Source organism: Thalassococcus sp. (assembly GCF_982780845.1).
Map to the genome: position 1 here is coordinate 1 of NZ_CEYADA010000016.1, position 107,249 is coordinate 107,249.

Here is a 107,249-nt window from a genome sequence, read left to right on the forward strand (position 1 = left end):
GATGTACATCGGCGCGGGCGAGGCACCCGGCATTGCCGTGGCGGCCACTTGGGCGATGGCAATGGCCAGTTCGCGCGGCGCAGGCGGCAGGGTCAGAGGCGCGGTTTCTTGGGCGTCTGCGATTGGCAGCAGTTGCGGTTCGGGGCCAAGGTGCATGACATACACATGATCGCGCGGGGCGGGGACGGCGGGCGTTGCCTTGGCGTCGATCTGTGTGATCGCCTCAAACGTCGACACACCAATCGCGGGAATGTCCAAGGCCAGAGCCAGACCACGTGCGGCGGATACAGAGATGCGGATACCGGTAAAGTTGCCGGGGCCGACGCCCACGCCAATGCGGTCCAGATCGGCCCATGTCACGTCTGCGCCAGACAGCATGTCTTCGATCAGCGGCATCAGGTTTTCGGCCTGTCCACGCCCCATATCTTCTGCGGTTGCGGCGAGGATTTCATCACCCCGTAACAAAGCGGCCGCGCAATGCGCGGCCGATGTATCAAAGCCGAGTGTGAGAGGCTTAGACGCCAACGGGGCGGACCTCGGTCACTTCGGGGATGTAGTGGCGCAGCAGGTTTTCGATGCCCATTTTCAGGGTCAGTGTCGAAGACGGGCAACCCGCGCAGGCACCTTGCATGTGCAGATACACCACGCCGCGTTCAAAGCCGTGGAAGGTGATGTCGCCACCGTCCTGTGCCACAGCAGGGCGCACGCGGGTGTCGAGCAGTTCCTTGATCTGGCCCACAACCTCGGCGTTTTCGCCGTCGTGGTCTGCGTGGCCGGATTGCGGCTGGGCATCGTCGGCCATCACAGGCTGACCGGACTGGAAGTGTTCCATGATCGCGCCAAGGACGGCGGGCTTCATGTGGTCCCAATCCACGTCATCTGCTTTTGTGATGGTCACGAAGTCATTGCCGAAGAAAACGCCACGGACGCCTGCAACTTCGAACAGGCGTGTGGCCAGCGGAGATGCGCCTGCGCCGTCGGCTGTCGGGAAATCAGCTGTGCCAACCTCTAGCACGGTCTGGCCCGGCAGGAACTTAAGCGTTGCGGGGTTCGGGGTCGATTCTGTCTGGATGAACATGATGCGCAGCCTTTCTGGGTTCGCCCTCTATATGCTTGTGCAGGGCGGGTCCGTCAAGGTTTGGAATCATTCTAAACTGTGATACGGGGTGCGGTCGTGCGACCGCACGCAGGTTTATCTCGGGTCCTGCCTGTGGCCGGACCCTCGGGTGGGTGCCCCGTGTCTGGCGGCGCGCGTCAGGTGATCGCTTCGAGTTGTTCTTTGGACAGATCGCCCGGAACGATGGTGATCGGGATGGGCAGGCTGCCGGAGTTGCGGGTCAGTTGGGTGACCAATGGGCCGGGGCCTTTTTTGTCGGTGCCTGCGCCAAGAACCAGCACGCCGATTTCGGCATCGTCCTTGATCTGGGCCAGAATTTCGCTGACCGGATCGCCTTCGCGGATGACCAGTTCGGGATCGACGCTTTGCTTATCGCGCATCCATTTGGCGAAGACCTCGAAGTGGGCCTCGATCCGTTCGCGGGCTTCTTCGCGCATGATGTCACCGACGCCGATCCAGTGGTTGAATTCATCCGGCGGGATGATCGACAGGATCGCAACACCACCGCCGGTGTGCGATGCGCGCATGGCGGCAAAGCGCATGGCGTTCAGGCATTCGCGGCTGTCGTCGAGCACGACAAGAAACTTGCGCATGTGGTTTAGCCCTCCTGTTCCTGTCGCATCATGGCGAAGGGGTTGGGGCCTGTCTACTACAATGAGATCAGGAACTTGCGGCCCAGTCCCAGTAGAGTTCGCGCACGCGTTTGGTCATGGGGCCGGTCTGGTAGGAGATGTCTTCGAAGCCTGTGACGGCGGTGACCTTGTTCATATTGCCGGACAGGAAGACCTCGTCGGCTTCTGCGAAGTCCTGAAAGCCGAGGACGCATTCCTGCACCTCGACCCCATCGGCGCGCAGGTTGGCGATGTGACGGGCACGGGTGATACCGGCGAGGAAAGTGCCGTTGGCGACCGGCGTCTGGACCACGCCGTCGCGCACCATAAAGACATTGGCTGTGGCGCTTTCGGCGACATTGCCAAGGGCGTCGGCCACTAGCGCATTGCCAAAGCCGCGGGCGCGGACGTCGGCCAGCATGCGGGCGTTGTTGGGATAGAGGCATCCGGCCTTGGCGTTGACCACCGCGTCTTCAAGCACAGGTCGGCGGAAGCGGGTGCGGCCCAGTGTGACCGAGGCCGTGTCGGGGGCCATGGGGATTTCTTCAAGACAGAGTGCGAAACCGGTGGCGTCGGGCGCTGGCATGATCGCCGAGGCATCGCCGTGGATCGCCCAATACATCGGACGGATATAGACCGCGGCACCCGGGGCGTAGGCGCGTAAGCCCTCTTTGACGATCTCGACCATGGTGTTGGTGTCCACGGTCGGGGTGATCATCAGCGCGCGGGCGGATTGGTTGACCCGTTCGCAGTGCAGATCGAGATCGGGCATCAACCCATTCACGAAGCGGGCGCCGTCAAACACCGAGCTGCCCAGCCATGACCCGTGATCGGCGGCGCGCATCACGGGCAGGTCGCCATCGTGCCAAGCGCCGTTGAAATAGGTGCGGATGTTTTTACCGGTTGCCATGGTGCGCCTCCCTTGTTCGGGGCGGAGGCTAGGGGCCTTGGATGGGAAGGTCCAGACGGGAAATGGGGTTGTTTTTGTGGAGTGCGGGCTTGCGCCCGCACGCAGGTTTATCTCGGGCCACGCCTGTTGGCGCGTCCCTCGGATCTGGCGCTTTTGGTGTGGGGTGTGGCGATTTGCGTCGGTTGTGCGTGTGGTGGGGCCGTGATTGTCTGATGGCGTTTAGAGGAATGATTTTTCGGGGATTATTATGGATATCTCTGCCGATCAGGGGCTTTTGGGGCCCAGAGATGCGCTTGATTATTATCACACAGCTTTTGTCGATTTGCCGGTGGCTGTGACGCCGCTGGAGGGGTGGAACATCATCACTGGTGCGCCCAATCCGTTTTTACAGTTGGCGTTTGATATCCGCGACGGGATTTCCGCGATGTTCGGCGTGCAAAGGATTGCGGGGTTTTCCGGTAAGCAGATGACGGACGTGCAGGTCGGCGACCACCTAGATTTCTTTCTGGTCGAGCATAGCGCGCCAGACATGTTGGTGCTGACCGCGCGAGACCAGCATCTGGATGTGATGACGACCCTGACGGTTGAGGGCACGCGCTATCGCATCACGTCGTCTGTGGTGACCCATAACTGGTTTGGTCGCGCTTACATGATCCCTGTGGGGATTGCGCATCGGGTGATTGTATGGGCGTCGCTGCGGCGGTTGCGGAAGGCGCTGACAGCGCAAGACCGGACGTGAGGATGGGGCGCAGGGGAAGTTTTGCGCCCAGCCGTGCGGCCAGCAGGTAAAGACCCGCCACTTTGCGGTGCAGGAACAGCGTGTCTGTGGGGGGCGCGACGGCAAAGTTGCGATCTTTTGCAAAATCCTGGGCAGCTTCGGTCATTTGACGGGCGAGCGGTGAGGTTGCGAAGTCGAAGGGCTGGTCGCTTCTCAGCGGTGCGGTGGCGGTTTCCATCAGGTCCAGAACGCGGGTGGTGTGGTGATCGGCGGTGTCGGGCGTCAGGTAATTCGCGTTCAGCGCGGCGGCATGTAGCTGAGCGCGGTCGCCGGACAGGGCGGTGGACAGCAGTTGGCGGTATTCGGCGATCCGTTGGTCAGGGAAGCGGCGAGTGGCGCCGAAATCCAGCAGGACAATGCGGTCGGTTTCCGGCTGGTAGCGAAAGTTCGCGAAATTGGGATCGGTCTGCATCGTGCCAAGGTCAAAGAGTTCGCGGCAGGTCAGTGTGATCAGGTCTTCGATGATACTGTCGCGGATGTTCTGCGGCGCGGTTGCCATCGCCTCAATCGGAACACTATCGATGAAATCCATGGCAAGGATGTCTTGGGTCGAAAGATCGGTTGCGGGACTTGGGACGACAAAGCGGGGATCATCTGACAGCGCATCGGCGTAGGCCCTCATGGCGCGGGCCTCTTGGCTGTAGTCGGCTTCTTCGTGCAGCTGTTGGCGGGCGTCTTCCAGAAGGGCATCAATATCGATCCCTTTGGGCAGCAATCCTGAAAGCTTCATCACTGAACCAAGGTTGCGAATATCGCTGTCGATGCTGTTGCGAATGCCGGGGTATTGCATCTTGATCGCCAGTTCGCGTCCGTCTTTGGTGGTGGCGCGGTGGACCTGCCCGATGGAGGCTGCGGCAATGGGGCGGACGTCAAATTTGCGGAATCTGCGCAGGAAATCGGGGCCCCAATTGCGGATCAGGACCGTTTTCAGCTGCGCCGGTGGCATGTGGTGGGCCTGTGCCCTGAGGCGGGCGAAGATGTCGGACAGTTCGGGCGGCAGCACGTCGCCGGTATCCATCGACAGCAACTGACCCAGCTTCATGGCCGCGCCGCGCATTTTGGACAGTTCATCTGTGATGCGTCGGGCATTTGCGGGCGTCAGGACCAGATCGGAAAGCCGCGGTTTGCGGCCTGCCAACAGGCTTTGCGCCCCGCCTGCGACGACCGATCCCAAAAGCGTGCCGCCCAATCCGCCCATGCGGGCTGCGCGCGCGAGGCGGGTTGACGGAACGGCGGATGTGTCAGGGTGCGTGTTGTCGGCCATAGGGCAGAGTTAGAGTGTCGTGAAAGGTCTTCCAGTCAGAGGAGTACATGATGCAAAAATGCGGTCAGTGTAATGCTGCCGGTTTACACCGGTAGACACATTCCATATTTGACGGACACACCTTTGACGGGTATCTTTCCCGTGTTTTTAGGAGCTTAGATACATGAAACTTAAAATTCTGGCCGCAATTGCTGCGGCAACTGCGATTGCACAGCCGGTAGCGGCTGATCCGGCGTTCAGCCTTGGCGTCACATTTAATTTTGGTGGACAGAATGCAAGCGGCATCGGCATCACGGCAGGTGTCTGGTCGGACAACACTGAGGAAGAGTTCACAGGCGGTCTGACGGGTACGTTCTATCCGACGAGCAATCAGTTCGGCGCAGGTGTGGCCGTTGGCTATAACTTTGAAAACGGCGTGGGCATGCTGGGCTATGACTTCTTGCAGCGCAACGCGCAGTTCGGTGTCGGCTTTGCCAATATCGAAGGCAAGGATGATGACGACCCCGCACCGCAGCCAGAGCCTGAAGGCGAACCTGAAATCGTGGTCCAGGATCCGACCTAAGCAGGTTCATCAAGATACAAAAAAGGCCCGGATCTTCCGGGCCTTTTTTCGTTTCAGGGAATGGTGATCAGCGCACCATGCCGACGATTTCATACGTCTTGGCCAGAATAGGCGACGCGATTTCGCGGGCGCGTTCCGAACCACGACGCAGGATTGCATCGATTTCGTCCTGATGTTCCATCAGACGCGCCATCTCGGATGAGATCGGCGTCATCTTGGTGACGGCCAGTTCCGACAGCATCGGTTTGAATTCCGAAAACTGCTTGCCACCGACATCGGCCAGAACTTGTTCGACGGTTTGGTCGGACAGGGCGGCGTAGATGTTCACAAGGTTGCGCGCCTCGGGGCGGCCTTCGAGACCGTCCACTTCCGAAGGCAGAGCCTCGGGGTCGGTTTTCGCCTTGCGGATTTTGGTGGCGATGGCGTCGGCGTCATCGGTCAGGTTGATGCGCGACATGTCCGATGGATCGGACTTCGACATCTTCTTGGATCCGTCCCGCAGCGACATCACACGCGTGGCCGCGCCTTCGATCACCGGTTCGGTCACAGGGAAGAATTCAACACCGAAGTCATTGTTGAACTTGATCGCGATGTCGCGTGTCAGTTCAAGGTGCTGTTTTTGATCTTCGCCCACGGGCACATGCGTCGCGTGATACAGCAGAATGTCTGCCGCCATCAGCGCCGGATAGGCAAACAGGCCCAAAGACGCGTTTTCCTGGTTCTTACCGGCCTTGTCCTTCCACTGGGTCATGCGCTTCATCCAGCCCATGCGTGCGACACAGTTGAAGATCCACGCAAGCTGCGCGTGTTCGGGCACTTGGCTTTGGTTGAACAGGATCGATTTTTCCGGATCGATGCCCGAGGCAATAAAGCCTGCGCACAATTCGCGTGTGGCATGGGCCAGCTTGGCCGGATCCTGCCAGACGGTGATCGCGTGCAGATCGACCATGCAATAGATCGATTCAATCCCCTTGTTCTGGGTGTCTGCAAAGCGCTTGAGCGCGCCAAGATAATTGCCGAGCGTCAGGCCACCCGAGGGTTGGATGCCTGAGAAAACACGCGGCGTGAAAGCGGGAGAGGTTTGGACCCCCTCGGTCATGGGCGTTCTCCATCTGGTGTTATTGTGTCCGAGGGCTTACCCATGGGGCGAAACCCCGTCAAGCGAGCGACCATGACACACGACCATAACGCAGCCCCCGTAAACCCGATCCCGCCGGTTGTAGTGGCGCTGTTTCTGATCATCGCGGGCGTCGAGATCGCCTTCTATCTGGGATCAAAAGGGCTGGTCGGTGGGCCGTCGGCGGTGGGCTGGCGCATTGCGGCGGTCGAGAAATACGGGTTTTTCGGTGACGTGGTGAAATGGATGTGGGGCACGGGCCGCTATCCTGCGGAACATGTCATGCGGTTTTTCACCTATCCCTTTATCCACGGGGCCTTCACATCAACGCTGTTTGCCTGCGTGATGCTTCTGGCGCTGGGCAAGATGGTGGCCGAGGTCATGGGGCCGGTGCGCATGGTTGCGATCTTTTTCGCCTGCGCGGTGGCGGGTGGTTTGGCATATGCTGCGCTGCCAGTGGGGCAACCGCCCCTGATCGGCGCGTTTCCGGCTGTCTACGGGTTGATCGGGGCGTTTACCTATTTGCTGTGGCTGCGGCTGGGGGCCTTGGGTGAATCGCAAATCCGTGCGTTTTCGCTGATCGGCGTGCTGCTGGCATTGCAGCTGATCTTCGGGCTGTTCGTGACCGTTGGATATTATTGGGTGGCCGAGGTCGTGGGCTTTGTCACCGGTTTCGCGCTGTCTGTTCTGCTGGTGCCCGGTGGCTTCCAGCACCTTCTGAACCGCATCCGCGAACGGTAATCCCTAGAACATATCGTTGGGCAGGATCGGCATAAGCCGCGAAAACTTGCGCGCGCGGGTTAGCGGGTAGGGCAGGACAAAGCCTGCGCGCTCTTCCGGCGAAAGCGCTGCGTTCTTTTGTGCGGCTTCGTTCCAGACGTTCGCGCGGGTTACGTCCGGCAAATCGCCGTCGATCCCCAGCCATTTACGTGCCAGACGTGACTGAATGGTCTGGATCAGATCGGGATCGGTGAAAGCAACCGAGGCTTCGGTATCCCAGCGCAGGGACCGTCCGTTCAGGTTGGCCGACCCGACAATGCCCAGACGGCCATCAATCAGCGTGACCTTGGAATGCACGTAAACAGGGCCTGCGGCCTCAAGCTCGCCATTCATGTCCTCAGGGGCGCGTTCCGGTTGGGCCGGTGAAATCAGCGCCAGACGGTCGCCGAAGGCATCGCGCAACCGGTGCAGCAGGCGCGATTGCAACGCGTGGGCATGGCGTGCGTCCCAGCCAGTGTGCCCGTCAAACAGAATGCGCTCGGGCTCGGGCGGCATGACGATGATCAGCTGCAACACGGACGATGCGCTACCTGCGGCCAGAATGGCGTCTGCCACGGGTTTGTGCCGCAGGAACTGGGTTTCGATGTAGATGTGATCCTTGGCCGTCTTCAGCTCCTTAATCAGCACATCTTCGTTTTCGGTGATGTGGTGGCGCGGCCCAAAGGCAAAGGCCCCGTCGCGCGGCAATGACACGGTGCGCAAAAGGCGCAGGTCCTCGGTCGTCTGGGGGCGATTGGTCAGCTTGATCGGATAGGCTTTGCTTCCGACGGATCGTGCCTGCCCGTGGTCCAGCGCGGCGTTCCACGTGTCGATCAGATGGCTGCGCAGGGCATCCGCAAAGCGCCCGTCGATCTGAAGCGACACATCATGCCACGTCTGTTCCGCATCGCCCTGATGGTTGTTGTCGTCATAGCGACGAGGGTTCACGTCGATCCCGCCGATGATGCAGTGTTCGCCACCCGCGACCGCGCATTTCTGGTGCAGTGTCGCAGGGCGCAGCATCGGACCGGATCGCAGAACCTCGCGCTGAACAGGGGTCAGGCGGTTGCTGTCAGCGTCCCGCAGAATACGCATACGGCGGCGGATCATCGGCCAGAGAAGGGTCGTCCACGCTTTGCCGACTTTCTGGTGATGGGGCGCGCATAGGATTTGCGCGTCGCCTTCGATCCCGTCGGCAAAGCCGGTTGCGTGTAGCCAAGCCGAGCGGTGCAGTTGCGGGGTAAAGACCGGATCAAAATCGCTCAGGATAATGCGGATTGCCACGCCTTTGCGGGCCACCCAGTGGATCAGATCGGCCCATGTGTTCAGTCCGCGTTCCAGCAGATCGGGCGACATGATGGGTGTCTTGTGATCGAAGATGCGGAACGACAGGATCAGTTCCTGTTCGGCATTGGCCACCAGTTGTTCAAGCGCGGGGTATGCTTCTGATGCTGTGATCAGCGGGGTGATCGCCATGCCTAGCCTTTCTTCCGTTTGAAGGCCGAGGCAAATTCAGACAACCGGAACGCCCCCACCGCTTGGCCGATCAGGCCGTAGCTGACGATACCAGCCATGATCAGAATGACCAGAGCGGGATAGCGCCAGCCAGCAGCATTGAGCAGCGGCGTCAGCGCCCAAAGTGCGGCCCAAAGCAGCCCGCCCATGGCGAGCGAGGCAATGCAGATGCGGATCACGCGCTTACGGAAACGTTCGTCGAAACGCGCGACCTCGCCCATGCGGCGCCCGCCGATCATCAGCAGGAACACCATGGCCCAGCCTGCGGTCGTTGTGGCAATGGCCGGTGCGATCCAGCCCAGATAGGGGGCAAGGCCGATCGCTAGGGCGGCGTTCACCACCATTGCCACCAGCGCATAGCGGAAGGGCGTCTTGGTGTCTTCGCGGGCAAAGAACAGCGGTTGCAGCACCTTTTGCAGCACGAAGGCTGGCAGGCCCAAGCCGTAGATCGCGACCGCCAGCGCGATGGCGGCCGAGTCATTGGCGCTGGTTGCGCCGCGTTCGAACAGGACCGACACGATGGGCAGCGGGATCACGATCAGCGCGACAGAGGCAGGGATCGTCAGGGCAAGCGCGATTTCACCGGCGCGGGAAAACGCCGCGCGCCCGCCTGCGGTGTCATCGGCTTTCAGGCGGCGGGACAGGTCAGGCAGCAGAACGATGCCCACCGCAATGCCCACCACGCCCAAGGGAAGTTGATACAGACGGTCGGCGGCATAAAGCCAGCCCACGGCCTTATCGAATTGCGAGGCAACCTGCTGGCCGACCAGCAGGTTGATCTGCATAACGCCACCAGCCAGCGCGGCGGGGATCGCCACGCGCACCAAGTTGCGCATGTCATCGGTCCAGCGCGGGCGACCAGGGCGAAGCTTTACGCCCGCACGCTCTGCCGCGACCCAGACCAGCACCAGTTGCGCAATGCCTGCCAGCGGCACGGTCCAGACCAGTAGCGTGATCGCCTCGGCCCCGAACAGTTGCGCGCCAACCAACGCCGTGATGACAAAGAAGTTCAGCAAGACAGGCGCTGCTGCGGCTGCCGCGAAATGGCCTGTGGCGTTCAGTGCGCCGGAAAACAGCGCAGCGAGCGAGATAAACAGAATGTAGGGGAACATGATCCGGCCATAGCCGACCGTCAGATCAAACCGCGCGTCGCCTTCGAACCCGCTGGCCGTGGCATAGACCAGCGCGGGCATGAAGATCATCGCCAAGGCCGACAGGATCAGCAGGACAAAGCCCAAACCGTTCATCGCATCGCGGGCGAATTTCAGGGGGTCTTCGCCGCCCTCGTATTTGCGCGAAAACATCGGGACAAAGGCCGCGTTGAACGCGCCCTCGGCAAACAGGCGGCGGAACATGTTGGGCAGGCGGAAGGCCGCGACAAAGGCATCCAGCACGGGGCCGGGGCCGATCAGCGCCAGCAGAAAGATTTCCCGCACCACGCCCAGCACACGGCTGGCCAATGTCCAAAAGCCTACGGTCATGACGCCGGAAATCAGGCGAATGGGTTTCATAAACTGCGGTCCTGCCCCAAGAATTCTGACCACAGATACCCCATTGCGCAGGCACTAAAAAGGCCCGTCGCATTGCTGCAACGGGCCGTTTGTCATTTGGGTCGCGGTTATGCGCCGATGATCAGAGACTGATCAGAAATCCCAATCTTCGTCTTCGGTGGCGACGGCCTTGCCGATCACATAGGACGACCCCGAGCCCGAGAAGAAGTCGTGGTTTTCGCTGTCCGGCGACAGGGCGGCCAGAATGGCGGGGTTCACTTCGCACAGTGCGGGCGGGAACAGGGCCTCGTACCCGAGGTTCTGCAACGCCTTGTTCGCGTTGTAGTGCAGGAAGGCTTTGACGTCTTCGGTCAGGCCGATGTCGTCATAAAGCTCGGCTGTGTATTTGCACTCGATCTCGTAGAGTTCGAACATCAGGCCAAAGGCAAAGTCCTTCAGTTCGTCCTTGCGTTCGTCCGACAGTTTTTCCAACGCGCGCTGGAATTTGTAGCCGATGTAATAGCCGTGCACCGCTTCGTCGCGGATGATCAGGCGGATCAGGTCGGCGGTGTTGGTCAGCTTGGCGCGGCTGGACCAGTACATCGGTAGATAGAAGCCCGAATAGAACAGGAAGCTTTCCAGGAAGACCGAAGCAATCTTGCGCTTCATCGGGTCTGCGACGGCATCGTATTTATCAAGGATCAGAGCCGCTTTGGCGCTGAGGTGTTCGTTTTCCTCGGACCAGCGGAAGGCCGCGTCCACTTCGCGTGTCGAACACAGGGTCGAGAAGATCGACGAATAGGACCGTGCGTGCACCGCTTCCATGAAGGCGATGTTGGTCAGAACGGCCTCTTCATGGGGCGTCTGCGCATCGGGCATCAGGGCAGGGGCGCCCACGGTGTTCTGGATCGTGTCGAGCAGCGTCAGACCGGTGAAGACACGGATCGTCAGTTGCTGTTCTTTTTCGGTCAGGGTGGCCCAGCTTTGGACATCGTTGGACAGCGGCACCTTTTCCGGCAGCCAGAAGTTCACGGTCAGACGGTTCCAGACCTCAAGGTCTTTGTCGTCTTCCAACCGGTTCCAGTTGATGGCGCGGGGGATGGTCGGGGATGCAAGATCTTTCATAGCCGGTCCTCAGAGCGAGCAGGAAACACAGCCCTGCACTTCGGTCCCTTCAAGGGCTTCCTGGCGCAGGCGGATGTAGTAGATGGTTTTGATGCCCTTCTTCCACGCATAGATTTGCGCGCGGTTGATGTCGCGGGTCGTGGCCTCGGCGGGGAAGAACAGCGTCAGGGACAGGCCCTGATCGACGTGTTCGGTCGCAGCGGCATAGGTGTCGATGATCGCCTCGGGGCCGATTTCATAAGCATCGCGGTAGTATTCGAGGTTCTCGTTGTTCATGTAGGCCGCCGGATAGTAGACGCGGCCGATTTTGCCCTCTTTGCGGATTTCGATCTTGGACACGATGGGGTGGATCGAAGAGGTCGAGTTGTTGATGTAGCTGATCGAGCCTGTGGGCGGCACCGCCTGAAGGTTGCGGTTATACAGCCCGTGTTCGGCCACGTCCTTGGCCAGCTTGGCCCAGTCATCGCGCGTGGGCAGCTCGATGCCTGCGAATAGCTCGGTCACTTTGTCCGAGGTCGGCAGCCAGTCGCGGGTTGTGTATTTCTCGAAATAGGTGCCGTCGGCGTATTTCGACTTCTCGAACCCTTTGAAACTTTCGCCCCGTTCACGCGCCAGAATGTTGGATGCACGGATCGCGTGGTAGGTGATCGCGGCAAAGTAAACAGACGTGAACTCAATGCCTTCCGCGCTGCCATAGTGAACGTTTTCACGCGCCAGATAACCGTGCAGGTTCATCTGGCCCAGACCGATCGCGTGGCTTTCATCGTTGCCGCGGCGGATAGACGGGACCGAGTCGATCGCCGACATTTCCGACACAGCGGACAGGGCGCGCACAGCGGTTTCCACGGTCGCGCCAAAGTCAGGCCCGTCCATGGTTTTCGCGATGTTCAGCGACCCGAGGTTACAGGAAATGTCTGTGCCCAGATGGCTGTAGCTGAGGTCATCGTTGAACTCGGATGCCTCGTTCACCTGCAGGATTTCCGAACACAGGTTCGACATGGTGATGCGGCCCTCAACGGGGTTGGCGCGGTTCACCGTGTCTTCGAACATGATGTAGGGATAGCCGGACTCGAACTGGATTTCCGCAATCGTCTGGAAGAATTCGCGGGCGTTGATCTTTTTCTTGCGGATGCGGCCATCATCGACCATCTCGGCGTATTTCTCGGTGACCGAGATTTCCGAGAACGGCACACCATAGACTTTTTCCACGTCATGCGGCGAAAAGAGGTACATGTCCTCGTTTTTCTTCGCCAGTTCGAACGTCACATCGGGAATGACCACGCCCAAGGACAGCGTCTTGATGCGGATCTTTTCGTCGGCGTTTTCGCGCTTTGTATCAAGGAAGCGCAGAATGTCGGGGTGGTGGGCGTTCAGGTAAACTGCACCGGCACCCTGACGCGCGCCCAACTGGTTGGCATAGGAAAAGCTGTCTTCCAGAAGCTTCATGATCGGGATCACGCCGGACGACTGGTTTTCGATGCCTTTGATCGGCGCACCCGCTTCGCGCAGGTTGGTCAGCATCAACGCCACACCGCCGCCGCGCTTGGACAGCTGAAGGGCCGAGTTGATGGAACGGCCAACGGATTCCATGTTGTCTTCCAGACGCAGCAGGAAGCACGAGATCAGCTCGCCACGGCTTTTCTTACCGGCGTTCAGGAATGTTGGTGTCGCAGGCTGGAAGCGGCCCGAGAGGATTTCTTCCATCAGGCGTGTGGCCAGTTTTTCGTCGCCGCGTGCCAGCGCCAGCGCGACCATGCAAACGCGGTCTTCGTAGCGTTCCAGATAGCGGCTGCCGTCACGCGTTTTCAGCGTGTAGGCGGTGTAATATTTGAATGCGCCCAAAAATGTCGGGAAGCGGAACTTTTTCGCGAAAGCCGCGTTCCATAATTGGTGGACGAAGGTGCGATCATATTGATCAAGAACCTCTGCCTCGTAATAGCCTTCGTCCACCAGGTACCCCAGCTTCTCTTCCAGCGAATGGAAAAAGACGGTGTTCTGATTGACGTGAGTCAGGAAATACTGACGCGCGGCCATACGGTCGGCATCAAAACGGATTTTGCCGTCCTCGTCGTAAAGGTTCAGCATCGCGTTCAGCGCGTGGTAATCCTGTGTGCCGTTCAGGCCGTGATCAAGCATTCCGTTCTCCAGAATTTGTCCAGCCCGGCTTTCACGCGGGCGATGTCGGTATCAGTGCCAGCCAGTTCGAACCGGTAGAGCACGGGAACATTGCATTTGCGGGAAATCACTTCCCCCGCCAGCGCGTAGGTCGCGCCGAAATTCCGGTTGCCGCCTGCGATAACGCCGCGCAATCCGGCGCGACGTTCAGGGGCGTTCAGGAACCGGATCACCTGTTTTGGGACCGCCCCGCGCCCTTCGCCATCTGCGAATGTGGGGGTGACCAAAACAAAAGGTGTGGTGGGCGCTGGCATCGCACCGTCGGGATCGCGCGGGATGCGGAAGGCGGGCAGTTCCAGCCGTTCCACAAAACGTGCGGTATTTCCCGAGCGGGATGAAAAATAAACCAGCGCCGACATCGGTCCTGACGGATCAGGCCAAAGAGCCGATCAGGTCGGGACGGAAGCCGGACCAATGCGCGTCGCCGGCAATCACAACGGGGGCCTGACGGTAGCCAAGATCGGTCACACGCTCCATCGCGTCGTCGTCTTCTGTCAGATCGACCACGTCGAATTCGATGCCTTTAGCTTCAAGTGCGCGGGTGGTTGCTGTGCACTGAACGCATGCCGGTTTGGAGTAAACTGTGATTGTCATTGTGGGCCCCTCTGCCTGTCGGTTTTTTGATCGCAGGACACGGGTGCCGGGCAGAAAAACCGCCTATAGCTCACAAGGAACCAGCGCCCCGAACCCTCCGTTCGTGGTCGTAATCTGTTGTGTTCCAGCCGGTCTCCTGACTTGTGGCTCGGTCGTTTTTTGCCCGCCTTCCCAGCGCCTTAGCGCCAGTGGATTATGGGCATAAAACTCACCACTCACAGTTGCGGGGGCAGTGCCGGATTTTCACCGGTCTTCCCTTTTCACGACGGCGTGTGCTGCCGCTGCTAGAACACCGCTGATAGTATCCCTAGGGGCGGTCGCGTCAATATCTTGTATCTTCCGACAGGTGAAATTTTTTCGATTTTTTCGACAATCAGGGTCTGGAACTCTCGTGCTCAAGTCGGATAAGGCGCGAATCTTTTGGGCTTTAATGCAAGAAACTTCGGTAACTTTTGCTGTTCGAATTCTGCGCAAAAAACCGGCATCTGAAAGGTGCGATAAATGAGCGTTGCAAATAAGCGTCGCAATTGAACCCGACCGTGTCGCGGATAAGCGCGTCGCTTGACACGGGTCTGGCAGTTTTGGGGAGGCCACCCTGTTTAGGGGCGCCAGTCCTCCGTCCAGCAAAGCATAGCGCCATGTCGAATGATTCCCTTTTGCAGCCTTATCAGCTCAAGCATCTGACGCTGAAGAATCGAATCATGACCACAAGCCACGAACCGGCCTATCCGGTCGATGGTCTGCCAAAGGAACGCTATCGCGCCTACCATCAGGAACGCGCTAAGGCCGGTGTCGCGCTGACGATGACAGCAGGATCCGCGATTGTGTCGCGCGACAGCCCGCCGTCGTTCAACAATATCCTTGCCTATAAGGACGAGGTCGTGCCGTGGATGGCCGAACTGGCCGATGCCTGCCACGAACACGGCTGCGCGGTGATGATCCAACTGACGCATCTGGGCCGCCGGACCGGATGGAACAAGGGCGATTGGTTGCCGTCAGTGTCCACAGGGCATGAATGGGAACCGGCGCATCGGGCGTTTCCCAAGAAGCTGGAAGATTGGGACATCGCGCGCATCATCACCGATTATGCCGATGCGGCGGAACGGATGCAGGCGGCAGGGCTCGACGGGGTCGAGATCGAATCCTACGGCCACTTGATGGATGCCTTCTGGTCGCCACGGTTGAACGAATTGGATGCGCCTTATGGCGGATCTTTGGACAACCGGATGCGCTTTACCTACGACGTTCTGAACGCGATCCGCGAACGGGTGGGGCCGGAGTTTATCGTGGGTCTGCGCTTTACGGCGGACGAGACCATCGAAGGCGGCATCACACCTGACGAGGGGCTTGAGATCGCGCGGCGTCTGAAGGACACCGGTCAGGTCGATTTCCTGAACGTCATTCGCGGCCGTATCGATACCGACGCGGCGCTGACCAATGTGATCCCTGTGCAGGGTATGAAGAACGCCCCGCATCTGGATTTTGCCGGACGCATCCGGTCCGAGATCGGATTGCCGACCTTCCATGCCTCTAAGATCCCTGATGTAGCGACAGCGCGCCATGCGGTGTCGGCTGGCCTGTTGGATATGGTCGGCATGACCCGCGCGCACATGGCCGATCCGCATATCGTGCGGAAGATTGTCGAGGGGCGTGAGGATGATATCCGTCCTTGCGTCGGCGCGACCTACTGTCTGGACCGCATCTATCAGGGCGGCGAGGCGCTGTGCATCCATAACGCGGCCACGGGTCGCGAACTGACGATGCCGCACGACATTCCCCGCGCAGAGACCGCGCGCAAAGTGGTGATCATTGGCGCCGGCCCCGGCGGGCTAGAGGCCGCGCGCGTTGCCGCAGAACGCGGGCATGATGTGACCGTGTTCGAGGCCGCGGGCGACGCGGGCGGACAAATCCGCCTGACCGCGCAAAGCCCCCGCCGACGCGAGATGATTTCGATCATCGACTGGCGCATGGCGCAATGTGCCGCGCGGGATGTGGAATTTCGGTTCAACACTTGGGCCGAGGCCGAAGATGTGACCGCCCTGAACCCCGATCTGGTGATCGTGGCCACGGGCGGCATGCCCAACACCGATGTTCTGAAAGGGGGCAACGATCTGGTTGTGTCCACATGGGACATCCTGTCGGGCGATGTGAAGCCGGAGTCCAAGGTGCTGGTCTACGACGACGCGGGCGACCACGCAGGTCTGCAAGCCGCCGAAGTGATCGCGCAATCGGGTGCCGAGGTCGAGATCATGACACCGGACCGCAGCTTTGCGCCCGAGGTCATGGGCATGAACCTGACGCCCTATATGCGCAGCCTGCAAAAGCTGAAGACAACCTTCACCGTCACCTATCGCCTGACATCCGTGCGCCGTGACGGCAACCGTTTGATGGCGGTGATCGACAGCGATTATGGCGATCTGGGGTTGGAGCGTGATTTCGACCAGATCGTTGTGAACCATGGCACGCTGCCCTTGGATGATCTCTATTTCGATCTGAAACCGCTGTCGTCGAACCTTGGCGCGGTGGATCATGAAGCGCTGATCAACGGCCGTCCGCAGGCCATCGCCACAAACCCCGATGGCCAGTTCCAATTGTTCCGGATCGGCGATGCCGTATCCGCCCGCAACACCCATGCTGCAATTAATGATGCCCTGCGACTGGTCAAAGACCTGTGACCGGATCGCGTGAAGTTAAGGACTCCTCCCATGCTTAAAGATTCTGACATGCTGTCCCACCTGATGCGGCGAAAGCCGAACCACTCGCTGCCGCGCGATGTCTATGTGGACCCTGCGATGCACGATGTGGATATGCATCACATCTGGTACAGCGACTGGATTTTCGCGACACCCGCCTGTGCGCTGCCCAAGGCGGGCAACCATATCGCGCTGCAAATCGGCGATTACGGTGTGATCATCGTACGCGGCAACGACGGCGTGATCCGCGCGTTCCACAATGCCTGCCGCCACCGTGGGTCGCGCCTGTGCAAACCCGGTATGGGCTCGTCGCCAAAACTGGTCTGCCCTTATCACCAGTGGACCTACGATCTGGACGGCAAGCTTCTTTGGGCGCGCGAGATGGGCGATGATTTCGATCCGTCGCAACACGGCCTGAAAACCGTTCATTGCCGCGATGCAGGGGGCATGATCTTTATCTGTCTGGCCGATGAAGCGCCTGCGTTCGATAAGGTCGAGGAAAACACCAAGCGTTACTTCGCGCCGCACGGGCTTGATAACTGCAAGGTGGCGCACACCAGCAGCATCGTCGAACAGGCGAACTGGAAGCTGGTGATGGAAAACAATCGCGAATGCTATCACTGCTCGGGCTCGCACCCTGCGCTGTGTGTGACGTTCGATGACAACCCGAACATCGCGGGTAACGGTGACGGCATCGCCGATCCGGTGATCGAAAAGCACCTGTCGCGCTGCGAAGACGCTGGCCTGCCGTCGCGCTTTGTTATTGCGCCCGATAGCCAGTGGCGTCTGGTGCGCGTGCCGCTGTTGGGCAAATCTGTCAGCTACACGATGGATGGTGGCCCGTCCTGCGAAAAGACGCTGGGCACTGTGCCGTTCCGCGATGCGGGCTCGCTTTTGTTCTTCCACTACCCGAACACATGGAACCACTTCCTGTCCGACGTGGTCATGATGTTCCGGATGCTGCCCATCAGCACAACCGAAACCGAGGTCACAACCTTCTGGATCGTCAGAAAAGACGCCGAAGAGGGCGTGGATTACGAAATGGAGCGCCTGACCGATGTCTGGACCCACACCAACGATGAAGACCGTGCCATCGTTGAGGAAAACCAGAAAGGCATCAATTCGCCCGCCTACGAACCCGGACCGTATTCCACTGTTCAGGAAAGCGGCGTGATCCAGTTTGTCGACTGGTACGCAGACACCATGACCCGTCGCCTGACGGGCCGGAAACTCTTTGCAGCGGAATGATTTGATGGCCGGAGCACAAAAGAAAAACGGACCTTGGACAGACGCCGAGGAACTGGAATGCGCCATGGTCATTCCGGAAACGCGGAACGTCGCAACATTCGCGTTCCGCGCGCCGTCGGGGGCGTGGTTCGATTATAAGCCTGGGCAGTTCATCACGCTTGAGCTACCAGTGCCGGGCGGGCCGCTGTCGCGGACCTATACGCTGTCGTCCAGCCCGTCGCGGCCATTGAACATCAGCGTCACGGTTAAGGCCCAGCCCGACAGCATCGGCACGCGCTGGATGCTGGACAACCTGCGTCCGGGCATGAAGATCAAGGCCTATGGCCCGTCGGGTGTCTTTACTCTGCCGGAAAACCCCAAGGGCAAATACCTTTTCATCGGGGCGGGGTCGGGCATTACACCGATGATGTCCATGGCGACTTACCTGTACGACTTGGGCGACGAACCCGATGCACGGGTCATCGCCTGTGCGCAAAAGCCGTCCGACCTGATTTTCCGTGAACGTCTGCAACATATGGCCAGCCGAGTGGATGGTCTGCGCTTGTCGTTTCTTGTCGAAGAAGAAGACCCGCGGTCTGTCTGGACGGGTTATCAGGGCCGTTTCAACCAGCTGATGATTGGTCTGATTGCGCCGGACTATCTGGAACGCGATGTCTATTGCTGCGGACCGGAGCCATTCATGCAGGTCGTGCGCGACAGTCTGAACGCGCTGGGCTTTGACATGAACCGCTACCATCAGGAAAGCTTTCAGGCCCCTGCCGCAGCATTGGCCCCCGAGGCGGACATCGACGACGTCGTCCCGCAGGAATCCGTCATGGCAGAGGTGTCCTTTGCCCGTTCGGGCGTCACCACGACCTTGCCGGAAAACGACACAATTCTGTCTGCTGCGCGGACGGAAGGGGTACGCATCCCTTATGGCTGTACATTCGGGGTCTGCGGCACGTGCAAGGTCAAGAAACTGTCCGGTGATGTGCACATGGTGCACAGCGGCGGGATTTCGGACGAGGATATCGAAAGCGGTTATATTCTCGCATGTTGTTCGAACCCGATCGGGAAAGTCGAAGTCGACGCCTGATATATTTCGCTTTCAGGAATGCGAGACCCGCGCAGGTAGTGCGGGTTTCGCCAAGTGCCAGCCAAAAGAGCGAATTGGTATCAAAAGACAAAAAATGGTCACACTTCTGATCGTTGTTCGCCCAGCTTCACCGCCATTCATAGAACTTGCTAAGGCACAGTCTGTCCTAAGCTCTGTTTGGGGAAACAATAATAAGACTGACACGTGCTTTGCTCGGTAACGGGTAACAGTTTGTAACCTGCGCCGATTGTTTTTGGTGGGTAATAGGCAGGTTTAGCAGTGGACTTCTCAAACGCACAAAAGCTGGACTTTGATGTACAGGATTTCGAATTTCCTGTGCCCAGAGATCGCAAGAAAAACGCGTATGCAGCAACTTTATCACCGTTTTCGGAGCAATCCGGAATGGTGTGTTTCGCGGCCGGAACACAGATTCTGACGCCCCGTGGTGAAATTCCGATCGAATATTTGCGCCCCGGCGATCTGGTGCAAACCCGTGACAACGGCATCAAGCCGATTGTGTGGGCTGGTTCCAAGACACTCGACGCCAATACGCTGTCACGTGCGCCCTACCTTAAGCCCATCTCGCTAAGCCGTGGTGTGATCAACTCCAGCCAGCGTATGCTTGTCTCGCCCTTGCACGGTGTCGTCATGCGCCGCCGTAACGGGGATGAGTATCTGGTACGTGCGATGGATCTGGCCTGCATGCCGGGTGGTAAGGCCCGCGTGGCCGAGGGCATCAAAACGGTGACCTACGTGCACATCATGTTCGACCAACACGAAATCATGTTTGCCAACGCCGCTCCGGCAGAAAGCTTTTATCCGACCGAAACAACGCTTCACGCGATGGATCAGAAGAAGTCGGCTGAAATCTATGATCTGTTTCCGGCGCTTCAGCGCAACTCGACCCTGTCGGGCTACGGTGAAATGGCGCGCCCGATGATTGCGTTCAACGATCTACCCGAACACGAGCGGGCATTGGGCGGCTGGTAAGCCGCCCGCCGATCCTTAGGTCAGCGCCCGTTCAGAGCCTGCTGCGATCGCTTCGCGCAGCTTGTTTTCCAGAGACCGCTGTTTGCCTTCCGCATACATTTTCAGCCCGAACATGTCTTTGACATAGAAACTGTCGACCACCTGTTCGCCATATGTCGCGATCACCGCCGAGGCGATGTAGATGTTCTGGTTCGCCAAGGTGCGCGTCAGATCATACAGCAGCGCGGGCCGGTCGCGGGTATCCACCTCGATGATTGTGTAGATTTCCGACCCTTCGTTGTCGAAGGTGATAGATGTCGGCACCTTGAAGGCGCGTTCGCGTTTCTTGATCTTGTCCTTCGACTTGATCGCTTCGCGCGCCACAACCTCGCCCATCAGTGTCTTGCGGATCATGTCGCGCAGACGGGGCAGGCGGGCGGCCTCGTAGGGGTGGCCATCGGCATCCTGAATCCAGAAGGCTGCGGTGACGTAGCCGTCTTTCGTGGTGAAGGTACGGGCGTCTACAACGTTCGCACCAACCAAAGCCAAGGCGCCAGCCAGACGCGAGAAGATGCCAGGGTGATCAGTCAGCGCAAAGCAGGCGCGTGTCGCGTCGCGGTCCTCGTCCGGGTGCAGGTCGATGCGGATTTCGTCGTCGGCCAGATCCTTAAGCAGGTTGGCAAAGACCACATGCGCGGTGACGTGCAGGCCCTGCCAATAGGGCGGATAATGGCGCTGCGTTTCGGCGCGTATGTCTTTGCCGTCCCAATCTGCCAATTCTTCCCGCAGCAGCTTTTTCGCCTCGGTCCCGCGGTTTTCCCGGTTCAGTTCCTCAAGGCCGGTTTCCAGCGCACGGCGGGTCTGACGGTAAAGCGCACGCAGCAGCGCGGCTTTCCAGTTGTTCCACGTATCAGGGCCGACGCCGCGGATGTCACAGACCGTCAGCACACAGAGCAGATCCAGACGGTCCTTGGTTTGTACCGCCTTGGCAAAGTCGCGCACGGTGCGCGGGTCGGCGATATCGCGTTTTTGCGCCATGTCAGACATCAGCAGGTGATGACGCACCAGCCATTCCACGGTGGCGCTGTCCTTGGCCGACAGGCCCAGTCGCGGTGCGACCTTGCGGGCGATCTGTGCCCCCAGAACGCTGTGGTCTTCATCGCGGCCTTTGCCGATATCGTGCAGCAACAGCGCGACGTACAGAACCTTGCGGTTCACGCCTTCTTTCAGAATTTCAGACGCAACGGGCAGTTCTTCGACCAGATGTTCGTGTTCGATTTCGGACAGGTTCCAGATGCACTGGATCGTATGTTCGTCGACGGTGTAGTGGTGATACATGTTGAACTGCATCATCGCGACGATGGGTTCGAATTCGGGGATAAACGCCGACAACACGCCCAGTTCGTTCATCCGGCGCAGGGCACGGTCGGGGTTGCCGTGTTTCAGCAGCAGATCAAGGAACAGTTTCCGCGCATCTTTGTTGTTGCGCATCTCTTCGTCGATCAGATGCAGGTTGGCCTTGATCAGGCGCATCGCATCGGGGTGAACCAGCAGACCGGTACGCAGGCCTTCTTCAAAGATGCGCAGGATGTTCATCTTGTCGGCCAAAAACGCCTTGTCGTCTTGCGGCGCGATACGTCCGTGCACCACCTGAAAGCCTTTGCGGACACGCGGCTGGCGTTTGAAAATCCGCATGATCAGCGGGGCTTCTTTGGTGTGATCGGCCTCTAGCGATGTCAGCAGGATGCGGGTTACATCACCAACCGCCGTCGCATGGCGGAAATAGCTTTGCATAAAGACCTCGACGCCACGACGCCCGCCGCGATCCTCGAACCCCATGGCAGCGGCGACCTCGACCTGCATGTCAAAGGTCAGCTGTTCCATCGCGCGACCGGCGATCAGATGCAGGTGGCAGCGCACAGTCCAGAGGAACTGGTCCGCCTGACGGAAGGTTTCATATTCTTCAGGGCGGAACACGCCCATGCCCACAAGCCGTTCGGTGTTGTCGATCTGGTAGACGTATTTCGTGATCCAGTACAAAGACTGCAGATCGCGCAGGCCGCCTTTGCCCTCTTTCACGTTGGGTTCAACCATATAGCGCTGGCCGCCCTGCTTTTCGTGGCGGGCGTCACGCTCTTCCAGCTTGGCTTCGACGAACTCGCTTTCGGTGCCTTTGAACAGATCGCGCCACAGCTTGGTTTCCAGATCGCGGGCAAGGGCGCGATGGCCGATCAGATAGCGGTTTTCCAGCATCGCTGTGCGGATTGTGAAATCTTCGGCTCCAAGGCGGATACAGTCTTTGACCGTGCGGGACGCGTGACCGATCTTCAGCTTCAGGTCCCAGAAAATATAGAGCATGGATTCAATCACGCTCTCGGCCCATGCGGTGACCTTGTAGGGCGTCAGGAACAGCAGATCGACATCCGAGAAGGGCGCCATTTCACCACGCCCGTAGCCGCCAACGGCCATAACCGCCAGACGTTCGCCCTCGGTCGGGTTGGGGTTGCGGTGCAGGCGTTCTGTCGCGACCTCGTAGGTCAGGGTGACAAGGCAATCGGTGATCCATGTATAGGCATGGGTCACGCGGTGCGCTTCTAACGGTGTGTTTTTGAAAGCTTGGGCGATGACGTCGCGGCCCTTGTCGCGGGCTGCGCCCAGTACGGCCACGGTGGCCTTGCGTACGGCGCGTTCGTCTTCTGCGTCTTCGATGGCCGCCCACAGGTCTTTGCGGATGGCGCTCCGGTCAAAGATATCTTCGACCGGAGCAATTAGGTCTAGGTTCGGATTGTTAAGTGTTGCGGGCTCAGAAGCCTGCGCCTCCGAAAGAGCGTGGGGCTGGGTCAAGGATCACTACCTGTTGGTTCCGCACGGTAGCCACGCCCATGGCGCGCTGGTTCGTGCCGTTGTTCAACAGGCGGAATACACCGCTCGCCCCTTGGAAGCCAGCGCCTTGCGTCAGGGCCGAACGCGTCAAAGCGTCGTTGCGACCTTTTTTCAGCAGTGCGCCCACGGCGGCGACGCCATCAAACGCCAGACCGGCCAGCGCGTGGGGTTGTGCGCCGTAGCGCGCGGCGTAACGCTGCTCAAAGGCGGCGGTCGATGCATTGTCCGGAACCGCGAACCACGCGCCCTCGATACCCGGCAGTTTGAAACCGTCCGAACGCACATCCCAACGGGTGATGCCAGCGTATTGCGTCGATGCGGGCGAAACGCCCTGTTCCGGTGCCAGTTGCAGAACCACAGACAGGCCGCCATCCCAGCTGTCTGTCAGATAAAGCGAGTCAGCAGTGCCACCGGATGTCGCCGATTTCACGCGACCGATTGCGGCGGTCAGGCTTTCTGTGTTCAGCTCATAGCCTTCTGCTGCAACAACCTGCCCACCATTGCGCGTTGCCGCACCCTGTATCGCGTTGCGGCCAAGCTGGCCTGCTATGTTGTTCTGATACAGAACGGCGATGTTCTTTTTGCCGTTGCGGGCACCATAGCTGACAAGACGTTCGGCGGCGCTGTCAAAGGTCGAGCCCAGAATGAACAGGTTGCCGCCCGCAATCGTGGTGTTGTTCGAGAAGCTCAGAACATTCACACCTTCGTCGGCCACAGCTACGGCTGCTGCGTTGGCGGCTTCACCAAAGAGCGGGCCAAGGATCAGTTTCGCGCCTTCATCAACTGCGCGCTGTGCCTGCGCTGCCGCAGTGCCTGCACGACCTGCTGTGTCGTATACTTTCAGTTCAATATTTGCGCCCGGGATCTCGGTAATCGCTAGACGCGCCGCGTTCTCGAGGCTTTGCGGAATATTGCCGGTGTTGGGGTCGGATTGCGGAATCAGCAGCGCGATCTGAACGGTTTCACCCGATTTCAGATTCGGACCGCTGCCGCTATCGGACCCGCCACTGGGCAGCATGGTGACGTCACAGGCCGCCAGCGACAGCACGGCGCCAGCCGTCAAAATGCCGCGGATCGCCTTGCGGGCTTTGGAAAAACAGTTGAGCATGGTGAAAATGGATCCCCCGATATATGACGCGGGGCCGAAGGTGTCCGCGTCGTAAGACACGTTGATCTTAAAACAGCCGAAGGACAGGTCCAACAATGAATCCGGTCAACACGCGCCTCGCGCCCGGTCTTTACCTTGTAGCGACGCCAATTGGCAACGCTCGGGACATCACATTAAGAAGTCTGGATATCTTGGCAAATGCAGATGTTCTGGCGGCCGAAGATACGCGGTCTTTGAAGCGGTTGATGGAAATCCACGGCATTGCTCTGAACGGACGCCCCGTATTGGCCTATCACGATCATAACGGGGGCAAGATGCGGCCGCGGATCATGGCCGATCTGGCCGAAGGCAAATCCGTGGCCTATGCCTCCGAGGCGGGCACGCCGATGATCTCCGATCCCGGCTTTGATCTGTTGCGCGGCGCGATAGAAGAGGGCCATCCAGCCACCGCCGCGCCGGGGGCGGCTGCGGTAATTATGGCGCTCACGGTTGCGGGCTTGCCCACCGACCGGTTCCTGTTCGCGGGGTTCCTGCCGAACGCGTCGGGCGCACGAAAGAAAACACTGACCGAACTTGCAGGCGTTCCGGCAACCTTGGCGTTTTACGAGTCGCCCAAACGGATTGCAGGTATGCTGGGGGACGCCGCCGAAGTGCTGGGCGGTGATCGCAAAGCAGTGGTGTGTCGCGAATTAACCAAGAAGTTCGAAGAAGCGCGACGCGGGACGCTATCCGAGCTAGCCTCGTACTACGGGGATAACACCGCCAAAGGCGAAATCGTCGTGCTGATTGATCGGGGGCATTCGGAAAATATTAGCGAATCCGATGTTACGACAGCTTTGGAAGAGGCGCTGAAAACCATGTCGGTGCGGGATGCATCCGATTTTGTCGCAAAAATGCTGGGGCAGCCACGGCGCCCGATTTACCAGCAAGCCATGAAGATGAGAAACGATGACCATTCATGATCCGCAGATATCCCGACAGGCCGCTGAAAAGGCGATGCGCGGGATGTTGGCGTATCAGGCAGGACAATCTGCCGAACAGGGCGTTGAACGTCATTACCTTGAACGCGGCGGGGTGACTTTGGCACGACGCTGGCTTGGCAAGGCCGGCGAAATTGATCTGATCATGGATGATGGTGATGGCCTTGTGTTCGTCGAGGTCAAGAAAAGTCGCTCGCATGCCCGTGCGGCGCAGGCCGTGTCGCGGCGGCAGATGGAACGGTTGTGCCTTGCGTCGCAGGAATTCATGGATGCCAATGGTTACAGCGCGCTTACCAATGTGCGCTTCGACGTTGCTTTGATGGACGGGCAAGGTCACATCGACGTGATTGAGAACGCTTTCGGCGCCTGATCCTATTTCCGACACTTGGGGGCATTGCCTGTCCCGCCCGTCTGCGCCATGTATCTGGGGCGTAAAAAGCGGGGACCCCCATGAAGATCGCCTTTCAGATGGACCCAATCGGTCCGATCAACATCGACGCAGACAGCACATTCCGCATCGCCGAAGAGGCGCAGGCGCGGGGGCATGAACTGTTTTACTACACGCCCGATCATCTGGCCTTTGAAGAAGGCAAGATCACCGCACGCGGCCATTCGCTAAAGGTGCAGCGGGTCAAAGGTGACCACGCGATCCTCGGGCCGTTGGAAAAGGTCGATCTGGCAGATTACGACGTGGTCTGGCTGCGTCAGGACCCGCCGTTCGACATGCATTACATCACGACGACGCATCTGTTGGACCGCTTAGCGGGCAAGACGTTGGTGGTGAATGACCCGTTCTGGGTGCGGAACTACCCCGAAAAACTTCTGGTTCTCAGCTTCCCTGATCTGACGCCGCCCACGGCCATCGCGCGTGATCTGGAAACGCTCCGCGAATTCCGCGCCAAACATGGCGACGTGATCCTGAAGCCGCTTTACGGCAACGGTGGCGCGGGCGTGTTCAAGCTGGATGAAAACGACCGCAACCTGTCGTCGCTGCACGAACTGTTCACCGGTTTCTCGCGTGAGCCGCTGATTGTGCAGAAGTACCTGCCTGCGGTCAGCAAGGGCGACAAGCGTGTCATCCTTGTGGATGGTGAACCCGTCGGCGCGATCAACCGTGTTCCGGCCGAAGGTGAGGTCCGATCGAACATGCACGTGGGTGGCCGCCCTGAAAAGATCGCACTGACCGACCGCGACCGCGAAATCTGTGCCGCGATTGGCCCGCTTCTGAAAGAGAAAGGTCAGGTCTTTGTCGGCATCGACGTGATCGGCGACTGGCTGACCGAGATTAACGTGACCTCGCCCACTGGCATTCAAGAGCTTGAGCGGTTTGACGGTGTGAACATCGCCCAAAAGATCTGGGTCGCGATCGAAGCACGTTGCGCGGCGATGTCCGCCTAACTTTCCTTTGCCGACATGAGGCGGAAACTGAGTGCCTCGGCCAGATGTGGCCGGTGCACGCCCTCGGACTGGTCGAGATCGGCAATCGTCCGCGCCACCCGCATCACCCGATGATAGCCACGCGCGGACAGGCCGAACCGGTCCGCTGCCTGCACCAGCAGAATGCGCGCCTCGGCGTCCATTTGTGTGATCTCCTCCAATTCCTGTCCCTCGGCGTCTGCATTGGTGTGAACGCGCGCGTTCGCCGTAAAGCGGTTGGTTTGCAGATCACGCGCGGCAGCGACGCGGGCAGCAACGGTGGCCGAGGTTTCGCCGGACGCGGGCAAATCCAGATCGGCGTGGGTGACGGGCGGCACTTCGACCCGCAAATCAAAGCGGTCCATCAGTGGGCCTGAGATACGGCCCAGGTAATCCTCACCACACAGCGGCGCGCGGGAACAGGCGCGGGTGGCGTCGCCCATAAACCCGCATTTGCAGGGGTTCGCGGCAGCCATCAGCATAAACCGGCAGGGATAGCGCACGTGGGCGTTGGCGCGGGCGACCATGACCTCGCCCGTCTCGATGGGTTGACGCAGGGTTTCCAGAACGGTGCGGGAAAATTCCGGGAATTCGTCGAGGAACAGAACGCCGTTATGGGCCAACGAAATCTCGCCCGGTTTGGCGTTGCGCCCACCGCCCACGATAGCCGCCATGGATGCCGTGTGATGCGGTTCGCGGAAGGGGCGCGTGCGGCTGATGCCGCCGTCGTCCAGCAATCCGGCCAGCGAATGGATCATCGATGTTTCCAACGCCTCGACCGGTGACAAGGGCGGCAGGATGCCGGGCAGGCGGGCAGCCAGCATGGATTTGCCCGATCCCGGTGCGCCGACAAACAGCACGTGGTGGCGACCGGCGGCCGCGATTTCCAACGCGCGTTTGGCCTTTTCCTGCCCTTTCACATCGCGCAGGTCGCGGCCTTGGAAGGGTTGGCTGACTTCGCCTGCAGTGGCGGGCGACAGGACCGCGGCACCGGTGAAATGCCGAATCGCGTCGTGCAGGGAATTCGCGCCGATCACGCGACAGGCCTCGACCCACGCGGCCTCTGGCCCGCAGGCCTCGGGGCAGACCAGATCGCGGCTGTGTTCGGCGGCGGCCATGGCGGCGGGCAGGGCGCCCAGCACCGGAACCAAGGTGCCGTCCAATGACAACTCGCCCAAAGATACCGTGCCCGCGACCACATCCTTGGGAATGATTTCCAGCGCAGCCAAAAGGCTGAGCGCGATGGGCAGGTCAAAGTGCGACCCTTCCTTGGGCAAGTCCGCAGGCGACAGGTTGATCGTGATGCGTTTTGACGGAAGAGCGATTGACAGGGAGGATAGCGCAGATCGCACACGGTCGCGCGCTTCGGACACCGCTTTGTCGGGCAGGCCCACGATGGAAAAGGCGGGCAGGCCGGGGCTGACGGCGCATTGCACCTCGACCGAGCGGGCCTCGACCCCTTCGAATGCCACCGAATAGGCATGTGCGACCATCATGTTTCCCTGCGCGACCCTTATCGGCAAAGATCGCGCAAGGAAGGTTTCTGATTGGTTAACGGCTTAGAGCAGCGCCATGAACTGTGGCCATGCCTCGGGGTCGGCCACGGTTTTGTCGCGGCAGAAGTCGTTGCAGAAGCCGAAGATGCGGCCATCCAGTTCCAGCAGATGCGTGATAGGCAGGCCGGAGTAGGGGCAGGCATCGTTTTCAGGCGTGCCGCTGTCGACGGCCTTGGCGGCCAAGGGTGTCGGGCCGGGCCACGGTTTCTGCGGATAGTCGCGGGCGTACCACGGCAGATCAGCGCCTTTGATCAGGCCCATCGCGCGCCAGCGGCGGAAGGCACCGTCGTTCAGGTGTGCGTTGACGTAGTCCTGCGTCACTTGGCTGACCGGCAGGGAATAACCCGCGATCCGCGCGGCGACGGGGGCATAGAAGGCATCGGCGATTGAATATTCGCCACAAAGCCACGGGCCGTTGCGGCCGAACTTTTCGCGCGCCATGCCGAAGATCAGATCAATCCGCGCTAGATCGGCCTTCAGGTCGTCAGACACAGGGCTTTCGGAATAGGCGACGCGCATGTTCATCGGGCAGTCATTGCGAAGCGTGCCGAAACCGGAATGCATTTCGGCGGTCAGGGCGCGGGCCACTGCGCGTGCGGCGGGGTCGGCGGGCCAAAGGTTTGCGGCGGGGTAGCGGGTTGCCAGTTCTTCGGCGATGGCAATGCTTTCGCCCAGAACGTCACCGTCTTCTGTCACCCAGATCGGCACGGTTTTGGCGGGCTCATAGGCCTTGACCTGTTCGGCCACGCTTTCGTCGGCAAAGAAATCCAACAACGTAACTTCGGCCGGAATGCCAAAGCGGCGGAACAGCAGCCAGCCGCGCAAAGACCAGCTTGAATAGGCGTAGTCACCGATAATCAGTTTATTCGTCATAAGAACCCCTTTCATGGTGGGGCGAGTCTAGTCGCCTGAATAATTAAAGAAAAATTCAACTTTGTGGGAAGCACCATCAAAATCTGTGAAGGGTCAATATCACGAAACCGTTAGTGCCACATGTTTTTGCGAAACCAAAACTGATCCGACTGCGTTCCTCTTGCGTAAAGGTAACGAAAACAAAAATCGCTTACACACCCAGGGGAGAACGCCAATGGCACTGGATGCGTTTAACGATCAGACGCTGTCACGCCGCGCAATGAAGGCTGAATTGCTGGATGCCGAGACAGAATTAAAGCTTGCTTACGCATGGCGCGATGAACGCGACGAAGCCGCGCTGCACCGCTTGATCACCGCCTATATGCGACTGGCTATTTCCATGGCTGCCAAGTTCAAACGCTACGGCGCGCCGATGAATGATCTGATCCAAGAGGCAGGTCTTGGCCTGATGAAAGCCGCTGACAAATTCGACCCTGATCGCGGTGTGCGTTTTTCGACTTATGCAGTCTGGTGGATCAAGGCATCCATTCAGGACTACGTGATGCGCAACTGGTCCATGGTGCGCACAGGCTCTACCTCTTCCCAGAAATCGCTTTTCTTCAACATGCGCCGTGTGCAGGCCCGTCTTGAGCGTGAGGCCGCAGCCGCAGGCGAGACGCTGGATAAACACCAGCTGCGCCAGATGATCGCGACCGAGGTCGGCGTGCCGCTCCATGACGTTGAGATGATGGAAGGCCGTCTGTCCGGTTCTGACTACTCCCTGAACGCCACCCAATCGACCGAGGATGAAGGCCGCGAATGGATCGACGCGCTGGAAGATGACTCGGCGCAGGCCGCTGAAACCGTGGAAGAACGCCACGACAACGACCAACTGCGCGAATGGCTTTTGTTCGCCATGCAGCAGTTGAACGACCGCGAACGGTTCATCGTCCGCGAACGCAAATTGCGTGATGATGGTCGCACCTTGGAAAGCCTTGGCAACGAACTGGGCCTGTCTAAAGAACGTGTCCGCCAGCTTGAGGCCGCCGCCTTTGCCAAGATGCGCAAAAGTCTTGAAGCACAGTCGCAAGAGGTGCATGCATTCCTGCTATGAGGCATTGGATCATAGCAGCATGTGTTCTGGCACATCCCGCGTTTGCGTTGGATGTGCCCCGCGCTGACATCGTGTTTCTGGGCGAACAACACGACAATCCCGAACACCACCGTTTGCAGGCGCAGGCGGTGGATTTTTTATCGGCCAAGGCGTTGGTCTTTGAAATGCTGACCGCCGAACAGGCGGCGCGGATCACGCCGGAACTGTTGGGCGATGAGGCCGCATTAGAACAGGCGCTGGGCTGGAACGACAGCGGCTGGCCCGATTTTTCGATGTATTACCCGATATTTGCGTCAGCCACGGGCGCGGCATTCTACGGCGCGGCGGTGCCACGGGAAGAAACGCGTGGCGTGTCCGATCAGGGATTAAGCGTCGTCTTTGGCGACGGGGCAGAGCGTTTTGGTCTGGACCAACCGCTGCCCGCCGATCAGCAGGACACGCGCGAGGCGATGCAGATGGCGGCCCATTGTGACAAACTGCCGGAACAGATCCTGCCCCTCATGGTCGATATCCAACGCCTGCGTGACGCGCGTCTGGCTGAACAGGCCTTGCAAGCGCTGCAAGATACCGGCGGGCCGGTCGCGGTGATCACTGGCAACGGCCACGCCCGCAAAGACTGGGGCGCGCCGTATTACGTCGCCTTTGCCGCGCCGGATGTCAGTGTCGCCAGCCTCGGGTTGGGCGAAGAGGGCGGTGCGCCGGATGGGGGCTTTGACACCGTGGAAAGCACCAAAGGCGTGGACCGTGGCGATCCTTGTGCGGCTTTCGACAAATCGTGACCGCCTTTCTGGCAATTGAGTTTCGCGTTCCAGCCCCGTAACAAGATGGGGAAACAACTGGCGGGCATCGCGATGCTGCAAGGCAAACGTATTCTTTTGATCATCGGCGGCGGGATCGCGGCCTTCAAATCGCTGGACTTGATCCGGCGTTTGCGCGAACGCGGCGCCTCGGTCACGCCTGTCCTGACCAAGGCCGCGACCGAATTCGTGACGCCCCTGTCGGTGTCGGCGCTGGCCGGTGAAAAGGTTTACACCGATCTGTTCGATCTGACGGATGAGGCCGAAATGGGCCATATCCAGCTTAGCCGCGTCGCCGATCTGGTGGTGGTGGCCCCAGTGACCGCCGATCTGATGGCCAAGATGGTGGGCGGTCATGCCAATGATCTGGCCTCGACCCTGCTGATGGCCACCGACACCCCTGTGCTGATCGCGCCGGCAATGAACGTGCGCATGTGGGATCACCCCGCGACCCAGCGCAATCTGGCCCAGCTTTTGGCCGACGGCATCATGGTCACAGGCCCGAACGAAGGCGACATGGCTTGCGGTGAATTCGGCCCCGGCCGCATGTCGGAACCGATGGAAATCGTCGAGGCGGTGCAAAACGCGCTGTCTGATGGGCCATTGAAGGGCAAGCGCATCGTCGTCACCTCTGGCCCGACGCATGAACCGATTGATCCGGTGCGCTACATCGCCAACCGGTCGTCCGGTGCGCAGGGCACCGCGATTGCCAGTGCGCTGCGGGCGCTTGGTGCGGATGTGGTGTTCGTCACTGGCCCCGCCGATGTGCCGCCGCCGCAGGGTGTTGAGGTGATCAAGGTCGAAACCGCGCGCGAAATGCGTCAGGCGGTGTTGGACGCGCTGCCTGCCGACGCGGGTATATTCGCCGCCGCCGTGGCCGATTGGCGCGTCGCGACCGAGGCAAAATCCAAGATCAAGAAAACCAAAGACGGCCTGCCGACACTGGAGTTTGCCGAAAACCCCGACATTCTGGCCGAAGTTTCCCAAATGACCAAAGGCCGCCCGCCGCTGGTTGTTGGCTTTGCCGCTGAAACCGATGACGTGATCGCCAATGCCACCGCCAAACGTGCGCGCAAGGGCTGCGACTGGATCGTGGCCAACGATGTGTCGCCCGCGACGGGGATCATGGGCGGATCGGAAAACGCCGTGACGCTGATATCAGCCGACGGGTCCGAGGCATGGCCGCGCATGGGCAAAGACGCCGTGGCGCGTCAACTGGCCGACCGTATCGCCGCCCATCTGGGCGCAGACTGAACCAACAGAAAGACAACTGCCGTGGTGACAATTCAATTCCTTTGGGATGAAGGGGCGGATCAGTCCCTTGGCCTGCCGTTCTATGCAAGTGACGGGGCGGCTGGGGCCGACCTGCGTGCGAACATGCCGGACCGCGGCGAGATCACGCTGGAACCCGGTGGCCGCACGCTGGTGCCCACTGGCCTGCGCATGGCGATCCCGGATGGGTACGAGGTCCAGATCAGACCGCGCTCGGGGCTTGCGTTAAAGCACGGCATCACGCTGCCCAATTCGCCGGGCACCATCGACAGCGACTATCGCGGGCCGTTGGGTGTGATCCTTCTGAACGCAGGAACCGAGCCCTTTACCATCGCCCACGGCGACCGGATCGCGCAGATGCTTGTCGCGCCGGTTTTGCGCGCCACTTTTGTAGAAGTGGCCGCGCTGGATGATACCACGCGCGGCAGCGGTGGCTTCGGGTCGACTGGAAAGGGTTGATATGGGTCTGGTCCTGTTCTTGGCGGTGCTTTTGTGGGGTTTGGGCGTTCTGATGGGCACCCGTCGTTCGGTGCGGCTGAACATGATCGGATTGCTGCTTTTGGGCGTTGTGATCCTGCAAGTGATCCTGCCTATGGGCCATCCGGTGCGCATGGCGACAGGTGGGTCGGCGGCACCTTGGCTGATCTTGTTCGGGCTTGTCGCCATCGGGTTTGCCTATGCGCTGGTGGTTAAACGCCTGCGCAAAAAGGCGGGGACGGATGACGATAAGATCGTTGATGAGCCTGCACCCAAAACGGGTAGTTTTTCGGCATCAGAACTGGATCGCTACGCCCGCCACATCGTGTTGCGGGAAATCGGCGGGCAGGGGCAGAAAAAGCTGAAAAACGCCAAGGTGCTGGTGATCGGCGCAGGCGGTCTGGGGGCACCTGCGCTGCAATATCTGGCGGCGGCGGGTGTGGGCACCATCGGTGTGATTGATGACGACATCGTGGAAAACGCCAACCTGCAACGGCAGGTCATTCACCGTGACGAAGATATCGGTATACCCAAAGTATTCTCGGCCCAGAACGCGATGCTGGCGCAGAACCCCCATGTGACGGTCAAACCCTATCACCGTCGTCTTGAGGCCGATATCGCGGAAGAGCTGTTTGGCGAATACGATCTGGTTCTGGACGGCACCGACAACTTCGACACGCGCTATCTGTCGAACCGCGCGGCTGTGGCGGCGGGTATACCGCTAGTATCCGGCGCGCTAAGCCAGTGGGAAGGGCAGCTTTCTGTCTTTGATCCAAAACACGGCACGCCCTGCTATCAATGCATCTTCCCCGAACCGCCCGCTGACGGTCTGGCCCCCAGCTGTGCTGCGGCTGGTGTGATCGGGCCATTGCCCGGCGTGATCGGTGCGATGATGGCGGTTGAGGCGGTCAAGCTGATCACAGGCGCGGGCCAGCCCTTGCGCGGTGAGATGATGATCTACGACGCGCTTTGGGGTGAAACCCGCAAGATCCGGCTGAAACAGCGTGATGATTGCCCTGTTTGCAAGGATGCGGACAATCACGCGTAAATTCCGCAGGCTTTGAGTTGCAGCGCCCACAAGTCGGGCCTAGCTATATTCCAAAGCTTACGGAGTTCTTCGCAATGACCAATATTCTTTTGCAACAGTGGGACACGCCCTTTGGCCTGCCGCCCTTCGATCAGATCAAGGACGAGGATTTCGCGCCCGCCTTTGATGCAGCGATGGAGCAGGATCTGGCCGAGATCGAGGCTGTTGCGAACAACCCCGATGCGCCGACGTTTGAAAACACGATCGAGGGTCTGATGTGCACTGGCAGGACCTTGGACAAGGTCGCAGGTGTTTTCTACAACATCGCAGGCTCGGACAGTAACGAGACGCGCGAAGCGATCATGCGGGACTATGCGCCAAAGTTCGCGGCGCATGGGTCGAAAATCTATTCGAATAAGGCGTTGTTCCGGCGCATTGCTGCCGTCTACGATGCCCGCGACAGCCTTGATCTGAACGACGAACAGCAGCGCGTTCTGATGCTGATGCATCGGAACTTTATCCGTGCCGGCGCCGCGCTGGAAGGTGACGAGGATGAGGGTCTGAAAGTCATCAAATCGCGTCTGGCAGAGCTTGGCACGCAGTTCACCCAGAACCTGCTGGCGGATGAACGCGGCTGGTCGATGGAGCTGGCCGAGGACGATCTGGAAGGCCTGCCGGATTTCGTGATCAGCGCCATGCGCTCCGCGGGTGAAGAGCGGGGCAAAGGCCCATGCGTGACCCTATCGCGGTCGGTGATCGTGCCGTTCCTGCAATTCTCGCCCCGTCGTGATCTGCGGGAAAAGGCCTATCGCGCGTGGGGTCTACGGGGTGCCAACGGGGGCGATACCGACAATCGTGGCATTGCTGCGGAAACGCTGAAGCTGCGTGAAGAACGCGCCAAGCTGTTGGGCTATGACGATTTCACCGCCTACAAACTGGCGACTGAAATGGCGGGCAATGCGGACAACGTGCGCGGTCTGTTGATGGACGTTTGGGGCCCTGCAAAGGCCGCCGCAGATGCGGATGCGAAAGTGCTGGAGGGCATGCTGCACGCCGACGGTATCCAAGGCCCGCTTGAGGCATGGGACTGGCACTATTACGCGCAAAAGCGCCGCATGGCCGAACACGATCTGGATGAGGCGCAGGTCAAGCCGTACTTCCAGTTGGAAAACATGATTCAGGCGGCGTTCGACTGTTCGACCAAGCTGTTCGGGCTGGAATTTGCGCCCTTGGACGTGCCGCTTTATCACGATGACGCCCGCGCGTGGGAAGTGACACGCGATGGCGAAACGGTGGCTGTGTTTATCGGCGACTACTTTGCCCGAGGCTCGAAACGCTCTGGCGCATGGTGTTCGGCGATCCGGGCGCAGCGCAAGTTCCCCGATGTGCAGGTGCCGCTGGTGGTGAACGTCTGCAACTTTGCCAAAGGTTCGCCCGCGCTGCTGTCTTATGACGATGCGCGCACGCTGTTCCATGAATTCGGCCATGCACTGCACCAGATGCTGTCGGATGTGACTTATGAAATGATCTCGGGCACGTCCGTGGCGCGGGACTTTGTGGAGCTGCCCAGCCAGCTTTATGAACACTGGCTCGAGGTGCCCGAGGTGCTGGCGGAATACGCGGTGCATGCAGAAACCGGCGAGCCGATGCCCAAGGACCTTTTGGACAAGGTGCTGGGTGCTGCGACCTACGATATGGGGTTCCAGACGGTGGAATACGTGGCCTCGGCGCTGGTTGATCTGGCCTTTCACGCAGGCCCCGCACCGGCGGACCCGATGCAGAAACAGGCCGAAGTGCTGGAAGAGATCGGCATGCCCCGCGCGATTTCCATGCGCCACGCGACACCGCATTTCGCGCATGTCTTCTCGGGCGACGGATATTCCAGCGGCTACTACAGCTACATGTGGTCCGAGGTGATGGACGCCGACGCCTTTGCCGCCTTTGAAGAAGCCGGCGATGCGTTTGACCCTGAAATGGCCAAGCGGTTGGAAGGCTTCATCCTGTCCAAAGGCGGGTCAGTTGATGCCGAAGACCTCTACACCCAGTTCCGTGGTCGGATGCCGGGTGTTGATGCGCTGTTGAAAGGCCGTGGCCTGATCGCGGCCTGATCAGAAGGGGCGGCGTTCCAGCAGGAACCCGCGTTCGGCAAGCAGGGCCAACAGGCCCTGTTCGCCAGACAGATGCGCGGCGCCTGCGATGACTGCGACAGGGGCGTCGGGGGTTGATCCCTTCGCCGCGTCGGCGATTGTCTGCACCCAGCGTTGATTGCGGCTGTCCAGAAGGAAGTCTTCCATATTCCGGAAGGCTGCTTCGATCCGCTCGGGGTCCTGAGCGGCCGAGCGTTTCGTCAGCAGGCGGGACAATTCCCATGCCTCGGCGTGCTTTTCTTCGAAATACTGTTTGAACATGGTGGCGTACATGTCTTCGGTCAGGATCGGATCAAAGATCGCAGCCAGCAACATGTCCATCTGTTGGTCGAATGGCGCGTTGTTAAAGAAATCCATGACGGTGTGGTAATCTTCGAGCGCGCGCACAGTGCGGCCCGCCGAATAGGCCACGTCCTGTAATCTGTTGTCTAATCCACCGGCCAGAGCACGTTCGAGGGACATGCAGGGCGGCATGGCCAGCATCATCGTCAGATACCACGGGCGGAATTTGGCGGTCATGAAGGGCGGGTAGCCACGTTTCTGAGCAGCATTTGCCAGCATCGTCCATGTCGGTTCGTCCATCACCTCGGGCAGGGTGGTGTCGGACATGATCAGCAGGTCGGGATTGTCACGGAACTCTTTCTCCATTTCGCGTCGATCGTTGAGGGTCATCTCAAAGAACGCGACTGACGCCGTTTCGATAACCGGAGCAAGTCTGTCGACGTGGTTCAAAAGCGACGGGTGGTCGATGTGGATGCTGCCGATCAGGTGGATCGTTTCCGCATCACGGGTCGCAACCCAATGGTTTCCCTCGGCGTAGGGCGTTTCATCGACGGCATTTTGCAGGTGCTGTCGTTCTTGATCTTCCAAAGTCGGGCGGAGGTCTTGGCCACTGCAATTCGCAGAAGCGGTTCCCCCGATCATCAACAATGATAAGATAAACAGAAAGACGCGCATAAGTATGCCAATAGATATCCAAAATGACAGTCAAAGGGTAGTTTACTATATACCTTTGATCAAGAGGGCGAGTAGGCATTTAGATGGAGAAGGAAACGGAGCTTTACCAACCGGTAAAGGCATTTCTGGAAGCCCAGGGCTATACCGTCAAAGGTGAGGTCGGGCGCGCTGATCTGGTTGCTCGGCGCGGAAATGAGCCGTTCCTAATAGTCGAATTGAAGCTACGGATTAATCTGACGTTGATTCATCAGGCGATTGATCGGCTGTCCCTGTCCGATCTTGTCTATATCTCGATCCCCCGTCCCAAAGGCCGGACAGCCCGCCGGACAATGTTGGAGAACACGCGGCTGTGCCGGCGGCTTGGGTTGGGCTTTATGACGGTGCGCGAAGATGGATTGGTCGAGGTCGCCTGCGACCCCGGCCCCTATGCGCCGCGAAAGAACAAAAAGGCGCAGGCGCGCCTGTTGCGGGAATTCGAACGCCTAAGGGGCGATCCCAACGCGGGCGGCGCCACGCGGCATGGGATTGTCACGGGATACAGGCAGGACGCGCTGGCCTGTGCGAGATATCTGGCGGAAAACGGCCCCTCTAAGGGCGCATTGGTTGCAAAAGCCGTCAAAGTCCGTCAGGCAACCACAATCATGCGGACCAATCACTATGGCTGGTTCGAAAAGGTCGAGACCGGTATCTATGCGCTTTCTGATGCAGGGCGTCAGGGGCTTATTGACTGGGCCGATAGCTGATTTTCGCGGAAACGGGATGTTTCCGAGGGAAAGCGCGGAAAATTTCACTGATTTGGTTGACTCACAGATTTGCTGTGCCTAACTGTGCGCCGTTAGCACTCGGATGTGCTGAGTGCTAACGGCTCTGCCAATTGATGGGGGGCCAAGTTAACCTTTGTACCTAGGGAGCTACAAAGATGGCATTCAAACCGCTTCATGACCGCGTGCTTGTGCGTCGCGTTGAAAGTGAAGAAAAGACCGCTGGCGGTCTGATCATTCCTGACAGCGCAAAAGAAAAGCCTGCCGAAGGCGTGGTTGTTGCGTGTGGCGACGGCGCGCGCAAAGATTCGGGTGAGTTGATCGAAATGGCCGTATCGGCCGGCGACAAAATCCTGTTCGGCAAATGGTCCGGCACTGAAATCACCGTAGACGGTGAAGAACTGCTGATCATGAAAGAAAGCGACATTCTCGGCGTTCTGTCCTGAGACTGACCTTTCTGAACGCATTCTAGACATAGGAGATACTCATGTCTGCCAAGGACGTAAAGTTTGATACAGATGCCCGTAACCGTCTGCTGAAGGGTGTGAACATCCTCGCTGACGCGGTGAAGGTCACTCTGGGCCCCAAAGGCCGTAACGTTGTGCTTGAAAAATCCTTCGGCGCACCGCGCATCACCAAAGACGGTGTATCGGTAGCCAAGGAAATCGAACTGGAAGACAAGTTCGAAAACATGGGCGCACAGATGGTGAAGGAAGTTGCTTCCCGCACCAACGACGAAGCCGGTGACGGCACAACAACAGCAACAGTACTTGCACAAGCCATCGTTAAAGAAGGCATGAAGTCCGTTGCTGCTGGCATGAACCCGATGGACCTGAAGCGCGGCATCGACATGGCAACTGCAAAAGTTGTCGAAGCGATCAAAGCTGCTGCTCGTCCGGTAAACGATTCCGACGAAGTTGCTCAGGTTGGTACAATCTCGGCAAACGGCGAAGCGGAAATCGGCCGCCAGATCGCAGACGCGATGCAGAAGGTTGGCAACGAAGGCGTTATCACTGTCGAGGAAAACAAAGGCCTCGAGACAGAGACAGACGTTGTTGAAGGTATGCAGTTCGACCGCGGCTACCTGTCGCCGTACTTCGTCACCAACTCGGACAAGATGATTGCCGATCTGGAAGACGCTCTGATCCTGCTGCACGAAAAGAAACTGTCCTCGCTGCAGCCGATGGTTCCGCTGCTCGAGCAAGTGATCCAGTCGCAGAAGCCGCTGCTGATCATTGCAGAAGACGTAGAAGGCGAAGCGCTGGCAACTCTGGTTGTCAACAAGCTGCGCGGTGGTCTGAAAATCGCTGCTGTTAAAGCACCGGGCTTCGGCGACCGTCGTAAGGCCATGCTGCAGGACATCGCGATCCTGACAGGCGGTCAGGTCATCTCGGAAGATCTCGGCATGAAGCTTGAGAATGTCACAATGGACATGCTGGGCTCTGCCAAGAAAATCTCGATCACCAAAGACGAAACAACCATCGTTGACGGTGCAGGCGACAAAGCCGAGATCGAAGCACGTGTTGGCCAGATCCACACACAGATCGCTGAAACAACTTCCGACTACGACCGTGAAAAGCTGCAAGAGCGCGTTGCCAAACTGGCAGGCGGTGTTGCCGTTATCCGCGTTGGCGGCATGACAGAAGTCGAAGTGAAAGAGCGTAAAGACCGTGTTGACGATGCTCTGAACGCGACACGCGCTGCTGTTCAGGAAGGCGTCATCGTTGGTGGTGGTGTTGCTCTGGTACAGGCCGGCAAATCGCTGGAAGGTCTGGAAGGTGCAAACGCTGACCAGAACGCAGGTATCGCAATCGTTCGCAAAGCTCTGGAAGCACCGCTGCGCCAGATCGCCGAGAACGCAGGCGTCGACGGTTCCGTCGTTGCTGGCAAGGTTCGTGAAAGCACAGACCTGAAGTTCGGCTATAACGCACAGACAGATGAATATGGCGACATGTTCGGCTTCGGCGTTATCGATCCGGCCAAGGTTACACGTACCGCTCTGGAAGATGCGGCATCGGTTGCTGGTCTGCTGATCACAACAGAAGCCATGGTTGCAGACAAGCCGTCCAAAGACGGTGGCGCACCTGCAATGCCCGACATGGGCGGCATGGGCGGCATGATGTAATCTGCCAACTGCAGAAAATACCGAAAGGGGTCGCGTTTCGCGGCCCCTTTTTCTTTGGCGCGTTTCATCTGTTTGTGACTGGTACCTTGGCGCGATCTTGGGCAGTGTCGGGGCAACACCGACGGTCCAGAAGGGGGATTTATGTTTCTATCCGGCACATTGCGCGAATTGCGCCGCGGCGAAGAACCCGCAGCCGAGGCGCTGCTGCACCGCGCGTTCCCCTCTGACGAAGAGGCGCGACTGGTCGCCAAGCTGCGTAAATCGGGCGCGATGGCGGGCGAACAGTTGCTGGCCGACGGTGACACTTTGCTTGGTTACTATGCACTGTCCCAAATGCAGGGGCCGAAGGGCTGGCTGTGCCTTGCCCCCGTAGCCGTTGATCCGGATCACCACGGAAAGGGCCTTGGCCGCCGCATGATGCGCTGGCTGGTGGGCTGGGCCGAACAGACGGGGCAAACTGTTGTCGTTCTGGGCGATCCGGCGTTCTACCAACGCTGCGGATTCCGCATGGCCGAGGGGCTGACGTCGCCCTATCCGGTGGATCACACGCTTGTCGCGGGGCCCGCCGGTGCGGGTACATTGGTCTATCCCAAGGCGTTTGAGGGCCTGTGATGCAATTGCTTGCGCTGACCGTCGTGGTGATGGTGGCCTTTGCCGCGAACTCGGTCTTTGGCCGCATGGCGCTGGTAAACGGCGACATGGACGCGATGGGCTACAGCACAATCCGCATGGCCGCTGGCGGGGCGATGCTTGCGTTGCTGTGCATTCTGTCGCGCGGATCGGTCGCTTTGGGCGGTGAAGGCCGCGTGACAGGCGTCTTGTCCTTGCTGCTCTATATGGCGGCGTTTTCCCTGTCCTACGTGGGCATCGACACAGGCATCGGCGCGCTGATCCTGTTCGGCTGCGTGCAGATCACAATGTTCGCAGGCGCGCTTATCGGCGGGGAACGCCCACCGTTTACCAGATGGGCAGGGGCCGCGATGGCCTTTGGTGGTCTGGCCTGGCTTTTGTGGCCCGGAAGCGCGGTTCAGGTCAGCGTTTTCCACGGTCTGCTGATGGCTGCATCGGGTATTGGCTGGGGAATTTATTCGTTGATCGGTCGCAAAGCCAAAGATGCGCTGCAAAACACCGGCGCGAACTTTATTCTCGCTACTCCGGCAATTTTGATTGTCTGGTTGTTAGTTGGGGTTGGCGAAATGACAAAACAGGGTGTCATATTGGCGGTTTTGTCGGGGGCGATCACGTCGGGGATGGGCTATGCATTGTGGTATGCTGTGCTGCCAAAGCTGTCAGCGACCACCGCGTCGGTTGCGCAATTGACCGTGCCGGTGATCGCCACGCTGGGCGGCTGGCTTTTCCTGTCTGAAGCGGTGTCTTGGTCCTTTGCCATGGCCTCGGCCATCGTTCTGGGTGGCGTCGCGCTGTCGGTTGTGCCGCGCCAAAGGGGGCTTTCGCGCGGCTGACTTCCGGCTTATCAGGGCGCGGAACGTAAGGTGGTTGTGCGATGTCCCTGACGCTGAGATTTGAAAACGCCGAAGTGCTGAAACCCGAGGGCTGGACCACGGATAGCGTGGGTGTGGCGGGCGGCGTGCTGAACGCCGATGCGGATGGACGCGCGGTTGACCTAAGCGGTTATCGCCTGCTTCCCGGTATGATCGATCTGCACGGTGACGGGTTCGAACGCCATGTCGCGCCCCGTCGTGGCGCGATGCTGGACCCGCGGGGGGGGATTGCCTCGGTCGAGGCTGAACTGGCCTCAAGCGGGATCACAACCGCCTATCTGGCGCAATTCTGGAGCTGGGAAGGCGGCATGCGCGGGCCTGAATTCGCACGTAAGGTTTTTGCCGCGATTTCCGATCTGAAGGCCGATTTCGCCACCGATCTGCGTATTCAGCTGCGTCTTGAAACACATCTTCTGGCCGAATTTGCTGCCGCCGAGGCCGAGTTGGACGCCCATGAAATCGATTATCTGGTGTTCAACGACCATCTTCAGCACGACCGTCTGGCCGATGGACGCAGGCCCAAGCAGTTGAACGGTCAGGCGCTGAAAAGTGGCCGCTCACCCGAGCGTCATCTGGAATATATGCAATCCCTTCATGCACTTGGCCCAGACGTGCCTGCCGCGCTGGATGCGCTGGCGGAACGGCTTCGCGCCCGTGGCGTTCGGTTGGGCAGCCATGACGACAGCACGCGCGCGGACCGTGATCAGGCCAAAGCGCGTGGAGTGACCATTGCGGAGTTCCCTGAAACGTTTGAGGCCGCCGAGGCAGCGAAAGCGATGTGCGACGGCGTGGTAATGGGCGCGCCGAACGTGATGCGCGGGGCCAGCCACAAAGGCAACGTATCGGCGATTGATCTGGTGGGGGCGGGGCTGTGTGATGCACTGGCGTCGGATTACCACTACCAATCGCTGGGCAACGCGGCGCTGAAGCTGATCAACGACGGCGTTTGCGACTGGGCCACGGGCTGGGCGTTGGTGTCGTCCGGGCCTGCGCGCATCATGGGGCTGGATGATCGTGGCGCGATCGCCAATGGCAAGCGTGCCGATCTGGTCGTGCTGGACCAGAACAACCGTATCGCGGCTGCTCTCGCCGGTGGTCAGGTCAGCTATATGCGCGGGGCAGTTGCCGAAAGGTTCTTTGGTTAGAACTACTTACGGACGATGCGGTTGATGTGACCCATCTTGCGGCCCGCTTTCACATCGGCCTTGCCGTACAGGTGAATTGCGGTGTCCGGCTGGGTCGCCAGTTCGGGAACGCGGTCCAGATCGTGGCCGATCAGGTTCTCCATCACCACATCAGAGTGACGCTGGCCATCGCCCAACGGCCAACCCGCGACAGCGCGGATATGCTGTTCGAACTGGTCCACGGCACAGCCGTTCTGCGTCCAGTGGCCCGAGTTATGAACGCGCGGCGCGATTTCGTTCACGATCAGCCCCTTGGGCGTCACAAACAGCTCGACCCCCATCACACCAACATAATCCAGCGCATTCAGGATCTTAGCGGCAAGCAGAACCGCATCCTGACGGTGGCCCGGCGTCAGGCGGGCGGGCACGGTTGTGGTGTCTAGGATGCCGTCTTTGTGGACGTTTTCACCGGGATCATAGCAGGACACCGACCCATCAGCGGCGCGGGCGGCGATGACCGACACTTCGTGGCTGAAATCAACGAAGCCTTCCAGAATCGCAGGCGCGCCAGCCATGTCTGCCAGCGCCTTATCCGCATCGTCCGGCGACATGATCCGCGCCTGACCTTTGCCGTCATACCCGAAACGGCGGGTTTTGAGGATCGCAGGCGTGCCGATGTCTGCCAAAGCGGCGTTCAGGCTGTCTGCGTCGGTGATGTCGGCGAAGGGTGCCGTTTGCAGGCCCAGATCGTTCAGGAATGTCTTTTCGGTCAGGCGATCCTGCGACACGCGGAGCGCTTCACGGCCCGGATGGATCGGGCGGATCGCGCTCAGGATATCCAGTGCTTCGGTCGGGATGTTTTCGAACTCATAAGTGATGACATCGACCGCTTCGGCAAAGCGTTTCAGCGCGTCTGCGTCGTCATAGGCGCCGGTCGTCACCTGATCTGCAACCTGACCCGCAGGCGGGTTCGCACCGGGTTCGAAGATATGGCTTTTCAGGCCCAAGCGGCTGGCCGCAACAGAAAGCATACGGCCCAACTGACCACCGCCGATGATGCCGATTGTGCTGCCTTGGGGAAGGGGATTTGCCATGGTGATTTGCCTTGACGGAAGGTTGGATATTTCAGGTATATCGTTCTTATTCAGTGGGTAAGCCGCGCTCGGGCTCGTCCGCGATCGACGCTGACAGGTCTGCGCGCCACTTGTCCAGACGGGCGGCAAGTGCCGCGTCATTCACCGCCAGAATACCCGCAGCCATCAAGCCTGCATTGGCGGCACCGGCTGCACCGATTGCCATGGTGGCCACAGGAAAACCGCGCGGCATTTGCAGGATGGAATAGAGGCTATCCACACCAGACAGGGCGCGCGTCTGAACCGGCACGCCGATGACAGGCACGCGGGTTTTCGACGCCATCATGCCGGGCAGGTGTGCGGCACCGCCGGCGCCTGCGATGATCACGTGAAGGCCGCGATCAACGGCGGTTTTGCCGTAGTCCCACAGGCGGTCGGGCGTCCGATGTGCTGACACGATTTTGATCTCGTGCGGGATTTCCAGCGCGTCCAGCATGTCGGCGGCTTCTTTCATTGTGGGCCAGTCCGATTGGCTGCCCATGATGATGCCGACTTTGACGGTGGCTGCGTCTGCCATAGCTTGCCCTTTCCGTGATGCAGGTCTTGGGGTGGCTTATAAACAGAATGCGGTCTTGCGCAACGTCAGGCGATGATATCGGGGGTCAGACGGTCTTCAATCAGGGCAATCTGGTCTTTCAGGGCCAGTTTTTTCTTCTTGAGGCGCTGCAAGGTCAGGGCATCGGCACGGCCGGTTTCCTGAAGGGCGCGGATCGCTTCGTCCAGATCCCTGTGTTCGCGGCGAAAAACGGCAAGTTCTACACGCAGAACTTCTTCGGTTTTCATGGAGAGATCGTTCGGGGCGTTCATAAGGCAGGTCCGTTTCACGTCTGAGATGTCAGAATAACGCTTCTTTAACGCGCGGCAAAGAGGCTTCCGCGCCGCATGGGCTTGCGAAAGTGCAAAGAGACACCCATATTTCTTCTGCAGGGTCGCCAACTTGGGGCCCGTAAACCAGACGGTCGCTTGCAACGAGGATGCGTCGATGACGAAAATGACATTTGGTTCATACCCGCACATGCTGGGTTTCGAACAACTTGAGCAGCTGCTGGAGCGCACTGCCAAGTCCAGTGAGGGCTATCCCCCTTTCAACATTGAACAAACCGGCGAGGATTCGTACCGCATCACTTTGGCGGTTGCGGGCTTTTCCGAAGATGATCTGTCGATCACGGTCGAGGACCGGCAGTTGGTGATCCGTGGACGCCAGCAAGAGGACGTGCGCGAGCGCATCTTCCTGCACCGTGGAATCGCCTCGCGCCAGTTTCAACGCAGCTTTGTGTTGGCCGACGGGGTCGAGGTTGGTGACGCGCAGATGGAAAACGGTCTGTTGCATGTCGATTTGAAAAGACAGCGTCCCGACACAGTTATTCAAACCATCAAGATCAGAAAGGACTAAGCCATGCAGACAAAGTTCGATTTCAAATCCCTTGATGACGGTCGCACGGTCTATGTCCGTCGTGTGGCAACCGCCGACCTGCCGCTGGACGTACAGGAACAGGCCGAAGGCGCAGAGCAGCTTTATGCGGTTCATAACGCTGATGGCGAACGGATCGCGCTGGTCGCGGATCGCAAGATGGCCTTCATCCTTGCGCGGCAGAACGATCTGGCCCCTGTTGCGGTGCATTAAGCGCCACACAGATATGACGATGCAAAGCCCGCCTTGTGCGGGCTTTTTCATGCCAGCCCCGGAAACAGCGCGGTGATTTCGCGATAGAAGTGATCCCAGCTAATCGTGGCTTTGTTGTTCGCGACGCCTTTGTAATAGGACCGCCCCGTCGCGGTGGGCAGACCGGCCCAGATTTTCGCTAGGTTCAGCATGAAATCCCCGCGGGTCATGGTGCCGTTGGTAAAGGCGTTCAGGCCTGCCTCGACCAGTAACTGGTGCGCCAGTTGATCCTGCACTTGCGGTGAAAAGCGCGTGTCGGGTGTCAGCCCCTGATCCTTGACCAAGCGGCGCAGGGTGGCGGGGATGAATTGATAGCGGCCGATTGCATGTTGCTGGCGCGGGGTGCTGCGCGTCCATGTTTCGATCTCGGCCAGCGTGAGTTGCGTGGGCGGTCTGCGTGGCTGGATTTTCGCGCCATATTGCACCGCGTCATAGCCCTTTGGTCCGGCTTCGGCGCGGGCGATCAGGTCAAGGATGCCCTGCACCTGATCGTGGACGCTGCCAAAGGGTTGCGGGGCAGGGCGGGGGGCAATGGGTGCAAACAGACCACCGGCGGATTTATCGAGAAACAAACTGGCCGATCTGCGCGTCGCGATGGACGCGTCAGAGTGAGAGACCGGCAGAAGGGAACCGCGTGTGGAAATGACGGGCAGGATACCCGCGCTTTGCACGGTTTCGGCATGGGTTGCCACCATCGAGAGACACAGGGCAACAACAGAGCACAGGGCACGGAACAGCATTGGCAACCTTCTGTCAGCAACGATGCCGCCAATTTTCCCCAAATTACTTTACAGAGGCTTTCCGCCACTGGGTCGCAACAAAAAAGGCCGCCGGAAAATCGGCGGCCTTTGTGTAAAATTTTAGGGGCTTCAGAAGTCCATCTGGTAGCTCAGGCGCATGCTGGCATCGCGGGTGTCTTCCAGAATTTGACCGCCCGACAGATCAAGCGACAGCGTGCCGGCGGCCCCTTCATAGCTGAAACCAGCGTTCACGCGCGGCGATGCGAATTCCTGCACATCGTTGATGCCATCGTCGAACTTCCGCATGTCCACGCCCACACCCAGATAGGGGCGCAGCGGTTTGCCTGAGTTGAAGATCGCCTTGGTGCCGATCGCGCCCAAAAGCGATGACACGGTGTGGCCGTCCACATTGGTGCCGTCGATTGTCACCTCAGGGTGTTTTTCCGAGAAACCGGTCAGGCTGGCGTAGGAATTCACCTCGGTCTGGCCCAGCGTGTAATCGGCATCGAACTTGATCCCGCCGCTCAGACGCTTGGCGTCATATTCGGTGCCGTCGATGTCGTACTCGGGCTTGGACATGACCACAAAGGCGGACAGTTCGTAGATGTCAGACAGTTTGTGCGACACGTAGGGGCCGAAGGACAAAGAGTCGATGTCGACGCTGCTGCCATTCACATCCAGATCAGAGCGGCCTTTCGACAGGATCAGACCGACGCGGGTCGACGGCGCGACAAGCGTGTCCATGCCCAGCGTGAACTCAAGGCTTTTGCCATCCACATCGCCCGAGAACTGACGGGCGTGCAGCGATCCCCATGCGCGGGCGGTGCTGCCTTTGCCTTGCGTCGACAGGAACACGCCATTGCGGGTCAGGCGCGCGCCGCCTGTTGTGCCGCCAAGGGCGTTGTCGATGGCTTCTTCAATCGCGCTGGTCGAGCTTCCTGCACCAGTTGCAGAGGCTTTGCCCTGCGTGAGGCCGGGGTTGGATACTGAAGCGGGCGTACACTGAACGGTACCGGGGGGAACCATTTGCGTAGATGAGACTGCATTTGCCTTAGCGTCGGGCGGCAAGAAGCCCGGAGGCATTTGATAAAGCAGGGATACGTAGTATTCACCGGCCGTTGGCGCCGTGAAACTGCTGGTCGAACATGAGCTGGGTGCCGCGATCGAAATGCCAGAGTTCACGAAAAAGCAGGCGTTTTCTTCCAGATTGCTGAAGTTAAGCGTGTCACCGGCTTCCATCGAAATGTTTGCGAAGTAAAGACTGGTTGGCGCGCTGAGGTCGTCGCAGGTGTACGTGGCAGATTGGGCGACTGCCGTGCTTGCCAATAAAGTCAGGCCGATGGCTGCATAGATAGATTTCTTCATGGGTCCCCTCGTGAAAATATTTTGCGCTGCCTAGCCAAAGCCTGCGTCGCAATTTCTTATGAGGTCGGGTGTATACATTTCCGTTCTGCAATGTGTGTCATTCGGCACATTGGGGTATCGGGATACGGGTTTGTTGCAAAAATCATACGGCTGAATTGCGTGTTTTTGGCAGGTGCGCCCAAAGCTTCGGCGAAAGCAAAAAAGCCGGCGCTGATGCACCGGCTTTTCCGAAAAGTATAAGGCTGCAGATTACAGGCGCGAGCTTGCGATCAGGCCCATGGATTCCAGCTTCAGCAGAACCTGATGCGCGCAGTTGTCGACATCTGTGCCTTCTGTTTCGACGCGCAGTTCGGGGTTTTCCGGGACATCGTAGGGATCGGAGATACCTGTGAATTCCTTGATCTTGCCTTCGCGTGCCAGCTTGTACAGGCCCTTGCGGTCGCGGCGTTCGCATTCCTCGATCGAGGTTGCGACGTGCACTTCGACGAAGGCACCATACTGTTCGATGCCGTCACGTACCTGACGACGGGTCGATGCATAGGGTGCGATCGGCGCACAGATCGCGATACCACCGTTCTTGGTGATCTCAGAGGCAACGTAGCCGATACGCTGGATGTTCAGGTCGCGGTGCTCTTTCGAGAAGCCGAGTTCCGAGCTGAGGTTCTTACGAACAATGTCACCATCCAGCAGCGTCACCGGGCGGCCACCCATTTCCATCAGTTTGACCATAAGGGCGTTCGCGATGGTGGATTTGCCGGAACCCGAGAAGCCGGTGAAGAACACGGTGAAACCTTGCTGCGAACGCGGCGGCTTGGTTTTGCGCAGTTCGGTCACAACTTCGGGGAACGAGAACCACTCGGGGATCTCAAGACCCTCTTGCAGGCGGCGACGCAGTTCTGTGCCGGAGATGTTCAGGATGGTCACGTCATCCTTATCCGCGATTTCGTCGGCGGGTTCGTACTGGGCGCGTTCCTGCACATAAACCATGTGTTTGAAGTCGACCATTTTCACGCCGATTTCATCTTCGTACTGACGGAACAGATCCTGCGCGTCGTAGGGGCCGTAGAAATCTTCGCCTGCGCTGTTCTTGCCGGGGCCAGCGTGGTCACGACCAACGATGAAGTGCGTGCAGCCGTGGTTGGCGCGGATCAGGCCGTGCCAGACCGCTTCGCGCGGGCCAGCCATACGCATGGCAAGGTTCAGCAGCGACATGGACGTTGTGGCCGCCGGATACTTGTCCAGAACCGCCTCGTAGCAGCGAACGCGGGTGAAGTGGTCAACGTCGCCCGGCTTGGTCATGCCCACAACGGGGTGGATCAGCAGGTTGGCCTGTGCTTCGCGTGCGGCTCGGAAGGTCAGCTCCTGGTGCGCACGGTGCAGCGGGTTACGTGTCTGGAACGCAACGACCTTGCGCCAGCCCAGCTTGCGGAACAGGGCGCGCAGTTCGTTCGGCGTGTCGCGACGACCACGGAAATCGTAGTGAACGGGCTGTTGGATGCCTGTCACGGGGCCGCCAAGGTAAACACCGCCCGCGATGTTGTGCAGGTAGTGAACAGCAGGGTGCGCCTGATCGTCTGCGCCGAACACCTTTTCAGCTTCGCGTGCTTTGTTCGGGACCCATTTGTCGGTGACCGTCATGGTCGCCAGAATGACGCCTTCCTGATCGCGCAGGGCAATGTCCTGACCGATTTCGATGGTGTCTGCATACTCGGGCATAACGTCCAGAGTGATCGGCATCGGCCACAGCGAACCATCTGCCAGACGCATGTTTTCAACAACGCCGTTGTAGTCTTCTTCTGTCAGGAAGCCCTTCAGCGGGTTGAAGCCGCCGTTCATCAGCAGTTCAAGGTCGCAAATCTGGCGCGGTGTCAGATCGTGCGACACCAGTTCGCCTGCTTCGACTTTCAGCTTTTGGGCGCTGTCGTAGGACACGTACAGCTCGGGGATCGGCGCGAGGTTGGATTGCATCAGGGTGCTCCTGTACTTCAGTGGGATGAGGTCCTTAACAGAACCTGTCAGCTCTGTATGAAGGGCCGCGTATTCGGCGAATTTCCGTGTCAGGAAGGACTTAACAAGACGTTCCTTCATATCGTGACCCGCAGGGGTCAGAGCGTAGGCGAACCGCTGGCGGCGATCGTTGCCCTTGCGTTGGGTGACAGTGATGAGCCCTGCTTCGGTCGCAGACCGCAATTGCGCGTTCAAACCACCCAGCGACACGCCAAGGGCTTCTGCCGTGGCGCGCTGGCTTGCCTCTGGCGCATGGTCAAGCTGACGCAACAGCTGAAACAGCTGGTCGTCTTCTGGCCGCGACGGCGTAGGGACTGAGGGTGCGTTCATCAGGTGGACTCAATGTGTGTTCACGCGTGAACACATGTCACCCTTTGCAGCCGCAGAAAACCCTTTTCTGAAAAATTGCGCGGTTTTTTGCAGATCGCGTGGGGGTGTGACCAAAAGGCAATGACCGCAATCTGGCCACGTTCGACAACCAATAGATGTCCAAATGCAACCCGAGGTCAGCCCTACTTTGGACAAAAAAGTAAAGTTTTATCGAATCCTGCATTGATACGTGGCTGCTGGGTCATGGGGCCGGGATTGGAAAATGGGTAGAATTCTTCGCGTTCTAGCGGTGTTTGTCGCCGCGAACTTTTTCTTTGGCCTGATCCTGATCGCGCTCAGCGTTCTGGGCCTCAGCTTTCCGATGCTTGATTTTGTACCGCCCTGTCTGGCGGCGATGACGGCCGGATACCACTATGGTTCGCACTATGGCGAAGCCCCAAGCAATCCTGTGATCCATTCCTTCAACATCATCACAAGCGCTGTGGTGGTTGTTTTGGCGACGGTCGGATATTTTCTGATCCGGCACGAGATCGCGACTGCTGAAATGGCACGGTTCCAAACGAACCTGATCATCGAAACCGCTGTCACGTGCTTTTTGCTGCGCGTTTGTTTTGTCTATGGCGGCGATAAAGCCGAACAATGGATGGCCGAGGCCGCATAACCGGCCCAAAGCAAAAAGCCCGGGCTAAGCCGGGCTTTTCATCGTCTCAACGATCAGATTTTCAGGCGCTTGCCGGTTCGTTGGCCGCTTCCGGTGCAGGCTCGCCTGCCTCTTCGTGATCTGCCAGCCAGCGCTCGGCCTCAAGCGCGGCCATGCAGCCCATGCCTGCCGATGTGACCGCCTGACGGTATTTGTGATCCGTCAGGTCACCCGCGGCAAAGATGCCGGGGATCGAAGTTTCGGTGCTGTCCGGTTTGGTCACGACATAGCCGCCCATGTGTGTTTCCAGCACGTCCTTGACCAGTTCGTTCGCAGGCGCGTGGCCGATCGCGACGAAAACACCCTTACAGGGGATTTCGGTGATCTCGCCGGTGTTCACGTTTTTGGCGCGGACGCCTTCAACTCCCTTGGGGTTCTCCGAACCGAAGACTTCGTGCAGCTCGTGGTGCCACAGGGTTTCGACCTTGGGGTGCTTGAACAGACGATCCTGCAGGATTTTTTCCGCGCGCAGCGTGTCGCGGCGGTGGATCAGCGTGACCTTGGAGGCAAAGTTCGTCAGGAACAGCGCCTCTTCTACAGCGGTGTTGCCGCCGCCGATGACCACGATTTCCTGACCGCGATAGAAGAAGCCGTCACATGTGGCACAGGCAGAGACGCCAAAGCCCTTGAACTCTTCTTCTGTTTCCAGACCCAGCCATTTCGCGCGGGCGCCGGTTGCCAGAATGACGGCATCTGCCGTGTAGGTCGTGCCGCTGTCGCCGTGGGCTACGAAGGGGCGCTTGTCTGTTTCCAGCTTGGTGATGATGTCGCCGATGATTTCGGTGCCCATGGCGCGCGCGTGCGCTTCCATGTTGATCATCAGTTCGGGACCCTGGATTTCGGTGTGGCCCGGCCAGTTTTCAACTTCGGTCGTGGTGGTCAGCTGACCGCCGGGTTCGATGCCCTGCACCAGAACGGGATTCAGCATGGCGCGGCTGGCGTACACACCTGCGGTATACCCTGCCGGGCCAGAGCCGATGATAAGAACCTTCGTGTGTTTCGTGTCTGCCATGCCGGCCTCCGATCGCGTCTTGTATATTCCGAGTCAGATTGGGATATACGCCCGCAACAACCGCCGCGCAAACGCTGCACACGGAAAAGAGACCTGTTGGCGCATTGAATATTTTTTGCGCAAGATAATTTCTCTTTAGTGAAATAATATTGCGCGTGATGGGTGGCGTGATATAACTTCGCAAAATTTCTGGGAGATACTGGCACATGCCCAGCCACAGGCTTGATCCGATTGACCGCAAGATCCTTTCCGAGCTGCAAGCAGATGGTCGCATGACCAACGTCGAGCTTGCAAAGCGCGTTGGTATTTCGGCTCCGCCCTGTTTGCGTCGCGTTCGCGCGCTGGAAGAACAGGGGTTCATTCGCGGCTACCACGCCGAGGTTAACCCCCGCGAACTGGGTTTCGAGGTTCAGGTTTTTGCGATGGTGGGTCTGCAAAGTCAGGCTGAATCCGACCTGTCCGCGTTTGAAGAACGCTGCAATGAATGGTCGCTGGTTCGCGAATGCCACATGCTGAACGGCGAGGTGGATTTCATCCTGAAATGCGTGGCACCGGATCTGTCGACCTTCCAGACATTCCTGACATCCGAGCTTTTGACTACGCCCAACGTGGCCAGCGTCAAAACCTCGTTGGTTATTCGCGGTGCCAAGGACGAACCCGGTGTGCCGTTTGATGTACTGGAAGAGCGTCTGGCCCAATTGGCCTGACGCATTTGGTCCGGTGTGCGACCTCGGGTCAGCCCGAGGTCAGTTGCCGGATCACCTCAAGACGGGTGCGGGGCAGGGCCATTTCGCCGAAGTCTTCGAAATCATGAACATTCGGGAACAGGCTTAGGAACTGGTCGTACTGATCAGGGCCCAAAGTGCGTTTGATGTTCGGGCCGGGGTGATATGTTTCGACGCTGACGCCGCCCACGTTGATCATCGCATGGTGACGCAGCGCGATGTGGAACATCTGGACCGAGCTGGCAGGCGTGATTTCGATCAGGCGGTCGCCATCGATCATATCCGCCATGGGCAGCAGAACGCTGTCATTGCCGATCAGCGGGCGCAGATGGGCGCGCTGGTAGCGTACACGGGCGGCAGGGCCGAACATCGTGTCGGTGATCGGGCCGTGATCGCCATAGGCACCGGCGTTGCTGCGGTACAGGCCTGTCAGACTGCTGTCTGTGCCTTCGATATTGGGAACGTAAGACGTTGATCCGATCCAGACGACGGGTTCGGGGCCGTGTTCTGTTTCGACGAAATCGCCGGGGATCAGGTCTTCTACAGCGACGGGGCCGCTGACTGTCGGGATAATGGTGCCGCGGGCAAAGGCCGATGCGGTGTCTTCGAAAACAGACGTGGCCGGAGCAACAACCTGTTTGGTTTCGATTGAGAGATCAGACATCAGGGCGGCGACCTCGTATTTGCGCTGGTGAGAGAGTTTGCGCTGAGGTCGGCCGCCATCCGATGGAGTAAACTGGCCCTGTTGGACCGGTACGGAAACATTGTCGCGGATACGCCCGCTGAACTGGAGACTCGACATGTGAACACCCGAAGGTTGGCCACATCCATGTTGGTCCCCACCAACTATCACAGACGGACGTTTACGACTTGTTGACCATGTTTTGGCCTTATTTCCGCAATTGTGTCAAAAAAAAACCGAACTGGTCCACGTTAACGGACCAATCCGGTTCTTAGGGGAGGAATTGTTTTCGTAGGTCTAGCTAATGCGCCACATTTCGCGGCGCGTCAGCCGAATCGCTGTCCAAATTACGCCCGTTTTTGTGCTGCCGGTTGCGCGTCGCGCTTGGCGATCATCGCCTGACGTGTGGCGCCGCGTTCCCAAGGAAGCTTGGTTTCGGTTGTTGCCGCTGTTTTCAGAACGGATTTGATAAAGCGTGTACGAGTTTTCATTTTGCTGCTCCTGAACCTGCCATTAGGCTTTTATCTTGTTGTTAAAGACAATTTGACCGGCCATCGGGGCAGGGTTTTGACAAGAACGAGACAATTTGACGGTTTTCGTCACATTGTCCGGTTTCGCGGGAAAATCGCGGTTTTTAGCCAAAAGCAGCAACAAACAGGCCCAAAGCGCCTGATTGTTTCCACGTGATTTGGGGAAATGTGTCGTGAATAAGGCCCGATTTCGGATGTTACAGCCGGATGACCGAGATCAGCCTGCCATAATCGGCCTCTTTTGCGTGGGTCGCGCGGCGATACGAAAAGAAGCGGTCAGCATCGGAATAGGTGCAATGGCGCGTCCATTCCGCGTTCACTCCGGCAGAGCGTAGTTTGTGCAGCCCGAAGGCGGGCAGGTCGAAATGCATCCGGTCACCTTGCCCCCCGGCAAAGAAGCGGGCGTTGGCTTGGTCTTCCATCAGGAAGGCGTCCAGAAACTCTGGCCCGACCTCATAGGCGCGTTGGCTGATCGACGGGCCGACGACCGCAGTGATGTTATCGCGGTTCGCGCCAAGGGCGATCATAGCATCAACGGTGTTTTCCAGAATGCCGTCCAGCGCACCGCGCCATCCGGCGTGGGCCGCCCCAACAACGCCTGCCTTGGGGTCGGCAAACAGCACCGGCTGGCAGTCAGCCGTCAAAATCGCCAGCGCCAGACCCGGCTGGTTTGTCACCATAGCGTCCGCGCGGGGGCGGGGGGCTTTGGGCTCCATCGGGTTTGTGATGGTCACCACCTCGGCCGAATGGATCTGATGGACAAACACCAGACTGTGGTCGGCCACGTCCATGGACTTCGCCACGCGGTCGCGGTTGATCTGCACGATATCGGACTGGTCCGAAGACCCCGCACCACAGTTCAATCCGTGGAACACGCCAGAAGACGCGCCGCCCTTGCGGGTAAAAAACCCGTGGTGGACGGGTGAAAGACTATCAGATGTGATGATCTCAAGCGTCATGGTTCCAGTCCGGGCGGAGTCGTCGATGCATCAGGTGTGATACCGATTACCTTGAACAGCAACCCCATTTCATCGGGGTGGGTCAACCGGCGGTGTGCTGCAATATGGGTTTCCAACGCATCGCCGCTTAGTTTCGCAGCAAGCGCCTGCGCACGAGGCGTAATGCCCAACCGTTCCAGAAACACCCCTTGGGGCGTCAGGCGGCTGTGCACGGCGGGGGCGCAGGATTTCGCCAAGGCCTCGAAATCCACATGGGCAGTCAGATCGGCGTTGCCGGGGTTGTCCAGCGGGCCGACCTTTTTCTGCGCCTGAAGCGCCTGGAACGTATCGCCCAAAGACCGCCAGTCACCATAGTCGATGATCAGGGCCGTACCGCCGTGTGCACCGATCATCGCGCCAATATGGGACATGATCGTTTGCGCAGGCGTGCAGGTTTCCACCAGATCGCCGTCTTTCGTATCGTCCAGCCGGTGATCCAGTTCCGACAGCGGCAGGGCATCTGTGCGGCCAAAGGCCAGTTCACCGTCGGCCAATCCAATCACACGTTCCGCCCAACCGTCGCCATCGCGGATGAACTGGCGGATGGGCAGGGCATCAAAGAATTCGTTCGCAACTAGGAACAATGGCGCATCGGGCAGGGCGGTGACGGTGTCGTGCCATTCAGGTGCGTGGCCCTCGAGCGTTTCGGCCTGCACCTGCCGCAGGGTCGGCGATGCCTCGACCAGATGAATGTTCGCGGCGTCGTGAAAGCCCGGCACCCGTGCGGTCGCCCGCAGGATATCGGCCATCAGCGTGCCGCGACCGGGGCCGAGTTCGGCGAGTGTAAAGGGCTTGGGCGCCCCCTGATCCAGCCAGCATTGCGCAAGGCAGAGGCCCAGAAGCTCGCCAAACATCTGGCTGATTTCCGGCGCGGTGATGAAATCGCCCTGCGCGCCGAACGGATCGCGGGTGCTGTAGTACCCGTGTTCGGGATGCATCAGGCAGGTAGCCATATAGTCGGCGATGCTCATCGGGCCGGTCTGCGCAATGCGCGAGGTCAGGATATCGCGCAGTCCGCTCATGCCGCGCGCCGCGCCCGCAGGATCAGGTAGAGCCCGAACAAGATCATCGGTAGCGACAGGGTTTGCCCCATAGTCAGGCCAAACTCGCCAATCCGGTAGGCCAGACCCAACGGGTTGTCGGGTGTCTGGAACTGCACATCAGGCTGGCGGAAAAATTCGACGATAAAGCGCGCCATGCCATAGCCCATGACAAAGACGCCCGTGGTCAGAAGCGGCGTTTTCAGCGCGCCTTTGCGGAACACCAGCCAGAGCAGGACAATGCCCAGAAGCAAGCCCTCAAGCCCCGCTTCATACAGCTGCGACGGGTGGCGGGCGCAAAGCTCGCCGAAGGGCTGGCCGCAGGCCTGCGCCAGTTCGCCCGGAAACACCACGCCCCACGGCAGATCGGTCTGACGGCCCCAAAGTTCGGCATTGATGAAATTCGCAATCCGCCCCAGCAACAGCCCAGGCGGTGTGGCCAGCGCCAGCATATCGGCGGTCTTGGCCATGTTGATCTTGTTCTTCAGGCAGAAACCGACGGCTGCGATAATCACGCCCAGAAAACCGCCGTGAAACGCCATGCCGCCCTGCCAGATCGCAAAGATCTGCAAGGGATTCGCAAGGTAATAGGCGGGCTGGTAAAACAGCACGAACCCGAGCCGCCCACCCAGAATGACGCCCAGAATGATCCAGGTCAGCAGTTCTTCGACCTTTTCAGGGGGCATGGGCGGTGTGTCATCGCGCCACAGGGCGGCGCGTTTGACCGCCATCACAGCCAGCCGCCATCCGATCAGGATGCCCGCGATATAGGCCAGTGCATACCAGCGCAAAGCAAAGGTCATTCCGAACAATGAGACGGAAAACACATCGGGTGAAATGGCGGGGAAGTTGAGTGCTGCGGGAACCATGGATGCCTCTGTGCAAAGGGATGCGGCTTAAGTCAACCTTGTGAGTCGGGCCATTGCACCCCATATAGGGATCAAGTGTTACAGCAGAGAGAGCCCCATGCAGACTCGTAACAAAGTGTTCGACGATATTTCGCAACTTATGACCAACGCGATGGGCGTGGCCCAAGGCGCACGGCAAGAAGCCGAGACCGCTATGAAGTCCATGCTGGACCGTTGGCTGGCGGATCGTGATTTTGTGACCCGCGAAGAATTCGACGCGGTCCGCGCGATGGCCCAGAAAGCCCGCGAGGAAAACGAAGCGCTAAAGGCCCGCCTTGACGCGCTGGAGAAGGATAAGGGCTGAAGGCTCTGACTTTCCGATGATAAAGCCCCGACGCACACGCGTGCGGGGCTTTTCTTTTAGGCGATTGCGTAAAGGGACACCTTCACCGACTGTTTCTGCCTGCCGCCTGTGCCCACAAAAAGCGTGCGGTTGACCCACTCATAGCGGGGATCGCCCGTTTCAAGCCGCGCGTGGGTGCGCATGTAATAGTCGCTGACGGGCACGTCTTCGCCACGGGCCACAGCGGCCAGCACCTCGGCCGGACCATGGCGGTAGCCGTAGTTGATGATCTCGATGATCGCGCCGTCGTCGGTTTCCATGGCATAGCGCGTGTCCAGTTCGGCCATTCCGCCGTCAAACACCGTTTGCCAATCCGCGCCAAGGTTCAGGATGCGTCCGTTCAGCTTTGGTCCCTCAACGCGACCACCTATGATCGGAATGATCCGGCGATGTCCCGCGCGGCCCTGACCCATTTCGGTGATCGGATCCAGTTCGACATAGAGGTCGCACACGTGGTCCAGAGTCGGGGCAGGGATGATCATATACTCGCCTTTCAAATCGTTTGAGGGGAATGGATCAGGAATGGCCTTCGGGTTCAAGCATGAACCGAGCTGGTTTCCAGACGGTGCGCATCAGGTTTATGATAGCGCAAACGTCACAGGGGAGCCGTTCGGCATGAAGCGATCAACCATCAACGATATCATGGCCGCCGCAGATGATCTGATCCGGGAGCACGGCTTTGCCCTGCCGCCTTTTGCCTATTGGACGCCGGACGAATTCCACGCGCGCCAGTCCGAGGCGCGCCATGTGATCGACGCGCGCTGCGGCTGGGACATCACCGATTACGGGGCAGGGCGGTTCGATGAGATGGGGCTGTTCCTGTTCACCCTGCGCAATGGCCGTCTGGCCGATCTGCAACGGGGCGGCGGCATGTGTTATGCCGAAAAGCTGCTGATTTCCCGTCAGGATCAGTTGTCGCCAATGCACACCCATGTGATCAAGGCCGAGGATATCATTAACCGCGGTGGCGCGGATTTGGTGATCGAACTGTTCGGTTCCGATGACCAAGGCAACTTTGCCGAAGATCAGGGCGGCACGGTGTGGTGCGACGGGATCCGCCGCGATTACGCCGCCGGTGAAAAGCTGGTCTTGCGTCCGGGGGAAAGCGTGACCCTGATGCCGGGGGATTGGCACGCGTTCTGGGGCGAAGGCGGTGACGTTCTGATCGGTGAAGTGTCGACGGTGAACGATGACGAAACCGACAACATCTTCCGCGAACCCATAGGCCGCTTCGCCGAAATAGACGAAGACGTTGACCCGACGCATCTTTTGGTCAGCGATTACGGGACGTGGTTCCGCTGAGGCGGGTTTGGGGCGCTATGTGAAGGTCATGCGCCCCAATTTTAAGAGCGCCCTCTAATTTTGTAAGTAATTTTAAGGAATTGAGTAAACGGTGTGGGTGGAATTTTCGACATCATCGCATCAACGGAATTTCGCAACACGATGTACGGCCTGTCCTTCGTCTGCCTGATTTTGGCGGTTGGCGTGGCTATGGTCGCAATGGTTTTCTATGGCAGAGCGCGAGAAATAGAGGGCGTCTCTAAAGAGCAGGAAAAATGGGTGCTCCTTTTCGCAACATGGCGGGACAGCCTGATCATTACGTTGCTCTATACGTCAGAAAGCATCGTCTACAGGTTCAGTGAGTTCAGCGGCCTGTCCGAGGTCATGTCCGAGCGCATCTATCTGTTCTCGCCCGTCGTGCAGCCGGTGTTCAGCCTGATCACATCCGTTCTGATTTTCATGATCGTCGTGACACGCGTGATCGCCATTTCCAGATGGCTGGGGTCACAGAAAGACACTCAGTAGACGCGTCATTGATCGTCCTAGTGTTACTCGCGCCACTGGTCTTCGCTAAAAATTTGAGCGCCTTGGTCGAAGCTTAGTGCTCAACCATGGCTCTCTATCACTGAGTTTGATGGAAAAGATCATGATGGTGTGCGTTAAGGCGCGAACCCGATTGGGTGAACGCAATGCAGAAGGGTAACTTCACCTGCAGCAAGGGAAAGGCCGAAGCTTACACTAGGAACCACGGCGAAGTGTCCTCGAGTTCGAATATTTATTGAAGCCCAGGCAAGCTTAGCTCGCGTTCATTTGCCACGAAGTCTGAAATAAGTGAGCAAACGTAATAAATAGCGGTATGGAAACTTCACGCGTAGTGCCGCGTCTATTTTCAAGGCAGTTGCGATATAATTTTCCTCGATGGCCTCCTTAGGAAGTCTAGCATTAAGACACGTTTTTGGAATTAATGCCGCACCTTCAAAATTTTCCAATCTCTCAGGTGAAAGGAGAGATTGGAGAATAGTCTTTCCAGCGAACCCTGTCTTATATTTTTTAAAAGAAATTGAGTTTACCTCTCCCGAAATTACTTCAGAAAAATTTTTCTGATGCCGCCAGTAATTTAAAGAGAATATATAATTAAAATGCTGAGTGGATACAAAAAGAGTCCCGCGCGTTTCCGCTGCTTTCATCATAGTCGCCCTGTCTAGCACTACTCCGTGCTTGCTCATTTCTGAGTGCAAAGATTCCACGTATTCATACATGGGGCGATGAACGAATATCCAAGTTACTTGTTGAATGCCTGCATGGCGTGCTTCATTTTCAATTTGTATTGCCGTTGCAGTGTCAAGAAGGCAGTTTTCGAAATCTTCACCACTTAAAAGAATAGTGTCAATATTTGCCTGATGTAATTTGATACATTCACGTAAAAATAGTCGAAAGGAGTCAATGCCATCCGCCTAAATTTTGTGCATTAATTTGCTATACTGTTTCGTTTCGTCATAGTGTGGATGCAAAATTGCATTTTCGGCCAATAGTGCTCGATTGTCACTACAGATTTTCTGGAAGGCCGTTGTTGCGGTCTTATGTAATCCGCAATGAATAATTAGTTTCATAATTTCACTCTAAACTCTTACCCCAATGGTGTAATTTTCGCTATGGGTGTAGGTTCTTATAGCCGGACATTATTTAATCATTGGCCTATCTTAGAGTGTCTTATCAAATAAAATGAATGATTTAAAAGGTAATGAGCACAATTTCTGGTGTTTGGCTGACAGGTGCTGCACTTAAGGCTGGGCGCCGCCGATCCCTGTTACAGTTGGATCGGCTTGGATACGGATACAGAACAACGCTACTTGTTTCGCTAGGCACCCAGATGAGCAACTCTACTAGATAACTACCGAATTATGAAACGCACCGCCCCGCCGGGCGGGCACCACCTTCGCTAAGCTGTTGTTTTTGCCTGGTGAAAGTGGTGAGCCGTGCAGGATTCGAACCTGCGACCCACTGATTAAAAGTCAGTTGCTCTACCAACTGAGCTAACGGCCCACTGTGGGGGGGCTTCTAGAAAGAGTGGCGGGTAGGGTCAACCCCGAAATTTGCGAAAAATTACTTTTACGCAAAACCCTATCGAAAAGACCCTGCGGCGGACCGAACGACAGGCACTGGAAAGCCCAAGCCAGCAGGCGTATATGCGGGCTATGGAACAGATGCGTGACAGTGGCCTCGGCTTTATGAAAATGCACGGGCTCGGCAATGATTTTGTCGTGCTGGATGGGCGTGTGCGCGAAATTGATGTGACACCTGCCTTGGCGCAGGCCATCGGGCACCGGAATTTTGGTGTGGGATTCGATCAACTTGCACTGATCGAGGCGCGCGGCACGGGCGATGCGCATCTGACGTTTTATAATTCTGATGGATCGACCTCGGCGGCATGTGGCAATGCGACTCGGTGCATTGCGGCCTATCTGATGGACGAATCCGGTCGTGACAGTCTGACGCTGACCACCGATCGCGGCGAACTGGCTGCGGTGCGGGGCGAGGGCGGTCTTGTGTCGGTGAACATGGGGCAGCCTCAGCTAGACTGGCAGGACATTCCGCTGGCCCATGAGATGGACACGCTGGAACTGCCAATTGACGGTGCGCCGACGGCGACTGGCATGGGCAACCCGCATTGCACCTTCTTTGTGGAAGATGCCGAGGCGGTCGATCTGCCCAGCTTTGGCGCGAAACACGAACATCATCCGCTTTATCCGCAGCGCACCAATGTGCAGGTCGCCCATGTTGTGGGGCCTGATCACCTGCGCATGCGGGTGTGGGAACGGGGCGTGGGCGTTACGCTGGCCTCTGGTTCGTCGTCCTGCGCGACGGCGGTTGCTGCCGCGCGTCGCGGGCTGACGGGGCGCAAGGTGCAGATTGATCTGGACGGCGGCACGCTGTGGATCGACTGGCGTGACGATGGTGTCTGGATGACAGGCGGCACCGCGCATGTGTTTGACGGCGTTCTGACACCGGAATGGCTTGAGGCGAACACATGACAGGCGTGCCCAAGTTTACCACGCTTGGTTGCCGGTTGAACGCCTATGAAACCGAAGCGATGAAGCGTATGGCCGAAGAGGCCGGCGTATCGGATGCTGTGGTGATCAACACCTGCGCTGTGACGGCCGAGGCTGTGCGCAAGGCGCGTCAGGAAATCCGCCGCCTGCGCCGTGAAAATCCCGATGCCAAGCTGATCGTAACGGGCTGCGCCGCCCAGACCGAGCCAGAAACCTTTGCCGCCATGGCCGAGGTCGACACGGTCATCGGCAATACCGAAAAAATGTCGCCCGAGACATGGGCCGGAATGGCCGCTGATTTCATTGGCGATACCGAACGTGTGCAGGTCAACGACATCATGTCGGTGACGGAAACAGCCAATCACCTGATTGACGGGTTCGGCACCCGCAGCCGCGCCTATGTGCAGGTTCAGAACGGCTGCGATCACCGCTGTACGTTCTGCATCATCCCCTATGGTCGCGGCAATTCGCGGTCTGTCCCCGCAGGCGTTGTGGTGGATCAGATCAAGCGGCTGGTGGATCAGGGCTATAACGAGGTCGTGCTGACCGGCGTTGATCTGACGTCCTGGGGCGCGGATCTGCCTGCGGAGCCCAAACTGGGCGATCTTGTCATGCGCATCCTGAAGCTGGTGCCCGATCTGCCGCGTCTGCGCATTTCGTCGATCGATTCCATCGAGGTGGATGAAAATCTGATGCAGGCGATTGCGACCGAGCCGCGTTTGATGCCGCATCTGCACCTGTCCTTGCAGCATGGCGATGACCTGATCCTGAAACGCATGAAGCGCCGTCACCTGCGCGATGATGCGATCCGGTTCTCGGAAGAGGCGCGCAAGCTGCGCCCCGAGATGACCTTTGGCGCCGATATCATCGCGGGCTTCCCGACCGAGACCGAGGCGCATTTCGAAAACTCGCTGAAACTGGTCGAGGACTGCGCGCTGACATGGCTGCACGTCTTCCCCTACAGCCCCCGCCAAGGCACCCCCGCCGCGCGGATGCCGCAGGTAAATGGCAAAGCGATCAAGGACCGCGCCCGCCGTCTGCGCGAGGCCGGTGATCTGGCCGTCGAACGCCACCTGTCGGCGCAAGTCGGGCGCACCCATCAGGTGCTGTTGGAAGCGGCGGATATGGGGCGGACAGAACAGTTCACCGAAGTCAGCTTTGCCACGCCGCAACCGGTGGGCCAGATCGTCGAGGTGGCGATTGCCGGCCATAAGGGCGGGCAATTGGTGGCATGTCCCTGATCATATTCCTTCACGGGGCGTCCAGCAGTGGCAAAACCACGCTGGCCCGTGCAATCCGTGATGCCTCTGACAGGCCATATGTTCAGCTGTCGTTTGATACGTTTCGCGATAACGGAGCATTTGATCTGGACCGAGATTGGTCATCCCAGAGAAGCCACGTTTTCCAAGGTCTGCACGCCAGTTTCGCGGCATTTGCGAATGCGGGAAATGACCTGATTGTCGAACACATTCTGGATGATCCCGAATGGCATAAGGAATTGCAGGCGCTGTTCGCCGGACATCAAGTTCTGTTCGTCGGTGTTCACACGGACAAAGACACGTTGAATGACCGAGAATGTCGTCGAGGGGATAGGCCCAAAGGCAGCGCTGCGAGGGACTTCGATACGGTTCATCACGGGCTGAACTATGATGTCGAGGTCAATGGTTCTAACGATCCCGAGGCGAATGCGGCCATTGTGCTTGCGGCGGTTGACCGGGCATCGCAACCCAGCACTTTCTTTTCGGGTGGCATCCTTTAAGCTCAACGGGCTTTTCTTAGGAATTTGTCAGATGCATCCTAATCCGTCTTTTCGTGGCACCGATACGCAAACGGCCTTGGATTTCGCGGTCGAGCGAAGTTTTGGCATGTTGGCGGTTAGCTCTGATGGAGCGCCGCTTTTGTCTCATGTCCCGTTTTTGCTGAATGAAGCCCGGACCGAGGCGCAGTTGCACCTAGTGCGGTCCAACCCGATTTGTCGTGCCGCGAAAGAGGGCTGTGCCGCGCGGATCGCGGTCAACGGGCCGGATGGATATATTTCTCCGGATTGGTACGGGGCCGAGGATCAGGTGCCCACGTGGAACTATATCACGGTGCATCTGACGGGGCGGTTGGAACCTTTGCCCGAGGATGCTTTAGAGCCCATGGTGGCCGCGCAATCGGCGTTTTTTGAAGGGCGTTTGGACAAAGCGCCTTGGACCATAGACAAGGTGAGTGATGATTTGCTGACCAAGTTCTGGCGCATGATCCTGCCATTCCGCTTTGTGATCGAAGAGGTGGATAGCACCTTCAAGCTGAACCAGAACAAGACTGAAGACGTGCGCCTGCGGGCGGCGGATCGGGTGGAAGAGGGCGTTGGTGCAGAGTTGTCGCAACTGGCGCACTGGATGCGGAAGCCCCCTGCGGCGAAGGATAGCTAAGGCCATTGGTATGCAGACAATCGTCCAATAGGCCGGATGAGTATTTGCGCTTGTATACGAATTCCGCCATGACAGTCCGATGACGATCCGAATGAAAGCTTTGCTGGTTCACCTGCTGACGGCCTCTGGTGCCGTTTTCGCTATGTTGGCGATGCTGGCGGCTGTGCAGGAAGAGTGGTCGATCATGTTCCTGTGGCTGGTGGTGGCCTTTGCCGTGGATGGCATCGATGGCCCCTTGGCGCGGAAGTACGATGTGAAAACCAACGCGCCGCGTTTTGACGGTGTGCTGCTGGATCTGATCATCGACTATCTGACCTATGTCTTCATTCCGGCCTTTGCGTTGTTCCACTCAGGACTATTGCCCGGTTGGACGGGGTGGTTTGCGATCATCGCGATCACCTTTGCCTCGGCCATGTATTTCGCGGACACGCGGATGAAGACGGACGACAATTCGTTTCATGGTTTTCCGGGCTGCTGGAACATGCTGGTGTTGGTGATGTTCGCGATCCGGCCCGAGTTCATGGTGATCGTGGCGATTGTCGCGGCGCTGTCGGTGGCGATGTTCCTGCCGCTGAAATTCATCCATCCGGTGCGAACAGAACGGTGGCGGGTGGTGTCGCTGCCTGTGGCGCTGATGTGGACGGTGTTTGCGGGATGGGCGGCTTGGGTCGATTTCCACCCCGAAAGCTGGGCGCATTGGGGGTTGGTAGTAACGTCGGTCTATCTGATTTTTGTGGGCATCGCCCAGCAGATCGTGCCTTTGCGCAAGTGACGGTTTCGCCTTGCTGCGCAAGGCGACCGGTTGGGGGCGCTGCCCCCAAACCCCCGGAGTATTTCCAGACAGCTGAAACCTAGTTCTTCAGGCGATATCCGCTGCGGAACATGAGCCATGCGACGGTCAGGATGGCCGCTGTGGCGGCAAAGGCCACGGCAAAGCCCAAGGCCGGGCTGCTGTCTGATGTGCCGATCATGCCGTAGCGTGCGCCGTCGATCAGGTAGAAGATCGGGTTCACATGGGTGATTTCGCGCAAGACAGGTGGCAGGGCGCTGACCGAGTAGAAGGTGCCTGACAAGAAGGCCAGAGGCGTGACGATGAAGTTGGTGATCGCGGCCATCTGGTCGAATTTGTCGGCGAAGACACCGGCCACCATGCCGAGGCCTGACAGGAACGCCGCGCCGAGGATGACAAAACCTGCCATGATCAGAGGGTGTTGCGGCCAGAGGCCCAGGGTCAGGCCGAAGCCAAGTGAGATGACAACGGCCACGATGGCACCGCGCATCACGCCGCCTGCGAGATAGCCCAGCACCATTTCCGCGCCGGACAGCGGGGGCATGAGGGTGTCGACGATGTTGCCCTGCACCTTGGAGATCACGATCGAAGACGAGCAGTTGGCAAAGGCGTTCTGGATCACCGTCATCATCAGAATGCCCGGTGCGATGAAGTGGGTGAAGGGGACGCCCATCACATCGCCGCGGCGGGGGCCGATGGCGATGGAAAAGATCACCATGAAGAGACCGGCCGTGACCAGCGGTGCCAGCAGCGTTTGCGTCCAGACATTGAGGAACCGCAGGGCTTCGCGTTGGGCCAATGTGTACAACCCGAGCCAGTTTACCTTGCCAAAGCGACGGGTTCCTTGGGAATAACGTGCTGTTTCGCTCATATCCTGCCTTTCTGACGTCTTCTTGCGGCTTGTAACTCGGGTTTGAGTGATTAGAATAGAGCCTTGACCGGAATTTTCAGGCGGCCCGCATACTCAGGGCCGCTTTTTCAATAAGGAAGCTTCATGTCCTGGACTGACGAGCGTGTAGAACTTCTGAAGAAGATGTGGGGCGAAGGCCAATCCGCAAGCCAGATCGCCAAAGAACTGGGCGGTGTGACGCGGAATGCCGTTATCGGCAAGGTGCATCGGCTTGGCCTGTCGAACCGTGCGGGTTCGACATCTGCGTCTTCTTCGGACAGCTCAGCCACGAAGGCAGAAGCCAAGCCCAAGGCAAAGGCCGCAGCGCCCAAGGCGGCGCCCGCGCCGAAGCCTGCTGCGGACAGCAAGCCTGATCTGAAGACCGAAAGCGCCGAGCCGCGCGCGTTGCCGATTTCGGCGCGCAACAAGATCATTCCCGCGGGCCAGCCGCTGCCGCCGCAGCCCTCTGCCAACGAGATAAGCCCCGAGGCGCTGGCCAAGGTGAACGAGGTCGAGAAGAAGGCCAAGAAGCTGAGCCTGATGGAACTGACCGAACGGACTTGCAAATGGCCGGTGGGTGACCCCGCGACAGAACACTTCTGGTTCTGCGGTCTGCCTGTTCAGCAGGGCAAGCCCTATTGCGAGGCCCACGTGGGCGTTGCGTTCCAGCCGATGTCGTCGCGCCGCGACCGTCGTCGCTGAGCGTTCCCGCCGTGTGATGTAAATGCACGGCAGTTTTGAATTCAGGGCCATGCGTGATACGCGTGGCCCGTTTTACTTCCCCGCCTCTGACCACTCTGCCACCTGATAGGCCGCCCACATGTCACAGAACCCGCCTGATCTTCGCCCCGACCTTGCCCGCGCCCGCATCAGCGAAACGCGGCGCGATGGGCAGCCGACCATCGGCATGGTGTCGTTGGGTTGCCCCAAGGCGCTTGTGGATAGCGAACGCATCCTGACGCGGCTGCGGGCCGAGGGTTACGGTATCTCGGCGGACTATAGCGGTGCAGATGCGGTGATCGTGAACACCTGCGGGTTCCTGGACAGCGCGAAGGCTGAAAGCCTTGAGGCGATTGGCGAGGCGCTGAATGAAAACGGCAAGGTCATCGTGACCGGCTGTCTGGGCGCGGAGCCCGAATATATCACCGGTGTGCATCCCAAGGTTCTGGCGGTCACCGGCCCGCATCAGTACGAGCAGGTGCTGGATGCTGTTCACGGCGCTGTGCCGCCCGATCCTGATCCCTTTGTGGATCTTCTGCCGGCCTCGGGTGTCAGCCTGACGCCGCGCCACTACAGCTATCTGAAAATCTCGGAAGGCTGTAATCACGCCTGCAAGTTCTGCATCATCCCCGACATGCGCGGCAAGCTTGCGTCGCGCCCACACCGCGCTGTGATGCGCGAAGCAGAGAAGCTGGTTGAGGCGGGTGTCAAAGAGCTGCTGGTGATTTCGCAGGATACTTCGGCCTATGGGACCGACTGGAAAGATCGCGACGTGAAGTTCCCGATCACCGATCTGGCGCGCGATCTGGGGTCGTTGGGCGCTTGGGTGCGGATGCACTACGTGTACCCGTACCCCCATGTGCGTGACATGATCCCGCTGATGGCCGAGGGCAAGGTGCTGCCCTATCTGGATATCCCGTTCCAGCACGCACATCCCGAGACGCTGAAGCGCATGGCGCGTCCGGCGGCGGCGTCGCGGACCTTGGATGAAATTCAGGCGTGGCGCGATATCTGTCCGGACATCACCCTGCGGTCGACCTTTATCGTGGGCTATCCGGGCGAGACCGAGGAAGAGTTCCAGACGCTGCTGGATTGGCTGGATGAGGCACAGTTGGATCGCGTTGGCTGCTTCCAATATGAAAACGTGGATGGCGCGCGGTCGAACGCCCTGCCGGATCACGTGCCCGAAGACGTGAAGCAGGATCGTTGGGATCGTTTCATGCAAAAGGCGCAGGCGATTTCCGAGGCGAAACTGGCCGCCAAAGTGGGTCAGACCATGGATGTGATCGTTGATCTGGTCGAAGATGACGCCGCCACCTGCCGGACCAAAGCGGATGCGCCGGAGATCGACGGAAACCTGTTTATCGACGAAGGCCACGAGGCGCTTCAACCAGGGCAAATCGTGACGGTCGAGGTGGACGAGGCCAGCGAGTACGATCTCTGGGGTCGAATCGTCTGACGCTAATCCGAGACATTTTCGGGCTTGAATGTATAAGAAATTACAGGTTTTCGTCTAAATTTGTGTCGAAAAAGCCCAGTTTCGGGTCTGATCGTACCTGCAACTAAAGACAAAATACTATCGAAAGTTTATCTTCCGCTATGTGAGCGCGATCCTATTTCGGGTCGAAGCATGGACCGGGGACTTCCAGTAGCGGTTTTTCTTTCCTTCGGGAAAGACTTTTGACTTTGGCCCGTTTGGGTGAGCGTGGTTTCGAGTGTTGGGGCGTCCCTTGGGGCGCCCCGTTTCAATTTCCGGGGGACGGTTCAGCGCTGTGCTTGGGGGCGTCGAATGCCCCAGCCGCTGGTGCGTTTTGCAGCGGTCTTAAGCTCGATCTGGCCGATCGGTGCCCCCGCCTCGCGCGGCTGTGTAGGGTCGCCCAGCAAACCAAGCGACATTGCCAGAGCCGCCAGTTCAGCGCGGGAATGCAAGCCCGTATTTCTGGACATTGATGTCATGCGCTGACGCACGGCGGACACCGTCACGCCAAGACAGTCCGCGATTTCACGATCCTTCAGCCCTTCGCCCAGCAGGCGCAGGATATCGGATTGTTTTTCGGTGATATTGGCATCTGCGCTGAATTCACGAAGTTGCGTTGTGATCAGCTTGGTGAAGCCGACCAGCGCCACAGTTTGCAGGGCCCATCCATGGGCCCGCAGAATGGCCAGTGTTTCGCGCCGCGATGCGTCACCACTAAATGACAGGGTGCCCTTGTAAGGCGGCGCATGCATGCTGACCGGCACCACAAAGCTTGAGGTCAGGCCGTTGCTGGCGGCGGCCTCGTAGGCGCTTTCCAGATGGGCGGTGGTCTGGGTGTCTTTGTCCAGAAACTGCTGACCTGCGAGGCGCGGTGTCAGCCCTTGGGTCAGGGGCGCGCGGAATTCGGTCCAGGGGCATTGGTGCGACGTGCCAAGAGCACGATCAAGCCAGTCGGAATTGTAGTTCTTCCAGACTGTGGCGGCCTGCTCTGATTGATGGGGCGCTTTGTAGACCAGATCTACGTAGGGAAGCCGCACAGTCGTTCCCAGTTGAAGGATGGTCCCCCAAACTTCTTTGCTGGTTTTTGCCAGATCCAGTTCGCCCAGCGTGGTCTGTAAAAGTTCGGGCACATGTCCATCCGTGACGCCGGGCTGGCGCCACGCAGGAAATGTGCTCTCAGGGCTCGGCATGATCCAGATGCAGCTTGATGTCGATCAGAACCTTTTGCAGCGCCACCGTTTCTTTCAGAATACGCTGCGCTTCATTCGCCGTAATCGTGCCGTCGGTGATCGAGGCGTGATACTCGGTCATCAACATCGCAAAGCGGCGCGACAGGCGGATGACGTCTTCGTTCACGTCGCCTTTGACCGTTGTCTTTTCGTTGCGCCGTGATGCCGTCACATCCAGTTCGAAACCGCCAAGTTCGGCAAGCGCCACAGACACATGCGGGAAGGATGCCGCAGCTTCCAGTGCCGCCACCGCATCAACAGGCATGAACCGTTCTGCATGTTCGTCATGGGGCGAATAATAGCGCCCCAGAGTTGCTTTGGATTTGCCGGTCAATTCACAAGCGGCTTCGATGCCCACGTCTTTCACGAGTGCTTCTGTATGTTTTTTCAAATACCTGCCGACCTGCGACATTGTCACTCCTTATTGGGGTGTGGTCCATTTCGTTTCGCTTATTAGCAGCGGACGTTTCGGACTTCTATGGTGTTTAGTGTCTGACGTTTCCGAACTCTTCTATTTATTTCAAAACAAGAGTGAAAGAAAAACTTTAATTTCACAGCCTTGCTCTCGTTTTGCGGGTCGTGCATCAGAACACCATGGCAAAGCTCTACTTCATGTACTCCACGATGAACGCAGGGAAATCGACCCTGTTGCTTCAGGCGGCACATAACTACGAAGAACGCGGGATGGCTGTGATGCTTCTGACCGCGTCTTTTGATTCACGTGCGGGAACGGGCCGGATCGGATCGCGGATCGGATTGGGGCGCGATGCGGAAACCTTTGACAGCACGACAGAATTGTTCAACCGGATCGGTGAACGTGTCGGGCAGGGGCCTTTGGCCTGTGTATTTGTGGACGAAGCGCAGTTTCTAACAGAAGAACAGGTCTGGCAACTGGCGCGGGTGGCAGACGATCTGGGCGTGCCTGTGATGTGCTACGGGCTGCGCGTTGATTTTCAGGGCAAGCTGTTTCCCGGATCAGCGGCGCTTCTGGCGCTGGCTGACGACATGCGCGAAGTGCGCACGATCTGCCACTGTGGTCGCAAGGCCACGATGGTGGTGCGCCATGACGAAAACGGCAAAGTAATGAAGGACGGCGATCAGGTGCAGATCGGCGGCAACGAAACCTACGTTAGCCTGTGCCGAAAACATTGGCGCGAAGAGGTGTCGTATTGATATCCGCGAATATCTGACGAAATTGTTTTCGGAATAGATCGAATATCAGAAGTATATTGGCTTTTAATTGAATGGCTTAATTTTTTATTCGGTTTTCCACATATTTAATACGCGTGATTTAATTTGCTCAATTAACCGATTGGTCAAAACCTGAGGGACCACTAATTGGGGTAACCAAGTACATCTGCTTTCGCAGAAAGAGCGGTGGAATACCTTACCTTTTTGCAGCCTTGGTAAATCCTCAGGCGCGTTCCACCAGAACCGAGCCGACGGAATAGCCCGCCCCGAACGAACAGATCACACCTTTGTCGCCCGGCTTCAGGTCATCGGAATGCTTGGCAAAGGCGATGATCGATCCGGCGGATGACGTGTTGGCGTAGTCTTGTAGGATGTTCGGCTGTTCTTCCGGCTCTGGCACGCGGCCCAGAACCTTTTTGCCGATAAAGTCGTTCATCGACTTGTTCGCTTGATGCAGCCACATGCGTTTGAGATCGCCTGCGGTCCAGCCTTCTTCTGCCATGTGGCCACCGATGTGGCCCGCGACCAGCGGCAGCACCTCTTTGAACACCTTGCGGCCGTTCTGCATGAACTGCATGTCGCGGCGGTCTTCCATCTGGTTGTGCGTGCGACGCAGGAAGCCGTTGTTGTTGCGGATATTGTTGGAAAACTGGGTGCCGCAGCGGGTGGAATGCACAAGGAAATGTGCGCCTTGTGCATCTTCAGCGCGTTCCAGAACCACAGCCGTCGCCACATCGCCAAAGATGAAGTGGCAGTCACGGTCACGCCATTCCAGATGGCCCGAGGTGATTTCAGGCGACACAACAATCGCGCGGCGGACGCTGCCGGAGCGGATCATGTCAGCGGCGGCCTGAATACCGAAGGTGGCCGACGAACAGGCAACGTTCATATCAAAGGCAAAGCCACCGGCCCCCAACGCCTGCTGGATTTCGATCGCAATCGCAGGATAGGCGCGTTCGTGGTTTGATGCGGCGCAGATGATCAGATCGACGCCTTCGGCATCGCGGCCCGCGTTTTCCAGCGCGATCTGGCAGGCTTTCACGCCGATCTCGGCCATGATGGACAGCTCTTCATCAGAGCGGGGCGCAAAGTTCGGATACATGCGGGCAGGGTCCAGCACTCCCTCTTTTTCCATCACATAGCGCTGTTCGATGCCCGACGCGGAAAAGATGAAATCCGAGCTGGAGTGCGGTTTCGCCTCAACCGTGCCAGCGGCAATCTCGTCTGCGTGGGTTTCATTAAACAGATCGGCATGGGCGTTGTAGGACGCCACAAGTTCGTCATTGGTGATGATGTTCTCGGGCGTGAAAACGCCGCTGCCGGTGATCGCTGGTTGATGCATGTCTGCCTCCAAAGGTCTATCGAGCAAACCGCAAACATGGACCTAAGGTCAAGACGCGCCGCAGCGTCAATGCATTCGTGATCCGTTCGGCACCGTTTGATCCGGCGACAGCAGCACGATTCCGCCGTCTTCGTCAGAACAGCCAAGGGTCAGAACCTCGGACATGAACGGCCCGATCTGGCGGGGCGGAAAGTTCACGACGGCCATGACCTGACGACCAACCAGCGTTTCGGGTGTATAATGCGCCGTGATCTGGGCCGATGTCTTTTTCTCACCGATCTCGGGGCCGAAATTGATCCAGAGTTTGATCGCGGGTTTGCGGGCCTCGGGGAAGGGTTCGGCGCGGACAACGGTGCCCGCGCGGATGTCGACCTTTAGAAAGTCGTCAAAGCTGATCTCAGCCATTGGCCAGTTCCTTGGACCGGTTCGCCGCTGCCGCCACGGTTTTGCGCATCAGATCGGGCAGGCCACTGTCCGTGTTCATCAACACCTCAAGCCCGGCCTGCGTTGTGCCGTTGGGCGAGGTCACGTTGATCCGCAGTTGTTCGGGGCTGTCATCGGACTGCATCGCCAGTGCGCCAGCACCCGCAACCGTCGCCATGGCGAGTTTCATCGACAGATCTGCCGACAATCCCTGTTCCTCGCCTGCGGCTGCCATGCATTCGATCATGTGAAACACATAGGCCGGGCCGGAACCGGACAGGCCCGTGACCGCATCCATCTGCGCCTCATCCTCAAGCCGCACGACCTGACCGACGGCGGACAACAGCAGCTCGGCCTGATCCAACTGTGCGTCCGTGCTGCGCGCATTGCCGATGATGGCGGTGATGCCTTGGGCAATGGCGGCGGGGGTGTTGGGCATTGCGCGGATGATGGGCGTGTCATCGCCAAGCAGGTCTTCGAAGCCCGCAATCGGGATGCCCGCGGCGACCGACAGGAACACGGTATCGCCGTGCGCCATGTGCGCCATGCTGGGCAGGGCCGCTTTCATGATTTGCGGTTTGACGGCGACTAGAACAATCGCGGGCGCGGCAGGCAAATCGGTGTTCAGGTGAACGCCCTGTGCTATCAGCCAATCTGACGGGTTCGGGTCCGAGACCCAGACGCTGCTGGCGGGCAATCCCCGTTCCAGCCAACCGGCCAACATGGCCGAGCCCATCTTGCCGCATCCCAAAAGGACAAGTCCCCGATGGGCGATATCGCTGTCTTGCATCTGTGCCTCCTGCCGTTTGTCGCTTGGGTCAAGCGTTACGCGGCATGAAAGCGGGCTGCAAGGGTCGCGGCCTGACCCGCCCCGAACCAAGGGGGCGCGGTGGTCATCTTGTGTCGCCTGTGATCAGGCGGTGCCGTACGCTTCGGCAATCGCGATTTGCATCGCCTCTTTCGGGGGGCGATTGCCCCAGCAGATCAGCTGGAACGCGGGGTAGTAGCGTTCAGCCGACAGAACTGCTGCGTTGATCATCGTGTCGATCTGATCGGGGCTGGCCACCTGGCCACCCGCCAGAACCAGACCATAGCGGTAGACCATCAGTTTCTGGTCGGTCCAGTAGGAAAACGAACCGGCCCAGCACTGGTCGTTGACGCGGTTCAACCCGTCGTACAGCGCTGGAAGTGTGTCTTCCGGAGGCTCCATTTCAAAGGTACAGATCAGACGAAGCGTTTCGTCATATGCACACCACGCCAACGTGATCGAATAGGTCCGCCACTGGCCTTCTACAGCCATTGCGATCTGATCGTCGCCGATACGGTCGAAATCCCAATCGTGATGATTGGCAATGTGTTCGACGATGTCGATGGGGTGAATGTCTTCTTCGAGATACTGCTCGGACAGTGCCATGCGCCACCTCTTTTCTTTTAGCCGAGGGACTGGCAGCGTCCCCAAAGGCTAGGTGCCTGCTCTAGGATCAGCGGGGATTTCCGCTGTCCTTACTAGATATGGTGCATGTGGTAGGGGCATTCTGTAAAGCGATATTTTTGTGAAACACGCAATAAGTTGTGGAGAAAGCCCCAAGTTGTTCAATATGCAGGCTGTGGGTAACTTTTGCCCTGTGGGTAAGTTTGTGGATAAATCGCAGGTGGTTGTGTCTGTTTGGTTGATCGAATTCCTGTCATTTCGACCAATGCACTTTTTTCTTCTGGGTCGCATATGACAGGCTTTCGCGAATAAGGCCTTTAGTAAATGCAGAGGCAGATTTTGGGCGCTTTAGAAGTACTTTATTACATTATTTTTGGTGTGATTGTCGCTTACGCTGCTTGGGATGCGCGCCGTAAGCATAAACGTCGTGACAGTCTGCGTCGGAGGGACGATGGCACCTATGTCTGGACCGACTTTGATGGCACTGAACGGACATCCCGCACGCACCCAGAGAAAAAAGGCGGCGAATGGTTTGTCGATGGTTCCAGCGGTGATGGTGGGGGCGATGGCGGCGACTAGGCCTCATTTGATCCACTTACCGATTTTCCAGTGCTCCGCGTAGGGCTGTCTGCCGTGCCTACTCATCAAACGTCAGCGTAACGCGGTCGCCGGGAAACCATGTTTTGCCGAACTCGACCGGCACGCCTTGATCATCCACGTTGACCGAGGTCGAAAAGACCAGTGGTGCGCCTTGGGCGATTTGTAGCGCGGCGGCTTGGGTTGCCGTTGCGGCGGTAGCCGAGATGCGCGTCGACGCGCGGGTGTAGTCGGTCACACCGCAGGCTTCCAAGGCTTTTGTCACGCTGGAATGCGCAGCCAATGCGTCGGAAAATCCGGGCAGGCGATCTGCGGGGTAGACGCTTTGAAACATCGCGACGGGCAGGGCATCGGCCAAGGATATGCCGGTGCTGACGACCACAGGCGCACCTGTCTCAAGTTGCAGCAGCCGCGCCTCGGAGGCGTCGCAGGCGCGGGTTTCGATGGACAAATGCGACTTGGTCGGGCGCTGGCCTGATGCGGTTATGTTCTGATGAAAGCGCACCCGTTTGCCGATGGGATATTCCGTAGGCTTGGCCAGAACAAAGGTCCCCGCGCCGCGCCGCGAATGGGCGATCTTGGCATCAATCAAATGGGACAGCGCCTGACGCACCGTATGGCGATTGACGCCAAAGCGCGCGGCCAGTTCGGCCTCGGTCGGAAGCTTGTCGCCCGGCTTGTAATGCCCCGCCGCGATCGCGTCGCGCAGGTCGTTTGCGATGGATTCCCAAAGGGGTGTTTTGCGGTCCGAGGGCATAGCGAAACCTTGTGGCAAATCTTTTGCTGGACCTAAAGTAAATTTTCGGATTTGTATAGTTGTATAGTAATTGGCCGAGTCGAGATGGCTATGGAATGCATCGATTTCAAAGAAACTGAGTGGCAGCAGGGCGGTCTTGGGCCGAGGGGGCAGGATTACCGCCGTTCGCACGAAGTCCGAATGGTGGGCCTAGTCGCCGCCATCCCCGCCGCCGTCGCCCCCACAGCCGTCGCCCCAACCCGAAAACCAGCTGCCGCCATCGCTATAGCTGCCACCGTCATCGCCGCGCCGCGATCCGCCAAGTATCCGGTTCAGCACCGCAAAGGCGAACACGAAGACCAGCGCGAACAACATCACGTAATATTCCATGATCCACATCCTATGAACAAAAGGCCTTGTTTTCTGAATGAAGACAGCTTTGCACATCCACGCTGGCAAACAAAGCACGGGTGCGAAATCGGCTGTTCAGCGCGTCAGGGTCGGGGCCGATGACAGGCCGGATGATCATATTTGTCGGCCCGTCCGGCGTCGGGAAGGACAGCGTAATCTCAGCGCTTTTAAGGGCACGGCCTGAAATCGCATGGGTGAATCGGGCCATCACGCGGCCACATGACGATGGCAGCGAACCCCAAACCCTAATGACCGAGGATGAATTTCGGGATGCGAAGGCCAGCGGGGCCTTTTGCATGACGTGGCAGTCGCACGGGTTGCACTATGGCGTGCCGAGAACGGTTCTGGATCAGTTGGCTATGGGGCAGGATATGGTGGCCAACCTGTCACGCACCATGCTGCCCGAGGCGCGTCGCGTGTTTTCTGACATGGTCGTCTTTAACGTCACAGCCAGTGCCGACACCCTGCGCGTGCGTCTGGAACAGCGCGGGCGGGAAGCGCCCGAGGGCATCGCCGCGCGTCTTGGTCGTGCAGATGCGGAAATTCCGCAAGGTGTCGGGGTGATCAACGTGTCGAACGACGGGGCGCTAGAAGATACGCTGGCCGTCGTTCTGGGTCATCTTTATCCGGAAAAGGTGTAGCGATGGATTGTCTGGAACATCCCGTCCGCCCGTTCGCCCACCAGCGCGATGCCCTGCAGTGCGTAGGGCTGTGGCAAGTCCGGCACGACGCTGTCCAGCGCGGCCAGCACGTCGGGGCGGTCTGTGTCTTTGACCGATCCGGTCAGGGTCATGTGAAAGCGGAATTCGTTCAGCACATAGGGATAGCCCCACTTTTCCAACAGCGCGTCTTGCGCGTCGGTCAGGCGGTGTTTGCGGCGGCGGGCCAGTTCATCGTCGGTCAAAGGCGCGCGCAGATGGTCAAACTCGGTCACGCAGGCCGCGGCCATGGCGTTCAGCGCGGTCACATCGCCGGTCGGGCAAAGCGCGTGGAACCGTCCGATCTGGGACAGGGCCAAGGATTGCAGGTGGACGGGCGCAAAGCTGCTGGCGAATTCGGCCATCGCGTCTTCGACATCCCTTTGCGACACGCCATCGGCCAACCGGAACGGCGGTTTGATCGTCGCATGAAACCCGTATTTGCGCGGGCTGTTCGTGATCTTTTCGATCCTGTCACCCAGCGGATCCACGCGGGGCTGCGCCACGGGCGCGCCCTGATCCACATCCCAACCCAACCAGGTTGCGCCGAATTCGGCCAGATCGCCTTCGGGCAAAAAGTAAACCGCAAAGCGCGAGTATTCTGACATGGACATGCATTCCTCTATTATGGCCTCAATGGCGCTTCAGGATGATCCTCAAATGACATGCGACGGCGTTTTGGCCAATGCGCATATTGTATTGCCTGATCGTGTGATGCGCGGGCGTATCGAAATCGACAATGGCACGATTGCCGCGATTGTCGAAGGCGACAAGGTGCCTGCGGGGGCGGTGGATTTCCGCGGCGACTATCTGCTGCCGGGGTTGGTGGAGTTGCACACCGACAATCTGGAACGTCACATGCAGCCGAGACCCAAGGTTCATTGGCCACACGAGGCCGCCATTCTGGCCCATGACGGCGAACTGGCGTCTTGCGGGGTAACCACTGTGTTCGATGCGATGCGGGTCGGGTCGATCACCAGTCAAGAGGGCCGCTATACCGAATACGCCCGTGATCTGGCATCGGAAATGCTGGCGCTTCGGGATGCAGGGGCGCTGCGTATCCGTCATCTACTGCATCTGCGGGCCGAGGTTTGCTCGGAAACCCTGCTGGCGGAAATGGCCAAGTTCGGACCGGATGACCGGATCGGACTGGTCAGCTTGATGGATCACACGCCGGGCCAGCGCCAGTTCCGCGATATGGCCAAGCTGGAACAATATGTGCGTGGCAAGCACAACATGAACGGCGAACAGTTCATCGAACATGTCGCCAGCCTCAAAAGCCTGCGGGACCGTTTTGGCGATGCGCACGAGGCAGGCGCCATTGCCAATGCCGACCGTTTTGGCGCCGTGCTGGCCAGCCATGACGACACGACCGCCGAACAGGTCGCGCGATCGGCGGCGCACGGGATCAAGCTGGCTGAATTTCCAACCACGGTCGAGGCCGCGCAAGCCTGCCACGATCACGGGATCGCCGTGATGATGGGCGCGCCCAATGTCATTCGTGGCGGGTCGCATTCGGGCAACGTATCAGCGCTGGAACTGGCCGAGATGGGGCTGCTGGATATTCTGTCGTCCGATTATGTGCCCTACGGCCTGATCGTCGCGGCCTTCAGGCTGGCCGAGATGTGGGGCGATCTGCCCCGTGCTGTGCGCACCGTGACGGCTGCGCCCGCGACAGCGGTCGGGTTGATGGATCGTGGCCGGATCGCCGAGGGCCGCAAGGCCGATGTGATCCGTGTCGGGACACGCGGCAACACGCCGATTGTGCGCGGCACATGGGTGGCGGGACTTCAGGTTTGATAATCCGAAAGGGTTAGTCAAACGCACTACAATTCACGGGTGTCTGACCGTTCTCATGCATAGGTTGCGCTGCCTGACCCCTCGCGCCCCCGCTGCCGGCTTTGGCCGAAAGCACAGAGGTCAGGTTGCGCCATCGCAGGAGGCGTTTGATGATTGGAAACCGTGGACCAGTGGCCTGTGTTGGCCTTAACAGCGTAACCGCCTTTTTACCGCTCAACCCTGAAACGATCCGCCGGAATCTGGATTTTTCCGCTTTCGGGACCAATTCTATCCGAAAGACTGGGGGAAAAGCTCCTTCTAGTCTTGAGGATTTGCAGAATTTTTCGCACTAACGCCTGAATCCCCAGCCACGCCGCAGGAGGTCCCGTGTCGCTACTTCTAATTGTTGCCCTTCCATTTCTGGGCGCGCTTCTTCCAGGTATTCTGAACTCTGCCGGACGTCAGGCCTGTGCTGGCGGAACGCTTGCGGTCACGCTGACTGCCTTGATCGGGTTGATATCGAACATCCCCGATCTGATGGCCGGAGAGGTGATCACCCAGCGTTTCGAATGGCTTCCTGCCTTGGGGTTGAACGTGACCCTGATGCTGGATCCGCTTGGTGCGTTCTTTGCGGCGCTGATCCTCGGCATCGGGACGCTGATCATCATTTACGGGCGCTATTACCTGTCGCGGAATGACAATATGGGTGAGTTCTTCACCTATCTTTTGCTGTTCCAGGGCGCGATGGTGGGCATCGTTCTGTCCGACAACATCCTGCTGTTGCTGGTGTTTTGGGAACTGACATCTTTGTCATCCTTCCTGCTGATCGGCTATTGGAAACATCTGCCCGAGGGTCGTCAGGGCGCGCGTATGGCGCTGACTGTGACGGGCATGGGCGGTCTGGCGATGATCGGGGGCATGATGATCCTTGGTCAGATCGCAGGGTCGTATGATCTGAGCGTCATTCTGCAGAACCGCGAGGCGATCCAGTCGTCAGACCTGTATGTGCCTGCGCTGATCCTGATCCTGTTGGGCTGTTTCACCAAATCCGCGCAGTTCCCGTTCCACTTCTGGCTGCCGCACGCGATGGCGGCGCCGACACCGGTTTCTGCCTATCTGCACTCAGCCACGATGGTTAAGGCCGGCATCTTCCTTATGGCGCGCATGTGGCCGGTTCTGTCCGGCACGCCCGAATGGTTCTACATCGTGACGACCGCGGGCCTGATCACCATGGTTCTGGGCGCGGTGATTGCGCTGTTCAAACATGACCTGAAGGCGCTTCTGGCGTTTTCGACCGTGTCGCATCTGGGCCTGATCACGATGCTTTTGGGCACAGGTACGGCCTTTGGTGTGCTGACGGCGGTCTTCCACATCCTGAACCACGCGACGTTCAAGGCCGCGCTCTTCATGTCGGCAGGTATTGTCGATCACGAGGCGCACACGCGTGACATCCGCCGCCTTGGCGGTCTGCGTCACCTGATGCCGATCACGGCGGCGATCGCGACTGTCGCGGCGCTGTCGATGGCGGGTATCCCGCTGTTCAACGGCTTCATCTCGAAGGAAATGATGCTGGGGGAAACGCTGGAGACGCAGCTGTTCGGGCCGCATTGGCTGGTGCCTGCGATTGCCACGTTCGGCGCGCTGTTCTCGGCGGCCTATTCCTTCCGCTTTATCGTGCACACCTTCTTTGGACCCAAGCGCGACGATTATCCGGGCCATCCGCATGATCCGAACAAAGGCATGTGGTTCTCGCCCGCGCTGCTGGTGACACTGGTCGTCATCATCGGTGTTGCGCCGTTCCTGGTCGAGCCGCTGGTCAAGTCAGTCGCTGGCGCCGTTCTGGGCGGTGTCTATGCGGTGCCGGACTATCACCTTGCGATCTGGCACGGCTTTAAAACACCGCTGTTCATGTCGATCATTGCGGTTGTTGGCGGTCTGATCCTGTTGGCAATCCACAAAGGTGCGCAGGCGGCATGGGATGCCACCCCGCGCCCCGAGGCCAAGACCATCTTCGAAGGCATCGTCGCGTTCTTCGCGGGCCTTGCGGAAAAGATCACGGCCACCCTGCATGACGGCGCATTCACCCGCTACGCGGCGATCCTGTCGCTGACCATCACCGCGCTGGCGGGGCACGCATGGATGACCGGCAACTCCGGTGGCCGCGTGTTCGAACCGCAGCCCATGACCGAGGTCGCCTTGCTGGGCTGGGTCGCACTGGTCGCGGCGACGTTGTTCCTTGTGTTCAAACACCGTGACCGTCTGGTTGCCCTGATCCTGATGGGGATCATCGGCACGGTGGTATCCGTCGGTTTCGCCTACTTCAGCGCGCCTGACCTTGCGATGACGCAGATCTCGGTCGAGGTGGTGACGATCATCCTGATGCTGCTGGCGCTGAACTTCCTGCCGGATGTGACGCCTGCCGAAAGCAGCGCAGGTCACAAGCTGGGCAATGCGGTTGTTGCCGTGTTGGGCGGTCTGGGTGCCGCGGCGCTAACCTATCATCTGTTGCTGGGCGATTTCGTTCAGAATTCGATCTCGGAATACCATCTGGCGAATTCCTACAAAGGCGGCGGCGGCACCAACGTCGTGAACGTGATCCTCGTTGATTTCCGTGGCTTTGATACCTTCGGTGAAATCATCGTTCTGGGGATTGCGGCGCTGGTTATCTATGCCCTGACCGAAACGCTGCTGAATGGTCCTGTGCGCGCGCGGTTGCTGAACCGTGTGCCGGACAAACCATTGGCGGGCGACCGTCACCCGACGATGATGGTTGTTCTGACACGCATCATGATGCCGGTTGTCCTGCTGGTGGGTGTTTACATCTTCCTGCGCGGTCACAACGAACCGGGTGGCGGCTTTATCGCCGGTCTGGTCGTCGCGATTGCGGTGGTGATGCAGTATATGGCGTCGGGTTTCGCATGGGCGTCTGATCGTCAGCGGTATCCGTACCACGGGATCATTGGCGCAGGTGTTCTGGCAGCGGGCCTGACGGGTATCGGCGCATGGTTCACCGGTCACGAATTCCTGACATCGTCGTTTGGCTACTTCCGCATCCCGCCGATGGAAAAGTTCGAACTGGCCTCGGCCATGGGCTTTGACCTTGGCGTGTTCCTTGCGGTCGTCGGTGCGGTGATGCTGTCGCTTGAAAGCTTCTCGCGTCTGGCGCGCCGTGCGCATGTGCCGGACAGCGATTACCCGATGGATATCGATCCGTCCCGCGAAGAAGAAACTCCCAACCAAGAAGGAGCTGCGTGATATGGAACTGCTTGTCGCAAGTGCAATTGGCATCCTGACAGCCGCAGGGCTGTATCTGGCGATGCGCCTTCGGACCTTTCCGGTCATCATCGGCATGTCGCTTCTGACCTACGCGGTGAACATCTTTCTGTTCGCGTCGGGTGGTCTGACCGTGGGCGCGCCGCCGATCCTGTCGGATGCAGCAACCTACACCGACCCGCTGCCGCAGGCGCTGGTTCTGACTGCGATCGTGATTTCCTTTGGTATGACGGCGGTTGTCGTGGTTATCGCCTTGGGCGCCTATCTGGGGGCCAATGATGATCACGTGAATGATCTGGACGAAAAGGAGGGTCAGGCATGAGCCACTGGATTGCTTTGCCCATCGTCCTTCCGGCGATGTTGGCGGCCTTTATCGTTCTGGTCGCGCGTTTCCATCTGACCATTCAGCGGGTGTTCAACCTTGCCGGCACCACGGCGCTGGTGGCTTTGGCTGCCGGTCTGGCGCGGAATGCCTCTGACGGCACGATCACGCTGTATCAAATGGGCGACTGGGCCGCGCCGTTCGGGATCGTTCTGGTGGGCGACCGCCTGTCGACGATGATGGTTCTGCTGACCGCCGTTCTGGCCTTGTGTGTTCTGCTTTATGCCATCGGCTCTGGCTGGGACAAACGCGGGCAACATTTCCATGCGCTGTTCCAGTTCCAGCTGATGGGCATCATGGGCGCGTTCCTGACAGGCGACTTGTTCAACCTGTTCGTCTTCTTCGAAGTCCTGCTGATCGCCTCTTACGGTTTGATGATCCACGGTGGCGGCACCAAGCGGCTGAAGGCGGGTACGCAGTATGTGCTGTATAACCTGCTGGGCTCGACCCTGTTCCTGTTCGCGCTGGGCGCGCTTTATGCGGAAACCGGTACGTTGAACATGGCCGATCTGGCGAACCGCGTCGCGGCGATCCAGCCCGAGGGCAGCGCAGGCATCCGCGTGGCGGCTGTTCTGCTGATCCTTGTCTTTGCGATCAAGGCGGCGATTGCGCCGATCCACTTCTGGCTGCCGTCTTCCTATGCCGAGGCACCCGGTCCGGTGGCCGCGCTTTTCGCGATCATGACCAAGGTCGGTGCCTATGCGATCATCCGTACCTACACGATGGTCTTCCCGCCCGAGTTGGAGATCACCCAAGGGCTCTTTGACACATGGCTGATGCCGCTGGGTCTGATCGGCCTTGTGGTCGGCATGGTCGGCGTTCTGGGCGCAAAGCAGCTGGATCGTCTGGTGGCCTTCGCGGTCATCGGATCGATGGGCATGCTGACCACGGCTGTGTCGCTGTTCACCGAAACAGGCATCACCGCCGCGCTTTATTATGTCGTTCACTCCACGCTGGCGACCGCTGCGCTGTTCCTGATAGTGGATCAGGTGCGTGAACAGCGGGGCGAGGCGGGGCTGGCGCTGACCGCGAGTAAGCCGATCCAAAGCAACGCGTTGCTGTCGGGCATGTTCTTTGCCGCAGCGATTGCGATGGCCGGTTTGCCGCCGCTGTCCGGCTTTGTCGGCAAGCTTCTGATCTTGGATGCGACCTACACGTCTGACCTGATGGTCTGGGCATGGGCCGTGATCCTTGGCACGTCTTTGATTGCCGTTGTCGGATTTGGTCGTGCAGGCAGCACCGTGTTCTGGAAGGCGCGCCAGGTGGCAGCGTCCGAAGAACCCTCGGACGAGCCGGTCGAACAACCCAAACCGCCGGTTCTGCCGTTCGTGGCCATCGGCCTGCTGATTGCGCTTATCGTGGCGCATACAGTTCTGGCCGGTCCGATCAACCGCTATCTGGCGGCGACCTCGGCCCAGTTGTTTGCGCCGCAGCCCTATATTTCCGAAGTTCTGGAAACACCGGGCAAGGACCTGTCCAAGGCGCATGACAAGGACTACGGCGATAAGAAAGACGACGCCCGCGGCGTAGCAGACGAGAAGGAGGGACACTGATATGGCGCGTTCAGCCCTGCGACGGCTTTTGCCGCACCCTGCATTGACCCTGATCCTTATTCTGGTCTGGGCGATCCTGAACTCTAGCCTCAGCCTTGGGACCATCGTGTTCGGCGCGATCCTTGGCATCCTGATCCCTCAGGCTACCGTGGCCTACTGGCCGGACGTGCCGCGCGGTATCCGCTTTGGCAAACTTGTCAGCTACACGCTGTTGGTGATCTGGGATATTCTGGTGGCCAACGTTCAGGTCGCGTGGATCGTGATGACCAAGTCGAACGCCAAGATGAAATCCACATGGGTCAACATCCCGCTGGATATCAAAACGCCCGAGGCTATCACCATGCTGGCGGGTACCATTACCCTGACACCCGGCACCGTGTCTGCCGATCTGTCGGACGAAGGCCACTGCCTGTTGGTTCACGCGCTGGACGCGGATGATCCGGACGCCGTGCGTGACGATATCAAACAGCGCTACGAGGCCCGCCTGAAGGAGATTTTCGAATGATGTCACCCGAAGTCTTTGCCGACTATGCGTTGATCATCGCCTTTGTGGCGGTGTCGGTCAGCCAGCTTTTGGCGATGGTGCGTCTGGTTATCGGGCCTGGTCCCGGGGACCGTATCCTTGCGCTTGATACCATGGTGATCAACGGCATCGGTCTGATCGTTCTTGTGGGGCTCTATCAGGGCACACAGGTTTATTTCGAAGCGGCGCTGATCTTTGCCATGCTGGGCTTTGTGTCCACCGTGGCCTATGCGCGCTTCTTGCTGCGGGGGGACATCATCGAATGACCGGTTTTGCTGATATTCTGATCGGGCTTAGCCTATTGATCGGGGCGCTGTTCACCATTGTGGGCTCTTTTGGCTTGCTGAAGCTGGATATGCCGATGAAGCGCCTGCATGGTCCGACCAAGGCGGGCACGCTGGGGATTGGTGCGTTGCTGATGGCGGCGATGATCGATTCCTTTCTGAGCGGGCACGGCACCATCCAGCACATCCTGATCATGGCCTTCCTGTTTGTGACCGCGCCCATTTCGGCGCTGTTCATCGCCAAGGTGCATATCCATACCGGCACCTGTCAAAAGCCGCCGCAGCCCAGTGAGGATTCCCAATGGGCGACCAAGGCTGTGGTCGACACGCAGGAAACCTAAGCATCGAAACAAACGCAGGCCCCACATCGGGGCCTGTTGCGTTTGAACGTCGGCTGGTAGATTTTTCCGGCAAAGTTTCCCGTCGGAATGGCGCGGGGTTTGCAGGCGTCGTAGGGTAACAAGTGGACACCCAACGATGAAAAAAGCAGTCACAATGTTCCGACTATTTGCAGGCCAACCTTTCGGCAAAACAGTTCTTTCCCTGATCGCCCTGTTGGTGATCGGTTTGATTGGCATGACGCACAGCGCCTCCGCCCAAGCGCGGGAAAAGCTGGGCTACGGGCTTTTGCTGACCAATGACACGTTGGGTGATTTCGAGGATCGCTGGCAGACAGGGTCCATTACCGCAAGCCGTATCTGGGGGCCTGCGTGGATGGGCGAACTGCCGACCGAGGCTGGCGCCATTCTGGAACTGCGCAGCCATGGTCGGGTGATCGGTCCATCCAACCTTGTGTATTTCAACCCCGACGACCGCCGCTATGCGGGCATCCTGTCCTTCGGTCTGCACACCCATTTTCAGCGGTTCGGGGCGGACATTGCGCTTGGCACCGATCTGGTGATCACCGGACCGCAGACCGGCGTGTCACAGGTGCAGACGGCCATGCACGATATCATGGGGATTAACCCGCCCAGCCAGTCGGTTCTGTCGAACCAGATCGAAAATGGTTTTCATCCGACCTTTGTGGGCGAGGTCGGACGCGGTTACAGCCTTGGGTCTATTGCCGAGGTGCGCCCCTTTGCAGAACTGCGCGTGGGTGACGAAACGTTGGGGCGCGTCGGGTTTGACCTGACGTTCGGCCAATACGGGCAAGGTGGCCTGCTGGTCCGCGACCCTGTGACAGGTCATCGCTACGAGGTGATCCGTGGCGGACAGGACGGCTTTTCGTTCTTGCTGGGAGGTGACCTGACCCAGATGGAAAACAGCATCTATCTTCCCGAGGGTACAGGCCCGGAAATGGAAGAAACCCGCGCCCGTCTGCGGGCAGGGGGCAATTTCCAGCGTGGCAACCTGAGCCTGTTCTACGGCACGTCGTGGTTGCAAGAGGAATTTGAAGGCCAACCCGAGGGTCAGTTTGTGGGCGCAACCCAACTCAAATTCTCATTCTGACTGTATTTCGCGGCTAAGTTGCATGTTTTGTTGTATTTACGCATCACAATTCCTGACCAATTCGTTAATTTTGAGTTAATTGCTTTGCGTTGTCCTTTGATAAATCACTAACTTTTGATATACGTTTAAAAAACAAAAAACGACAAAACAACGAGCAGGCATACAGGCACATGGGGACTGACTATAGGGGCACCTTCGTGGTCTCTTGGTCGCAAACTAGTGTGGATGGGTTGGATGCAGCGCCACTGGCGTCTCTGATTGTTGGGGCTTCCTGGTCCTGGCAAGGGGAACCGGTATGCGTGGATGGCCCGAGTTCCATACTGCGGCTAGAGCAAACCGAAGACATGGTGAAAAACCGGCGCCGTGCGGCACGCATGGTGCATCGACTTGTCGGTGCAGCGCTGGAAAACAAACCGTTCGTCGCGGAACCCGAGACGGACTTCACCCAGATGGACCAACACTTTGTGGTCTCGAACGGGGTGCAAAGTTACACGATCACGCTGATTGATACCGGCAATGGCACGCAGCCTTTGCTGATGTTCGCGGGCGAACAGCCGCCGCGGAATACCGATTTGTGGATCGTGCATCATACGATTGATCAACGCCATTTCCCGTCCGTTGAGGGGCGCACGGGTGGTGTGATCTGTTTCACGCCCGGCACACGGATCATGACCGAATACGGTGAGCGTCCGGTGGAAGACCTGCGTGAAGGCGATCTGGTTCAGACCAAAGACAGCGGCTTGCAGGAAATCCTGTGGACCGGTGCGCGTCGCATGACAGGTGCTCGTCTGTTTGCGATGCCGAAACTGCGTCCCGTGCGTATCCGCGCCGGTGCCTTCGGGATCGGACGGCCCGAGGACGAATTCCTTGTATCGCCGGAGCATCGTCTGATCGTGCGCGGTGCAGTGGCGCAGTCGCTGTTTAACGAACGCGAAGTGCTGGTCGCCGCTAAAGACCTGATCAACGGCGAAACCATCATTCAGGATTCCGCAATGCGCGAGGTGACCTATGTGCACCTGATGCTGCCGAAGCATGAAGTGATCTTTGCCAATGGCGTGGAAACCGAAAGCTTCCATCCGGCCATGGCGTCGCTGTCTTCGCTGGATTCGCACGACCGTACGCGCCTGTTGGATCTGATGCCCAAGCTGTCGGACAACCCTTACAGCTATGGTCAGTCGGCGCGTCGCAACCTGATCACGTCCGAGGCCGCAATCCTGATGCACGAAGCGGGTTAACCACGTCGTCTTTGTTTAACGAGTGACCCGCTTCGGTGTGATTATTCGCGGATTTCATCCGGTTTGACGCCCCAGAACGCGTCTTTCGGGGCCCAGCCGTCATAGCCGCCGGCCTCGACCCTGCACCACGTTGCGGTGCATTCATCCAGCTTTGCGATCACACCCAACGCCAGGCGCGCCGTGACCTGCGACCGTTCATCAGGTTTGGCGTATAGATCCAGCATATCGCGTTCCACGATCACAGTGCGCACACCGCTGAGAAGCGAATAGTGCACCCAGCCGCCCGCGCCATCACGGTCGCGCACGCGGCGCCAGTGTCCGAATTCGGCGGTGATTTCCAGCGGCATGTCGCGGCGCACATAGACCCAATCGATCCGGTGGCTCAGCGATGGGCCGCGACGCACGTTACCCTCGGATGCTTTCATCGACACAAAGCGGGGCAAAGGCAGGTTCGTCACCGACCCGCGCGCATCCTGCGCCGCTGCGGCTACAGGCGCCAGCATCAGGGCGGCGATCAGCCCCAAAGCTTTCACTTTCGTCATCATTTGCTGTCCTGCTCTAGTTTTTCCGGCGGGGTTCTTGTGCCCCGTCCCGACTTAAGACACTCTGCCTTTAAAGCCGTTTCAGGGAAAGCCCGAGGATCTTTAGATGCCATCAAAACGTCTGAGTGTTGTTGTCACGCGACGCCTACCCACACAGGTCGAAACCAGACTAAGCGAATTGTTCAACGTCACATTGCGCGAAGACGATACGCCCATGTCAAAACACGATCTGGTCGAAGCGATGAAAACCGCAGATGTGCTGGTGCCGACGCTGACAGATCACATTGATGCGGGCATGATCGGGCAGGCTGGACCCCAGTTGAAACTGATCGCCAACTACGGCGCTGGTGTGGACCACATCGATGTCGGCACCGCCCGCAACCGCGGCATCATGGTGTCGAACACGCCGGGCGTTGTGACGGATGATACTGCCGATATGGTCATGGCGCTGATTATGGGCGTCACGCGCCGCATTCCCGAAGGGATGGCCGTGATGCAATCGGGTGAATGGGCCGGTTGGGCACCGACCGCGTTTCTGGGCGGGCGCCTGAGTGGGCGTCGTCTGGGTATTCTGGGCATGGGCCGGATCGGCAGCGCGGTGGCCAAGCGTGCGCAGGCCTTCGGCATGCAGATCCACTATCATAACCGCAAACGCTTGCGCCCCGAGGTCGAAGAGTCGCTGGACGCGACCTATTGGGACAGTCTGGACCAGATGGTGGCGCGCATGGACATCGTGTCGATCAACTGCCCGCACACACCATCGACCTTCCATCTGATGAACGCCCGCCGATTGAAGCTGATGAAACCTGACGCCGTGATCGTGAACGCCTCGCGGGGCGAAGTGATCGATGAAAACGCGCTTGGCCGGATGCTTGAGGCCGGTGAACTGGCCGGTGCCGGTCTGGACGTTTACGAACACGGAACCGACGTGAACCCGGCGCTGCGGAATCTGCCCAACGTCGTGTTGCTACCCCACATGGGATCGGCCACACGCGAAGGCCGTCTGGAAATGGGTGAAAAAGTGATCATCAACATCAAAACCTTTGCAGATGGTCACCGTCCGCCGGATCAAGTGCTGGTTTCCATGCTGTGATATTCGGTCACTGTGATGTGAATGCCGCATCATGACGCGTAAATGCCCAGAACGTGCCGTTGTATAGCGCGAATTAGGGTTACACTCTCGCGTTAACAATAAGACGGCAGCAGCAGTAGATGTCTTTCACTTCGTTACCTTTTGCGATTTTCACCCCGCTTTTTCTTTTGGGGTACTTTGCGATCTCGGCGCAGAAGCGACCGGTGCTTTTGGCGTTGGCGTCGATCATTTTCTATACGTGGTACGACCCCAAATATCTACCGCTTCTGGTGGGCTCGGCTGTCATCGACTATGTGGCGGGCCGCAAGATTTACGCCGCAGACCAGCAGCGCGACCGCAAGACGTGGCTGATCCTGTCGATCCTGTTCAATCTGGGTCTGTTGTTCTTCTTCAAATACTGGAACTTCTTTGCCTCCAACGTGCAGGCGGTGACCGGCACGGATATGGTGCTGCACAACCTTGTGCTGCCTTTGGGGATTTCGTTCTACACGCTCCAAACCATGAGCTATACGTTCGACATCTACCGCAAAAAGCTGAAGCCAGAGGAAAGCTTTTTCACGTATTTTCTGTACGTTAGCTTTTTCCCGCAGCTGGTTGCAGGCCCCATTGAACGGGCGGGGCGGCTTATGCCGCAGATCAAGGCACTGCCGATGCCCAGTCGCGATATGTGCGAAAGCGGCATGGTTCTGGTGGCGTGGGGCGTGTTCTGCAAACTGGCTGTGGCCGACAACATCGCGGGCTTTGTGCAATCGGCGCTTTGGACCAGCGAAGGCGGGCTGTTGATGTGGGGCGTGGGGTTCTGCGCCACGGTGCAGGTCTATGCGGATTTTCTGGCTTACACGCTGATCGCGCGCGGGCTGGGACGGATGATGGGGATCACCCTGTCTGAAAACTTCCGCCAGCCGTTTTTTGCCCGCAACCTGACGGGCTTCTGGCAGCGCTGGCATATAACGCTGACCCGCTGGGTGACGGATTACATCCACATTCCCATTGCGCGGCGCTATCCGCAGGAACCGTGGCGGTCTTTGACGGCGATTATGGCGATGGTGATCATCGGATTGTGGCACGGGGCGTCGTGGAACTTTGTGCTGTTCGGTCTGACGCAGGGCATTTTGATGCGTGTGTGGGGGCCGATTTCGGGCGTATTGGCGCATTTGAACGGGCCGGAGTGGCTGGCCAAGATGACAGGACATACGGCGGTTTTGCTGACCTGCTCGATCTCGGCCCCGATGTTTTTCATCACCGACACGCAGCATCTGATCAGCCAGCTTGGCACGATGTTTTCAACCGATCTGGGGATCGGCATTATCGCCGACGGCCAGTATCGCGAAAACTTTGTGGTGGGATTGGGCATGATGGCGTTCTTGTTCCTGAACGACTGGAACGCATGGCGCGGCAACCGCTGGAACATCGAGGCGCTGGCCGAGGTGCCGATGGTGCGTCCGATCCTGATCGGGCTGATCTGTGCTGCGGTGATCCTGCTGGGTAACTTCAACACGCAGGAGTTTATCTACTTTGAGTTTTAAGCGCCTGTTCCTGTGGTTCGTCGCCCTGACGGCCTTTGTTTTTGCGGTTCCCTTTGTCGTGGGTACGGTGTTCGTGCCCAAAGCACAGCGCGTTGAGCCGGTGGACGCCTTTTATGAGGTGGAAGACAGGCTGGACGCGATCACCTTGGGCGCGTCCCATGGTCGGGCAGTCTATTATCCCGCGATGGGGTTGGTTGGGCATTCCCTGAATGAAGATCTGGGGGATATCTGGACCGCTGATCTGAAACTGCGGGCCGCGCTGTCGCGCGTGGAGGGGCTGGACTATGTGTTTATGCCCGTGTCGCCTGCGCTGTTGGATCATGATCACCGGATCACAACGCCGGAAAACTGGTTGATCGAGTCGTCATGGCTGCAAAACACGCCGATGCCCGCCGATGACGCCAACATGAGCTTTGCCGAGCGGGCAAGGATTTTCTTTCACACGCATTTTTCGGTCATGCCGTTTGTGCGCGTGAACCAGATGACCAAAGACGCGATTTCCCAGCTTGTGCGCCGCGCGATGGGGGATGTGGATGACGCAATCGCCGCGCAGGGCTGTGGCGTGCTGCGCAATCCGCTGAGCCACCCACATGAGTTCGGCCAGCGCAACGGGTTTCCGCGCTATCCGATGGCGGCCCATTGTCTGGACAATTCAGGCCAGTTGAACGCATGGGATCACGGGGAACGCGCAAAATCGGCATTGGAACAAGTGCCGGGCATCCGTGATTTCAATCTTTCGCTGCTGCGCACGATGATCGCGGAAACCGAAGCCGCAGGCGCCGAATTCGTGATGTTCGTGGCACCGATGACGGAAACCTATTTCAACGATCCGGTGTTGAACGCGCTTTGGGAAGAGGAACGCCCGCGTATCGAGGTATTGGCCGAGGAAACCGGCGTTGCCTTTTATGATTTCCACGACCTGTTCTGGGGCGCGTACCGCGAGGAAAATCAGGTTTACACGGACGGCAACCACCTGACCCTGGAAGGCGCGCGGCAGTTTTCCGAAGCCTTTGCCGAGGCGTTGGGTCTGGAGCGCTAGGCTTTACCAAAAGGAACGCGGCCCCGATGGGACCGCGTGCTGGTTTATCTCGTCGTTGGCCTTTGGCCGCCTCCTCGGGCGGGTGCCTTTGGCGGGCGTCAGTTAACGTCTTTGTAGCTGACTTCCTTGGCATCCGATCCTTCGGATTTGGAACGGCGCATGATCAGGCGGTTGAGTGCGTTCACATAGGCCTTGGCCGACGCGTAGACCGTGTCTGTGTCGGCGGACTGGCCCGTGGCGATCATGCCGTCTTCTTCCAGACGGACGGTGACGGTGGCCTGTGCATCGGTGCCCTCGGTCACAGCGTGAACCTGATAGAGTTGCAAGCGTGCCTTGTTCGGGTGCAGCATACGGACCGCTTTGAAGGTCGCATCCACCGGACCGTCGCCTTCGGAAACGGCGGTTTCTTCCTTGCCATCGATTTCCATTTCCAGCGTCGCCTCTGCCGGGCCACCTGTGCCGCAGATGACCTTGAGGTTCACGATCTGCAGGCTGTCCGATATGGCATCGGTGTTTGTGGCTGTGACCAGTGCGAGGATGTCTTCGTCGTAGACCTCTTTCTTGCGGTCGGCGAGATCCTTGAACCGCACGAAGATGTCCTTGAGCTGGTTGTCACCCACATCGACGCCCAGCTGGCGCAGTTTGTCACGCAGGGCGGCACGGCCCGAATGTTTGCCCAAGGGCAGGGACGTGCCGGAAAGGCCCACGTCTTCGGGGCGCATGATTTCGAAGGTTTCGGCGTTTTTCAGCATGCCGTCTTGGTGGATGCCGGATTCATGCGCGAAGGCGTTCTTGCCGACGATGGCCTTGTTGAACTGCACGGGGAAGCCCGACACAGCTGCCACGCGACGCGAGATGTGCATGATTTTCTTGGTGTCGATGCCGGTTTCAAAGGGCATGATATCGCCGCGCACCTTGAGGGCCATGACGACCTCTTCCAGTGCGGTGTTACCTGCGCGTTCGCCGAGACCGTTGATCGTACACTCGATCTGGCGTGCGCCGCCTTCGACGGCGGCCAGCGCGTTTGCTGTCGCCATGCCAAGGTCGTTGTGGCAGTGCGTGGCAAAGACCACCTCATCCGCGCCCGGCACCGTTTCGATCAGGCGTTTGATCAGATCGGCGCTTTCGCGCGGGGCGGTGTAGCCAACGGTGTCGGGGATGTTGATCGTGGTGGCACCGGCCTTGATCGCGATTTCGACAACGCGGCAGAGGTAATCCCATTCGGTGCGGGTGGCATCCATCGGCGACCACTGGACGTTGTCACAAAGGTTGCGGGCATGTGTGACCGTTTCTTCGATCTTCACCGCCATTTCGTCCATGGTCAGGTTCGGGATCGCGCGGTGCAGCGGCGATGTGCCGATGAACGTATGGATACGCGGCTGGGCGGCTTTTTTCACGGCCTCATAGCAGCGGTCGATGTCGTTGAAATTGGCGCGCGCCAGACCGCAGATCACGGAGTTCTTAGAACGTTCGGAAATTTCCGACACAGCGCGGAAGTCACCTTCCGAGGCGATCGGAAAGCCTGCCTCGATAATGTCGACGCCCATGTCGTCCAGCAGCTCGGCAATCTCGAGCTTTTCGTCATGTGTCATTGTGGCGCCGGGCGATTGTTCGCCGTCGCGCAGAGTGGTGTCGAAAATAACCACGCGGTCTTTGGTCGTGTCTGTCATGTCAGGTCTCTCTTCTATCTTCTCCTGGGTCCTTGTCCGACGCGTATCCCGGTACTCCTCTGAGCGGCCGCGCCGTTAGGGACGCGCTCAGAGGCGGGTTAGGAGAAGAAGCAGGCCAAGCGTCGCCGCCGCCGAAGGGCGGTGCGAAAGTGCTGTGATATGGCCTTTGATCATCATGGGCGCGACTATACGCAGCATGTTCTGAATGAAAAGACCGAAAACGCGCGCCCACGTCAGGAATCTCTTGCCAGAGGGGGGATCTGCTGCCATAGCGCCGCTTATGAACACCGATCTGATCTTGCGACGAGACATCTAAGTCTCATTTTCCTGCCGAAATGCGGCGGGACGATCCTGTTCACCCCTTTCAAACACTGCAAAACCTTGACTTGCCCCCGTGCCCTTGGCACCAATCGGGCTCTTTTATGAGGATACCACTATGATCCCGTCTATTCTGCCGACCTATAATCGTGCTCCGCTGACGTTCGTCAAAGGCGAAGGAAGCTGGTTGATCGAGGCAGACGGCCGACGTTTTCTGGACCTTGGCGCAGGGATTGCGGTGAACGCGCTGGGTCATGCGCATCCTGAACTGGTTCAGGTGCTGACCGAACAGGCGAACAAGCTGTGGCATGTGTCGAACCTGTACCAGATCCCCGAACAGCAGGCGCTGGCGGACAAGCTGGTGGAGCACACATTTGCCGACACGGTGTTCTTTACCAACTCGGGTACCGAAAGCTGCGAACTGGCCGTGAAAATGGCGCGCAAGTACTGGTACGACAAAGGCGATGAGGGCCGGACCGAGATCGTCACGTTCGGCGGATCGTTCCATGGTCGGTCGTCGGCGGGGATCGCCGCGGCGGGATCCGAGAAGATGGTGAAGGGCTTTGCGCCCCTGCTGCCGGGCTTCACCCATATCGCTTGGGGGGATCACGACGCGACACGCGCGGCGATCACGGATCGCACGGCGGCTGTTCTGATCGAACCCGTTCAGGGGGAAGGCGGCATTCGCCCCGTTCCGGATCAGTGCCTGAAAGGCCTGCGCGATCTGTGCGACGAAACCGGCACGCTTCTGATCTTTGACGAGGTCCAGTGCGGCATGGGCCGGACAGGTAAGCTGTTTGCGCATGAATGGGCCGGTGTGACGCCGGATATCATGATGGTCGCCAAAGGCATCGGCGGTGGCTTCCCGCTGGGTGCCGTGCTGGCAACTGAAAACGCGGCCTCTGGCATGACGGCTGGCACGCATGGATCGACCTATGGCGGCAACCCGCTGGCTTGTGCCGTGGGCGGCAAGGTTATGGATATTATCGCGGACGAAGAATTTCTGGCCGAGGTGAACCGCAAGGCCGGTCATCTGCGCCAGGGGCTTGAAGGGCTGGTCGCGCTGCATCCGCAGGTGTTCGAGGAAGTGCGCGGCAGCGGCCTGATGCTGGGTCTGAAATGCCGTGTGACCAATATGGATGTCGTCAACAAGGCCTATGACAACGAACTGATCACCGTGCCTGCGGCCGACAACGTGGTGCGTCTGTTGCCACCCCTTACGCTGAGCATGGCCGAGATCGACGAAGCGCTGACACGTCTGACCACGGTGGCAACCGCGCTCGCGGCGCAGGGTGCCTCTGCCTGATCTTAATCACATGAATATATTGCGGGGGCGGGCGGTCTGATCGCTGCCTTCGCCAAAGGAAAAGAAACGCTGTTATGAACCATTTTCTGGATATCCATAAAACCGATCCCGCCGATTTGCGGCAGATGATCGAACAGGCCAAAGACATGAAGCAGGCCCGCAACGGTGCGCCCAAGGCGACGCCGGATGCGGAGCAGCCGCTGAAAAACCACATGGTTGCTTTGATCTTTGAAAAACCTTCGACGCGGACGCGCGTGTCGTTCGACGTGGGCGTGCGCCAGATGGGCGGCGAAACCATGGTGCTGTCGGGCAACGACATGCAGCTGGGCCACGGCGAAACCATCGCTGACACGGCCCGTGTTCTGTCGCGCTACGTGGACATGATCATGATCCGGACCTTCGACGAAGCCGTGCTTGAGGAAATGGCTGAATACGCTAGCGTGCCGGTGATCAACGGTCTGACCGACCGCACGCACCCCTGCCAGATCATGGCCGACGTCATGACGTTCGAAGAACACCGTGGCCCCATCGCGGGCAAAAAGGTGGTCTGGGCCGGTGACGGCAACAACGTCTGTGCCTCTTGGTTGCATGCAGCGGGGCAGTTCGGCTGTGACCTGACCTTTACAGGCCCTGTGCAACTGGACCCCGAGATGGAATTCGTGGGCTTTGCCCGCAACAAAGGCGCGCAGATCACCATTGAACGTGATCCGATGAAGGCCGTGGAAAATGCCGATCTGATCATCGCTGACACTTGGGTGTCGATGCATGACGCGCAATCGGCCAAGGAACGTCGCCACAACATGCTGCGCCCCTATCAGGTGAACCGCCAGTTGATGGAGGCCGCCAAGCCCGACGCGCTGTTCATGCACTGTCTGCCCGCCCACCGCGAGGAAGAGGTCACATCCGAAGTCATGGACGGCCCGAACTCGGTCATCTGGGACGAGGCCGAAAACCGCCTGCACGCGCAAAAGGCGGTGATGCGCTGGTGTTTGGGTAAGTGATCGCGACATGCGCCTTCCCATAGAAGACGCATTACCGGACTTGCTGACGGCCCTGCAATCGCGGGGCCGCGCTGTTCTTGAGGCCCCGCCGGGTGCGGGTAAAACCACCCGTGTGCCCTTGGCGATGCTTGAAGCCGGATTGACCGACGGCACAATCCTGATGCTGGAACCCCGCCGTCTGGCCGCCCGTGCCAGCGCCGAACGTATGGCTGATGTGCTGGGCGAAAAGGTGGGGCAGACCGTGGGCTACCGCGTGCGCGGTGAGGCCAAGGTAAGCGCCAACACGCGGATCGAGGTTGTCACCGAAGGCATCCTGACCCGGCGTCTGCAATCCGATCCGGGGTTGGAGGGTGTCGGGGCGGTGATCTTTGACGAATTCCATGAACGGTCTTTGAATGCCGATCTGGGGCTCGCGCTGTGTCTTGAGGTGGCAGGCGCGCTTCGGGACGATCTGTTCCTGTTGGCGATGTCGGCCACGCTGGATGCAGGCCCCTTGGCCGAGCTGATGGACGCCCCGCGCGTCACGTCCGAAGGGCGCAGTTTTCCCGTAGAAACCCGCTGGCTAGATCGCCCCGTGCCCAAGGGCAAATGGTTCGAAGATGCGGTCGCCGATTTGGTCGTCTCCGCCGCCGCAGAAACCGACGGGGGCATTCTGGTGTTCCTGCCGGGTGAAGGCGAAATTCGCAGGGTTGAAGGCAAACTGACCGGCCGTCTGCCAACCGATCACAACATCAGGCCGCTATATGGCGCGATGGATTTCGCCGCCCAACGCGCCGCGATCCGGCCCGAAACCAAGGGCCGTAAGGTGGTGCTGGCCACGTCTATTGCCGAAACCTCGCTGACCATCGAAGACATCCGCGTTGTCATCGACGGTGGCCGCGCGCGTCGTGCGCGTTTCGATCCATCCTCGGGCATGTCGCGTTTGGTGACAGAACGCGTCACACGGGCCGAGGCGACACAGCGGGCTGGCCGCGCGGGCCGCGTGGCGGAAGGCACCTGTTACCGCCTGTGGACCAAGGGCGAAGAAGGGGGCATGCAACCCTTCCCACCCGCCGAAATCGAGGCCGCCGACCTGACCGGTCTTGCGCTAGAGTTGTCGCTTTGGGGGGCGGAGGCCGGTGATCTGCCGTTTCTGACCCAACCGAACGCGGGCGTTCTGGGCGAGGCGCAGGCGTTGCTTCACATGTTGGGGGCGTTGGATGGGCAGGGGCGCATCACTGATCACGGTCGCCAGATCGCCGCGCTGCCGCTGCACCCGCGTCTGGCGCATATGATGGTGCTGGGCGGGGCGGATGCCGCGCCTTTGGCCGCCTTGCTGGCGGATCGTGATCCGTTGCGTGGTGCGCCGTCAGACCTGACGCTGCGCCTGAAGGCACTGGAGGATCTGCGCGCTTTCCGCGACCGGAACCCCTATGACGTAAACCGCCCCGCGCTGGACCGTATCCGCACCGAGGCCAAGCGCCTGCGCGGCAAGACCCCGTCCAAGGGGCTTAGCCCTGCGGAGTTGGCCGCGCTGGCCTATCCCGACCGCGTCGGTCTGCGCCGCAAGGGCGATGCGCCACGGTTCCAGCTGTCAGGCGGCAAGGGCGCGATCTTTGCGCCGGATGATCCTATGGGGGCCAGCCGCCTGATCGTCGCAACCGATCTGGACGGTGACCCGCGTGAAGCCAAGATCAGACAGGCGATTGCCATCAGCGACAGCGAAGTGCGCGGGCTATTTGCCGATCAAATCGCGTGGGAAGACAGCTGCGCGTGGTCCAAACGCGACCGCCGTGTTGTGGCGCGTCAGCAGGAACGGCTGGGGGCCATCGCGCTGGATGATCGCATCTGGAAAGACGCGCCCTCTGATGCCGTGGCCGCCGCCATGCTGGACGGCGTACGTGATCTGGGCCTGTCGCTGTCTGATGCAGCCAAACGCTTCCGCGCCCGCGTGATGCTGGTGCGGGACGCAGGTGGCGATCTGCCGGATATGTCGGACGCGGCCCTGATGGACAGTCTGGACGACTGGCTGCTGCCCCATCTGAACGGTGTGAAAACCGCCGATGACTGGAAGAAGTTCGATCTGCTGCCCGCGCTGCGCGCCATGCTGGATTGGAACCAGATGCAGGCGCTGGACGCCGCCGCCCCTGCGGCGTTCAAAACGCCTTTGGGGCGTGACATCCCGATTGATTATTCCGGCGACGATCCCGAGATTTCGCTGCGCCTACAGGAAATGTTCGGCCAGACGGTGCATCCTGTCGTGGCAAAGCGGCCTTTGCGCGTGACGCTACTGTCACCGGCGGGGCGGCCTGTGCAGACCACGATGGATATCCCGAACTTCTGGGACACCTCCTATGCCGATGTGCGCAAGGACATGCGCGGGCGATATCCGAGACATCCATGGCCGGAAAACCCGCGCGAGGCTGATCCGACGCTTCGTGCGAAACGCCGGACCTAGGCGTTCAATCCCACCAAGGGCCGTGATGCGCGCCCTCGGCGTCCAGCCGTTCAAAGCCGTGACGGCCAAAGAAATCACGCTGCGCCTGAACCACATTCGCCGTCCCGCGCGACTGGCGCATCGTGTCGTACCACGCCAGCGCCGAGGCCAGCGCAGGCACGGGCAGGCCCGCGGCGACGGCCGCACCCACGACCTGACGCAGCGCAGGGATGCCGTCTTGGATCGTGTCGCGGAAAGCAGGGGCCAGCAGCAACTGGCCCTCGGGCGCACCATCGCGGAATGCGGCTGAAATATCGTCCAGCATCTTGGCGCGGATGATACAGCCTGCGCGCCAGATCTCGGCGATGCGGGCGGGATCAAGGTTCCAGTCGTATTCATCCGACGCGGCCTTCAGAATACGGAAGCCTTGGGCGTATTCCAGCACACGGGCCACGCGTAGGGCGGCCTCGATCGTGGTCACGTCCAGATCAAGCGCGCCGCGATCTTCGCCAAAGGCCTTGGCAGCCAGTTCGCGCAACGGCTTTTCCGCCGACCACGCGCGGCCCGCAACGGCGGCTTCGATCATCGTGGCAGATTGGCCCAGCTTCACGGCCTCGATCACCGTCCAGCGGCCTGTGCCTTTCTGACCGGCGCTGTCGCGGATCACATCGACGGCGGGTTTGCCGGTTTCGGGATCGTCATAGCGCAGCACCTTGGCGGTGATTTCCATCAGGTAGCTGCCAAGGGGGCCATCGTTCCACGCGTCGAACTGGTCGGCGACGGCAGGCAGATCCATCCCCAGACCATTGCGCAGAATGTCATAGGTTTCCGCGATCACCTGCATGTCGGCGTATTCGATGCCATTGTGGACGGTCTTCACGAAATGGCCTGCGCCATCGGGGCCAAGGTGATCCACACAAGGCGCGCCGTCGAACTTGGCGGCGATCTTTTCCAGTACTGGCTTTAGTTCAGACCAGCTGTGATCTGTGCCGCCCATCATCATCGACGGGCCGTGCCGCGCGCCTTCTTCACCACCGGAAACCCCCAGACCCACAAAGTGCAGATCGTGTTCGGCCAGACGCGCCGCCCGGGCGCGGGTCGAATGGAAATCGGCGTTGCCCGCATCGATTACGGTGTCGCCCGCCTCCAGCATCGGGATCACATCATCCAGAAACGCATCCATCGGGCCGGTCGAGGGGATCATGGCCAACAGGTTGCGCGGTTTTGGCAGAGCGTCGATCAGCGCCTTCAGGTCGTCCACAGCGGTGATATTATCCGCCAGATCGCCCGCGCGTTCCAGAAATTCGGGAATGACCGAGGCCGTCCGGTTCGACACCGCGATGGCAATTCCTTTGTCTGCCATGTTCAACGCAAGCGCCGCGCCCATGGTGCCCAATCCGTAAATACCGATTTTCGGGTCCGACATGATGAAAAGCTCCTGTTTGAATAACCGTTAGCGCTGACGTGGGTCACAAGGCCGCAGAAGTAAAGGTGTATCGGCGCACAGCTGCCATGCATAAGCCCTTTGGCGACTGGACAAGCCTGTCTCTGCCATGCAGAAAACCCCGAACGGATGGGAGGCCACACACCATGGATATCGACGCCCTAGCCAGCGGAATTCTGGCCAGCGACCGCCGCGCCTTGGCCCGTGGGATCACTCTGGTGGAAAGCGGCCGCGACGATCATCGGCAGATGGCGACCGAGCTTTTGGAAAAGGTGAACGCGCAAAGCGGCGGGAAATCGGCGCTGCGCATCGGTCTGTCGGGCACGCCGGGTGTGGGCAAATCCACCTTTATCGAATCCTTCGGCATGATGCTGATCGAACAGGGGCTGAAGGTTGCTGTTCTGGCGGTTGATCCGTCGTCGGCGCGGTCGGGTGGGTCGATTCTGGGCGACAAAACGCGGATGGACCGCCTGTCGCGCGAAAAGAACGCCTTTATCCGCCCGTCCCCCAGCCAATCCCACCTTGGTGGTGTCGCCCGCCGCACGCGCGAGGCGATTGGCCTGTGCGAGGCATGGGGCTTTGACGTGATCCTTGTGGAAACCGTGGGCGTCGGCCAGTCCGAGACCGTGGTGGCCGAAATGTCCGACCTGTTCCTGCTGCTGTTGGCACCTGCGGGTGGTGACGAATTACAGGGTGTGAAACGTGGCATCATGGAAATGGCCGATATCATTCTGGTCAACAAAGCCGACGGCGACCTGAAGGCCACGGCCACCCGCACCTGTGCCGATTACGCCGGTGCGCTGCGCCTGTTGCGCAAGCGTCCGCAAGATCCCCAAGGCTTCCCCAAGGCGCTGACCGTGTCCGCGCTGGAAGAAAACGGATTGGCGCAGGCGTGGGACGAAATGCAGGCGCTGGCGGACTGGCGGCGTGAAAACGGTCATTGGGACAGCCGCCGCGCGGCACAGGCGCGCTACTGGTTCGAATCAGAGGTGCGCGAAGGATTGCTGTCGCGACTCAGTAAAGAACCGCTAAAAGGCGCGATGCAGGCGCTTTCGCACGATGTAGAACAGGGTGAATTGACCGCTGCAGCCGCTGCAGACAGGTTTCTGAGGACCTACTTGCAAAGCTAGGCGCAGATAGGCTTGACGCGCACATGCTTAGTGCCTAGAGAAGCCCGACGAGATTCCGGGCGCTGCTAATCGGCGCCCTTTGATTTTGGCGGATGGCCGATCATTCGCCCTTAGAGACGAGGAAAAGACCATGTCGCGTGTTTGCGAACTGACCGGTAAGGGCCCGATGGTTGGCAACAATGTCAGCCACGCCAACAACAAGACCAAGCGTCGCTTTCTGCCGAACCTGAACGACGTAACTCTGCAGTCCGAAACACTGGGCCGCGGTATCAAACTGCGTATTTCGGCAGCTGCTCTGCGTACTGTCGATCACCGCGGTGGTCTGGACAAGTTCCTGGCAAGAGCAAAAGACACTGAGCTTTCGGCAACAGCGCTGAAAGTGAAGAAAGAAATCGCCAAGGCACAAGCCGAAGCGTAAGCTTTCTATCCTGTTGGATGCGAAAAGCCCCACCGGAAACGGTCGGGGCTTTTTCTGTTGTCCGGATCACGCCAAAAGGCTGTCGACCCACGCGGGCACGGTTGTGCTGGCAGGGCCGATGATGTGATCGTCGAAATCACGGGCCACATCGCTTGGGTCCAGATTTAGCTCGACCGTCCACGCGCCCGCGTCCTTGGCTTCGCGCACGAATCCCGCCGCCGGATAGACCCGCCCCGATGTGCCGATCGCGGCAAACAGGGTCGCGTCATAGAGGTGATCTATGATGTCATCCATGTGATAGGGCATCTCGCCGAACCAGACGATGTCAGGGCGGCCTGTGGGCGCGTTACAGGCGGGGCAGGGGTGCTGGGCCTGCATCTCCAGCGGAGCGGGCCAGCGGTGGCCGCAGGTGGCGCAGAGCGCCTGATCCAGCTGTCCGTGCATATGAATCACCTTTGCGCCAGCGGCCTCGTGCAGGCCATCGACGTTCTGGGTGATCAGCACGACCTCTCCGTCATAGTCTGCCTGCAACCGTGCCAGCGCGTGATGGGCGGGGTTGGGTTCGGCCTTGGCCCCTTGGGCGCGGCGCATGTTGTAGAAGTCCTGAACCAGCGCGGGGTCGCGGGCAAAGGCCTCGGGCGTGGCGACATCCTCGACGCGATGTTCGTGCCAGAGCCCGTCGGATGCGCGAAATGTCTGAAGCCCGCTTTCGGCAGAAACCCCTGCGCCAGTCAGAATGACGATTTTTCGTTGCACCATCGCTGTTTACCCCCGCCCGCCGCGTGTTAGGTTATGCCCTGTGAACCAGCAAAGGGCATGACATGTCGCACCGTATCCTATTCGTCTGTCTGGGCAACATCTGCCGCTCTCCCAGCGCCGAGGGCGTTTTGCGCGCCAAGGCTGATGGATTGGGCGTGCGGTTAGAGATCGACAGCGCAGGTACCGGCGACTGGCACGTGGGCGAGCCTCCCTATGGCCCGATGCAGGCCGCGGCCAAGGCGCGTGGGTATGACCTGTCGCCATTGCGGGCACGGCAGGTCACGGCGCAGGATTTCCACGACTTCGATCTGATCATCGCGATGGACGACAGCAACCTGTCCAACCTATCCCGCATCCAGCCAGCGGGCGCGCTGGCGACGGTGGCGCTGTTCACCGACTACGCGGCGCATACAGGCGCGGACCATGTGCCAGATCCGTACTACACACGAGATTTCGACGGTTGCCTTGATCTGGTGGAACACTGCGCCGAGGGGCTGCTGGCCGAGTTGGGGTAAGCCGCGATCACAGATGGACCATGGTGATCACCGTGGCCTGTTCGATCCGGTCGGGCGACGCTGGCAGTTTTGCGATTTCACGTAGCACCTTGGCACGGTTTGAGGGCGGCACATGGGCCACGCGCCAGAATCGCGCCAGCGTCGCAGGGTCGTCCAGGTCGTCGATGTGATCGGATAGGAATGCCTTCACCCGATCCCGCTGCGCCTGATAGCCCGCGTTTTCGATGCCGTTTGCCACGGCCCGAACGGGCAGGGTCGGGGGATTGCCCAGATGGCCCGTGTCACAGGCCGCAAGCAGACTGATCAAAGCCAACGCACGCATGGTGCTAAAGGTAAGATCGGTTGCGCCGATCACAAGCTATGTATGCAACATAGCACCATAGATGACGCGCGCGGTGGCGCTTATGCGTTGGAACAGCAGTGCTTTATCTTTACCAAGTCCGTAGGACCTAAGGCGGGAAGTGACCGATCCGCCAAAGAGCCGCCGCGTTGGGCGCGTCGTCTCTGGTACGGCGGCCTTCGGCCTTTCCTCCGCACCCGATCACAAAACAAAAAACGCGCCCGAAGGCGCGTCTTTGTTTAATTGTGAACCGGTTCAGCTATCCATCTTAAGCGCCGAGATGAACGCCTCTTGCGGGATTTCCACCTTGCCGAACTGGCGCATCTTTTTCTTACCGGCTTTCTGCTTTTCCAGCAGTTTCTTCTTACGCGTCGCGTCACCGCCGTAACATTTCGCGGTCACGTCCTTGCGCAGCGCCGACAGGGTTTCGCGCGCGATCACCTTGCCGCCGATCGCCGCCTGGATCGGGATTTTGAACATGTGACGCGGGATCAGATCCTTAAGCTTTTCGCACATCGCGCGGCCCCGCATTTCAGCGCGGTCGCGGTGAACCATCATCGACAGGGCGTCGACCGGTTCGTCATTCACAAGGATCGACATCTTGACCAAATTGTCTTCGCGGTAGCCGATCATCTGGTAGTCAAAGGACGCATAGCCCTTGGTGACCGATTTCAGGCGGTCGTAGAAGTCAAAGACCACTTCGTTCAGCGGTAGATCGTACACCACCATCGCGCGCGAACCCGCATAGGTCAGATCCAGCTGGATGCCGCGACGGTCTTGGCACAGCTTCAGCACGTCACCCAGATATTCGTCCGGCACAAGGATCGTCGCCTTGATGCGCGGTTCCTCGATATGGTCGATCTTGGACGGGTCGGGCATATCTGCGGGGTTGTGCAGATCGATCTGTTCGCCGTCTTTCATGTAGATGTGGTAGATAACCGACGGCGCCGTTGTGATCAGGTCGATGTCATATTCGCGTTCCAGACGGTCGCGGATAACCTCGAGGTGCAAAAGGCCCAAGAAGCCGCAGCGGAAACCAAAGCCAAGCGCGGCGGATGTTTCCATCTCGGCGGTAAAGGACGCGTCGTTCAGAGCCAGCTTTTCGATGGCGTCGCGCATGTCTTCAAAGTCGTTGGCGTCCACGGGGAACAGGCCACAGAAAACCACAGGCACAGACGGCTTAAAGCCCGGCAGCGGTTTTTCGCATTGGCGGCGTTCGTGTGTGATCGTATCGCCGACCTTGGTGTCGCGCACCTGTTTGATCGACGCGGTCAGGAAGCCGATTTCACCCGGCCCCAGTTCATCGACATTCTGCATCGCCGGGCGGAAGACGCCCAGACGGTCGACGCCGTAGCGCGCACCGGTTTGCATCATGCGGATGTTGTCGCCCTTTTTCAGGGTGCCCTGCATGATCCGAACCAGAACCACAACGCCAAGGTACGAGTCGTAATAGCTATCCACCAGCATCGCCTGAAGCGGCGCATCGGGATCGCCGGACGGGGGCGCGGGCAGGCGGGTGACGATGGCTTCCAGCACATCGGGGATACCCAGACCGGTCTTGGCGGAAATCTCGACAGCGTTGTCAGCTTCGATGCCGATCACGTCTTCGATCTGTTCTTTGACGCGTTCGGGTTCGGCGGCGGGCAGATCGATCTTGTTCAGAACGGGCACGATCTCGTGGTCCGCTTCAATCGCGGTATAGACGTTGGCCAGTGTTTGCGCCTCGACGCCTTGGGTCGCGTCCACCACCAGCAGCGATCCTTCAACCGCGCGCATGGAACGGCTGACTTCGTAGGCAAAGTCGACGTGTCCGGGCGTGTCGATCAGGTTCAGCACATAGGTCTCGCCATCCTTGGCGGGGTATTCGATCCGCACGGTGTTGGCTTTGATCGTGATGCCGCGTTCCCGTTCGATATCCATCGAGTCGAGAAGCTGTGCTTTCATATCCCGTTCGGCCACGGTGCCGGTCAACTGAATGAGCCGGTCAGCGAGGGTCGATTTTCCGTGGTCGATATGGGCCACGATCGAGAAATTTCGGATGCGAGAAAGTGGTGTCATAAACGCGGATATGAAGCGGAAACAGGGGCCGGTCAAGGTGGCATGATGCGCTACACGTCAAGGGCGCATGGTTTCGCGTCGATTCTGGCAGTCGGGCCATAGAAAACAGGGCCATTTCAGAACGTGAATTGCCTTGTCAGCCGTTTTCGCGCATTATGTTTGCAATCAAACAGCCAGCGCAGACTGGCGCGATATATGAGCAGAAATATGAGAGTTTTGGCAGCACTGTGCATTTGTGCCATCGTAGCGGGCTGTGGCGGCAGCACCCGTAGCTATGGTTCCCCCCAAGTGACCCGTTTCGCGACCGGCCCGATCTATTCGGCTTGTATGTCGTCGGACCGTAAGGCGCGCAGCCGGTCGTTGTGCGGATGTGTGCAGGCCACAGCGGACCGGACGTTGTCGTCTTCGGATCAATCACTCGCGGTCAGCTTCTTCAAAGATCCGCAGCGCGCGCAGGATATCAAGATGTCCAAACGCCCGAACCATGACCGGTTCTGGGATCGTTACAAAGAATTCTACGGACGCGCCGAACAGGTCTGCCGCGGCGTTTAATCGCCGAAATCATAATTCAGAAACGTTCTGACCGAGGCTTCGAATTCACGCGGTTTTTCCGCGTGAAGCCAATGGCCCGTGCCCGGAATTTTGGCGAAACGTGCCCGCGGGAACAACTCGCGGATATGGGCGCGGTGTTCGGGCAGGACATAGTCGCTTTCGCTGCCGGTCAGGAACAGGGTCGGGCGCGGGAATTCGCCCGTGGTGCCCGGCCAGCCGATGATGTTCGGCATCTCGGCCCCCAGCACATCCAGATTCAGCAGCCAGCGTTTGTTGGCGACATCGAGACTTTGGGTGAAAAAGCTTTGTAGCGTCTTTTCCGGCACCAGTTTCGCCAGTTGTTCCACCGCATCGGACCGGCGCGCGACCTTGTCCAGATCGATAGACTTCATCGCGTTGATATATTGCGTCTGGTCGTGGCTGTAGGCCACGGGCGCGATGTCGGCCACCACCAGCCGCCCCACCTTTTCCGGATGGGTCAGTGCCAGAACCATCGCCGCCTTACCGCCCATGGAATGGCCCATGACATCCATCTGACCGCCGTGGGCGTCGATGACTTCGGCCAGATCGCCCGCCATGTCGTGATAGCTGTGCTGGTCGGCGCGGAAACTGTTGCCATGGTTGCGCTGGTCGACGGCAACCACCTGCCGTTCGTCCGATAGACGTTTTGCGATCACACCCCAGTTGCGCGCCGATCCATATAGACCATGCACGATCAAAAGCGGGGGCTTGTCGGTCGGGGTGCCATGCACAACGGTGTTCAACATGCCGAAGGGATAGCGCGGCACTTTACCAGTGGCCAGCGCCTTTTCTGCGGTGCGAAAATCGGTTAGCCGTATCTCATGATCAACACGACCACCCTGACCGCCGATATCGAACGGCTCGAAGCGCTTCTGGCCGACAGGCTAGGCGCGCGTCGTGGCAATCTGGCGCGTCGTGCGGCCAGGGCGGGGCGACGTCTGCCGAAATGGGTGCGCCGTGATCTTGAGTTTCTGTCGCAGTGCGGACACATCGCAGGCCACCCGCAACTGGCCAGCACCGTTGAACCCGCCATGATCGCCCGCGCGGTTGAACGCAGCGAACGGCACCTGAGTGCCATCGACGTCAAAGAACGCCGGATCAAGACGGCGCTGGGCATCGCGGCGGGGCTGATCGTGCAGTTTGTGATCCTGTTTGCCGTCGCTGTGGCTGTGATGCGCTGGCGGGGCCTGATCTAGGCCCGCGCCACGATAAACCGCGCGGGCGGTTTTTTCGGGAAAACACCCGTTTCCACAGTATCAAAGCCCGCATCCGCAAACATCGCGTCCAGTTCCTCGACCGTCATGAAGTTCACGTAGGGCGCTTTGCCGATCCATTGAAGCACCGGCAAGAACAGCCCGATGAACGGCATCGCGCCTTTGACGCAGGCGGATTTTGTGATGACCAGACCGCCGGGTTTCAGTCGCGATTTGATCGCTTGCAGCGCGCCGGGAACATCTTCGACCAGATGCAGCAGGTTATAGGCCATGATCACGTCGAACGGGCCCTCGGGCGCATCCAGAATGCCGTTGACCTCGAACGTGACGTTCGGTGTGCCTGCCCCTTTTTCACGAGCGATCTCGATCATGCCGGGGGCCAGATCGGTCGCGGTGATCTGCGCACCGGATGCGGCCAGTCGCAGCGCCGTGGTGCCGGTGCCGCAGCCCAGTTCCAGCACCGAATGGTCCGGCGACAGATAGGACAACGCCCGCTCCAGCGTGTGTTCATATGACGCCATATCCTTGATCGGATGTTTGGCGTAGCGGGGGGCAATCTTGGTCCAGAATTTTTTCGGGTCAATCATCGGGGCGGTCCTGCAATCTGAATATCTTTGCCAAAGGCAGTAAGGTGTCTGAAAGGATAGCTGTCATCTAATCTTTTGCGCGTCCCATGCATATTGCCGAGATTTGCCTATGTGCTATGCGTATCTGCATGAACTGGTCTGCTATTCGATTTGATTGGAACTGCGCCCGTGCCTTTCTGGTCACGGCGGAAACCGGTTCGTTTTCCGCAGCCGCGCGTGAACTGGATGTGGCCCAGCCCACTATCGGCCGTCAGGTCGCGGCGCTTGAGGAAGAACTGGATATCATCCTGTTCGAACGTCTGGGCCGTGGTCTTGCGCTGACGGCGGCGGGGAAGATGCTGTTGACCCACATCCGCGCGATGGGCGACGCGGCCTTTCGCACGTCGATTACAGCCGCTGGTCAGGTGCAGTCTGTGGGCGGCAAGGTCAGCGTGTCGGTCACCGATATGATGGCTGCCGTCGTGATGCCGGAACTCGTGACGCGCCTGCGCATGATCGCCCCCCAGATCGAGATCGAGGTGATTTCGGCAAACGACATCAGCGACCTACAACGCCGCGAGGCCGATATCGCCGTCCGCCATGTGCGCCCCGAGCAACCCGAACTGATCGCCCGCAAACTACGCGACTCCGAGGCCTGCCTTTATGCCTCGATCGGTTATCTTGAACGGGTGGGGCGGCCCGAGACGCCCGAGGACGTTCTGAACCTCGATTTCGTCGCCATGGGTACCGCCGAACAGCTTGCTCCGTTTCTGGAACGCATGGGCATCCCTGCGGGTGTGCCCAAGGTCAGCCTGCAGTCAGACAGCGGCTTGGTGTGCTGGGAACTGGCCAAACGGGGGCAGGGCGTTGTGCCGATGATTTCCGATCTGGCCGAGCAATCGCCCGAGATGGAAAACATCCTGCCCGAGCTGAAGCCGATTATCGTGCCCTACTGGCTGGTCACGCACAGCGAACTCCACAGCGCCAAACGTATCCGGATCGTGTTCGATTTTCTGGCCGAGGCCCTGTCGCAACCGCGGTTCGGAATCTAGGCGGTGTCGCGCGGGGCCAACGACCTGCGCGCAACCAAGCGCATTAGTTCTTACCGTATTTGAACCCTGTCACATGATCCGGCGCGGTCAGGCCCTCCAGATTGCGCGGGTCGTCGATGGGCGCGCCGATGGTGGTGGTCACAGGGATCACGCCCGCCCAGATCGGCAGTTCGTAGTCTTCCTCATCATCGGCGGGTGGCCCTGTGCGGATCTTTGCGCTGCCTTCCTCGATATCCAGTGCAAGGATCATCGTCGCTTTGCGTTCCTGCTCAGAATTCGGGCGCAGGATTTCAGACCGGCCCGGAAACAGGTGGTCGATGAAGTTGCAGAGCTTCTCTTCCTTTTCCTCGTTCGACACCTGACGGGCCGTGCCGAACAGCGTGACCGAGCGGGTGTTCAGCGAATGGTGCATGCCAGAGCGCGCCATGACAAACCCGTCAAGGATCGCAACACTCAGGCAGACCTCGGCATCGCGCGAATTTTTCAGCGCGCGCGACGCGGACGAGCCGTGCCAATACACGGTGTTCCCTTCACGCCATTGCAGCGTCGGCGTCACATAGGGTTTCCCGTCGATGACATAGCCCACGGTGCACATGGGCTGGGCATCCAGAATGGCGTTGACGGTGTCACGGTCGAAATGCCCGCGATTGTGCGACCGGCGCAGGCGGGAACGGTCGGTTTTCTGTAGGTCTGTGGTCATGACTTTGCTTTGGTCTTGTGGCTTTTTCTGAAGGGGGTTTCGTGCAATATTGGCTTTATGAAAATGACCAATTTGCTACAAAACAATAAGGCCAATTTGCAGGCGGCCCTTCTGGCCCTGACGCTGGACCGC

At 59.2% G+C, this 107,249-nt stretch carries 109 protein-coding genes, 1 tRNA gene, 1 pseudogene and 1 riboswitch; of the genes and pseudogenes, 60 read left to right on the plus strand and 51 right to left on the minus strand.

Features of this window, described 5'->3' with window-relative positions; translation table 11 throughout:
* The 4 genes from tsaB to AC4FIA_RS15595 all read right to left on the minus strand — a co-directional run.
* A partial coding sequence (gene tsaB / locus AC4FIA_RS15580; protein WP_490366614.1) for a tRNA (adenosine(37)-N6)-threonylcarbamoyltransferase complex dimerization subunit type 1 TsaB occupies positions 1-525 on the minus strand: 525 nt, incomplete at its 3' end.
* The gene (locus AC4FIA_RS15585) at positions 515-1,078 is read right to left on the minus strand and encodes a NifU family protein (protein ID WP_103911356.1); all 564 of its coding nucleotides are present in this window, start codon (positions 1,076-1,078) and stop codon (positions 515-517) included. The genes tsaB and AC4FIA_RS15585, both read right to left, overlap by 11 nt.
* Before the next feature lie 176 nt (positions 1,079-1,254).
* The gene (locus tag AC4FIA_RS15590) at positions 1,255-1,710 is read right to left on the minus strand and encodes a universal stress protein (RefSeq protein WP_103911355.1); all 456 of its coding nucleotides are present in this window, start codon (positions 1,708-1,710) and stop codon (positions 1,255-1,257) included.
* A 67-nt stretch (positions 1,711-1,777) separates the two neighbouring features.
* Positions 1,778-2,638 carry a branched-chain amino acid aminotransferase gene (locus AC4FIA_RS15595; RefSeq protein ID WP_490366615.1) on the minus strand — a complete coding sequence of 287 codons (861 nt, stop codon included), beginning with the start codon at positions 2,636-2,638 and terminating at the stop codon, positions 1,778-1,780.
* 247 nt (positions 2,639-2,885) lie between these two features.
* Here AC4FIA_RS15595 and AC4FIA_RS15600 point away from each other — a divergent pair.
* Positions 2,886-3,269 (plus strand): annotated as a pseudogene (locus tag AC4FIA_RS15600) (DUF2867 domain-containing protein); the annotation flags it as partial.
* On the opposite strand, the gene AC4FIA_RS15605 reads toward AC4FIA_RS15600, so the two are convergent.
* Positions 3,244-4,680: an ABC1 kinase family protein gene (locus tag AC4FIA_RS15605; protein WP_490366616.1), complete on the minus strand. Its 1,437-nt coding sequence runs from the start codon at positions 4,678-4,680 to the stop codon at positions 3,244-3,246. The pseudogene AC4FIA_RS15600 and the gene AC4FIA_RS15605 overlap by 26 nt on opposite strands.
* Before the next feature lie 163 nt (positions 4,681-4,843).
* On the opposite strand from AC4FIA_RS15605, the gene AC4FIA_RS15610 reads away from it, so the two are divergent.
* Positions 4,844-5,242, plus strand: a complete 399-nt coding sequence (locus AC4FIA_RS15610) for a hypothetical protein (protein ID WP_490366617.1) — start codon at positions 4,844-4,846, stop codon at positions 5,240-5,242.
* A 67-nt stretch (positions 5,243-5,309) separates the two neighbouring features.
* Here the strand turns inward: AC4FIA_RS15610 and trpS are convergent, their stop codons facing one another.
* The gene (gene trpS / locus AC4FIA_RS15615) at positions 5,310-6,341 is read right to left on the minus strand and encodes a tryptophan--tRNA ligase (RefSeq protein ID WP_490366618.1); all 1,032 of its coding nucleotides are present in this window, start codon (positions 6,339-6,341) and stop codon (positions 5,310-5,312) included.
* A 72-nt stretch (positions 6,342-6,413) separates the two neighbouring features.
* Between trpS and AC4FIA_RS15620 the strand changes: the two genes are divergently transcribed.
* Complete coding sequence (locus AC4FIA_RS15620) at positions 6,414-7,100, plus strand: rhomboid family intramembrane serine protease (RefSeq protein WP_490366619.1); 687 nt, start codon at positions 6,414-6,416, stop codon at positions 7,098-7,100.
* Positions 7,101-7,103: 3 nt separating this feature from the next.
* Here AC4FIA_RS15620 and AC4FIA_RS15625 read toward each other — a convergent pair whose 3' ends face one another.
* From AC4FIA_RS15625 to nrdH, 6 genes are all read right to left on the minus strand, one after another.
* Complete coding sequence (locus tag AC4FIA_RS15625) at positions 7,104-8,594, minus strand: phospholipase D family protein (RefSeq protein WP_490366620.1); 1,491 nt, start codon at positions 8,592-8,594, stop codon at positions 7,104-7,106.
* Positions 8,595-8,596: 2 nt separating this feature from the next.
* Entirely contained in the window at positions 8,597-10,144 is a 1,548-nt protein-coding gene (gene murJ / locus AC4FIA_RS15630; protein WP_490366621.1) for a murein biosynthesis integral membrane protein MurJ, read from the minus strand.
* Positions 10,145-10,276: 132 nt separating this feature from the next.
* On the minus strand, positions 10,277-11,248 hold the full coding sequence (nrdF, locus tag AC4FIA_RS15635; RefSeq protein WP_488048452.1) for a class 1b ribonucleoside-diphosphate reductase subunit beta: 972 nt from the start codon (positions 11,246-11,248) through the stop codon (positions 10,277-10,279).
* 9 nt (positions 11,249-11,257) lie between these two features.
* Positions 11,258-13,384 (minus strand): class 1b ribonucleoside-diphosphate reductase subunit alpha, encoded by a 2,127-nt coding sequence (nrdE, locus tag AC4FIA_RS15640; protein WP_490366622.1) that lies wholly within the window; start codon positions 13,382-13,384, stop codon positions 11,258-11,260.
* Positions 13,366-13,782 carry a class Ib ribonucleoside-diphosphate reductase assembly flavoprotein NrdI gene (gene nrdI, locus AC4FIA_RS15645; RefSeq protein ID WP_488048450.1) on the minus strand — a complete coding sequence of 139 codons (417 nt, stop codon included), beginning with the start codon at positions 13,780-13,782 and terminating at the stop codon, positions 13,366-13,368. Before nrdI ends, nrdE begins: the two co-directional genes overlap by 19 nt.
* Before the next feature lie 13 nt (positions 13,783-13,795).
* Positions 13,796-14,017 carry a glutaredoxin-like protein NrdH gene (gene nrdH / locus AC4FIA_RS15650; protein ID WP_103911344.1) on the minus strand — a complete coding sequence of 74 codons (222 nt, stop codon included), beginning with the start codon at positions 14,015-14,017 and terminating at the stop codon, positions 13,796-13,798.
* A 109-nt stretch (positions 14,018-14,126) separates the two neighbouring features.
* A riboswitch (cobalamin riboswitch) is annotated at positions 14,127-14,321 on the minus strand.
* 334 nt (positions 14,322-14,655) lie between these two features.
* On the opposite strand from nrdH, the gene AC4FIA_RS15655 reads away from it, so the two are divergent.
* The 4 genes from AC4FIA_RS15655 to AC4FIA_RS15670 all read left to right on the plus strand — a co-directional run bounded on the left by AC4FIA_RS15655 (position 14,656) and on the right by AC4FIA_RS15670 (position 20,023).
* Positions 14,656-16,692: an oxidoreductase gene (locus AC4FIA_RS15655; protein WP_490366623.1), complete on the plus strand. Its 2,037-nt coding sequence runs from the start codon at positions 14,656-14,658 to the stop codon at positions 16,690-16,692.
* Positions 16,693-16,722: 30 nt separating this feature from the next.
* On the plus strand, positions 16,723-17,958 hold the full coding sequence (locus AC4FIA_RS15660) for an aromatic ring-hydroxylating oxygenase subunit alpha (protein WP_490366624.1): 1,236 nt from the start codon (positions 16,723-16,725) through the stop codon (positions 17,956-17,958).
* A gap of 4 nt (positions 17,959-17,962) precedes the next feature.
* Positions 17,963-19,033, plus strand: coding sequence for an FAD-binding oxidoreductase (locus AC4FIA_RS15665; protein ID WP_103911341.1), 1,071 nt, complete (start codon positions 17,963-17,965; stop codon positions 19,031-19,033).
* 402 nt (positions 19,034-19,435) lie between these two features.
* The gene (locus AC4FIA_RS15670; RefSeq protein WP_490366625.1) at positions 19,436-20,023 is read left to right on the plus strand and encodes a Hint domain-containing protein; all 588 of its coding nucleotides are present in this window, start codon (positions 19,436-19,438) and stop codon (positions 20,021-20,023) included.
* A 15-nt stretch (positions 20,024-20,038) separates the two neighbouring features.
* Here the strand turns inward: AC4FIA_RS15670 and AC4FIA_RS15675 are convergent, their stop codons facing one another.
* Positions 20,039-22,846 (minus strand): [protein-PII] uridylyltransferase, encoded by a 2,808-nt coding sequence (locus tag AC4FIA_RS15675; RefSeq protein WP_490366626.1) that lies wholly within the window; start codon positions 22,844-22,846, stop codon positions 20,039-20,041.
* Positions 22,806-23,993 (minus strand): penicillin-binding protein activator, encoded by a 1,188-nt coding sequence (locus AC4FIA_RS15680; protein ID WP_490366627.1) that lies wholly within the window; start codon positions 23,991-23,993, stop codon positions 22,806-22,808. Before AC4FIA_RS15680 ends, AC4FIA_RS15675 begins: the two co-directional genes overlap by 41 nt.
* A gap of 95 nt (positions 23,994-24,088) precedes the next feature.
* On the opposite strand from AC4FIA_RS15680, the gene rsmI reads away from it, so the two are divergent.
* From rsmI to gshB, 3 genes are all read left to right on the plus strand, one after another.
* Positions 24,089-24,955 carry a 16S rRNA (cytidine(1402)-2'-O)-methyltransferase gene (gene rsmI, locus AC4FIA_RS15685; RefSeq protein WP_490366628.1) on the plus strand — a complete coding sequence of 289 codons (867 nt, stop codon included), beginning with the start codon at positions 24,089-24,091 and terminating at the stop codon, positions 24,953-24,955.
* A complete protein-coding gene (locus AC4FIA_RS15690; protein ID WP_490366629.1) occupies positions 24,942-25,343 on the plus strand; it encodes a YraN family protein in 402 nt (133 codons plus the stop codon). Before rsmI ends, AC4FIA_RS15690 begins: the two co-directional genes overlap by 14 nt.
* A gap of 80 nt (positions 25,344-25,423) precedes the next feature.
* Complete coding sequence (gene gshB / locus AC4FIA_RS15695; RefSeq protein WP_490366630.1) at positions 25,424-26,371, plus strand: glutathione synthase; 948 nt, start codon at positions 25,424-25,426, stop codon at positions 26,369-26,371.
* Here gshB and AC4FIA_RS15700 read toward each other — a convergent pair.
* Positions 26,368-27,882, minus strand: a complete 1,515-nt coding sequence (locus AC4FIA_RS15700) for a YifB family Mg chelatase-like AAA ATPase (protein WP_490366694.1) — start codon at positions 27,880-27,882, stop codon at positions 26,368-26,370. The two genes, gshB and AC4FIA_RS15700, sit on opposite strands and share 4 nt — an antisense overlap.
* 66 nt (positions 27,883-27,948) lie before the next feature.
* On the minus strand, positions 27,949-28,818 hold the full coding sequence (locus AC4FIA_RS15705; protein WP_490366631.1) for a glutathione S-transferase: 870 nt from the start codon (positions 28,816-28,818) through the stop codon (positions 27,949-27,951).
* A gap of 214 nt (positions 28,819-29,032) precedes the next feature.
* Between AC4FIA_RS15705 and AC4FIA_RS15710 the strand changes: the two genes are divergently transcribed.
* The 6 genes from AC4FIA_RS15710 to AC4FIA_RS15735 all read left to right on the plus strand — a co-directional run bounded on the left by AC4FIA_RS15710 (position 29,033) and on the right by AC4FIA_RS15735 (position 35,592).
* Complete coding sequence (locus AC4FIA_RS15710) at positions 29,033-29,911, plus strand: RNA polymerase factor sigma-32 (protein WP_490366632.1); 879 nt, start codon at positions 29,033-29,035, stop codon at positions 29,909-29,911.
* Positions 29,908-30,690, plus strand: a complete 783-nt coding sequence (locus tag AC4FIA_RS15715) for a ChaN family lipoprotein (RefSeq protein ID WP_490366633.1) — start codon at positions 29,908-29,910, stop codon at positions 30,688-30,690. The genes AC4FIA_RS15710 and AC4FIA_RS15715 overlap by 4 nt, the downstream gene beginning before the upstream one ends.
* 72 nt (positions 30,691-30,762) lie before the next feature.
* Complete coding sequence (coaBC, locus tag AC4FIA_RS15720; protein ID WP_490366695.1) at positions 30,763-31,962, plus strand: bifunctional phosphopantothenoylcysteine decarboxylase/phosphopantothenate--cysteine ligase CoaBC; 1,200 nt, start codon at positions 30,763-30,765, stop codon at positions 31,960-31,962.
* 21 nt (positions 31,963-31,983) lie between these two features.
* Positions 31,984-32,439, plus strand: coding sequence for a dUTP diphosphatase (gene dut / locus AC4FIA_RS15725; protein ID WP_490366634.1), 456 nt, complete (start codon positions 31,984-31,986; stop codon positions 32,437-32,439).
* 1 nt (position 32,440) lies between these two features.
* Positions 32,441-33,505, plus strand: coding sequence for a HesA/MoeB/ThiF family protein (locus tag AC4FIA_RS15730; RefSeq protein ID WP_490366635.1), 1,065 nt, complete (start codon positions 32,441-32,443; stop codon positions 33,503-33,505).
* Positions 33,506-33,579: 74 nt separating this feature from the next.
* Positions 33,580-35,592, plus strand: a complete 2,013-nt coding sequence (locus AC4FIA_RS15735) for a M3 family metallopeptidase (protein WP_490366636.1) — start codon at positions 33,580-33,582, stop codon at positions 35,590-35,592.
* On the opposite strand, the gene AC4FIA_RS15740 is transcribed toward AC4FIA_RS15735, so the two are convergent.
* Entirely contained in the window at positions 35,593-36,501 is a 909-nt protein-coding gene (locus AC4FIA_RS15740; protein WP_490366637.1) for a TraB/GumN family protein, read from the minus strand.
* Between the two features lie 170 nt (positions 36,502-36,671).
* Here AC4FIA_RS15740 and AC4FIA_RS15745 point away from each other — a divergent pair, with 170 nt between their 5' ends.
* The 6 genes from AC4FIA_RS15745 to AC4FIA_RS15770 all read left to right on the plus strand — a co-directional run bounded on the left by AC4FIA_RS15745 (position 36,672) and on the right by AC4FIA_RS15770 (position 42,121).
* A complete protein-coding gene (locus AC4FIA_RS15745; protein WP_490366638.1) occupies positions 36,672-37,331 on the plus strand; it encodes a DUF2161 domain-containing phosphodiesterase in 660 nt (219 codons plus the stop codon).
* A 176-nt stretch (positions 37,332-37,507) separates the two neighbouring features.
* Positions 37,508-37,795: a co-chaperone GroES gene (locus AC4FIA_RS15750; protein WP_103911325.1), complete on the plus strand. Its 288-nt coding sequence runs from the start codon at positions 37,508-37,510 to the stop codon at positions 37,793-37,795.
* A 41-nt stretch (positions 37,796-37,836) separates the two neighbouring features.
* Positions 37,837-39,474, plus strand: coding sequence for a chaperonin GroEL (gene groL / locus AC4FIA_RS15755; RefSeq protein WP_490366639.1), 1,638 nt, complete (start codon positions 37,837-37,839; stop codon positions 39,472-39,474).
* A 141-nt stretch (positions 39,475-39,615) separates the two neighbouring features.
* Complete coding sequence (locus tag AC4FIA_RS15760) at positions 39,616-40,086, plus strand: GNAT family N-acetyltransferase (protein WP_490366640.1); 471 nt, start codon at positions 39,616-39,618, stop codon at positions 40,084-40,086.
* Complete coding sequence (locus tag AC4FIA_RS15765) at positions 40,086-40,937, plus strand: DMT family transporter (protein WP_490366641.1); 852 nt, start codon at positions 40,086-40,088, stop codon at positions 40,935-40,937. Before AC4FIA_RS15760 ends, AC4FIA_RS15765 begins: the two co-directional genes overlap by 1 nt.
* Positions 40,938-40,978: 41 nt before the next feature.
* Positions 40,979-42,121 carry an alpha-D-ribose 1-methylphosphonate 5-triphosphate diphosphatase gene (locus AC4FIA_RS15770; protein ID WP_490366642.1) on the plus strand — a complete coding sequence of 381 codons (1,143 nt, stop codon included), beginning with the start codon at positions 40,979-40,981 and terminating at the stop codon, positions 42,119-42,121.
* A 2-nt stretch (positions 42,122-42,123) separates the two neighbouring features.
* Here AC4FIA_RS15770 and AC4FIA_RS15775 read toward each other — a convergent pair whose 3' ends face one another.
* The 3 genes from AC4FIA_RS15775 to AC4FIA_RS15785 all read right to left on the minus strand — a co-directional run bounded on the left by AC4FIA_RS15775 (position 42,124) and on the right by AC4FIA_RS15785 (position 44,040).
* Entirely contained in the window at positions 42,124-43,194 is a 1,071-nt protein-coding gene (locus AC4FIA_RS15775) for a 5-(carboxyamino)imidazole ribonucleotide synthase (RefSeq protein ID WP_490366643.1), read from the minus strand.
* Between the two features lie 46 nt (positions 43,195-43,240).
* A complete protein-coding gene (gene purE / locus AC4FIA_RS15780; RefSeq protein WP_490366644.1) occupies positions 43,241-43,750 on the minus strand; it encodes a 5-(carboxyamino)imidazole ribonucleotide mutase in 510 nt (169 codons plus the stop codon).
* 65 nt (positions 43,751-43,815) lie between these two features.
* The gene (locus AC4FIA_RS15785) at positions 43,816-44,040 is read right to left on the minus strand and encodes a YdcH family protein (protein WP_488048428.1); all 225 of its coding nucleotides are present in this window, start codon (positions 44,038-44,040) and stop codon (positions 43,816-43,818) included.
* Positions 44,041-44,215: 175 nt separating this feature from the next.
* Here AC4FIA_RS15785 and AC4FIA_RS15790 point away from each other — a divergent pair, with 175 nt between their 5' ends.
* Positions 44,216-44,626, plus strand: a complete 411-nt coding sequence (locus AC4FIA_RS15790) for an Hsp20 family protein (protein WP_103911492.1) — start codon at positions 44,216-44,218, stop codon at positions 44,624-44,626.
* Between the two features lie 3 nt (positions 44,627-44,629).
* Complete coding sequence (locus tag AC4FIA_RS15795) at positions 44,630-44,857, plus strand: DUF1150 family protein (protein ID WP_103911317.1); 228 nt, start codon at positions 44,630-44,632, stop codon at positions 44,855-44,857.
* Between the two features lie 47 nt (positions 44,858-44,904).
* Here AC4FIA_RS15795 and AC4FIA_RS15800 read toward each other — a convergent pair whose 3' ends face one another.
* The 3 genes from AC4FIA_RS15800 to AC4FIA_RS15810 form a co-directional block, all read right to left on the minus strand.
* On the minus strand, positions 44,905-45,636 hold the full coding sequence (locus AC4FIA_RS15800; RefSeq protein WP_490366645.1) for a lysozyme family protein: 732 nt from the start codon (positions 45,634-45,636) through the stop codon (positions 44,905-44,907).
* 129 nt (positions 45,637-45,765) lie between these two features.
* On the minus strand, positions 45,766-47,001 hold the full coding sequence (locus tag AC4FIA_RS15805) for an autotransporter outer membrane beta-barrel domain-containing protein (protein WP_490366646.1): 1,236 nt from the start codon (positions 46,999-47,001) through the stop codon (positions 45,766-45,768).
* 249 nt (positions 47,002-47,250) lie between these two features.
* A complete protein-coding gene (locus AC4FIA_RS15810; RefSeq protein ID WP_490366647.1) occupies positions 47,251-49,338 on the minus strand; it encodes a bifunctional sulfate adenylyltransferase/adenylylsulfate kinase in 2,088 nt (695 codons plus the stop codon).
* Between the two features lie 262 nt (positions 49,339-49,600).
* Between AC4FIA_RS15810 and AC4FIA_RS15815 the strand changes: the two genes are divergently transcribed.
* Positions 49,601-49,999 carry a hypothetical protein gene (locus AC4FIA_RS15815; protein WP_490366648.1) on the plus strand — a complete coding sequence of 133 codons (399 nt, stop codon included), beginning with the start codon at positions 49,601-49,603 and terminating at the stop codon, positions 49,997-49,999.
* Between the two features lie 61 nt (positions 50,000-50,060).
* On the opposite strand, the gene trxB is transcribed toward AC4FIA_RS15815, so the two are convergent.
* Positions 50,061-51,050 carry a thioredoxin-disulfide reductase gene (gene trxB / locus AC4FIA_RS15820; RefSeq protein WP_103911310.1) on the minus strand — a complete coding sequence of 330 codons (990 nt, stop codon included), beginning with the start codon at positions 51,048-51,050 and terminating at the stop codon, positions 50,061-50,063.
* A 206-nt stretch (positions 51,051-51,256) separates the two neighbouring features.
* Between trxB and AC4FIA_RS15825 the strand changes: the two genes are divergently transcribed.
* Complete coding sequence (locus AC4FIA_RS15825) at positions 51,257-51,757, plus strand: Lrp/AsnC family transcriptional regulator (protein WP_490366649.1); 501 nt, start codon at positions 51,257-51,259, stop codon at positions 51,755-51,757.
* A 28-nt stretch (positions 51,758-51,785) separates the two neighbouring features.
* On the opposite strand, the gene AC4FIA_RS15830 is transcribed toward AC4FIA_RS15825, so the two are convergent.
* From AC4FIA_RS15830 to lgt, 5 genes are all read right to left on the minus strand, one after another.
* Complete coding sequence (locus AC4FIA_RS15830) at positions 51,786-52,577, minus strand: Hint domain-containing protein (protein ID WP_490366650.1); 792 nt, start codon at positions 52,575-52,577, stop codon at positions 51,786-51,788.
* Between the two features lie 227 nt (positions 52,578-52,804).
* Complete coding sequence (locus AC4FIA_RS15835) at positions 52,805-52,948, minus strand: hypothetical protein (protein WP_200813233.1); 144 nt, start codon at positions 52,946-52,948, stop codon at positions 52,805-52,807.
* A 236-nt stretch (positions 52,949-53,184) separates the two neighbouring features.
* Positions 53,185-53,946, minus strand: coding sequence for a peptidoglycan editing factor PgeF (gene pgeF / locus AC4FIA_RS15840; protein WP_490366651.1), 762 nt, complete (start codon positions 53,944-53,946; stop codon positions 53,185-53,187).
* Complete coding sequence (locus AC4FIA_RS15845) at positions 53,943-55,007, minus strand: class I SAM-dependent methyltransferase (RefSeq protein WP_490366652.1); 1,065 nt, start codon at positions 55,005-55,007, stop codon at positions 53,943-53,945. Before AC4FIA_RS15845 ends, pgeF begins: the two co-directional genes overlap by 4 nt.
* Positions 55,004-55,894: a prolipoprotein diacylglyceryl transferase gene (gene lgt / locus AC4FIA_RS15850; RefSeq protein ID WP_490366653.1), complete on the minus strand. Its 891-nt coding sequence runs from the start codon at positions 55,892-55,894 to the stop codon at positions 55,004-55,006. The genes AC4FIA_RS15845 and lgt overlap by 4 nt, the downstream gene beginning before the upstream one ends.
* Before the next feature lie 97 nt (positions 55,895-55,991).
* Here lgt and AC4FIA_RS15855 point away from each other — a divergent pair, with 97 nt between their 5' ends.
* The gene (locus AC4FIA_RS15855) at positions 55,992-56,237 is read left to right on the plus strand and encodes an accessory factor UbiK family protein (RefSeq protein ID WP_103911304.1); all 246 of its coding nucleotides are present in this window, start codon (positions 55,992-55,994) and stop codon (positions 56,235-56,237) included.
* A gap of 56 nt (positions 56,238-56,293) precedes the next feature.
* Here the strand turns inward: AC4FIA_RS15855 and AC4FIA_RS15860 are convergent, their stop codons facing one another.
* On the minus strand, positions 56,294-56,758 hold the full coding sequence (locus AC4FIA_RS15860) for a DUF3237 domain-containing protein (protein ID WP_490366654.1): 465 nt from the start codon (positions 56,756-56,758) through the stop codon (positions 56,294-56,296).
* Positions 56,759-56,891: 133 nt separating this feature from the next.
* Here AC4FIA_RS15860 and AC4FIA_RS15865 point away from each other — a divergent pair, with 133 nt between their 5' ends.
* Together AC4FIA_RS15865 and AC4FIA_RS15870 are read left to right on the plus strand one after the other, a co-directional pair.
* The gene (locus AC4FIA_RS15865) at positions 56,892-57,578 is read left to right on the plus strand and encodes a D-lyxose/D-mannose family sugar isomerase (protein ID WP_490366696.1); all 687 of its coding nucleotides are present in this window, start codon (positions 56,892-56,894) and stop codon (positions 57,576-57,578) included.
* Positions 57,579-57,836: 258 nt separating this feature from the next.
* Entirely contained in the window at positions 57,837-58,082 is a 246-nt protein-coding gene (locus AC4FIA_RS15870; protein ID WP_490366655.1) for a hypothetical protein, read from the plus strand.
* Between the two features lie 281 nt (positions 58,083-58,363).
* Here the strand turns inward: AC4FIA_RS15870 and AC4FIA_RS15875 are convergent, their stop codons facing one another.
* Together AC4FIA_RS15875 and AC4FIA_RS15880 are read right to left on the minus strand one after the other, a co-directional pair.
* Entirely contained in the window at positions 58,364-58,747 is a 384-nt protein-coding gene (locus AC4FIA_RS15875; RefSeq protein WP_490366656.1) for a hypothetical protein, read from the minus strand.
* Positions 58,748-59,524: 777 nt separating this feature from the next.
* Positions 59,525-59,600: transfer RNA gene (locus AC4FIA_RS15880), tRNA-Lys, on the minus strand.
* A 143-nt stretch (positions 59,601-59,743) separates the two neighbouring features.
* Between AC4FIA_RS15880 and dapF the strand changes: the two genes are divergently transcribed.
* The 5 genes from dapF (at position 59,744) to AC4FIA_RS15905 (ending at position 63,796) form a co-directional block, all read left to right on the plus strand.
* Entirely contained in the window at positions 59,744-60,589 is an 846-nt protein-coding gene (gene dapF, locus AC4FIA_RS15885; RefSeq protein WP_490366657.1) for a diaminopimelate epimerase, read from the plus strand.
* Positions 60,586-61,848: a tRNA (N(6)-L-threonylcarbamoyladenosine(37)-C(2))-methylthiotransferase MtaB gene (gene mtaB, locus AC4FIA_RS15890; RefSeq protein WP_490366658.1), complete on the plus strand. Its 1,263-nt coding sequence runs from the start codon at positions 60,586-60,588 to the stop codon at positions 61,846-61,848. The genes dapF and mtaB overlap by 4 nt, the downstream gene beginning before the upstream one ends.
* Positions 61,839-62,366: a chloramphenicol phosphotransferase CPT family protein gene (locus AC4FIA_RS15895; protein ID WP_490366659.1), complete on the plus strand. Its 528-nt coding sequence runs from the start codon at positions 61,839-61,841 to the stop codon at positions 62,364-62,366. The genes mtaB and AC4FIA_RS15895 overlap by 10 nt, the downstream gene beginning before the upstream one ends.
* A gap of 31 nt (positions 62,367-62,397) precedes the next feature.
* A complete protein-coding gene (locus AC4FIA_RS15900; RefSeq protein ID WP_490366660.1) occupies positions 62,398-63,024 on the plus strand; it encodes an FMN-binding negative transcriptional regulator in 627 nt (208 codons plus the stop codon).
* Between the two features lie 79 nt (positions 63,025-63,103).
* Positions 63,104-63,796 carry a CDP-alcohol phosphatidyltransferase family protein gene (locus AC4FIA_RS15905; RefSeq protein WP_490366661.1) on the plus strand — a complete coding sequence of 231 codons (693 nt, stop codon included), beginning with the start codon at positions 63,104-63,106 and terminating at the stop codon, positions 63,794-63,796.
* Positions 63,797-63,875: 79 nt separating this feature from the next.
* Here AC4FIA_RS15905 and AC4FIA_RS15910 read toward each other — a convergent pair whose 3' ends face one another.
* Entirely contained in the window at positions 63,876-64,685 is an 810-nt protein-coding gene (locus tag AC4FIA_RS15910) for an ABC transporter permease (protein ID WP_287476254.1), read from the minus strand.
* 123 nt (positions 64,686-64,808) lie between these two features.
* On the opposite strand from AC4FIA_RS15910, the gene AC4FIA_RS15915 reads away from it, so the two are divergent.
* The gene (locus AC4FIA_RS15915) at positions 64,809-65,405 is read left to right on the plus strand and encodes a GcrA family cell cycle regulator (RefSeq protein ID WP_287476252.1); all 597 of its coding nucleotides are present in this window, start codon (positions 64,809-64,811) and stop codon (positions 65,403-65,405) included.
* A gap of 118 nt (positions 65,406-65,523) precedes the next feature.
* Entirely contained in the window at positions 65,524-66,882 is a 1,359-nt protein-coding gene (rimO, locus tag AC4FIA_RS15920; RefSeq protein WP_473030983.1) for a 30S ribosomal protein S12 methylthiotransferase RimO, read from the plus strand.
* Between the two features lie 305 nt (positions 66,883-67,187).
* Here the strand turns inward: rimO and AC4FIA_RS15925 are convergent, their stop codons facing one another.
* Both AC4FIA_RS15925 and AC4FIA_RS15930 read right to left on the minus strand, forming a co-directional pair.
* Positions 67,188-68,030: a helix-turn-helix transcriptional regulator gene (locus AC4FIA_RS15925; RefSeq protein WP_490366662.1), complete on the minus strand. Its 843-nt coding sequence runs from the start codon at positions 68,028-68,030 to the stop codon at positions 67,188-67,190.
* A 46-nt stretch (positions 68,031-68,076) separates the two neighbouring features.
* A complete protein-coding gene (locus AC4FIA_RS15930) occupies positions 68,077-68,541 on the minus strand; it encodes a hypothetical protein (protein ID WP_287476248.1) in 465 nt (154 codons plus the stop codon).
* Positions 68,542-68,723: 182 nt separating this feature from the next.
* Between AC4FIA_RS15930 and AC4FIA_RS15935 the strand changes: the two genes are divergently transcribed.
* The gene (locus tag AC4FIA_RS15935; protein WP_490366663.1) at positions 68,724-69,302 is read left to right on the plus strand and encodes a thymidine kinase; all 579 of its coding nucleotides are present in this window, start codon (positions 68,724-68,726) and stop codon (positions 69,300-69,302) included.
* Positions 69,303-69,543: 241 nt separating this feature from the next.
* Here the strand turns inward: AC4FIA_RS15935 and AC4FIA_RS15940 are convergent, their stop codons facing one another.
* From AC4FIA_RS15940 to AC4FIA_RS15955, 4 genes are all read right to left on the minus strand, one after another.
* A complete protein-coding gene (locus AC4FIA_RS15940) occupies positions 69,544-70,662 on the minus strand; it encodes a beta-ketoacyl-ACP synthase III (RefSeq protein WP_490366664.1) in 1,119 nt (372 codons plus the stop codon).
* A gap of 66 nt (positions 70,663-70,728) precedes the next feature.
* Positions 70,729-71,067 carry a tRNA-binding protein gene (locus AC4FIA_RS15945; RefSeq protein ID WP_490366665.1) on the minus strand — a complete coding sequence of 113 codons (339 nt, stop codon included), beginning with the start codon at positions 71,065-71,067 and terminating at the stop codon, positions 70,729-70,731.
* Positions 71,060-71,875, minus strand: coding sequence for a pyrroline-5-carboxylate reductase (gene proC, locus AC4FIA_RS15950; protein WP_490366666.1), 816 nt, complete (start codon positions 71,873-71,875; stop codon positions 71,060-71,062). The genes AC4FIA_RS15945 and proC overlap by 8 nt, the downstream gene beginning before the upstream one ends.
* A gap of 123 nt (positions 71,876-71,998) precedes the next feature.
* Positions 71,999-72,499: a type III secretion system chaperone family protein gene (locus tag AC4FIA_RS15955; protein ID WP_103911286.1), complete on the minus strand. Its 501-nt coding sequence runs from the start codon at positions 72,497-72,499 to the stop codon at positions 71,999-72,001.
* Positions 72,500-72,841: 342 nt separating this feature from the next.
* Between AC4FIA_RS15955 and AC4FIA_RS15960 the strand changes: the two genes are divergently transcribed.
* On the plus strand, positions 72,842-73,096 hold the full coding sequence (locus tag AC4FIA_RS15960) for a hypothetical protein (protein WP_490366667.1): 255 nt from the start codon (positions 72,842-72,844) through the stop codon (positions 73,094-73,096).
* Positions 73,097-73,154: 58 nt separating this feature from the next.
* Here the strand turns inward: AC4FIA_RS15960 and phnF are convergent, their stop codons facing one another.
* Together phnF and AC4FIA_RS15970 are read right to left on the minus strand one after the other, a co-directional pair.
* Positions 73,155-73,871 (minus strand): phosphonate metabolism transcriptional regulator PhnF, encoded by a 717-nt coding sequence (gene phnF / locus AC4FIA_RS15965; RefSeq protein ID WP_490366668.1) that lies wholly within the window; start codon positions 73,869-73,871, stop codon positions 73,155-73,157.
* Between the two features lie 189 nt (positions 73,872-74,060).
* A complete protein-coding gene (locus AC4FIA_RS15970) occupies positions 74,061-74,240 on the minus strand; it encodes a hypothetical protein (RefSeq protein WP_490366669.1) in 180 nt (59 codons plus the stop codon).
* A gap of 119 nt (positions 74,241-74,359) precedes the next feature.
* Here AC4FIA_RS15970 and phnN point away from each other — a divergent pair, with 119 nt between their 5' ends.
* Entirely contained in the window at positions 74,360-74,902 is a 543-nt protein-coding gene (gene phnN / locus AC4FIA_RS15975) for a phosphonate metabolism protein/1,5-bisphosphokinase (PRPP-forming) PhnN (protein WP_490366670.1), read from the plus strand.
* Here phnN and AC4FIA_RS15980 read toward each other — a convergent pair.
* Complete coding sequence (locus tag AC4FIA_RS15980) at positions 74,884-75,567, minus strand: DUF1045 domain-containing protein (RefSeq protein ID WP_490366671.1); 684 nt, start codon at positions 75,565-75,567, stop codon at positions 74,884-74,886. The two genes, phnN and AC4FIA_RS15980, sit on opposite strands and share 19 nt — an antisense overlap.
* Positions 75,568-75,619: 52 nt before the next feature.
* Between AC4FIA_RS15980 and AC4FIA_RS15985 the strand changes: the two genes are divergently transcribed.
* From AC4FIA_RS15985 to AC4FIA_RS16025, 9 genes are all read left to right on the plus strand, one after another.
* Positions 75,620-76,759 carry an alpha-D-ribose 1-methylphosphonate 5-triphosphate diphosphatase gene (locus AC4FIA_RS15985; protein ID WP_490366697.1) on the plus strand — a complete coding sequence of 380 codons (1,140 nt, stop codon included), beginning with the start codon at positions 75,620-75,622 and terminating at the stop codon, positions 76,757-76,759.
* A gap of 366 nt (positions 76,760-77,125) precedes the next feature.
* The gene (locus AC4FIA_RS15990; protein WP_287476232.1) at positions 77,126-79,993 is read left to right on the plus strand and encodes a monovalent cation/H+ antiporter subunit A; all 2,868 of its coding nucleotides are present in this window, start codon (positions 77,126-77,128) and stop codon (positions 79,991-79,993) included.
* 1 nt (position 79,994) lies between these two features.
* Positions 79,995-80,333: a Na+/H+ antiporter subunit C gene (locus AC4FIA_RS15995; protein WP_287476231.1), complete on the plus strand. Its 339-nt coding sequence runs from the start codon at positions 79,995-79,997 to the stop codon at positions 80,331-80,333.
* Positions 80,330-81,946 (plus strand): monovalent cation/H+ antiporter subunit D, encoded by a 1,617-nt coding sequence (locus AC4FIA_RS16000; RefSeq protein WP_490366672.1) that lies wholly within the window; start codon positions 80,330-80,332, stop codon positions 81,944-81,946. Before AC4FIA_RS15995 ends, AC4FIA_RS16000 begins: the two co-directional genes overlap by 4 nt.
* 1 nt (position 81,947) lies before the next feature.
* The gene (locus AC4FIA_RS16005) at positions 81,948-82,451 is read left to right on the plus strand and encodes a Na+/H+ antiporter subunit E (protein ID WP_490366673.1); all 504 of its coding nucleotides are present in this window, start codon (positions 81,948-81,950) and stop codon (positions 82,449-82,451) included.
* On the plus strand, positions 82,451-82,735 hold the full coding sequence (locus AC4FIA_RS16010; protein ID WP_490366698.1) for a K+/H+ antiporter subunit F: 285 nt from the start codon (positions 82,451-82,453) through the stop codon (positions 82,733-82,735). The genes AC4FIA_RS16005 and AC4FIA_RS16010 overlap by 1 nt, the downstream gene beginning before the upstream one ends.
* Positions 82,732-83,094, plus strand: a complete 363-nt coding sequence (locus AC4FIA_RS16015) for a cation:proton antiporter (RefSeq protein WP_490366674.1) — start codon at positions 82,732-82,734, stop codon at positions 83,092-83,094. The genes AC4FIA_RS16010 and AC4FIA_RS16015 overlap by 4 nt, the downstream gene beginning before the upstream one ends.
* 154 nt (positions 83,095-83,248) lie before the next feature.
* Entirely contained in the window at positions 83,249-84,202 is a 954-nt protein-coding gene (locus tag AC4FIA_RS16020; RefSeq protein WP_490366675.1) for a lipid A-modifier LpxR family protein, read from the plus strand.
* A 170-nt stretch (positions 84,203-84,372) separates the two neighbouring features.
* The gene (locus tag AC4FIA_RS16025) at positions 84,373-85,437 is read left to right on the plus strand and encodes a Hint domain-containing protein (RefSeq protein WP_103911274.1); all 1,065 of its coding nucleotides are present in this window, start codon (positions 84,373-84,375) and stop codon (positions 85,435-85,437) included.
* 41 nt (positions 85,438-85,478) lie between these two features.
* Here AC4FIA_RS16025 and AC4FIA_RS16030 read toward each other — a convergent pair whose 3' ends face one another.
* Entirely contained in the window at positions 85,479-85,979 is a 501-nt protein-coding gene (locus tag AC4FIA_RS16030) for an SH3 domain-containing protein (protein ID WP_490366676.1), read from the minus strand.
* Positions 85,980-86,085: 106 nt separating this feature from the next.
* Here AC4FIA_RS16030 and AC4FIA_RS16035 point away from each other — a divergent pair, with 106 nt between their 5' ends.
* The 3 genes from AC4FIA_RS16035 to AC4FIA_RS16045 all read left to right on the plus strand — a co-directional run bounded on the left by AC4FIA_RS16035 (position 86,086) and on the right by AC4FIA_RS16045 (position 89,637).
* Entirely contained in the window at positions 86,086-87,072 is a 987-nt protein-coding gene (locus tag AC4FIA_RS16035) for a 2-hydroxyacid dehydrogenase (protein WP_287476219.1), read from the plus strand.
* 119 nt (positions 87,073-87,191) lie between these two features.
* The gene (locus AC4FIA_RS16040; protein WP_490366677.1) at positions 87,192-88,598 is read left to right on the plus strand and encodes an MBOAT family O-acyltransferase; all 1,407 of its coding nucleotides are present in this window, start codon (positions 87,192-87,194) and stop codon (positions 88,596-88,598) included.
* Complete coding sequence (locus AC4FIA_RS16045) at positions 88,588-89,637, plus strand: SGNH/GDSL hydrolase family protein (RefSeq protein ID WP_490366678.1); 1,050 nt, start codon at positions 88,588-88,590, stop codon at positions 89,635-89,637. The genes AC4FIA_RS16040 and AC4FIA_RS16045 overlap by 11 nt, the downstream gene beginning before the upstream one ends.
* A 98-nt stretch (positions 89,638-89,735) precedes the next feature.
* On the opposite strand, the gene AC4FIA_RS16050 is transcribed toward AC4FIA_RS16045, so the two are convergent.
* A complete protein-coding gene (locus AC4FIA_RS16050) occupies positions 89,736-91,307 on the minus strand; it encodes a 2-isopropylmalate synthase (RefSeq protein WP_490366679.1) in 1,572 nt (523 codons plus the stop codon).
* Positions 91,308-91,743: 436 nt separating this feature from the next.
* Between AC4FIA_RS16050 and AC4FIA_RS16055 the strand changes: the two genes are divergently transcribed.
* The 3 genes from AC4FIA_RS16055 (at position 91,744) to hrpB (ending at position 96,369) form a co-directional block, all read left to right on the plus strand.
* Positions 91,744-92,931, plus strand: coding sequence for an aspartate aminotransferase family protein (locus tag AC4FIA_RS16055; protein ID WP_490366680.1), 1,188 nt, complete (start codon positions 91,744-91,746; stop codon positions 92,929-92,931).
* A 74-nt stretch (positions 92,932-93,005) separates the two neighbouring features.
* Complete coding sequence (gene argF, locus AC4FIA_RS16060) at positions 93,006-93,932, plus strand: ornithine carbamoyltransferase (protein ID WP_490366681.1); 927 nt, start codon at positions 93,006-93,008, stop codon at positions 93,930-93,932.
* A 7-nt stretch (positions 93,933-93,939) separates the two neighbouring features.
* Positions 93,940-96,369: an ATP-dependent helicase HrpB gene (gene hrpB / locus AC4FIA_RS16065; RefSeq protein WP_490366682.1), complete on the plus strand. Its 2,430-nt coding sequence runs from the start codon at positions 93,940-93,942 to the stop codon at positions 96,367-96,369.
* 4 nt (positions 96,370-96,373) lie between these two features.
* On the opposite strand, the gene gndA is transcribed toward hrpB, so the two are convergent.
* Positions 96,374-97,774: an NADP-dependent phosphogluconate dehydrogenase gene (gene gndA / locus AC4FIA_RS16070; RefSeq protein ID WP_490366683.1), complete on the minus strand. Its 1,401-nt coding sequence runs from the start codon at positions 97,772-97,774 to the stop codon at positions 96,374-96,376.
* A 164-nt stretch (positions 97,775-97,938) separates the two neighbouring features.
* Between gndA and meaB the strand changes: the two genes are divergently transcribed.
* Both meaB and rpmB read left to right on the plus strand, forming a co-directional pair.
* The gene (meaB, locus tag AC4FIA_RS16075; protein ID WP_490366684.1) at positions 97,939-98,922 is read left to right on the plus strand and encodes a methylmalonyl Co-A mutase-associated GTPase MeaB; all 984 of its coding nucleotides are present in this window, start codon (positions 97,939-97,941) and stop codon (positions 98,920-98,922) included.
* Positions 98,923-99,052: 130 nt separating this feature from the next.
* Positions 99,053-99,340 carry a 50S ribosomal protein L28 gene (rpmB, locus tag AC4FIA_RS16080; RefSeq protein WP_490366685.1) on the plus strand — a complete coding sequence of 96 codons (288 nt, stop codon included), beginning with the start codon at positions 99,053-99,055 and terminating at the stop codon, positions 99,338-99,340.
* A gap of 66 nt (positions 99,341-99,406) precedes the next feature.
* Here rpmB and AC4FIA_RS16085 read toward each other — a convergent pair whose 3' ends face one another.
* On the minus strand, positions 99,407-100,099 hold the full coding sequence (locus AC4FIA_RS16085; protein ID WP_490366686.1) for an NAD-dependent deacylase: 693 nt from the start codon (positions 100,097-100,099) through the stop codon (positions 99,407-99,409).
* 62 nt (positions 100,100-100,161) lie between these two features.
* Here AC4FIA_RS16085 and AC4FIA_RS16090 point away from each other — a divergent pair, with 62 nt between their 5' ends.
* On the plus strand, positions 100,162-100,614 hold the full coding sequence (locus AC4FIA_RS16090; protein ID WP_490366687.1) for a low molecular weight protein-tyrosine-phosphatase: 453 nt from the start codon (positions 100,162-100,164) through the stop codon (positions 100,612-100,614).
* Positions 100,615-100,621: 7 nt separating this feature from the next.
* Here AC4FIA_RS16090 and AC4FIA_RS16095 read toward each other — a convergent pair whose 3' ends face one another.
* Together AC4FIA_RS16095 and lepA are read right to left on the minus strand one after the other, a co-directional pair.
* On the minus strand, positions 100,622-100,921 hold the full coding sequence (locus tag AC4FIA_RS16095; RefSeq protein WP_490366688.1) for a hypothetical protein: 300 nt from the start codon (positions 100,919-100,921) through the stop codon (positions 100,622-100,624).
* 288 nt (positions 100,922-101,209) lie between these two features.
* The gene (gene lepA / locus AC4FIA_RS16100; protein WP_488048378.1) at positions 101,210-103,012 is read right to left on the minus strand and encodes a translation elongation factor 4; all 1,803 of its coding nucleotides are present in this window, start codon (positions 103,010-103,012) and stop codon (positions 101,210-101,212) included.
* A gap of 207 nt (positions 103,013-103,219) precedes the next feature.
* Here lepA and AC4FIA_RS16105 point away from each other — a divergent pair, with 207 nt between their 5' ends.
* Complete coding sequence (locus AC4FIA_RS16105) at positions 103,220-103,564, plus strand: hypothetical protein (protein WP_490366689.1); 345 nt, start codon at positions 103,220-103,222, stop codon at positions 103,562-103,564.
* Here the strand turns inward: AC4FIA_RS16105 and AC4FIA_RS16110 are convergent.
* Positions 103,561-104,331, minus strand: coding sequence for an alpha/beta fold hydrolase (locus tag AC4FIA_RS16110; RefSeq protein ID WP_490366699.1), 771 nt, complete (start codon positions 104,329-104,331; stop codon positions 103,561-103,563). The genes AC4FIA_RS16105 and AC4FIA_RS16110 overlap by 4 nt on opposite strands.
* Before the next feature lie 75 nt (positions 104,332-104,406).
* On the opposite strand from AC4FIA_RS16110, the gene AC4FIA_RS16115 reads away from it, so the two are divergent.
* Entirely contained in the window at positions 104,407-104,781 is a 375-nt protein-coding gene (locus AC4FIA_RS16115; RefSeq protein ID WP_490366690.1) for a hypothetical protein, read from the plus strand.
* Here the strand turns inward: AC4FIA_RS16115 and AC4FIA_RS16120 are convergent.
* Positions 104,778-105,386 (minus strand): class I SAM-dependent methyltransferase, encoded by a 609-nt coding sequence (locus AC4FIA_RS16120; RefSeq protein ID WP_490366691.1) that lies wholly within the window; start codon positions 105,384-105,386, stop codon positions 104,778-104,780. The genes AC4FIA_RS16115 and AC4FIA_RS16120 overlap by 4 nt on opposite strands.
* 128 nt (positions 105,387-105,514) lie before the next feature.
* Here AC4FIA_RS16120 and AC4FIA_RS16125 point away from each other — a divergent pair, with 128 nt between their 5' ends.
* Positions 105,515-106,417, plus strand: a complete 903-nt coding sequence (locus tag AC4FIA_RS16125) for a LysR family transcriptional regulator (protein ID WP_490366692.1) — start codon at positions 105,515-105,517, stop codon at positions 106,415-106,417.
* A gap of 43 nt (positions 106,418-106,460) precedes the next feature.
* Here AC4FIA_RS16125 and AC4FIA_RS16130 read toward each other — a convergent pair whose 3' ends face one another.
* The gene (locus tag AC4FIA_RS16130; RefSeq protein WP_490366693.1) at positions 106,461-107,117 is read right to left on the minus strand and encodes a pyridoxamine 5'-phosphate oxidase family protein; all 657 of its coding nucleotides are present in this window, start codon (positions 107,115-107,117) and stop codon (positions 106,461-106,463) included.
* Between the last annotated feature and the right edge of the window lie 132 nt (positions 107,118-107,249).

What these genes read in the sequence shown, in the direction of transcription:
- AC4FIA_RS15585 (WP_103911356.1), bottom strand. Translation starts at nt 1,078, where the DNA reads ATGTTCATCCAGACAGAATCGACCCCGAACCCCGCAACGCTTAAGTTC.
- AC4FIA_RS15590 (WP_103911355.1), bottom strand. Translation starts at nt 1,710, where the DNA reads ATGCGCAAGTTTCTTGTCGTGCTCGACGACAGCCGCGAATGCCTGAAC.
- AC4FIA_RS15595 (WP_490366615.1), bottom strand. Translation starts at nt 2,638, where the DNA reads ATGGCAACCGGTAAAAACATCCGCACCTATTTCAACGGCGCTTGGCAC.
- AC4FIA_RS15605 (WP_490366616.1), bottom strand. Translation starts at nt 4,680, where the DNA reads ATGGCCGACAACACGCACCCTGACACATCCGCCGTTCCGTCAACCCGC.
- AC4FIA_RS15610 (WP_490366617.1), top strand. Translation starts at nt 4,844, where the DNA reads ATGAAACTTAAAATTCTGGCCGCAATTGCTGCGGCAACTGCGATTGCA.
- trpS (WP_490366618.1), bottom strand. Translation starts at nt 6,341, where the DNA reads ATGACCGAGGGGGTCCAAACCTCTCCCGCTTTCACGCCGCGTGTTTTC.
- AC4FIA_RS15620 (WP_490366619.1), top strand. Translation starts at nt 6,414, where the DNA reads ATGACACACGACCATAACGCAGCCCCCGTAAACCCGATCCCGCCGGTT.
- AC4FIA_RS15625 (WP_490366620.1), bottom strand. Translation starts at nt 8,594, where the DNA reads ATGGCGATCACCCCGCTGATCACAGCATCAGAAGCATACCCCGCGCTT.
- murJ (WP_490366621.1), bottom strand. Translation starts at nt 10,144, where the DNA reads ATGAAACCCATTCGCCTGATTTCCGGCGTCATGACCGTAGGCTTTTGG.
- nrdF (WP_488048452.1), bottom strand. Translation starts at nt 11,248, where the DNA reads ATGAAAGATCTTGCATCCCCGACCATCCCCCGCGCCATCAACTGGAAC.
- nrdE (WP_490366622.1), bottom strand. Translation starts at nt 13,384, where the DNA reads ATGCTTGATCACGGCCTGAACGGCACACAGGATTACCACGCGCTGAAC.
- nrdI (WP_488048450.1), bottom strand. Translation starts at nt 13,782, where the DNA reads ATGTCGGCGCTGGTTTATTTTTCATCCCGCTCGGGAAATACCGCACGT.
- nrdH (WP_103911344.1), bottom strand. Translation starts at nt 14,017, where the DNA reads ATGACAATCACAGTTTACTCCAAACCGGCATGCGTTCAGTGCACAGCA.
- AC4FIA_RS15655 (WP_490366623.1), top strand. Translation starts at nt 14,656, where the DNA reads ATGTCGAATGATTCCCTTTTGCAGCCTTATCAGCTCAAGCATCTGACG.
- AC4FIA_RS15660 (WP_490366624.1), top strand. Translation starts at nt 16,723, where the DNA reads ATGCTTAAAGATTCTGACATGCTGTCCCACCTGATGCGGCGAAAGCCG.
- AC4FIA_RS15665 (WP_103911341.1), top strand. Translation starts at nt 17,963, where the DNA reads ATGGCCGGAGCACAAAAGAAAAACGGACCTTGGACAGACGCCGAGGAA.
- AC4FIA_RS15670 (WP_490366625.1), top strand. Translation starts at nt 19,436, where the DNA reads ATGGTGTGTTTCGCGGCCGGAACACAGATTCTGACGCCCCGTGGTGAA.
- AC4FIA_RS15680 (WP_490366627.1), bottom strand. Translation starts at nt 23,993, where the DNA reads ATGCTCAACTGTTTTTCCAAAGCCCGCAAGGCGATCCGCGGCATTTTG.
- rsmI (WP_490366628.1), top strand. Translation starts at nt 24,089, where the DNA reads ATGAATCCGGTCAACACGCGCCTCGCGCCCGGTCTTTACCTTGTAGCG.
- AC4FIA_RS15690 (WP_490366629.1), top strand. Translation starts at nt 24,942, where the DNA reads ATGACCATTCATGATCCGCAGATATCCCGACAGGCCGCTGAAAAGGCG.
- gshB (WP_490366630.1), top strand. Translation starts at nt 25,424, where the DNA reads ATGAAGATCGCCTTTCAGATGGACCCAATCGGTCCGATCAACATCGAC.
- AC4FIA_RS15700 (WP_490366694.1), bottom strand. Translation starts at nt 27,882, where the DNA reads ATGGTCGCACATGCCTATTCGGTGGCATTCGAAGGGGTCGAGGCCCGC.
- AC4FIA_RS15705 (WP_490366631.1), bottom strand. Translation starts at nt 28,818, where the DNA reads ATGACGAATAAACTGATTATCGGTGACTACGCCTATTCAAGCTGGTCT.
- AC4FIA_RS15710 (WP_490366632.1), top strand. Translation starts at nt 29,033, where the DNA reads ATGGCACTGGATGCGTTTAACGATCAGACGCTGTCACGCCGCGCAATG.
- AC4FIA_RS15715 (WP_490366633.1), top strand. Translation starts at nt 29,908, where the DNA reads ATGAGGCATTGGATCATAGCAGCATGTGTTCTGGCACATCCCGCGTTT.
- coaBC (WP_490366695.1), top strand. Translation starts at nt 30,763, where the DNA reads ATGCTGCAAGGCAAACGTATTCTTTTGATCATCGGCGGCGGGATCGCG.
- AC4FIA_RS15730 (WP_490366635.1), top strand. Translation starts at nt 32,441, where the DNA reads ATGGGTCTGGTCCTGTTCTTGGCGGTGCTTTTGTGGGGTTTGGGCGTT.
- AC4FIA_RS15735 (WP_490366636.1), top strand. Translation starts at nt 33,580, where the DNA reads ATGACCAATATTCTTTTGCAACAGTGGGACACGCCCTTTGGCCTGCCG.
- AC4FIA_RS15745 (WP_490366638.1), top strand. Translation starts at nt 36,672, where the DNA reads ATGGAGAAGGAAACGGAGCTTTACCAACCGGTAAAGGCATTTCTGGAA.
- AC4FIA_RS15750 (WP_103911325.1), top strand. Translation starts at nt 37,508, where the DNA reads ATGGCATTCAAACCGCTTCATGACCGCGTGCTTGTGCGTCGCGTTGAA.
- groL (WP_490366639.1), top strand. Translation starts at nt 37,837, where the DNA reads ATGTCTGCCAAGGACGTAAAGTTTGATACAGATGCCCGTAACCGTCTG.
- AC4FIA_RS15760 (WP_490366640.1), top strand. Translation starts at nt 39,616, where the DNA reads ATGTTTCTATCCGGCACATTGCGCGAATTGCGCCGCGGCGAAGAACCC.
- AC4FIA_RS15765 (WP_490366641.1), top strand. Translation starts at nt 40,086, where the DNA reads ATGCAATTGCTTGCGCTGACCGTCGTGGTGATGGTGGCCTTTGCCGCG.
- AC4FIA_RS15770 (WP_490366642.1), top strand. Translation starts at nt 40,979, where the DNA reads ATGTCCCTGACGCTGAGATTTGAAAACGCCGAAGTGCTGAAACCCGAG.
- AC4FIA_RS15775 (WP_490366643.1), bottom strand. Translation starts at nt 43,194, where the DNA reads ATGGCAAATCCCCTTCCCCAAGGCAGCACAATCGGCATCATCGGCGGT.
- purE (WP_490366644.1), bottom strand. Translation starts at nt 43,750, where the DNA reads ATGGCAGACGCAGCCACCGTCAAAGTCGGCATCATCATGGGCAGCCAA.
- AC4FIA_RS15785 (WP_488048428.1), bottom strand. Translation starts at nt 44,040, where the DNA reads ATGAACGCCCCGAACGATCTCTCCATGAAAACCGAAGAAGTTCTGCGT.
- AC4FIA_RS15790 (WP_103911492.1), top strand. Translation starts at nt 44,216, where the DNA reads ATGACGAAAATGACATTTGGTTCATACCCGCACATGCTGGGTTTCGAA.
- AC4FIA_RS15795 (WP_103911317.1), top strand. Translation starts at nt 44,630, where the DNA reads ATGCAGACAAAGTTCGATTTCAAATCCCTTGATGACGGTCGCACGGTC.
- AC4FIA_RS15800 (WP_490366645.1), bottom strand. Translation starts at nt 45,636, where the DNA reads ATGCTGTTCCGTGCCCTGTGCTCTGTTGTTGCCCTGTGTCTCTCGATG.
- AC4FIA_RS15805 (WP_490366646.1), bottom strand. Translation starts at nt 47,001, where the DNA reads ATGAAGAAATCTATCTATGCAGCCATCGGCCTGACTTTATTGGCAAGC.
- AC4FIA_RS15810 (WP_490366647.1), bottom strand. Translation starts at nt 49,338, where the DNA reads ATGAACGCACCCTCAGTCCCTACGCCGTCGCGGCCAGAAGACGACCAG.
- AC4FIA_RS15815 (WP_490366648.1), top strand. Translation starts at nt 49,601, where the DNA reads ATGGGTAGAATTCTTCGCGTTCTAGCGGTGTTTGTCGCCGCGAACTTT.
- trxB (WP_103911310.1), bottom strand. Translation starts at nt 51,050, where the DNA reads ATGGCAGACACGAAACACACGAAGGTTCTTATCATCGGCTCTGGCCCG.
- AC4FIA_RS15825 (WP_490366649.1), top strand. Translation starts at nt 51,257, where the DNA reads ATGCCCAGCCACAGGCTTGATCCGATTGACCGCAAGATCCTTTCCGAG.
- AC4FIA_RS15830 (WP_490366650.1), bottom strand. Translation starts at nt 52,577, where the DNA reads ATGTCGAGTCTCCAGTTCAGCGGGCGTATCCGCGACAATGTTTCCGTA.
- AC4FIA_RS15835 (WP_200813233.1), bottom strand. Translation starts at nt 52,948, where the DNA reads ATGAAAACTCGTACACGCTTTATCAAATCCGTTCTGAAAACAGCGGCA.
- pgeF (WP_490366651.1), bottom strand. Translation starts at nt 53,946, where the DNA reads ATGACGCTTGAGATCATCACATCTGATAGTCTTTCACCCGTCCACCAC.
- AC4FIA_RS15845 (WP_490366652.1), bottom strand. Translation starts at nt 55,007, where the DNA reads ATGAGCGGACTGCGCGATATCCTGACCTCGCGCATTGCGCAGACCGGC.
- lgt (WP_490366653.1), bottom strand. Translation starts at nt 55,894, where the DNA reads ATGGTTCCCGCAGCACTCAACTTCCCCGCCATTTCACCCGATGTGTTT.
- AC4FIA_RS15855 (WP_103911304.1), top strand. Translation starts at nt 55,992, where the DNA reads ATGCAGACTCGTAACAAAGTGTTCGACGATATTTCGCAACTTATGACC.
- AC4FIA_RS15860 (WP_490366654.1), bottom strand. Translation starts at nt 56,758, where the DNA reads ATGATCATCCCTGCCCCGACTCTGGACCACGTGTGCGACCTCTATGTC.
- AC4FIA_RS15865 (WP_490366696.1), top strand. Translation starts at nt 56,892, where the DNA reads ATGAAGCGATCAACCATCAACGATATCATGGCCGCCGCAGATGATCTG.
- AC4FIA_RS15875 (WP_490366656.1), bottom strand. Translation starts at nt 58,747, where the DNA reads ATGATGAAAGCAGCGGAAACGCGCGGGACTCTTTTTGTATCCACTCAG.
- dapF (WP_490366657.1), top strand. Translation starts at nt 59,744, where the DNA reads ATGCGGGCTATGGAACAGATGCGTGACAGTGGCCTCGGCTTTATGAAA.
- mtaB (WP_490366658.1), top strand. Translation starts at nt 60,586, where the DNA reads ATGACAGGCGTGCCCAAGTTTACCACGCTTGGTTGCCGGTTGAACGCC.
- AC4FIA_RS15895 (WP_490366659.1), top strand. Translation starts at nt 61,839, where the DNA reads ATGTCCCTGATCATATTCCTTCACGGGGCGTCCAGCAGTGGCAAAACC.
- AC4FIA_RS15900 (WP_490366660.1), top strand. Translation starts at nt 62,398, where the DNA reads ATGCATCCTAATCCGTCTTTTCGTGGCACCGATACGCAAACGGCCTTG.
- AC4FIA_RS15905 (WP_490366661.1), top strand. Translation starts at nt 63,104, where the DNA reads ATGACGATCCGAATGAAAGCTTTGCTGGTTCACCTGCTGACGGCCTCT.
- AC4FIA_RS15910 (WP_287476254.1), bottom strand. Translation starts at nt 64,685, where the DNA reads ATGAGCGAAACAGCACGTTATTCCCAAGGAACCCGTCGCTTTGGCAAG.
- AC4FIA_RS15915 (WP_287476252.1), top strand. Translation starts at nt 64,809, where the DNA reads ATGTCCTGGACTGACGAGCGTGTAGAACTTCTGAAGAAGATGTGGGGC.
- rimO (WP_473030983.1), top strand. Translation starts at nt 65,524, where the DNA reads ATGTCACAGAACCCGCCTGATCTTCGCCCCGACCTTGCCCGCGCCCGC.
- AC4FIA_RS15930 (WP_287476248.1), bottom strand. Translation starts at nt 68,541, where the DNA reads ATGTCGCAGGTCGGCAGGTATTTGAAAAAACATACAGAAGCACTCGTG.
- AC4FIA_RS15935 (WP_490366663.1), top strand. Translation starts at nt 68,724, where the DNA reads ATGGCAAAGCTCTACTTCATGTACTCCACGATGAACGCAGGGAAATCG.
- AC4FIA_RS15940 (WP_490366664.1), bottom strand. Translation starts at nt 70,662, where the DNA reads ATGCATCAACCAGCGATCACCGGCAGCGGCGTTTTCACGCCCGAGAAC.
- AC4FIA_RS15945 (WP_490366665.1), bottom strand. Translation starts at nt 71,067, where the DNA reads ATGGCTGAGATCAGCTTTGACGACTTTCTAAAGGTCGACATCCGCGCG.
- proC (WP_490366666.1), bottom strand. Translation starts at nt 71,875, where the DNA reads ATGCAAGACAGCGATATCGCCCATCGGGGACTTGTCCTTTTGGGATGC.
- AC4FIA_RS15955 (WP_103911286.1), bottom strand. Translation starts at nt 72,499, where the DNA reads ATGGCACTGTCCGAGCAGTATCTCGAAGAAGACATTCACCCCATCGAC.
- AC4FIA_RS15960 (WP_490366667.1), top strand. Translation starts at nt 72,842, where the DNA reads ATGCAGAGGCAGATTTTGGGCGCTTTAGAAGTACTTTATTACATTATT.
- phnF (WP_490366668.1), bottom strand. Translation starts at nt 73,871, where the DNA reads ATGCCCTCGGACCGCAAAACACCCCTTTGGGAATCCATCGCAAACGAC.
- AC4FIA_RS15970 (WP_490366669.1), bottom strand. Translation starts at nt 74,240, where the DNA reads ATGGAATATTACGTGATGTTGTTCGCGCTGGTCTTCGTGTTCGCCTTT.
- phnN (WP_490366670.1), top strand. Translation starts at nt 74,360, where the DNA reads ATGACAGGCCGGATGATCATATTTGTCGGCCCGTCCGGCGTCGGGAAG.
- AC4FIA_RS15980 (WP_490366671.1), bottom strand. Translation starts at nt 75,567, where the DNA reads ATGTCAGAATACTCGCGCTTTGCGGTTTACTTTTTGCCCGAAGGCGAT.
- AC4FIA_RS15985 (WP_490366697.1), top strand. Translation starts at nt 75,620, where the DNA reads ATGACATGCGACGGCGTTTTGGCCAATGCGCATATTGTATTGCCTGAT.
- AC4FIA_RS15995 (WP_287476231.1), top strand. Translation starts at nt 79,995, where the DNA reads ATGGAACTGCTTGTCGCAAGTGCAATTGGCATCCTGACAGCCGCAGGG.
- AC4FIA_RS16000 (WP_490366672.1), top strand. Translation starts at nt 80,330, where the DNA reads ATGAGCCACTGGATTGCTTTGCCCATCGTCCTTCCGGCGATGTTGGCG.
- AC4FIA_RS16005 (WP_490366673.1), top strand. Translation starts at nt 81,948, where the DNA reads ATGGCGCGTTCAGCCCTGCGACGGCTTTTGCCGCACCCTGCATTGACC.
- AC4FIA_RS16010 (WP_490366698.1), top strand. Translation starts at nt 82,451, where the DNA reads ATGTCACCCGAAGTCTTTGCCGACTATGCGTTGATCATCGCCTTTGTG.
- AC4FIA_RS16015 (WP_490366674.1), top strand. Translation starts at nt 82,732, where the DNA reads ATGACCGGTTTTGCTGATATTCTGATCGGGCTTAGCCTATTGATCGGG.
- AC4FIA_RS16020 (WP_490366675.1), top strand. Translation starts at nt 83,249, where the DNA reads ATGTTCCGACTATTTGCAGGCCAACCTTTCGGCAAAACAGTTCTTTCC.
- AC4FIA_RS16025 (WP_103911274.1), top strand. Translation starts at nt 84,373, where the DNA reads ATGGGGACTGACTATAGGGGCACCTTCGTGGTCTCTTGGTCGCAAACT.
- AC4FIA_RS16030 (WP_490366676.1), bottom strand. Translation starts at nt 85,979, where the DNA reads ATGACGAAAGTGAAAGCTTTGGGGCTGATCGCCGCCCTGATGCTGGCG.
- AC4FIA_RS16035 (WP_287476219.1), top strand. Translation starts at nt 86,086, where the DNA reads ATGCCATCAAAACGTCTGAGTGTTGTTGTCACGCGACGCCTACCCACA.
- AC4FIA_RS16040 (WP_490366677.1), top strand. Translation starts at nt 87,192, where the DNA reads ATGTCTTTCACTTCGTTACCTTTTGCGATTTTCACCCCGCTTTTTCTT.
- AC4FIA_RS16050 (WP_490366679.1), bottom strand. Translation starts at nt 91,307, where the DNA reads ATGACAGACACGACCAAAGACCGCGTGGTTATTTTCGACACCACTCTG.
- AC4FIA_RS16055 (WP_490366680.1), top strand. Translation starts at nt 91,744, where the DNA reads ATGATCCCGTCTATTCTGCCGACCTATAATCGTGCTCCGCTGACGTTC.
- argF (WP_490366681.1), top strand. Translation starts at nt 93,006, where the DNA reads ATGAACCATTTTCTGGATATCCATAAAACCGATCCCGCCGATTTGCGG.
- hrpB (WP_490366682.1), top strand. Translation starts at nt 93,940, where the DNA reads ATGCGCCTTCCCATAGAAGACGCATTACCGGACTTGCTGACGGCCCTG.
- gndA (WP_490366683.1), bottom strand. Translation starts at nt 97,774, where the DNA reads ATGTCGGACCCGAAAATCGGTATTTACGGATTGGGCACCATGGGCGCG.
- meaB (WP_490366684.1), top strand. Translation starts at nt 97,939, where the DNA reads ATGGATATCGACGCCCTAGCCAGCGGAATTCTGGCCAGCGACCGCCGC.
- rpmB (WP_490366685.1), top strand. Translation starts at nt 99,053, where the DNA reads ATGTCGCGTGTTTGCGAACTGACCGGTAAGGGCCCGATGGTTGGCAAC.
- AC4FIA_RS16085 (WP_490366686.1), bottom strand. Translation starts at nt 100,099, where the DNA reads ATGGTGCAACGAAAAATCGTCATTCTGACTGGCGCAGGGGTTTCTGCC.
- AC4FIA_RS16090 (WP_490366687.1), top strand. Translation starts at nt 100,162, where the DNA reads ATGTCGCACCGTATCCTATTCGTCTGTCTGGGCAACATCTGCCGCTCT.
- lepA (WP_488048378.1), bottom strand. Translation starts at nt 103,012, where the DNA reads ATGACACCACTTTCTCGCATCCGAAATTTCTCGATCGTGGCCCATATC.
- AC4FIA_RS16105 (WP_490366689.1), top strand. Translation starts at nt 103,220, where the DNA reads ATGAGAGTTTTGGCAGCACTGTGCATTTGTGCCATCGTAGCGGGCTGT.
- AC4FIA_RS16110 (WP_490366699.1), bottom strand. Translation starts at nt 104,331, where the DNA reads ATGTTGAACACCGTTGTGCATGGCACCCCGACCGACAAGCCCCCGCTT.
- AC4FIA_RS16115 (WP_490366690.1), top strand. Translation starts at nt 104,407, where the DNA reads ATGATCAACACGACCACCCTGACCGCCGATATCGAACGGCTCGAAGCG.
- AC4FIA_RS16120 (WP_490366691.1), bottom strand. Translation starts at nt 105,386, where the DNA reads ATGATTGACCCGAAAAAATTCTGGACCAAGATTGCCCCCCGCTACGCC.
- AC4FIA_RS16125 (WP_490366692.1), top strand. Translation starts at nt 105,515, where the DNA reads ATGAACTGGTCTGCTATTCGATTTGATTGGAACTGCGCCCGTGCCTTT.
- AC4FIA_RS16130 (WP_490366693.1), bottom strand. Translation starts at nt 107,117, where the DNA reads ATGACCACAGACCTACAGAAAACCGACCGTTCCCGCCTGCGCCGGTCG.